101 protein-coding genes are annotated in these 113,055 nt (G+C 63.0%); 63 read left to right on the top strand and 38 right to left on the bottom strand.

The window, feature by feature from the left end; translation table 11 throughout:
• The 3 genes from DIE22_RS25080 to DIE22_RS25075 form a co-directional block, all read left to right on the top strand.
• A partial coding sequence (locus tag DIE22_RS25080) for a DoxX family protein (protein WP_148093201.1) occupies window positions 1-273 on the top strand: 273 nt, incomplete at its 5' end.
• A 36-nt stretch (window positions 274-309) separates the two neighbouring features.
• Entirely contained in the window at window positions 310-522 is a 213-nt protein-coding gene (locus DIE22_RS38305) for a hypothetical protein (protein WP_185640680.1), read from the top strand.
• A complete protein-coding gene (locus DIE22_RS25075; RefSeq protein WP_124499149.1) occupies window positions 512-1,204 on the top strand; it encodes a YoaK family protein in 693 nt (230 codons plus the stop codon). Before DIE22_RS38305 ends, DIE22_RS25075 begins: the two co-directional genes overlap by 11 nt.
• 118 nt (window positions 1,205-1,322) lie before the next feature.
• Here DIE22_RS25075 and DIE22_RS25070 read toward each other — a convergent pair whose 3' ends face one another.
• Window positions 1,323-2,468: a branched-chain amino acid ABC transporter substrate-binding protein gene (locus tag DIE22_RS25070; RefSeq protein WP_124499162.1), complete on the bottom strand. Its 1,146-nt coding sequence runs from the start codon at window positions 2,466-2,468 to the stop codon at window positions 1,323-1,325.
• 143 nt (window positions 2,469-2,611) lie between these two features.
• Entirely contained in the window at window positions 2,612-3,928 is a 1,317-nt protein-coding gene (glyA, locus tag DIE22_RS25065; RefSeq protein WP_124499148.1) for a serine hydroxymethyltransferase, read from the bottom strand.
• Between the two features lie 175 nt (window positions 3,929-4,103).
• Between glyA and DIE22_RS25060 the strand changes: the two genes are divergently transcribed.
• Window positions 4,104-5,006: a LysR family transcriptional regulator gene (locus tag DIE22_RS25060; protein WP_124499147.1), complete on the top strand. Its 903-nt coding sequence runs from the start codon at window positions 4,104-4,106 to the stop codon at window positions 5,004-5,006.
• 234 nt (window positions 5,007-5,240) lie between these two features.
• Here the strand turns inward: DIE22_RS25060 and gfa are convergent, their stop codons facing one another.
• Both gfa and DIE22_RS25050 read right to left on the bottom strand, forming a co-directional pair.
• Window positions 5,241-5,816 (bottom strand): S-(hydroxymethyl)glutathione synthase, encoded by a 576-nt coding sequence (gene gfa, locus DIE22_RS25055; RefSeq protein WP_124606315.1) that lies wholly within the window; start codon window positions 5,814-5,816, stop codon window positions 5,241-5,243.
• Between the two features lie 481 nt (window positions 5,817-6,297).
• Window positions 6,298-6,702 (bottom strand): cupin domain-containing protein, encoded by a 405-nt coding sequence (locus DIE22_RS25050; RefSeq protein ID WP_124606314.1) that lies wholly within the window; start codon window positions 6,700-6,702, stop codon window positions 6,298-6,300.
• An 86-nt stretch (window positions 6,703-6,788) separates the two neighbouring features.
• Between DIE22_RS25050 and DIE22_RS25045 the strand changes: the two genes are divergently transcribed.
• Window positions 6,789-7,841: an RNA-guided endonuclease TnpB family protein gene (locus DIE22_RS25045; RefSeq protein WP_124499160.1), complete on the top strand. Its 1,053-nt coding sequence runs from the start codon at window positions 6,789-6,791 to the stop codon at window positions 7,839-7,841.
• Between the two features lie 21 nt (window positions 7,842-7,862).
• Here DIE22_RS25045 and DIE22_RS25040 read toward each other — a convergent pair whose 3' ends face one another.
• Both DIE22_RS25040 and DIE22_RS25035 read right to left on the bottom strand, forming a co-directional pair.
• Window positions 7,863-8,342, bottom strand: a complete 480-nt coding sequence (locus tag DIE22_RS25040; RefSeq protein WP_124499145.1) for a carboxymuconolactone decarboxylase family protein — start codon at window positions 8,340-8,342, stop codon at window positions 7,863-7,865.
• A gap of 155 nt (window positions 8,343-8,497) precedes the next feature.
• Window positions 8,498-8,998 carry an Ohr family peroxiredoxin gene (locus DIE22_RS25035; RefSeq protein ID WP_124499144.1) on the bottom strand — a complete coding sequence of 167 codons (501 nt, stop codon included), beginning with the start codon at window positions 8,996-8,998 and terminating at the stop codon, window positions 8,498-8,500.
• Between the two features lie 621 nt (window positions 8,999-9,619).
• On the opposite strand from DIE22_RS25035, the gene DIE22_RS25030 reads away from it, so the two are divergent.
• The 4 genes from DIE22_RS25030 to DIE22_RS25015 all read left to right on the top strand — a co-directional run bounded on the left by DIE22_RS25030 (window position 9,620) and on the right by DIE22_RS25015 (window position 16,165).
• On the top strand, window positions 9,620-11,728 hold the full coding sequence (locus DIE22_RS25030) for an efflux transporter outer membrane subunit (protein WP_124606324.1): 2,109 nt from the start codon (window positions 9,620-9,622) through the stop codon (window positions 11,726-11,728).
• 34 nt (window positions 11,729-11,762) lie between these two features.
• Entirely contained in the window at window positions 11,763-13,079 is a 1,317-nt protein-coding gene (locus tag DIE22_RS25025; protein WP_124606313.1) for an HlyD family efflux transporter periplasmic adaptor subunit, read from the top strand.
• Window positions 13,080-13,183: 104 nt separating this feature from the next.
• A complete protein-coding gene (locus DIE22_RS25020) occupies window positions 13,184-14,737 on the top strand; it encodes a DHA2 family efflux MFS transporter permease subunit (protein ID WP_124606312.1) in 1,554 nt (517 codons plus the stop codon).
• Window positions 14,738-15,154: 417 nt separating this feature from the next.
• Window positions 15,155-16,165 carry a dienelactone hydrolase family protein gene (locus DIE22_RS25015; RefSeq protein ID WP_260426759.1) on the top strand — a complete coding sequence of 337 codons (1,011 nt, stop codon included), beginning with the start codon at window positions 15,155-15,157 and terminating at the stop codon, window positions 16,163-16,165.
• A gap of 216 nt (window positions 16,166-16,381) precedes the next feature.
• Here DIE22_RS25015 and DIE22_RS25010 read toward each other — a convergent pair whose 3' ends face one another.
• The 5 genes from DIE22_RS25010 to DIE22_RS24990 all read right to left on the bottom strand — a co-directional run bounded on the left by DIE22_RS25010 (window position 16,382) and on the right by DIE22_RS24990 (window position 21,780).
• Entirely contained in the window at window positions 16,382-17,359 is a 978-nt protein-coding gene (locus DIE22_RS25010; RefSeq protein WP_124606311.1) for a VTT domain-containing protein, read from the bottom strand.
• A 53-nt stretch (window positions 17,360-17,412) separates the two neighbouring features.
• On the bottom strand, window positions 17,413-18,684 hold the full coding sequence (locus tag DIE22_RS25005) for a patatin-like phospholipase family protein (protein ID WP_124606310.1): 1,272 nt from the start codon (window positions 18,682-18,684) through the stop codon (window positions 17,413-17,415).
• Window positions 18,685-18,694: 10 nt separating this feature from the next.
• A complete protein-coding gene (locus tag DIE22_RS25000; protein WP_124499138.1) occupies window positions 18,695-19,477 on the bottom strand; it encodes a 3-hydroxybutyrate dehydrogenase in 783 nt (260 codons plus the stop codon).
• A gap of 15 nt (window positions 19,478-19,492) precedes the next feature.
• Window positions 19,493-20,272, bottom strand: a complete 780-nt coding sequence (locus DIE22_RS24995; RefSeq protein WP_124499137.1) for an acetoacetate decarboxylase — start codon at window positions 20,270-20,272, stop codon at window positions 19,493-19,495.
• 506 nt (window positions 20,273-20,778) lie between these two features.
• The gene (locus DIE22_RS24990) at window positions 20,779-21,780 is read right to left on the bottom strand and encodes a bestrophin family protein (protein ID WP_124606309.1); all 1,002 of its coding nucleotides are present in this window, start codon (window positions 21,778-21,780) and stop codon (window positions 20,779-20,781) included.
• 269 nt (window positions 21,781-22,049) lie between these two features.
• Here DIE22_RS24990 and DIE22_RS24985 point away from each other — a divergent pair, with 269 nt between their 5' ends.
• Entirely contained in the window at window positions 22,050-23,258 is a 1,209-nt protein-coding gene (locus DIE22_RS24985; protein ID WP_124606308.1) for an NAD(P)/FAD-dependent oxidoreductase, read from the top strand.
• A gap of 116 nt (window positions 23,259-23,374) precedes the next feature.
• On the opposite strand, the gene DIE22_RS24980 is transcribed toward DIE22_RS24985, so the two are convergent.
• Together DIE22_RS24980 and DIE22_RS24975 are read right to left on the bottom strand one after the other, a co-directional pair.
• The gene (locus DIE22_RS24980; protein WP_124499134.1) at window positions 23,375-23,875 is read right to left on the bottom strand and encodes an Ohr family peroxiredoxin; all 501 of its coding nucleotides are present in this window, start codon (window positions 23,873-23,875) and stop codon (window positions 23,375-23,377) included.
• Between the two features lie 368 nt (window positions 23,876-24,243).
• Window positions 24,244-25,743 carry a PLP-dependent aminotransferase family protein gene (locus DIE22_RS24975; protein WP_124499133.1) on the bottom strand — a complete coding sequence of 500 codons (1,500 nt, stop codon included), beginning with the start codon at window positions 25,741-25,743 and terminating at the stop codon, window positions 24,244-24,246.
• Window positions 25,744-25,940: 197 nt separating this feature from the next.
• On the opposite strand from DIE22_RS24975, the gene DIE22_RS24970 reads away from it, so the two are divergent.
• Together DIE22_RS24970 and DIE22_RS24965 are read left to right on the top strand one after the other, a co-directional pair.
• The gene (locus tag DIE22_RS24970; protein WP_124606307.1) at window positions 25,941-26,684 is read left to right on the top strand and encodes an SDR family oxidoreductase; all 744 of its coding nucleotides are present in this window, start codon (window positions 25,941-25,943) and stop codon (window positions 26,682-26,684) included.
• 82 nt (window positions 26,685-26,766) lie between these two features.
• Entirely contained in the window at window positions 26,767-27,804 is a 1,038-nt protein-coding gene (locus DIE22_RS24965; RefSeq protein ID WP_124606322.1) for a LysR family transcriptional regulator, read from the top strand.
• Between the two features lie 334 nt (window positions 27,805-28,138).
• Here the strand turns inward: DIE22_RS24965 and DIE22_RS24960 are convergent, their stop codons facing one another.
• Window positions 28,139-29,185, bottom strand: a complete 1,047-nt coding sequence (locus DIE22_RS24960) for a LacI family DNA-binding transcriptional regulator (protein WP_124499131.1) — start codon at window positions 29,183-29,185, stop codon at window positions 28,139-28,141.
• A gap of 239 nt (window positions 29,186-29,424) precedes the next feature.
• On the opposite strand from DIE22_RS24960, the gene DIE22_RS24955 reads away from it, so the two are divergent.
• Both DIE22_RS24955 and DIE22_RS24950 read left to right on the top strand, forming a co-directional pair.
• Window positions 29,425-30,795 carry an MFS transporter gene (locus DIE22_RS24955; RefSeq protein WP_185640679.1) on the top strand — a complete coding sequence of 457 codons (1,371 nt, stop codon included), beginning with the start codon at window positions 29,425-29,427 and terminating at the stop codon, window positions 30,793-30,795.
• A 42-nt stretch (window positions 30,796-30,837) separates the two neighbouring features.
• Window positions 30,838-31,998, top strand: a complete 1,161-nt coding sequence (locus DIE22_RS24950; RefSeq protein ID WP_124499130.1) for an L-talarate/galactarate dehydratase — start codon at window positions 30,838-30,840, stop codon at window positions 31,996-31,998.
• A 202-nt stretch (window positions 31,999-32,200) separates the two neighbouring features.
• Here the strand turns inward: DIE22_RS24950 and DIE22_RS24945 are convergent, their stop codons facing one another.
• Together DIE22_RS24945 and DIE22_RS24940 are read right to left on the bottom strand one after the other, a co-directional pair.
• On the bottom strand, window positions 32,201-33,250 hold the full coding sequence (locus DIE22_RS24945; protein ID WP_124499129.1) for a HoxN/HupN/NixA family nickel/cobalt transporter: 1,050 nt from the start codon (window positions 33,248-33,250) through the stop codon (window positions 32,201-32,203).
• Between the two features lie 53 nt (window positions 33,251-33,303).
• The gene (locus DIE22_RS24940; protein ID WP_124499128.1) at window positions 33,304-34,116 is read right to left on the bottom strand and encodes a helix-turn-helix domain-containing protein; all 813 of its coding nucleotides are present in this window, start codon (window positions 34,114-34,116) and stop codon (window positions 33,304-33,306) included.
• Window positions 34,117-34,551: 435 nt separating this feature from the next.
• Here DIE22_RS24940 and DIE22_RS24935 point away from each other — a divergent pair, with 435 nt between their 5' ends.
• The 9 genes from DIE22_RS24935 (at window position 34,552) to DIE22_RS24895 (ending at window position 42,356) form a co-directional block, all read left to right on the top strand.
• On the top strand, window positions 34,552-35,196 hold the full coding sequence (locus tag DIE22_RS24935) for a (2Fe-2S)-binding protein (RefSeq protein ID WP_124499127.1): 645 nt from the start codon (window positions 34,552-34,554) through the stop codon (window positions 35,194-35,196).
• Window positions 35,193-36,527 carry a hypothetical protein gene (locus DIE22_RS24930; RefSeq protein WP_124606306.1) on the top strand — a complete coding sequence of 445 codons (1,335 nt, stop codon included), beginning with the start codon at window positions 35,193-35,195 and terminating at the stop codon, window positions 36,525-36,527. Before DIE22_RS24935 ends, DIE22_RS24930 begins: the two co-directional genes overlap by 4 nt.
• Before the next feature lies 1 nt (window position 36,528).
• Window positions 36,529-37,350 (top strand): hypothetical protein, encoded by an 822-nt coding sequence (locus DIE22_RS24925; protein ID WP_124499125.1) that lies wholly within the window; start codon window positions 36,529-36,531, stop codon window positions 37,348-37,350.
• Window positions 37,347-38,315, top strand: a complete 969-nt coding sequence (locus tag DIE22_RS24920) for a molybdopterin-binding protein (RefSeq protein WP_124499124.1) — start codon at window positions 37,347-37,349, stop codon at window positions 38,313-38,315. The genes DIE22_RS24925 and DIE22_RS24920 overlap by 4 nt, the downstream gene beginning before the upstream one ends.
• Window positions 38,312-39,571, top strand: a complete 1,260-nt coding sequence (larC, locus tag DIE22_RS24915) for a nickel pincer cofactor biosynthesis protein LarC (RefSeq protein ID WP_185640678.1) — start codon at window positions 38,312-38,314, stop codon at window positions 39,569-39,571. Before DIE22_RS24920 ends, larC begins: the two co-directional genes overlap by 4 nt.
• Window positions 39,568-40,308, top strand: coding sequence for a nickel pincer cofactor biosynthesis protein LarB (larB, locus tag DIE22_RS24910; RefSeq protein ID WP_124606304.1), 741 nt, complete (start codon window positions 39,568-39,570; stop codon window positions 40,306-40,308). The genes larC and larB overlap by 4 nt, the downstream gene beginning before the upstream one ends.
• A gap of 5 nt (window positions 40,309-40,313) precedes the next feature.
• The gene (gene larE, locus DIE22_RS24905; RefSeq protein ID WP_124606303.1) at window positions 40,314-41,147 is read left to right on the top strand and encodes an ATP-dependent sacrificial sulfur transferase LarE; all 834 of its coding nucleotides are present in this window, start codon (window positions 40,314-40,316) and stop codon (window positions 41,145-41,147) included.
• A 43-nt stretch (window positions 41,148-41,190) separates the two neighbouring features.
• Window positions 41,191-41,514, top strand: coding sequence for a ferredoxin FdxA (gene fdxA / locus DIE22_RS24900; RefSeq protein ID WP_124499120.1), 324 nt, complete (start codon window positions 41,191-41,193; stop codon window positions 41,512-41,514).
• A gap of 68 nt (window positions 41,515-41,582) precedes the next feature.
• Window positions 41,583-42,356, top strand: a complete 774-nt coding sequence (locus DIE22_RS24895; protein ID WP_124606302.1) for a ferredoxin--NADP reductase — start codon at window positions 41,583-41,585, stop codon at window positions 42,354-42,356.
• A gap of 118 nt (window positions 42,357-42,474) precedes the next feature.
• Here the strand turns inward: DIE22_RS24895 and DIE22_RS24890 are convergent, their stop codons facing one another.
• The 7 genes from DIE22_RS24890 to DIE22_RS24860 all read right to left on the bottom strand — a co-directional run bounded on the left by DIE22_RS24890 (window position 42,475) and on the right by DIE22_RS24860 (window position 48,429).
• Window positions 42,475-43,662 (bottom strand): acetyl-CoA C-acyltransferase, encoded by a 1,188-nt coding sequence (locus DIE22_RS24890; protein ID WP_124606301.1) that lies wholly within the window; start codon window positions 43,660-43,662, stop codon window positions 42,475-42,477.
• A gap of 173 nt (window positions 43,663-43,835) precedes the next feature.
• A complete protein-coding gene (locus DIE22_RS24885; protein WP_124499117.1) occupies window positions 43,836-44,468 on the bottom strand; it encodes a response regulator transcription factor in 633 nt (210 codons plus the stop codon).
• A complete protein-coding gene (locus tag DIE22_RS24880; protein ID WP_124499116.1) occupies window positions 44,461-45,573 on the bottom strand; it encodes a PAS domain-containing sensor histidine kinase in 1,113 nt (370 codons plus the stop codon). The genes DIE22_RS24885 and DIE22_RS24880 overlap by 8 nt, the downstream gene beginning before the upstream one ends.
• Window positions 45,574-45,615: 42 nt before the next feature.
• Complete coding sequence (locus tag DIE22_RS24875; protein WP_124499115.1) at window positions 45,616-46,506, bottom strand: pirin family protein; 891 nt, start codon at window positions 46,504-46,506, stop codon at window positions 45,616-45,618.
• Window positions 46,507-46,535: 29 nt separating this feature from the next.
• Window positions 46,536-46,928, bottom strand: coding sequence for a DoxX family protein (locus DIE22_RS24870; protein ID WP_124606300.1), 393 nt, complete (start codon window positions 46,926-46,928; stop codon window positions 46,536-46,538).
• Window positions 46,929-46,939: 11 nt separating this feature from the next.
• Window positions 46,940-47,548 (bottom strand): FMN-dependent NADH-azoreductase, encoded by a 609-nt coding sequence (locus tag DIE22_RS24865; RefSeq protein ID WP_124606299.1) that lies wholly within the window; start codon window positions 47,546-47,548, stop codon window positions 46,940-46,942.
• Window positions 47,549-47,730: 182 nt separating this feature from the next.
• Window positions 47,731-48,429 carry an isochorismatase family protein gene (locus tag DIE22_RS24860; protein WP_124499112.1) on the bottom strand — a complete coding sequence of 233 codons (699 nt, stop codon included), beginning with the start codon at window positions 48,427-48,429 and terminating at the stop codon, window positions 47,731-47,733.
• Window positions 48,430-48,721: 292 nt separating this feature from the next.
• Here DIE22_RS24860 and DIE22_RS24855 point away from each other — a divergent pair, with 292 nt between their 5' ends.
• The 11 genes from DIE22_RS24855 (at window position 48,722) to DIE22_RS24805 (ending at window position 58,560) form a co-directional block, all read left to right on the top strand.
• Window positions 48,722-49,540 (top strand): SDR family oxidoreductase, encoded by an 819-nt coding sequence (locus tag DIE22_RS24855; RefSeq protein WP_124499111.1) that lies wholly within the window; start codon window positions 48,722-48,724, stop codon window positions 49,538-49,540.
• 54 nt (window positions 49,541-49,594) lie between these two features.
• Window positions 49,595-51,217, top strand: a complete 1,623-nt coding sequence (locus DIE22_RS24850) for a long-chain-fatty-acid--CoA ligase (protein ID WP_260426758.1) — start codon at window positions 49,595-49,597, stop codon at window positions 51,215-51,217.
• A 180-nt stretch (window positions 51,218-51,397) separates the two neighbouring features.
• A complete protein-coding gene (locus tag DIE22_RS24845; RefSeq protein WP_124499110.1) occupies window positions 51,398-51,814 on the top strand; it encodes a DoxX family protein in 417 nt (138 codons plus the stop codon).
• On the top strand, window positions 51,811-52,260 hold the full coding sequence (locus DIE22_RS24840) for a nuclear transport factor 2 family protein (RefSeq protein WP_260426757.1): 450 nt from the start codon (window positions 51,811-51,813) through the stop codon (window positions 52,258-52,260). Before DIE22_RS24845 ends, DIE22_RS24840 begins: the two co-directional genes overlap by 4 nt.
• Before the next feature lie 51 nt (window positions 52,261-52,311).
• Complete coding sequence (locus tag DIE22_RS24835) at window positions 52,312-52,548, top strand: hypothetical protein (protein WP_124499109.1); 237 nt, start codon at window positions 52,312-52,314, stop codon at window positions 52,546-52,548.
• A gap of 92 nt (window positions 52,549-52,640) precedes the next feature.
• Window positions 52,641-53,516, top strand: coding sequence for an SDR family NAD(P)-dependent oxidoreductase (locus DIE22_RS24830; protein WP_124499108.1), 876 nt, complete (start codon window positions 52,641-52,643; stop codon window positions 53,514-53,516).
• A 44-nt stretch (window positions 53,517-53,560) separates the two neighbouring features.
• Complete coding sequence (locus tag DIE22_RS24825) at window positions 53,561-54,853, top strand: Rieske 2Fe-2S domain-containing protein (protein ID WP_124606298.1); 1,293 nt, start codon at window positions 53,561-53,563, stop codon at window positions 54,851-54,853.
• Between the two features lie 12 nt (window positions 54,854-54,865).
• A complete protein-coding gene (locus tag DIE22_RS24820) occupies window positions 54,866-55,393 on the top strand; it encodes an aromatic-ring-hydroxylating dioxygenase subunit beta (protein WP_124499106.1) in 528 nt (175 codons plus the stop codon).
• Window positions 55,394-55,442: 49 nt separating this feature from the next.
• Window positions 55,443-56,357, top strand: coding sequence for a VOC family protein (locus tag DIE22_RS24815; protein WP_124606297.1), 915 nt, complete (start codon window positions 55,443-55,445; stop codon window positions 56,355-56,357).
• A gap of 94 nt (window positions 56,358-56,451) precedes the next feature.
• Window positions 56,452-57,417, top strand: a complete 966-nt coding sequence (locus tag DIE22_RS24810) for a PDR/VanB family oxidoreductase (protein ID WP_124606296.1) — start codon at window positions 56,452-56,454, stop codon at window positions 57,415-57,417.
• 42 nt (window positions 57,418-57,459) lie between these two features.
• Window positions 57,460-58,560: an amidohydrolase family protein gene (locus DIE22_RS24805; protein WP_124606295.1), complete on the top strand. Its 1,101-nt coding sequence runs from the start codon at window positions 57,460-57,462 to the stop codon at window positions 58,558-58,560.
• Window positions 58,561-58,569: 9 nt separating this feature from the next.
• Here DIE22_RS24805 and DIE22_RS24800 read toward each other — a convergent pair whose 3' ends face one another.
• Entirely contained in the window at window positions 58,570-59,469 is a 900-nt protein-coding gene (locus DIE22_RS24800; RefSeq protein ID WP_124606294.1) for a LysR family transcriptional regulator, read from the bottom strand.
• 429 nt (window positions 59,470-59,898) lie between these two features.
• On the opposite strand from DIE22_RS24800, the gene DIE22_RS24795 reads away from it, so the two are divergent.
• From DIE22_RS24795 to DIE22_RS24770, 6 genes are all read left to right on the top strand, one after another.
• On the top strand, window positions 59,899-60,846 hold the full coding sequence (locus DIE22_RS24795) for a fumarylacetoacetate hydrolase family protein (RefSeq protein ID WP_124499101.1): 948 nt from the start codon (window positions 59,899-59,901) through the stop codon (window positions 60,844-60,846).
• Window positions 60,847-60,868: 22 nt separating this feature from the next.
• Window positions 60,869-61,375 (top strand): VOC family protein, encoded by a 507-nt coding sequence (locus DIE22_RS24790; protein WP_260426756.1) that lies wholly within the window; start codon window positions 60,869-60,871, stop codon window positions 61,373-61,375.
• Window positions 61,376-61,404: 29 nt separating this feature from the next.
• On the top strand, window positions 61,405-62,469 hold the full coding sequence (locus tag DIE22_RS24785) for a CDP-6-deoxy-delta-3,4-glucoseen reductase (protein WP_124606293.1): 1,065 nt from the start codon (window positions 61,405-61,407) through the stop codon (window positions 62,467-62,469).
• Between the two features lie 283 nt (window positions 62,470-62,752).
• Window positions 62,753-63,937 (top strand): OmpP1/FadL family transporter, encoded by a 1,185-nt coding sequence (locus tag DIE22_RS24780; RefSeq protein ID WP_124499099.1) that lies wholly within the window; start codon window positions 62,753-62,755, stop codon window positions 63,935-63,937.
• A gap of 467 nt (window positions 63,938-64,404) precedes the next feature.
• On the top strand, window positions 64,405-65,457 hold the full coding sequence (locus DIE22_RS24775; protein WP_124499098.1) for a proline racemase family protein: 1,053 nt from the start codon (window positions 64,405-64,407) through the stop codon (window positions 65,455-65,457).
• A 107-nt stretch (window positions 65,458-65,564) separates the two neighbouring features.
• The gene (locus DIE22_RS24770) at window positions 65,565-66,536 is read left to right on the top strand and encodes an Ldh family oxidoreductase (RefSeq protein ID WP_124606292.1); all 972 of its coding nucleotides are present in this window, start codon (window positions 65,565-65,567) and stop codon (window positions 66,534-66,536) included.
• Between the two features lie 91 nt (window positions 66,537-66,627).
• On the opposite strand, the gene DIE22_RS24765 is transcribed toward DIE22_RS24770, so the two are convergent.
• The 3 genes from DIE22_RS24765 to DIE22_RS24755 form a co-directional block, all read right to left on the bottom strand.
• Entirely contained in the window at window positions 66,628-67,557 is a 930-nt protein-coding gene (locus DIE22_RS24765; RefSeq protein WP_124606291.1) for a DMT family transporter, read from the bottom strand.
• A gap of 48 nt (window positions 67,558-67,605) precedes the next feature.
• Window positions 67,606-67,803, bottom strand: a complete 198-nt coding sequence (locus DIE22_RS24760; RefSeq protein ID WP_124499095.1) for a tautomerase family protein — start codon at window positions 67,801-67,803, stop codon at window positions 67,606-67,608.
• 272 nt (window positions 67,804-68,075) lie between these two features.
• Window positions 68,076-68,996 carry a LysR substrate-binding domain-containing protein gene (locus DIE22_RS24755; protein ID WP_124499094.1) on the bottom strand — a complete coding sequence of 307 codons (921 nt, stop codon included), beginning with the start codon at window positions 68,994-68,996 and terminating at the stop codon, window positions 68,076-68,078.
• 336 nt (window positions 68,997-69,332) lie between these two features.
• On the opposite strand from DIE22_RS24755, the gene DIE22_RS24750 reads away from it, so the two are divergent.
• From DIE22_RS24750 to DIE22_RS24740, 3 genes are all read left to right on the top strand, one after another.
• Window positions 69,333-70,592, top strand: coding sequence for an SRPBCC family protein (locus DIE22_RS24750; RefSeq protein ID WP_124606290.1), 1,260 nt, complete (start codon window positions 69,333-69,335; stop codon window positions 70,590-70,592).
• 8 nt (window positions 70,593-70,600) lie between these two features.
• Entirely contained in the window at window positions 70,601-71,752 is a 1,152-nt protein-coding gene (locus DIE22_RS24745) for a hybrid-cluster NAD(P)-dependent oxidoreductase (RefSeq protein WP_124606289.1), read from the top strand.
• Between the two features lie 178 nt (window positions 71,753-71,930).
• Complete coding sequence (locus tag DIE22_RS24740; RefSeq protein ID WP_124499091.1) at window positions 71,931-72,860, top strand: GlxA family transcriptional regulator; 930 nt, start codon at window positions 71,931-71,933, stop codon at window positions 72,858-72,860.
• A gap of 105 nt (window positions 72,861-72,965) precedes the next feature.
• Here DIE22_RS24740 and DIE22_RS24735 read toward each other — a convergent pair whose 3' ends face one another.
• Window positions 72,966-74,030, bottom strand: a complete 1,065-nt coding sequence (locus DIE22_RS24735; RefSeq protein WP_124499090.1) for a polyamine ABC transporter substrate-binding protein — start codon at window positions 74,028-74,030, stop codon at window positions 72,966-72,968.
• A gap of 416 nt (window positions 74,031-74,446) precedes the next feature.
• On the opposite strand from DIE22_RS24735, the gene DIE22_RS24730 reads away from it, so the two are divergent.
• Complete coding sequence (locus DIE22_RS24730) at window positions 74,447-75,250, top strand: N-formylglutamate amidohydrolase (RefSeq protein WP_124606288.1); 804 nt, start codon at window positions 74,447-74,449, stop codon at window positions 75,248-75,250.
• Between the two features lie 88 nt (window positions 75,251-75,338).
• A complete protein-coding gene (locus DIE22_RS24725) occupies window positions 75,339-76,340 on the top strand; it encodes a LysR family transcriptional regulator (RefSeq protein ID WP_124606287.1) in 1,002 nt (333 codons plus the stop codon).
• Here DIE22_RS24725 and DIE22_RS24720 read toward each other — a convergent pair.
• Entirely contained in the window at window positions 76,319-77,026 is a 708-nt protein-coding gene (locus DIE22_RS24720) for a TetR family transcriptional regulator C-terminal domain-containing protein (protein WP_124499087.1), read from the bottom strand. The two genes, DIE22_RS24725 and DIE22_RS24720, sit on opposite strands and share 22 nt — an antisense overlap.
• 417 nt (window positions 77,027-77,443) lie before the next feature.
• On the opposite strand from DIE22_RS24720, the gene DIE22_RS24715 reads away from it, so the two are divergent.
• From DIE22_RS24715 to putA, 6 genes are all read left to right on the top strand, one after another.
• Window positions 77,444-78,592, top strand: a complete 1,149-nt coding sequence (locus DIE22_RS24715; RefSeq protein ID WP_124606286.1) for a branched-chain amino acid ABC transporter substrate-binding protein — start codon at window positions 77,444-77,446, stop codon at window positions 78,590-78,592.
• A 233-nt stretch (window positions 78,593-78,825) separates the two neighbouring features.
• Window positions 78,826-80,436, top strand: a complete 1,611-nt coding sequence (pruA, locus tag DIE22_RS24710) for an L-glutamate gamma-semialdehyde dehydrogenase (protein WP_124606285.1) — start codon at window positions 78,826-78,828, stop codon at window positions 80,434-80,436.
• A 280-nt stretch (window positions 80,437-80,716) separates the two neighbouring features.
• On the top strand, window positions 80,717-81,790 hold the full coding sequence (locus tag DIE22_RS24705) for an ABC transporter ATP-binding protein (RefSeq protein ID WP_124499084.1): 1,074 nt from the start codon (window positions 80,717-80,719) through the stop codon (window positions 81,788-81,790).
• 245 nt (window positions 81,791-82,035) lie between these two features.
• A complete protein-coding gene (locus tag DIE22_RS24700; RefSeq protein ID WP_260426755.1) occupies window positions 82,036-83,298 on the top strand; it encodes an ABC transporter permease in 1,263 nt (420 codons plus the stop codon).
• 4 nt (window positions 83,299-83,302) lie between these two features.
• Complete coding sequence (locus DIE22_RS24695; RefSeq protein ID WP_124499082.1) at window positions 83,303-84,133, top strand: ABC transporter permease; 831 nt, start codon at window positions 83,303-83,305, stop codon at window positions 84,131-84,133.
• A gap of 86 nt (window positions 84,134-84,219) precedes the next feature.
• A complete protein-coding gene (gene putA, locus DIE22_RS24690) occupies window positions 84,220-87,960 on the top strand; it encodes a bifunctional proline dehydrogenase/L-glutamate gamma-semialdehyde dehydrogenase PutA (protein ID WP_124606283.1) in 3,741 nt (1,246 codons plus the stop codon).
• A gap of 11 nt (window positions 87,961-87,971) precedes the next feature.
• Here the strand turns inward: putA and DIE22_RS24685 are convergent, their stop codons facing one another.
• On the bottom strand, window positions 87,972-88,229 hold the full coding sequence (locus DIE22_RS24685; RefSeq protein WP_124499080.1) for a hypothetical protein: 258 nt from the start codon (window positions 88,227-88,229) through the stop codon (window positions 87,972-87,974).
• A gap of 31 nt (window positions 88,230-88,260) precedes the next feature.
• On the opposite strand from DIE22_RS24685, the gene hutG reads away from it, so the two are divergent.
• Complete coding sequence (hutG, locus tag DIE22_RS24680; RefSeq protein ID WP_124499079.1) at window positions 88,261-89,064, top strand: N-formylglutamate deformylase; 804 nt, start codon at window positions 88,261-88,263, stop codon at window positions 89,062-89,064.
• A gap of 126 nt (window positions 89,065-89,190) precedes the next feature.
• Here the strand turns inward: hutG and DIE22_RS24675 are convergent, their stop codons facing one another.
• Genes DIE22_RS24675 through DIE22_RS24660 form a run of 4 tightly spaced genes read right to left on the bottom strand, consistent with a single transcriptional unit; the run spans window position 89,191 to window position 92,688 of the window.
• Window positions 89,191-90,120 (bottom strand): electron transfer flavoprotein subunit alpha/FixB family protein, encoded by a 930-nt coding sequence (locus DIE22_RS24675; protein ID WP_124606282.1) that lies wholly within the window; start codon window positions 90,118-90,120, stop codon window positions 89,191-89,193.
• On the bottom strand, window positions 90,121-90,870 hold the full coding sequence (locus tag DIE22_RS24670; protein WP_124499077.1) for an electron transfer flavoprotein subunit beta/FixA family protein: 750 nt from the start codon (window positions 90,868-90,870) through the stop codon (window positions 90,121-90,123). It abuts the gene before it with no gap.
• A 2-nt stretch (window positions 90,871-90,872) separates the two neighbouring features.
• Complete coding sequence (locus tag DIE22_RS24665) at window positions 90,873-91,493, bottom strand: HutD family protein (RefSeq protein ID WP_260426754.1); 621 nt, start codon at window positions 91,491-91,493, stop codon at window positions 90,873-90,875.
• Window positions 91,494-91,500: 7 nt separating this feature from the next.
• Window positions 91,501-92,688, bottom strand: coding sequence for an NAD(P)/FAD-dependent oxidoreductase (locus tag DIE22_RS24660; protein WP_124499076.1), 1,188 nt, complete (start codon window positions 92,686-92,688; stop codon window positions 91,501-91,503).
• A 461-nt stretch (window positions 92,689-93,149) separates the two neighbouring features.
• Between DIE22_RS24660 and DIE22_RS24655 the strand changes: the two genes are divergently transcribed.
• Window positions 93,150-94,823, top strand: a complete 1,674-nt coding sequence (locus DIE22_RS24655; RefSeq protein ID WP_124499075.1) for an electron transfer flavoprotein-ubiquinone oxidoreductase — start codon at window positions 93,150-93,152, stop codon at window positions 94,821-94,823.
• A gap of 210 nt (window positions 94,824-95,033) precedes the next feature.
• Here DIE22_RS24655 and DIE22_RS24650 read toward each other — a convergent pair whose 3' ends face one another.
• Window positions 95,034-95,783: an SDR family oxidoreductase gene (locus tag DIE22_RS24650; protein WP_124606281.1), complete on the bottom strand. Its 750-nt coding sequence runs from the start codon at window positions 95,781-95,783 to the stop codon at window positions 95,034-95,036.
• A gap of 169 nt (window positions 95,784-95,952) precedes the next feature.
• On the opposite strand from DIE22_RS24650, the gene DIE22_RS24645 reads away from it, so the two are divergent.
• The 6 genes from DIE22_RS24645 to DIE22_RS24620 all read left to right on the top strand — a co-directional run bounded on the left by DIE22_RS24645 (window position 95,953) and on the right by DIE22_RS24620 (window position 103,667).
• On the top strand, window positions 95,953-96,618 hold the full coding sequence (locus DIE22_RS24645) for a TetR/AcrR family transcriptional regulator (RefSeq protein WP_260426753.1): 666 nt from the start codon (window positions 95,953-95,955) through the stop codon (window positions 96,616-96,618).
• 217 nt (window positions 96,619-96,835) lie between these two features.
• A complete protein-coding gene (gene fadB / locus DIE22_RS24640) occupies window positions 96,836-99,004 on the top strand; it encodes a fatty acid oxidation complex subunit alpha FadB (RefSeq protein WP_124606280.1) in 2,169 nt (722 codons plus the stop codon).
• 1 nt (window position 99,005) lies between these two features.
• Window positions 99,006-100,253 (top strand): acyl-CoA dehydrogenase family protein, encoded by a 1,248-nt coding sequence (locus DIE22_RS24635; RefSeq protein ID WP_260426752.1) that lies wholly within the window; start codon window positions 99,006-99,008, stop codon window positions 100,251-100,253.
• 221 nt (window positions 100,254-100,474) lie between these two features.
• Window positions 100,475-101,461, top strand: a complete 987-nt coding sequence (locus tag DIE22_RS24630) for a nitronate monooxygenase family protein (protein ID WP_124606278.1) — start codon at window positions 100,475-100,477, stop codon at window positions 101,459-101,461.
• Window positions 101,455-102,456, top strand: coding sequence for an NADPH:quinone oxidoreductase family protein (locus DIE22_RS24625; RefSeq protein ID WP_185640677.1), 1,002 nt, complete (start codon window positions 101,455-101,457; stop codon window positions 102,454-102,456). Before DIE22_RS24630 ends, DIE22_RS24625 begins: the two co-directional genes overlap by 7 nt.
• Window positions 102,457-102,518: 62 nt before the next feature.
• Window positions 102,519-103,667 carry an acyl-CoA dehydrogenase family protein gene (locus DIE22_RS24620; RefSeq protein ID WP_124606276.1) on the top strand — a complete coding sequence of 383 codons (1,149 nt, stop codon included), beginning with the start codon at window positions 102,519-102,521 and terminating at the stop codon, window positions 103,665-103,667.
• 530 nt (window positions 103,668-104,197) lie between these two features.
• Here DIE22_RS24620 and DIE22_RS24615 read toward each other — a convergent pair.
• The gene (locus DIE22_RS24615) at window positions 104,198-105,739 is read right to left on the bottom strand and encodes an acyl-CoA synthetase (protein WP_124606275.1); all 1,542 of its coding nucleotides are present in this window, start codon (window positions 105,737-105,739) and stop codon (window positions 104,198-104,200) included.
• A gap of 761 nt (window positions 105,740-106,500) precedes the next feature.
• Between DIE22_RS24615 and DIE22_RS24610 the strand changes: the two genes are divergently transcribed.
• The 4 genes from DIE22_RS24610 to DIE22_RS24595 all read left to right on the top strand — a co-directional run bounded on the left by DIE22_RS24610 (window position 106,501) and on the right by DIE22_RS24595 (window position 111,433).
• Window positions 106,501-108,177 (top strand): tannase/feruloyl esterase family alpha/beta hydrolase, encoded by a 1,677-nt coding sequence (locus DIE22_RS24610; RefSeq protein ID WP_124606274.1) that lies wholly within the window; start codon window positions 106,501-106,503, stop codon window positions 108,175-108,177.
• Between the two features lie 232 nt (window positions 108,178-108,409).
• Window positions 108,410-109,588: a porin gene (locus tag DIE22_RS24605; RefSeq protein ID WP_260426751.1), complete on the top strand. Its 1,179-nt coding sequence runs from the start codon at window positions 108,410-108,412 to the stop codon at window positions 109,586-109,588.
• Window positions 109,589-109,755: 167 nt separating this feature from the next.
• Window positions 109,756-110,517, top strand: a complete 762-nt coding sequence (locus tag DIE22_RS24600; RefSeq protein WP_124606273.1) for an SDR family NAD(P)-dependent oxidoreductase — start codon at window positions 109,756-109,758, stop codon at window positions 110,515-110,517.
• A 133-nt stretch (window positions 110,518-110,650) separates the two neighbouring features.
• A complete protein-coding gene (locus DIE22_RS24595) occupies window positions 110,651-111,433 on the top strand; it encodes an enoyl-CoA hydratase/isomerase family protein (RefSeq protein ID WP_124606272.1) in 783 nt (260 codons plus the stop codon).
• Between the two features lie 571 nt (window positions 111,434-112,004).
• On the opposite strand, the gene DIE22_RS24590 is transcribed toward DIE22_RS24595, so the two are convergent.
• Window positions 112,005-112,430: an ATP-binding protein gene (locus DIE22_RS24590; RefSeq protein WP_409410200.1), complete on the bottom strand. Its 426-nt coding sequence runs from the start codon at window positions 112,428-112,430 to the stop codon at window positions 112,005-112,007.
• Between the two features lie 256 nt (window positions 112,431-112,686).
• On the bottom strand, window positions 112,687-113,055 hold a 369-nt coding region (locus DIE22_RS24585; RefSeq protein ID WP_185640676.1), incomplete at its 5' end, for a fibronectin type III-like domain-contianing protein.

Genomic DNA, 113,055 nt, shown 5'->3' with positions numbered 1-113,055 from the left:
CCGCCCGCGCTCTGGGCTGCACTGGCGGTTGTGGTCGAGATCGGCGGCTCGCTGTGCGTGGTGTTTCGCCGCTTCACCTGGATCGGCGCGGGTGGACTCGGCGTGCTGACCGTCGTCGCGATGGCGGTGGCGAACGACTTCTGGAACCACACCGGGGTCGCCCGCTTCATGGCGCTCAACAGCTTTTTCGAACACCTGGGCTTGATTGCGGCGCTCGTCCTCGTCATCATCGTCGACGATAGTCAACGCAGGCAGGGCGACGGCAGTGCCTGAGCGCGGGGTCGGACGTCGAAACAACGGAATGCGGCCATGAGGAAAGTCCGCGCTGCAGTGCCTGCCGGGACGATGGCAAGCGGTTTCGTCGCGACGGTCGGCGGCCGCAGGTCGCCGACCATGGCAGCCGGCGCGGCCGCGACCGTGGTCGTGCCGCCGCTGACTTCCCGCGAATGCGATGCGGCAATCGTGCCATTCCGGGCGCCCCATCGCCAAACCTCTACACAGACATCACGAATTGAAATCTGAAGACACCATTCTTTCCGCGGTCGCCGGGTTCGTCGACACGCTGAGCTTCGTCTCGCTGTTCGGGTTGTTCACCGCGCACGTGACCGGCAACTTCGTGCTGATCGGCGCGGGCGTTGCCGGGTTCGGGCAGGGCATCCTGCTGAAGCTGAGCGTGTTTCCCGCTTTCGTGTGCGGCGTCGTCGCGGCGAGCCTGATCGCGCGGTCCCTGTCCGCGCGGCCGGCATGGCAGGGCACGCGTGCGCTGCATACGGTGCAGGCCGTGCTGCTGCTCGGCTTCTGTGCGGCCGGCGTGTGGGCGACGCCCGTCACGCAGTCCGACAGCCTGCCGGTGCTAGTGGCCGGCATCGTCGGCACGTTCGCGATGGGCGTGCAGAACGCGCATCCGCGCGTGATCGCACGTGCCGGCGTGCCGAACACGGTGATGACGGGCAACGTCACGCAGGCGATTCTCGACGTCGTCGACCTGCTGTCGGCCGGCACGGCCGACAGCGCGCGCGCGGCCGCGCGGGCGCGCTTCGGCAAGATGCTGCCGGCGATCGTCGCGTTCGCGCTCGGCGCCATGGCCGGCGCGCTCGGCTTCCGTTATGTCGGATTCTGGGCGCTGCTCGCGCCGGCCGGCGCGCTCGCGGTGCTGGCATTGACGTCCGGTGCGCACGACACGGCGCCTGCCGCGCGGAGCTGAGATCGCGACACGTTTGCCGATTCCGGCGTGACGGCGAGCAAGCTGCTGTTCGCCACGCGCGCCATTTGCGTTGAGGCGAAGCGGACACCGCGAGCACCGAGCTCGCGGCGTCCCGATCTCAATGTTGGACGCCCAGGCTTTCGCGTTTCCCGTCCTTGAACGTATAGAGCGTCAGCGTGGCGTTCTGCAGATCGCCCTTCGCGTCGAAGCGTGTTTCACCGATGACGCCCTTGTAGTCGGTCTTCTTCAGGTACGGAAGGTACTTCGCCGGGTCGGCCGAGCCGGCTCGCTTCATCGCGTCGACGAGAATCATGATCGCGTCGTACGCATACGGCGCGTAGATCACCACGTCCTGACCATATTTCTGCTTGAACCGCTTCCTGAAGTTCTCCATCCCCGGTGCATATTCAGGCGTGATGCCGCCGGCTTCCGCGCAAATGACCTGTCTGCCGTTGAGCGCCGCCCCCGCGAGATCGGGCAGTTCGCCGGTACAGATGCCATCGCCGCCCATGAACTTCGAGGCCATCCCGAGCTGCTGCATCTGCTTGATCATCGGGCCGCCCTGCGCGTCCATCCCGCCGTAGAAGACCACGTCGGGATTCTCGCCTTTCATGGCGGTCAGCACGCCACGAAAATCGGTCGCCTTGTCGGTGGTGTACTGGCGGGACACGAGTTTCGCACCGGCGGACGTCGCCGACTTCAGGAACTCGTCAGCGATACCTTGTCCATAGGCGGTTCGATCGTCGATGACCGCAACGGATCGGGCATTCCATTTCTGCACCGCGTATTTGCCGAGTACCGAGCCGAGCTGGCCGTCGTTGGCGACGAGGCGGAAGGCGGTGTCGAAGCCTTGCTGCGTGTACTTCGGGTTGGTGGACGATTGCGATATCTCCGGGATGCGTGCGTCGTGGTAAATCTTCGAGGCCGGGATCGTCGCCCCCGAGTTGAAATGACCGACGACGCCCTTGACCCCCGCATCGACCAGGCGCTGGGCGACCTGGGTCGCCTGCCGCGGATCGCCCGCGTCGTCCTCGACCTGCAATTCGATCCTGACCTTCCTGCCGCCAATCACCGGCGGATTCGCGTTCAGGTCGTCGACGGCCATCCGTGCGCCGCGCTCGACGTCCTTGCCCAGATTCGCGTTCTGGCCCGTCAGTGGTCCGGCAAAACCCAGTTTGACGACATCGTCCTGCGCATGTGCTGCGCCCGAAGCGAGAGCGATGGCGGCGCTGCCGATCGCGATGACCGAATTCAAGCGTTTCATTTCCGTTCTCCAACCACGATATGTTTCGTCCAGCTGTCTTGTGTTTCGGTATCCGAAGCGAATGAGGTTCATGCCGCGAATGCCGAACCGAATCGGTCGGCGCATCGCGCCGACCCTGGCTGCCATGTATCGCCTCCCGATCGTCAACGCAGATAATGCAGGGCGGAAAATTGCCGGCGATATTCGCTGACGGCCGGCGCCACATCCTCGGGCGCCTTGCGGCCCAGCAGTACGTCGGCGATGAAGGCGGCAAGTTGCGGCATGTCGCGAACGGTCATGCCCCAGCGCACGAGCTCCGGCGTCCCCATCCGCAGGCCGCATACGTCGCCCTCGATCTCGGGGAGCGGCAGCCCGATGCCGCACGCGAGAATGTTGGCCCGCCGGAGTCGCCTGGCCATCGCCTGGCCGCCATCGAACCGATGGGCCTCGATCGCGAACTGGTGCGACGTCGTGATGCCGCGGTCGCGTGCGAACACCGGCAAGCCCGATTCGACAAGCGCCTCGGCCAGTGCCTTGGCCGTGTCGACCATCGCTGCCGCGTAAGGCCGGCCGCACGCCTGCCAATCGAGCATCGTCATCGCGATCGACGCCGACCTGGCCGCATCGAAGTTGGCCGTCATGCCGGGATAGGCAATGGCGTCGAGTTTCTGCGCCAGCCCGGCGTCGTCGGTCACGATCAACCCGCCGGCCGCGCCGGCCAGGCTCTTGTACGTGCTCATCGTCATCAGATGCGCGCCTTCGGCAAGCGGCTGCTGCCACGCATGGCCGGCGATCACGCCGCACAGGTGCGCCGCATCATAGAGCACCACGGCACCGATCTCGTCCGCGATGGCACGCACCTCCCTGATCGGGTGCGGGAACAGGTTGAGGCTCTGGCCGAGGGTGATGACTTTCGGTCGCAGGCGCAGCGCGTCCTCGCGCAGTGCATCCAGATCGACCGTGTAGCGATCGGCATCGAATGCCATCAGGTAAGGCTTGACGCCGTACATCCCGGCGGCGCCGTTGGCATGATGGCTGAAGTGGCCGCCAACCGTGGCGGACGGCACGAACACGGTGTCGCCCGGCCTGGCCACGGTCATGTACGCGTAAAGGTTCGCCAGTGCACCCGAAGCGACTCGAATCTCCGCATAGCGCGCGCCGAAGACCTGCGCCACCAGCTCGGCACACAGGACCTCGATTTTCTCGACGCCTTCCAGCCCCATTTCGTACTTGTCGCCGGGGTAGCCGAGGGACGGCCGCGAACCGACGCCGGCGGCCAGCAGCGCTTCGGCCTTCGGGTTGATGGCATTGGTGGCCGGGTTGAGGTTGAAGCAGTCGCGCTCGTGTATCACGCGATTTTCCTCGACGAAGGCGAGCAGATCACGCTCGTTCTGATCCGGGGCCTGGCTGGCAAAGCGTCTGACCAGCGACTGGATGTAGTTTTCGGGATCCCTGGGGACCCACGGGCGGGCTTCCAACATGACGATTTCCTTATCACTGGGGCCGCGTGAGCGCGGGAGAGCGGTCCCCGGGGTTGATCCGGTGCCTTTCGGAAATCATCGTAGGCGGTGAATATGCTCACGTATATTTATCGTTTTTGACGTAATACATTAGCAATTCTGGTGAATTACCTGTTTTTCCCCTGGGATGAATGCCATGGAAATCGGACGTCTTCGGGCGCTGCTGGAGCTGGCGCGGTGCGGCACCATGGCCGCCGCCGCGGAAGCGCTGTTCCTGACGCCCTCGGCTGTCTCGCAGCAAATCACCCAGCTCGAGGAGGAGGCCGGCGTCAAGCTCACGGAACGCATCGGCAGGGGCGTGCGGCTCACCCCGGCTGGCCAGGCGCTGGTGGGATACGCGGAGCGGGTCATGGTGGTGCTCGACGAAGCTCGCTCGGAGCTGGCGGTGCTGCGGCGCGAGATCGCCGGCGAGTTGCGCGTTGCCGCTTTCCCGTCGATCGCATCGGCCGTGCTGCCCGATACGGTCAAGGCCTTGCAGCGGGTCTTTCCGCGCCTCGAGATCATTCTTGACGAGATGGAGCCGATCGACGGGCTCGCGGCGCTGCGGTCCTGGCGCGCGGATATCGCGCTGATCGACGATCTCTCCATCGTCGTGGGCGACAAGCAGGAGAACGTCGGTGTCGTGCAACTGGCCGAGGACGTGCTGTACGTGGCACTTGCGGCCGATCACGCGTTGAGCAGAAGGCCGTCGCTGAGCGTCGCCGACCTGAGGCATGAAACCTGGGCAATCGATTCGACGTCGAGCGTATTTGGTGACTTCATCGCCGGCTTGTGCCGCCGCGCGGGCTACGAGCCACGGATCAACGCCAAGTGCGGCGGTTTCGAGATGGTCGGTGCGATGGTGGCTGCCGGCTGCTCGGTGTCGATCGTTCCCGGACTCCGGCGGGCGCGGCCGCTGGCCGGCGTCGCATGGGTCAAGCTGAAACCGGAAGTGCGCCGCAAGATCTATGTCGCCTATCGCCGCGGCGAGCGCAATCATCCTGCGATCAACGTATTCGTCGAGGAGATCGTCCGGACGGCGTCGAGCCTGCTCGGCTAGTACCCAATCGGCTCGCAAAACCGTCGGGCGCATTGCGCGCCCCTGTCGCCGGCGCTGGGAACTGGTGCCGCAGGCCGACGCTGACGCATCTCCGCATGAGACGTCCTTGATCAAGCCCGTGCAAAGCCGCGCGATGACGGCGCACGCCACGCGCGGCGACGGGTTCGATACACGATTCGTGACCGTCGTGGCGAAGCGCGGCAGCCTGCCGCCACGCGCCGGCCATGGCGGAACTCACGCCTCCCGGTAGGTGCCTTTGGCCTTGGCCGTCTGCGTCGCCAGCGCATCCATCAGCGGCGGGCTCAGGCAATCGTAGGGCTCCAGCCCCTTGCTGCGCAGCGTGTCGCGCACGTCCGCCATCAACGACGGCGGCGTGCCGCTCTCGATGATCGACGACACGAACGCGGCGAAACCGGGTCCCTCCCAACCGGCATCCGGCGACAGTTCGGTATGGATGAAATCCAGGCCGTAAAACGCATGGTCGGTATTTTCGATGCGTCCGAACAGATGCGTGCCGCAGCCGGAGCACGCATGGCGCTGGATCAACGCCTTGTCGTCCACGACGTGCAGTTTCTCGCCATGTGCGGTCACGGTGACCTTGTCGCGCGGCACGACACCCACGACGGAAAACAGCGCGCCGGCCGGCTTCCAGCACTTCGTGCAGCCGCACGCGTGATTGAACGCGACCTGGGCATCGACCCGAACCTCGACCGGATCCTGCGTGCACAGGCAACGCAGCGTGCCGCCGGCGAACTGGGCGGTGCCCTTTTGAATGCCGCGATCGACGGCGGGATGAATGGCGACGGACATGGTCATCTCCTTTTTGGTGCTTCAGTGGTGAACGACGGTTCGGATCGACTTCCCTTCACGTATCGGATCGAGTGCGCCGTCGATGTCGGAAGGCGATTTCGCGCATGTCGCGAACGGCGCAGGAACCCGCGTCAATTCTGCGCCTTTTATGTCGCCTCTCAATCCTCGACGGAAACTGGGGGGGAGTATATGACGGATACTGGTGGGGAGTATACCCGGCGATTTCCCGATCCCGCGCTCAGCGTGCCGGGGCGCGCCGAACGTGTGCCGGATGAACGACGATGGTATGAGGAAAGACATCGACGGGCCGGACACGCGGGAACGGCGTGCCGGCGCGGAGGCGGCATCATGACCGCCGGCTGCCCCGGGGTGCGGGACGCGCGAGGACATTCCGCCCGTCGGCGCACACGCGCTGGTGCGCTGCCGGAACGTCGAACGCCCGGGCCAGACCCGGCATCGCGGGGCCGCGCCGGCGATCCTGCTATTTCACGGGCGTGAGGACCGGCGCGCCCTTGTTCTTGATCAGGAACACGACGAACCTTGCCGGCTTCGTGCTGCTGGCGTTACGTCCGACCGTGTGCACGTCGTCGGGGCCTTCGTGGAAGGTGTCGCCGGCGTGGAGCGTGACCTCCTTGCCGCCGTTCAGGCCCATCACGATGCTGCCGTCGAGCACATAGACGAATGCGTGCGCGTCGTGACGATGCACGGGATCGACACTGCCGGGCGGATAATCCACGACGATCATCTGCGCCTCCTTGCCCGGATACTCGGGCAACGGCTCCGTGGTCAACTGCGTCACCCTGGCTTGCGGTGCCGCGGCGGCCGGCTGAACGGGCATCAGCAGCGACAGGGCAAGCGGTGCAAGCGCGAGCATGCTGTGTTTCATCAGTTGCTCCGAGAAACCCCGCCGTTTGCGGCGGGGAGGAAAGGAGCGCCGTCGACAGACGGCATTCCAAAGTTAAAATGACCGGCATGATTCTTGTCTACCGCTACCGCGTGAAGTCGCTCAACGGACTCCTGAACAAGCAGAGCCGTGCGGTGAACTACGTCTGGAACTTCTGCAATGACGCGCAGAAGCACGCGCTCAAGTGGAACAAAAAGTGGCCGACGGGTTTTGATCTGAACGTGCTGACCACCGGCAGCAGCAAGGAACTTGGCATCCATTCCGGCACGGTCAATGCGACGTGCGAGCAATACGCGAAGTCGCGCAGCCAGCGCCGTCGGCCCTACCTGCGCTATCGCGGCAGGAAATCGCTTGGCTGGGTGCCGCTGAAGGGCCGAGACCTGAAACGCGAGGGCGACGCGTTCCGCTTCGCCGGTAACACCTTCCGTGTGTTCAACAGCCGGCCGCTTCCCGACGGCAAGATCAAGGACGGCACCAACTTTGCGCAAGATGCACGCGGCAACTGGTTCCTGAATATCGTGATCGAGCTGCCCGATGTTCAGGCGCGCCCGATCCGTTCCGGCGTCGGCATTGATCTCGGCCTGAAAGACTTCGCCACACTTTCGACCGGCGAGAAGCTGCCCAATGACCCGTTCGGCCGTCGCGCGGCCGACAAGCTGGCGAAGGCGCAGCGGGCGCGCAAGCACAAGCGGCATATCGCGAAGCTGCACGCCAAGGTGGCGAATGCCCGCGCCGATTTCCAGCACAAGCTCGCGCTCGATCTGGTGCGGCGCTTCGATTACATCGCGGTCGGTAACGTGTCGGCCGTGAAGCTCGCCAGAACCAGGATGGCGAAGAGCGTCTATGACGCATCCTGGTCGTCCTTCCGGAACAAGCTTCATTACAAAGCGATCGCGCACGGAGTCACGTTCGAGGAAGTCGACGAAAGCGGTTCTACCCAGTCCTGTTCGGCGTGCGGGTCGACAGACAGCACGACGCGGCCGAAAGGTATCGCGGGACTGCGAGTAAGAGCGTGGGCCTGCAGTGACTGTGGTGTCGTGCATGATCGAGATACCAATGCTGCGCTGAACATTCTCCGATGCGGACGTGCATCGCCAGGTGTGGGAATCCGCCGCCTTTAGGCGGCGGAGGACGTCAAGTCGTTACTCCAGGTTGGCCTTGTCGAGCCCGAACATCTTGTCGAACGAGCCGGGCGCGATGCGGAACGCGACATTCAGCCGGTTCCAGCTGTTGATCGCACCGACGAGGAAGGTGAGATCCGACAGCTCCTGCTCCGAATAGTGGGCCCGCACGCGTTCGTAGATATCGTCCGGCACGCCGTGCGACGAGAGCTGCGTCAGTGCTTCGGTCCATTCCAGCGCGGCGCGCTCGCGCGGCGAAAACAGCGGCGACTCGCGCCAGACCACGACGTGATGCATGCGCAGTTCGCGCTCGCCGTGGATCCTGGCCGTCTTGATGTGCATGTCGACGCAGAACGCGCAGCCGTTGAGCTGCGACGCCCGAATCTCGACGAGCTCGCGAACCGGCACCTCGATCGTCGTCTTTTGAAACAACCCGTCGAGCTCGACGAGTTTCCTGGTCAGTTCCGGCGATTGCTGAAAGTAGTTGATACGTTGCGTCATGATCCGTTCTCCTGATCTGTGGAAGCGGTACTACCGGTGCTGCGCATGGCGATACATCGCACGACCGGCCTGGCAATCATCGTAATCGCGTGTCTCGCGGCCCAGTAGTGCCCGGTACGTGCGCACTCTGTTGCCGCTTCGGCACCAATCATCCGTCACGCCGACACGGCGACGACACTGAGGATTCCCTGTCGCGCCATCTTCGTATAGGGACACAGGCGCTCCGTGTCGCGGACCAGACGTTCCGCGACCTGCAGGTCCACACCCGGCATGCGGGCGGTGACGTTGGCGGTCAGCGCATATCCGCCATCCACCGGATCGCGACCGAACGACACTTCGACCGCCACGGTTGTTTCCCGCATGTCGATCCGTTCGCGCTGCGCCAGCAGGCTCAGCGCACCGTGGAAGCACGCGGCATAGCCGGCTGCGAAAAGCTGTTCCGGATTGGTGCCGCCGCCCGGACCGCCCAGTTCGGTGGGCAACCGCAAATCAAGGACGAGACAACCGTCGTCGGATCTCGCAACACCCGATGCACGGCCGTGCCCGGATTCACCTCCGGAGACCGTGACCGTGGTCGTGTAGAGCGCGGCGAATTCCCGCCCGCGGTATTTGTCGAGCAGTGTCTGCGACGGAGGTTGCAACCTCTCGTTCTCCATATGCCTCCCGGTTGTTTGTACTGGTCAACGCGAGCGTCTCGAACCCTGGGTATCGGGCGGTGCGTTGTTTTTCGAAGCGAATCAGTGCAATGGCGCGGCTCCTGGCTGCAAGTCGATCCCCATGACCTCCATCCGACGGATGGGCCAAACGCTCTTGCATGCTAGGCAAACACGCGTCGCCGCACCAGATCGTCTCGGGATGCATGGTGTTGCCTGCTCCGCACCAATGCGGCGAGACCGGAGCGCGACCGGGCGCATCGCGCTCTCGACGAATGCGGTGACGCAGCGGATTGGTGCCAATGAGGAACGGCAAAGTGTTCCGATACAGGTCTACCTGCGCGTGCGGCCCGCTCATAGTATTAAGGCACGGCAATGCGTCTGATCAGGTCTGCAAACGAGTCATCGACTTCGATAGCGCTCGACGCACTTGCCCTGATTCGTGATTTTCCGCCGCCGATGAAGCGCCACGAATGCAACGGCGATCGCTCCCGAAAGACGGACTTCGGGCGGGAGCGGCTTTGCCTGCGATCCGGAAGACCACGACCGACACTTCGACTTGCGCGTGCAAGCGACCCATCAGCGACGCGGAATGCAACGCACATACGAAATCGGAGGCTTGCGATGGAAACGTTGAATATCGATTGGCTGACGAATTCGCAGGCGGCGCCGCGAGCGGATTCCGGCATCGAAGCAGGTGCCCATCTCGTCAGTGAGCGGGAAGGGTATGCGCACCACGGAATCTACGCGGGAAACGGCCTGGTTATCCACTATGGCGGCTTTCATCGTTCCGCCAGACGGTGCCCGGTGGAATGCGTTCCGTTATGTCGCTTCGCGGCGAACAAGGGCGTCCGTGTTCAGCCGGAACCGGATGCCGTTTATACCGGCATGACCGTCGTCGAGCGGGCCAGGTCGCGCCTCGGTGAAGACCGGTACCGGCTTCTGACGAACAACTGCGAACACTTCTGTACCTGGTGCGTGCGGGGTGTCGGGCGCAGTGAGCAGGTACGCCGCGGCTTGAGGAATCCGTGGATGGGTATCACGACACTGTTCGCGCTCGCGACCGAGGTGCTGGCTTGTTGCGCACGCGCGGCATTGCGTCGTCGCGATCGAATGCCCCCGGACCGTGCCGCGCACGTGCGGATACCGGACCGAACCCGAATGGCGATTTTTCTGCAAACGACTGTGTTGGCCTACTACGTGACGAGACGAGCAATGAACATTTTTTCAAGCGCCGGGCGACACGCGTCGCACGTGTTCAAGGCGGGTGTGCCGGCGATCGTCGCGGCCGGTTTGTCGGCGTGCGTGAATTACGCCGGCATTCATGGCAATGCGACGATGACTGATCCGCAGCAGTATGTGACACAACAGAGTCTTCCGTCCGAGCAAGGTCACTGGCCTACCGCCGATTGGGCCGATCAGTTCGGCGATGGCCAACTGAAGGCGCTGATCGACGAGGCGCTGAGAAGTAGCCCGACGCTCGATCAGGCACGCGCGCGCGTGGCAGCCGCGCAGGCCTATAGCGAATCCGCGCGGGCGGGAACGATGCCGCGCGTCGACGCCAGCTACACGCTCACACGCCAGCAATTTTCAGGAACGGCGCTCGTTCCGCCGCCGTATGGCGGGTCATGGCAGACCGAGAACCGGGGCATCCTCGGTGCTTCGTATGAACTCGATCTCTGGGGCAAGAAGCGCGAGGCGTTGAAGGCGTCGGTATCCAGGCTTCAGGCGAGCCGCGTCGACGAGGAAGCGGTCCGGCTGACGCTCACGACTTCGATCGCACGCACCTATAACCAGCTTGCACGGCTCTACCTGTTGCATGACATCGCGAAACAGGAGATCGATCGGCGCGAGCAGATCGATCGAATCACCGCCAGCCGTATCGCGACGGGGCTCGACACGCAAGTCGAGCGGGAGACCGCACGCTCGAATCTCGCGACGAGCCACGCGGCGATGAAATCGCTCGACGGCCAGATTCTCGCGACGCGCTATGAAATCGCCGCGCTGCTCGGCGCCGGTCCCGATCGCGGCCTGCAGATCGCGCGACCGGTGCTCGGCATGGGCGACGACGTTCGCCTGCCCGACAATCTGCCCGCGGATCTCGTCAGCCGGCGTCCCGACATCGTGGCAGCCCGGTGGAGCGTCGATGCGATCGCGCACGACGTGAAGGAAGCGAAGGCCGAGTTCTATCCCGACATCAACCTGAGCGCCGCGATCGGGCTCGACGCGTTCGGCTTCGGGCGCTTCCTGACGGCGGCGAGCCGCACGGCATCCGTCGGCCCGGCCATCCACCTGCCGATCTTCGACGCCGGTGAGCTTCGCGCGCAACTGAAGGGGCGCTATGCCGATTTCGATAGCGCAGTCGCAACCTATAACCAGACGCTCGTGACCGCGTTGAGCGACGTGGCCACGCAAATCGCCGGCGTGCGCTCGGCGGATGCGCAACTGGTCGATGCGCAGACTGCGCGGCAAGCCGCGTTGGAAGCCGCCGGACTGGCGCTCACGCAGTACAAGGCCGGCCTCACCAATCAACTAACCGTGTTGAACGCCGACGTCAACGCGCTTTCCGCCGATCAGCGCGTCGCGAATCTGCGCATGACTCGCCGTGATCGGCAGATCGCGCTTGCGTCCGCGCTGGGTGGCGGCTTCGCCGACACGTCGTTCGCGGACGCCGGGGCCGCGGCTCGCGCCAAAGGGCCCGTAGCCGACACGCCTGCCGTCGCCGCGCGCTGAGCGGTTATCCATCGAATCTGCCTGGAGAATTGAAATGAGCGAAATCAACCCGCCGGTTCGCAAGCCGGTCGATGCCGCCCGCGTGAGTCACGATCCGTCGCCGTCGGGAGGCGGTGACGTCGCAAGCGAGCCCGCCACGCGGAGGCGCGGGCCGCTGTTGGCGCTGCTCGGCGTGGCAGTCGTCGCGTCGTCGATCGCGTATGGCATGTACTACCTGACGTACGCGCGCTACCACGAGTCCACCGACGACGCATACGTCAGCGGCAACCTCGTGCAACTGACGCCACAGGTGGCGGGTACCGTCGTCGCCGTGAATGCCGACGATACGCAGATCGTGAACGCGGGCGCCGCTGTTGTCACACTCGACAATGCGGATGCGAAGGTCGCACTCGGCAACGCCGAAGCGACACTGGGTCAGATCGTGCGGCAGGTGAGCAGTCTTTACGTGAACAACGATCTGTATGCCGCGAACGTCGCCCAGAAGCAGTCCGATCTGGCCCGCGCGCAGGACGATCTGCGCCGCCGCCAGGCCGTTGCCGACACGGGTGCCGTGTCGGCCGAAGACATCGCGCATGCGCGCGACACCGTGGCGGCCGCGCGGGCGGCGCTCGATGCCGCTCGTCAACAGGCGGAAGCCAACCGCGCACTGACCGGCCGCACGACGATCGACCAGCATCCGAACGTGCAAGCCGCCGCGTCGAAGGTGCGCGATGCGTATCTTGCCTACGCGCGCAACGTATTGCCCGCGCCGGTCACGGGCTATGTGGCGAAGCGTTCGGTCCAGGTCGGCCAGCGCGTGTCGCCCGGTACGCCGTTGATGGCGATCGTTCCGCTCGACGGTGTCTGGGTCGACGCGAACTTCAAGGAAATCCAGTTGCGCGGCATGCGCATCGGTCAGCCCGTCACGCTGACGGCCGATGTGTACGGCGGCAAGGTCAAGTACCACGGCCGCGTCGTCGGCTTCTCGGCGGGCACGGGCAGCGCCTTCGCGAGCTTGCCGGCGCAGAACGCGACGGGCAACTGGATCAAGATCGTTCAGCGCCTGCCCGCGCGCATCCAGCTCGACCGGAAGGAGCTCGAAGCGCATCCGCTGCGGATCGGCCTGTCGATGGAGGTCGATGTGGATACGCGCGACGACACGGGCCCGCAGCTCGGCGCGGCAACGAACACGTCGTATCGCACCGACGTGTTTGCCGAATACGGCGCACGGGCCGATGCCGAGATCGAGAAGATCATTGCGCGAAACGTTGTCGTCGAGCATGCGGGGGCGACGGGGCCTGTCGGATCGCCGACGGCTTCCGTCAAGCGCGACGCAAGCGCCGTACGCGACACGACGCAGCGCGCAAGCTGAACCGTCGACCCGGTGCGCGTCGTCGTCGCGTGTCGGTCGATCCAATCGTCTGACTGGCCGGATCGATACGCCGGCATGGTCGATACCTTCAGAGTGAAAGCGAGATGAATGCCTCAACGCAACCTGCACCGCCACCGCTGACGGGCGGAAAGCTGGTCCTTGCGACCATCGCCGTCGCGCTCGCGACGTTCATGAACGTGCTCGATTCATCCATTGCGAACGTCGCGATTCCGACGATCTCGGGAAACCTCGGCGTCTCCGTCGACGAAGGCACGTGGGTGATCACACTGTTCGCGGCGGCCAATGCCGTCGCGATTCCGTTGACGGGCTGGCTCACGCAGCGCGTCGGCCAGATCCGGCTGTTCGTGGCCGCCATCGTGCTGTTCGTGTTTTCGTCGTGGTTGTGCGGCGTCGCGCCGAACCTGCTCGTGCTGCTCGCCGCGCGGGTATTGCAGGGCGTCGTCGCGGGGCCGCTGATTCCGCTTTCCCAAGCGATCCTGCTGGGTTCGTATTCGAAGGAGAAAAGCTCGACCGCGCTCGCGCTCTGGTCGATGACCGCGACGGTCGGCCCGATCGCGGGGCCCGCGCTGGGCGGCTGGATCACCGACAGCTACAGCTGGTCGTGGATCTTTTACATCAACATTCCCGTCGGCCTGTTCGCGGCCGCCGTGACGTGGATGATCTATCGCGACCGCGAGACGCCGGTGCGCAAGCTTCCCATCGACACGGTCGGGCTGATGTCGCTCATCGTGTGGGTCGCGACACTGCAGATCATGCTCGACAAGGGCAAGGATCTCGACTGGTTCAATTCGCCCGTGATCTGCGCGCTTGCCGTCATCGCCGCCATCAGCTTCCTGTTCTTCCTGATCTGGGAATTCACGGAGAAGAACCCGATCGTCGATATCCGCCTCTTCGCGGTGCGCAATTTCCGTGGCGGCACGATCGCGATTTCGGTCGCGTACGCGGTGTTCTTCTCGAACCTCGTGATCCTGCCGCAGTGGATTCAGGGCTATCTCGGCTATCGATCGGTGGACGCCGGGCTCGTCACGGCGCCGCTCGGGATCTTCGCCGTGCTGTTGGCACCGATGATGGCGAAGATCATGCCGAAGTCCGACGCGCGGGTGCTTGCGACGCTGGCCTTCCTCGGGTTTGCGGGCGTGTTCTTCATGCGCTCGCAATACACGACCAGCGTCGATCCGTATACCCTGGTGCTGCCGACACTGCTGCAAGGCATTCCCATGGCGCTCTTTTTTACGCCGCTTACCGCGATCATCCTGTCGGGGCTGACGCCTGACAGGATTCCGGCGGCCGCCGGCCTGTCCAACTTCGTGCGCGTGTTCGCGGGCGGTGTCGGCACGTCGTTGATCGCGACGGGATGGAACGACCGGACGATCCTTCATCATGCCCGGCTCGCCGAGCAGTCGAGCATGAGTAACCCCGCCTACACGAGCGCCATCGCGCAGATCCACGCGACGCTCGGCGGCGGGATGGATCAGGCCACCGCCTTTTTCGAACGTTCGCTCAATGCGCAGGCCGCGATGCTCGCGCTGAACGATCTCTTCTGGCTGTCGTCGATCATCTTCATCGTGATCGTCCCGCTGGTCTGGCTCACCAAGCCGGGCAAGGGTGGTGGCGGCATGGCCGGCGGCGCGCACTGAACGAGGCCGCTTCGAAGCGCGCGGGGTTGGATCGCACGCTTTGCCTCCGCTGTTATCAGCGGTATCAGGCTGGACCGGACCCGGCAGACAGCGTCAGATCGTCTGACTCGGTTCGGCCAGAAGCCGCCGGTCGCCATGACCGTCACTTGGTCATTCAAGCGGCCGTTTTGTGCGGGTTAGCTGACGTCCTTGCTGTGGCCATTGCGGTCTTTACCGCCGAGTCACCCGTCTTATCGGACAGGGGCGCCGTCATCGCATGGTTCCTGTCAGCCTTCTCCTTTGCACCCTGAAGCTCGACTCGCGGCTATCGTGAGACCTGGGACCCGCATCTGGTTCAGTGGACCTTGTAAGTTCCCGAATCCGGTCTATGCTACTCGGAGCAAGTCGCCGACGAATTCACGATTAAAGGACCTCGGTATGCTGACTGCAGAATGGTATTGCACATGTTGCCGTCGCATGGTCCTCGTCGCAGCCTGTATTCTCCTCGTCTCGCTAGCGCATACCGGATATGCGCAGGTTGCGCGCATGGAAGTCATCCCGTTTGAGTCACTCACATTAACAGACCAGGATTTCCTGGTCGGCCGCGAGGATGGCAAGCCCGTCACCATCGCTGGCGAACTGCGTCTGCCTCGCTCGGGCAATGAGCGGTTTCCACTTGTCATCCTGCTGCACGGTTCAGGCGGCGTCGGCAATTATGTTCTGGATTGGGAGCACGAGTTTCTTGCGTTGGGCGTTGCCACCTTCGTCATTGACAGCTTCACGGCCCGCGGCATCGTCAGTGTGAACGACGACCAGTCCCAACTCGGTCGCTTGGCGCAAACCGAGGATGCTTACCGAGCGCTCGCACTGCTGGCCAAGCATCCAAGAATTGACCCCAGCCGAGTAATGCTGATGGGTCTTTCCCGGGGCGGTCAAAATGCGCTTTACGCGAGCCTGACGCGTTTTCAGCGGATGCATGCTGATGCGTCGGGCGCACATTTCGCGGCCTATGTTGCTTTCTATCCAGATTGCAGCTACGCCTACCGAGACGACGAAGACATTGTGTCTCAGCCAGTGCGCGTGTTTCACGGTACTGACGACAATTACGCCCCTGTTGCGTCATGTCGAGCATATGTCGAGCGGTTAAAAGCCAAAGGCAAAGACATCCGCCTGATGGAATATCCCGGCGCCAGTCATGTTTTCGACGGACGCGCGCTCAAGCCGCCGGTGAAGTTGCGGCAAGCCCAGACAATGCGCAATTGCCAATGGGAGGAAGGTGACAACGGCCAGATTTTCAATGCGAAGACCAACCAGCCTTTCTCGTATAACGACCCCTGTGTCGAACGTGGCGCCACTATCGCGTATGACGAGACGGCAGCGAAGGCAGCCCGACAGGCGGTGGCGGAACTTGTTGCCGCCACACTCAAACCGGCACGCCCGCCGAACTAGTTCCGTAACGATGACATGGGAGGAGCGACTGCGAGGCGGCTAAATGACGTCCGCTAAAGACACCAGACTTCGATACACCGGCTGAGCGATTTCATCAATCTGTTGCAGCGACGGGTTGAATCCGCAGTCGATCACGGCCCTTCATGAGGTGACGTCCAGGCAATCTCCGACCTGATCTGCTACTGACCGAGAGATCAGGTCTGGACATGACACATGTCAGCCGATTGCCGCGTCGTTCATTGCGATCATCGGCTCGACGTCGAAGCCCGCGGCGCGCCATGCATCGATGCCGCCCGCAAGCGGCAACGCCAGCTTGATGCCGGACAGCCGTAATTGCCTGGCCACCGACACCGCGGACACTTCGTTCGGGCACGCGCAATAGATGACGAGTGTCCGGTTCGTTCCATGGCGCTCCATGATCTGCCGGGTCTTTCGTTCATCGCCAATTACCGCGCCCGGAATGACGAATGGATCGAGCGTCCTTCGCTCGGCGGAGCGAATATCGATCACGACCGGCCGCGGATTATTCGCGAGCAGCGCATGCAATTCGCCGGCGCTGATTCGTGCATTACCGAGCGCGTTTGCCAACATCAGCCTGCGGCAGTAGCGGTACAGGACATACAGCACCGGAACCATGCCGGCGAAGATGAGCGCACGCCAGCCAAGACGGGCGACAAACGCGAAAATCACGTCGATCTGCGAAGCGAATAGTGTGCCGATCGCCAGTCCGATCGATGCCCACAGTGCAAGGCCCGCACAATCGTGCAACACAAACGAGCGCAACCTGACGGCCATCGCACCGCATAGCGGAACGGCAACGAGCGACAGGCCGGGAACGAATCTCGCAACGATGAGCACGCGAACGCCCCAGCGCCCGAAAAACCGCTCTGTCGTCCTGACGCACGCTTTACGCGACTGCGACAGCTTGCAGACGGTATGAAGCGTGCGCTTGCCGTACCGCTTGCCGCCCTGATACCAGACCAGGTCGCCGAGAAAGCCGCCAATCACGGCGGCGCCCAGTATCGTCGAGAAATGCAGCAACGTCGACGACGCGACATGCGTAACGAGCGCAACGCCTGCCCCGACCGTGATCAACGTCGGTATCGCAGGCAGAGGCAAGCCGAGCGAAGACCCGAGCACATTCAGGAATACGACCAACGTGCCGTACCGCGCAATCATTTCATGCGACATCATGGTGTTCTCCTTGCGGCTCGCACTGTCATGTTCACGGAAGGCGTCGCCACGCATTACTTGGCGACGGACGGCTCTTGCTCCGGCGAGTGTTTCGCTGCCGGCAAAGCGTCCGTGCCCCGGCCGCCCGTTTCGTTGACGTCCTGCCGATAGCGGTGCACGTCCCGCGTGACGAAGCCGATTTCGCGGCTCGGGATATCGAACCAGTCGGGATGGCCGAACGATCGCCGAATATCCTCGAGGCCGCTCGCCCAATGCTCGCGCATTGTGTTCTCGCTGAATTCATAATCCTTGTAGTGCCCCTCGAACGTCTTGTTCTTGTAGATCAGGTGCACGACGTTCACCGCGCTGCCATCGGCCGTCTTCTGCGCCTCCCGCAACAACGGGTGTGCAAGCCGCACGTGTTCGGGAATATGCTCGAGCAGCGCCTTGATCATCTGCGCATGCTTCTGGTTCTGCGACATGAACGCGGTGATGGCGCGTGTGCGGCTTGAATACTGAATGTCCTTGGTGCGCTCGCTGACATCGAGGAAATCGCCCGGCAACTTGCCGCGTGAGCTCCACAGATCGATCTGGAACACGAGCGTGTCCTTGTGCTGGCTTTCCCGGATGATCTCGGTCAGCGGCGTGTTGGAAACCAGTCCGCCGTCCCAGTAGAACTCGCCATCGATCTCGACGGCCGGAAAACCCGGCGGCAGCGCCCCGGAGGCAATGAAATGTTCCGGCTCGAGACGCATTTTGGTGTTGTCGAAATAGACGAGATTGCCGGTCCGAACATTGACCGCGCCGACGGATACGCGAATATTTCCGTCATTGATGCGATCGAAGTCTGCGTACCGCAACAGCGTTTCACGCAACGCCGACGTGTCGTAATAGCTGACCTGATCGGGGCGCTTCCTGCCGAACCCGGCGAAAGACACATGCGAGCGCGGGGAGAAAAAACCGTCCTGGCCTTCCATCAACGTGCGTGTTGCGGCCCATGCGCTCGACCACCTGCGTCCCATGTCTTCCAGCCCGGACCACGCCGACATGTAATTGCCGAAGTGCGAGAGCGGATCGGCCGGCTGACTGATGGTGTTCCAGAAGCCACGCAGTGCTTCCGTTCGATCCGCGGGCGCGTTGCCGGCGATGATCGCCGTGTTCAGCGCACCGATCGATACACCGGCGATTCGCGTCGGTTCCACGCCGACCTCGGCCATGCCCTCGTATACACCGGCCTGGTATGAGCCGAGTGCGCCGCCGCCCTGCAGCACGAGCCCGATTTCGTCATAGGCGGGGAGCTTGATGCGATGAGGCTGCTTCAGCTTGTTACGCTGGCTCGAATACATGGCGTTCTCCTTACTGCATGAACCAGCCGTGGCTGACGACGATCGATTGCCCGGTAAGCGCGTTCGACTCGAAGCCGGCCAGGAAGGCAACCGTGTTCGCGACATCGGCCAGCGACGTGAATTCGCCGTCGACCGTCTCCTTCAGCATCACGTCGCTTACGACCTGCTGCTCGGAGATCCCGAGGGCCTTCGCCTGCTCGGGGATCTGCTTGTCGACCAGCGGGGTGCGGACGAAACCCGGGCACACGACATTGGCACGCACGCCACGCGGGCCGCCTTCTTTCGCGACCACCCGCGCGAGACCGAGCAACCCGTGTTTCGCGGTCACATAGGCGGACTTGAGGGGCGAGGCCTCGTGCGAATGCACCGAGCCCATGTAGATCACCGTGCCCCCCTTGTTCGATGCATACATATGCCTGATGGCGGCCCGGGTCGTCAGGAACGCACCATCGAGGTGGATGGCCAGCATCTTCTTCCAGTCGGAAAATGCGTAATCCTCGATCCGGTTGACGATCTGGATGCCTGCGTTCGACACGAGCACGTCGATTCCGCCCAGCCGGCTTATCGTTTCGGTCAGTCCCGCGTCGACGGCTTCCTCGCTGGTGACGTCCATGGCGATCGCCAACGCCTTTCCGCCGTTGGCGACGATGTCGTCAGCAACCTTTCGTGCGGCCGCGAGATTCAGATCCGCGATGACGACCGTCGCGCCGTCCGTCGCGAGCTTGCGCGCGCACACCTCGCCGATACCGCTCGCCGCGCCCGTCACGAGCGCGATCTTGTCATTCAGTGCCATATGTCCTCCGGGAGCTTATTGGTTGACTGCGAGTTTCAGCGACTCGGCCGGGGCGAGATAGTCATACGCCACTTCGCCGATATCGAGCGTGAGATTTGCAATGACGTGGCGTGCGCCGATCACCTGGCGAACCGGCAGATCGGCGACCGATGCGAGTGCATGGGGATGCAGCTCGAGCGCGGCGGGCCCCTCCCATGCGCCGATCACGTCGACATCGCGCAGGAAGAAGCGCACGAGCTCGCAAATGCGGGCCGAGCCGTCGACGTGCGGAATGACCTTGAGCAGGTAGTTGGGCGTGTCGGCGAGCTTGCGGCGCTCGGCCGCCGTGTCGAGGGCGCGATACTTGTAGCCCATCGTTCCGGTGGCGATGCGCTGCGTGCCGTAGTCGAGCGTGCCGAGCAGCGTGTCCTTGCCATCGACGCAGAGCTTCGGCGACGCCAGCTTCTTGGGAAATCCCCAGATCTCGCGTCCGGCTGCGATCGGGCCTTCGTCGTCGAGATACATCGCGTGCGTGAAATTGGCTCGATTGCCGTCCTCGTCGAGAACGGAGATCACCTGGCCGCTCTCCGTGTAGTCACCGAATCCTGACGAATCCGGCATGCGGATGAATTCGTAGTGGACGATGGCATGGTCGACCGTCAGCGGTTCCGGAACGACGGCCCGGAGCGCATCCCTGTCCGTCTCGTACGAAATGATGAAGTACTCCCGATTGATGAAGCGGAAGGGCGGACGCGGATACGCCGGGTTATGCACGGGCATCGCGAAGGCGTTGTTGCGGATGTCTTGTTCAGTCACGGATCGTTCCTCGATTGGTGAAGTGCTGTGTCACACCCATCGCGACAGCCTCGGCTGACGCGGCCAATGACGGGCGAAGGCGCTACGCGGCGCAGACTTGCCGCGCGCGCTCGCACGCTTCTGTTGCGGTGTCGTGTTGTTTCCGGATGCATCCGGCAGCGTGGACTGCCACCGACATCGCCAAGCGTAGGCGATGTGGCCGTGAGGCAGTAGCGTCGCAATGGACCTCATCATGTTGTCTTGGCGACAACAATCGACGACAGGAGGGGGGTAGCAATGATCGGGGTTCGGCAATCCGGTGCCGCTCGAACGACAACATCGGTAGTCGGCGGTACGGTACGTCGTCCCTGCGGGCCGGCAATGGACCGGCCGTCGCCGAGGGCGACGTCGACGCCAAGGGGGGCGCATGCCTCTCCACCGCCGCCGGCCGCGTCTGCAATGCACCTGCCCGCCAGATGCCACGAAGCCGCGGCGGGCCGATACCGGCCAGGAAGACTCAGGATTCGCTATAGCGCAATGACGGTGTGGCTCGACGACCCGACGGCATGCTCTCCGAGCATCGCTTTCAGATCTCGCTCGATCGTGCCGCACAGCGTCGAAATCGGAACGTCGTTCGCGCCGCCTTCGAACGGATTCTCCGTGCTTTCGCCGACCTGGTCGAGCGACGTATACATCCACGACACCGCGACACTGCATGGCACCACCAGCCAGACCATGTTGCCGTGCATGAAGCCGCTCACGCTATCGTTCAGCCGGTCGAATTCGTTCAGAAGACCGAACGGAAGGGACAGGCAGAAAAATCGGACGAACAGGGAACTGACAGTCGCGTACTGACGCGGATAGGGGAAATTCTTGAACCGTTCGGATCGCGACTGGAGATCGATGAAGTCGCCAATGGTTTTATGAAGTTCCATGTAGAAATTCGAATTCAGATGGCCGGCCACGTGAAGCATCTTGAGCGAAGTGCCTTGCAGGCCCAGCACGAATGTCGTGATGGAAGCGGAGGAGAGCGCCTGTTCCGCTTCAGAGGGGGACAAGTATTTTGGCAATAATTCCTTGATGTCTTTTTCCCATTCCGGCACGCGATAGAAGCGACGATACTCCGCGTTGTAGCGCTTGTTCGTGCTTTCCCAGATGCGAGGGCGGCGCAGCTCGTATCTCAGCGCGGTCAACCAGGCGAGGTGTCGATAGACCAGCTTTCGGGCAACCTCTTCGTCCGTCACGAAGTCGCGCGCGATTTGCCCCCAGCGGCGGCTTTTGCTCAGGATATCGGTCCAGATTTCCAGCGCGTCCATTGCCCGGTTGTACGTCTGGACATTCTTGAAGCCGACGATGAACGACGTCGCGGTTCCGAGGAGCGCGACGATCGTCAGGGGGATCGACAGCCATGTGACGGAAAAGAACTTATACAGCACAACCGGAACGGAACCGAAAACGAGCAGCTCGTAAATTTTCCAGCGAGTCCAGATCAGAAATTCCGATAGTTTGTAGGATTTCCCGAGATGCATTTTATTTGCCTCGTCGATAACTCAGGTGGGTGACGAACAGGGCGCTTGGGTCACGCGCGATCTTGCGTCACGCATCATGCCTGCGATCGAATCGGCCGGGACGTGATCGATTGGTGTCGAAGAGGCAACATCGTGAGCACACGTGCGGATCTACTGCGCAATGCTGCGTCAACCTACGATGACTTCGCGCGACGACGTTTTCGTTTTGCCTGTCTGGCTTGTAGCCGGCATCCGTCGACATCGCAATTTTCCAACCGAGGGCAATCATCATGTCGCAGAAAATCTTGATAGTGGGTGCCGGTTTCGCCGGCGTGTGGGGCGCACTGGGCGCAGCTCGCGTGCTGGATGGCGCCGGTGTGACGAGCAGCGACGTTGAAATCACGCTGATCTCACCGAAACCGGAATTGCAGATCCGGCCGCGGTTATACGAAAGCGAACCGCAGCGAATGGCCGCGCCGCTGCTGCCGCTGCTCGACGCCGTCGGCGTGAAGTTCCTCGAGGGTAGTGTCGACAAGATTGCCGTTCAGGAGAAGACGGTGAGCGTGACTTGCGCCAGCGGTCAAAAGCGTTTGCTCGCGTATGACAGGCTGTTGTTGACCAGCGGCAGCAAGTTGAGCAGGCCGCCGTTGCCGGGGCTGGCGGAGCACGCGTTCTCGGTCGATCGTATCGAGGATGCGGTCGTGCTCGATGAGCACTTCGCGGCGCTGGCGAAACTGCCGGATTCGCCGGCACGCAATACCGTCGCAGTGGTTGGCTGCGGCTTTACGGGTATCGAGGTCGCCACCGAGTTGCCCAAGCGATTGCGCGAGCGGTTCGGTCCGGACGCGGCAATTCGCGTTGTCGTGATCGGCGCGCAGGCCGACATCGGCCCCGATCTCGGCCCCAATCCTCGGCCTTGCGTCGCTGAAGCCTTCGACTCGCAGGGCATCGAGACCGTACTCGGATCGCGCGTCGTGTCGGTAGGGGCGGACGGCGTTCGCACCGCGTCGGGCACGCATATCGAAGCCATGACCGTGATCTGGGCAGGCGGCATGCATGCCAGCCCGCTGACGGCGCAAGTCTCCTCGCATCTCGACCCGCTCGGACGTGTCGAGGTCACGCCTGACCTGCGTGTTGCCGAAGCGCCGCACGTGTTCGTCGCGGGCGATGTGGCACGAGCACGGAGCGATGACGAAGGGCACTATGCATTGATGTCGTGCCAGCACGCTATCGTGATGGGGCAATTCGGCGGGCACAACGTCGCCGCGGATCTGATCGGCGGGCCGACGCTGACGTATACGCAGCCGTTCTATGCGACATGCGTCGACCTGGGCGAATGGGGCGCTGTCTACTCGGAAGGCTGGGACCGTGAGATCAAGCTGACGCATGCGGAAGGAAAGGCGCGCAAGCAAATGATCAACACGCAGTGGATCTATCCGCCGGCGCCGAATCGCGCCGAGGCGCTGGCAGCAGGCAATCCGCAGGCCTCGTTCGACTGACCTGTCGGCGCCCCTGCAGGTGTCGCGCGATGCGCGACGGGGGCAGTCGCGCACGCGGCGGCGGCACCGAACCCTATCGACGGGTACGACGTCGCTGCCGCGCGACAGGCGGTGAGTCAGTCAACGACGGTCACGATATTGACGGTGCCTTGTCTGGCCATCTTTGCATACGGACACAAGCGCTCCGCGGTTCGAACCATCTCTTCCGCGATGTTGCGATCGATACCGGGCATCCGGACCCGGACATCGACAAGCAATGCATAGCCTCCGTCCATGGGATCGCGACCGAACGAAACCTGCACCTCCACGACCGTATCGTTGATCTCCATTTCGGCGCGTTTCTCGAGCAGGTTCAGCGCACCGTGGAAGCACGCGGCGAAGCCCGCCGCGAACAACTGCTCAGGATTGGTTCCGTTGCCGGGCCCGCCGAACTCGGTGGGCAGGCGCAGATCGACGGCGAGATTTCCATCGTCCGAGCGGACCACGCCGGATGCGCGGCCGTGTCCTGTCTCGCCACCGGTCACGGTGACGCTCGTTGTATAAAGAGGCTGAAAATCCCGGCCCCGATACCTGTCGAGGAGGGAGAGCGAAGGGGCCTGAAGCTTCTTGTCATCCATGATGCACGCTCGAGTTCTACGATGCGCTCCGACCCTCGGCCATTCATTCGTCGAAGCGTCTTGCGACGGGGGGCTGCACAGCCCGGGCAGAGGGCGTCTTCAAGCAATGAGGGGGGAACGAACGATCGTGTGAAGAATGCGACGATCTTCCGGTGCGGCCCGATGCTGGTTCGTCTACGGGAGAAAGACGCCTCCATGCTAGAGGAGCACAAATGGCGCCGGTATGGTCGTCCAGGGCGATTGTATGTTTCCCGTTGGACACCAATCCGGACTCAGGCACGATGGCCGCCGCGACGCATTCCCGCGCGTCGCCCGGCGGCGCCGGTTGCCGGTGCGCACTGGCGCACGCAGTTGCGGCGTGCCGCGCGTCAGCGGTCCAGGCAGGCCCGCAGCGTTTGCGCGAGACGGTGCGCTTCGTCGGCATCGGCGATGTTCGCGAACCCGATGATGAGGCCGCGCGGCGTTTGCGGTGTGAGGTTGTTCGTATACCAGATCGAAAGCGGCAGGACCGCGAGTCCCGCGTCGCGGGCGCGCGCCGCGACGGCGACGTCGTCGACCGGCCCTCCGGGCCCGTCAGCAAACCTCACGGCGAACTGGATGCCGCCAGGCGGCAATTCGACGATCAGCCGCGCGCCGAACGCCTGCCGCAATGCGTGCACGATCAGCATGCGTCGTTCGCCGTACAGCGTACGCATCCGCTTCAGATGCCGGGCAAAGTGCCCCTGCTCGATGAAGTCCGCCAGGGCCGCCTGCAACAGGGTCGGCGAGCCGGCATTCATGCTGCATGCCACGCGTTCGACGCGCTCCACCGCGCGCTCCGGCACGACCGTGTACGCGAGCCGCAAGCCGGGGTACATCGCCTTGCTGAAGGTACTGCAATAGATGACGCGATCCCGCCGGTCGAGATTCTTCAGCGCCTGCAGCGGGCGGCCGACATAGCGAAACTCGCTGTCGTAGTCGTCCTCGACGATCCAGCCCGACGTTTTTTCGGCCCAATCCAGCAGTGCGATGCGTCGGGCAAGCGACAGCGTGTGCCCGAGCGGGCTCTGATGCGATGGCGTCACCAGCGCGAAGCGTGCCTGCGAATCCAGTTGCATGCCGCGCTCGACGTCGATCCCTTCGGTGTCCACCGGCACCGGTACGAGTTGCACGCCAGTCTCGGACAGGAAACTGCGTGCGAGCAGATAGCCGGGATCCTCGAACCACACGCGGTCGTTCGGACGCGCGAGGCTGCGCAGCACGAGTTCCAGCGTTGCGCGGTAGCCACTTGTGATGAACACCTGTTCCGGCATGCAGGTAACGCCGCGCGACAGCGCCAGGTAGGTTGCGATGTGTTCGCGCAGCGGCCGGTAACCGGCCGGATTCGGATAACCCAGCAGTGCGCGGTCGCCACTGCTCGCGCGCTGCGAAACGAGCCGGTGCCATACCTTGCGCGGAAATGCGTCGAATGCGGGAAGCCCGGGCTGCAACGGGCGCGGCTCGCCGCTCATCGCGACGGCGATCGGCTGCGGTCGCCGCGGAGGCTGACTGTCGTGCGGCATGCCCGACGTCTGGAACATGCCGGCGTCGTCGGCGCGCTCGGGCGGCGGCCGTGTCACCGATTTCGGCAGGGAGGGCGATACGAAGGTGCCTGCCGCGCCGCGCATTTGCAGATATCCCTCGTCGACCAGGATCGTGTACGCCTGTTCGACGGTGCCGCGCGCCGTGTTCAATTGCGTCGCGAGACCGCGCAACGCGGGCACGCGGTCTCCGGGACGCAGATGACCCGCGGCGATCGCGGTTCTGAACCGCTCGCAAATCTGCAGATAGATCGGCAACTGCTGCTGCCGGTCGATCTCGATGGTCAGCGTGTGCGTTTGCTCGGGCATCACGGCCTCGTGGGAAATGGGGAGGGGACATGGTATGGACCAGTCCGATCGACGATTCTTGGCACTTCTGGATAGGACATGATTCTTCCACAATTGCGCCACGCGATGCGACGGTCATGACCGGCTTCATCGGATGCGGCACCCGTCGTCGCGTACCTCCGCATTCAAATGCAATCCATTCGTCAGGAGATTGTGTGATGAAGATCGTTGTCATCGGCGGTTCGGGCCTGATCGGCTCGCGTGTCGTCACGCTGCTCGGCGAAGCGGGTCATCAGGCGCTTGCCGCGTCGCCGCGCACCGGCGTCAATACCATCACTGGCGAAGGCCTGACCCATGCATTGACGGACGCGGACGTCGTCGTGGACGTGGCGAATGCGCCGTCATGGGAACCGCAGGCGGTGCTGGACTTCTTCCGCACGTCGGCACGCAACCTCGGCAAGGCCGAAGTCGCCGCGGGCGTGCGCCATCACGTCGCGCTGTCGATCGTCGGCTGCGACCGCATGCCGGAGAACGGCTATTTCGCGGCCAAGGTCGCGCAGGAACAGGCGATCGAGGCGGCGGGCGTGCCGTACACGATCGTGCGCGCGACGCAATTCATGGAGTTCATCGGCGGCATCGCGGATTTCGGCACGGAGGGCGGCACGGTTCGCATTGGCGACGGACTGTTTCAGCCGATCGCCGCCGAAGACGTGTCGGCGCTCGTCGCGCAGATCGCGCTCGCCGGGCCGCAGAACGGCACGATCGAGATCGCGGGCCCGGATCGCGCACCGTTCGCGGAGATCGTCGCGCGCTATCTGAAGTCGGTCGGCGACACGCGTGCGGTCGTGACCGATCGTGACGCCCGCTACTACGGCGGCCTCGTCGAGGAGAAATCGCTGGTGCCGCTCGGTCCTGCGCGGCTTGGCCGCATCGGTCTCGACCAGTGGCTCGCAAGAAGCTGATTGGCGTTCACACGTGTGGCGGTTCGCCGGCGCAGGCCGGCGACGGGCAATCGGAATGAGCGGCATGTCTGGGGAAGCGGAAATGAATCAATCGGATACAGCGGCGCACGGTGTTCGTCGCGACCTGGCCGGTCGTGCCGATGCACTCTCGGCGAGCTTCGGTGCGAGCTACGCGGGCATCCTTGCGTTCGTCGCGGTGGCGAGCGAGGGCAGCTTCACCAAAGCCGCCGAGCTTCTCGGCGTCGGCCGGCCGGCCGTGAGCCGGAGCGTCCAGAAGCTCGAGGCGCAGTTGAGTACGCGGCTGTTCCAGCGGACCACGCGCATGACCGAACTGACGTGCGAAGGCCAGCAATTCTTCGAGAACTGCCACCAGGGCGTCGCGCAGATCGTGGAGGCCATGAACGACATGCTGGAACTGCGGCAGGGGCCGCCGCGCGGCCTGATCCGCATCAGCTCGGCAGTGGGGTTCGGCAGGAAAATCGTCGCGCCGCTGCTGGAAACGTTTGCGCAGGCTTACCCCGAGATCGTCTTCGATCTGCTGCTCGACGACCGGCCGATCGACCTGGTGTCGGAACGGATCGACGTATCGTTCCGCAATGGTCGCATCGAGGACTCCAGCATCATTGCGCGGCAACTGATTCCGATGCAGATGGCGCTTTGCGCGGCACCGTCGTATGTGGCGAGGCACGGGCTCCCGCAAAGCCTCGAGGATCTGGACCGGCACGAGTGCATCAATTTCCGTTTTGCGAGCGGCCGCGTGTTCGAATGGGAATTCAATGTCGATGGCCAGGTGCAAAAATACCTGCCGACGTCCCGCCTCACGTTCAACGACGCGGACCTGGTGTTGCAAGCGGTGCTGAACGGATCGGGCATCGCGCAGATGGCCGGCTACCAGATCCGCGACCATCTCGCGTCGAACGAACTCGTCGTCGCGCTGGCGAAGCATGTGCCGGAGGATCGCGGCCACTACATCTGCTATCTGAGCCGGCAACATCTTCCGACGCGGATTCGCATCTTCGTCGACTTCATGACCGAGCAGATTCGCGCGCTCGATCTGAACTGCCTGACACGGTTCAATCCGGATGCCCAGGGGGCTTCGTCGGCGGGGCTGGCGGCTTGAAGAATCGATATCGTGATCGCGGGGTGTTCAGGTCTCCACTGCCCACACACCACCTCGTCACCCGGGACACCACCTGCTCAGAACGTGTGCGTGAGCCCGACGATGATGCCGGGCGGTCGCGCCAGGCGTCACCGCAATACCCGAGTATTCCGTCCCGTTGAGCGTGTAGCCGGCACGGTCAATGTATTCGAAGTGGACACCGTCACGGGCAGGGTGTCCGACACCGGGCAGGCGATCGACGCGCCGGCTGCGGTTGCCATTGCGTTCTTCAAATGGGGTGACCGAATGCGCGCCGCGCCGACGCGAAGCGTTTCTCGTCGGCCGTCCACGCGTATCACGCGCTGTCCCGATCGATGATCGTGAAACCCGTATCGATGCGTACCTTGCTCTTCGGCGCATCGGGCCTTGAATCCGCCGCGAAGCGCGCGAGCAGGGCCTCGGCCGTCTTCATGCCGATCGTCCTGCCGTCGACGCGCACCGTCGACAACGACGGGTAGACGTGCGCGGCGGTCGACAGATCGCCGAAACCCATCACCGCAAGGTCGCGCGGCACGTCGAGCCGTCGACTGGCGGCTTCCGCCAGCACGCCTTGCGCGAGCGTGTCCGAGCTGCAGACGACCACGTCCGGCGATGCCGCGGCCAGCATCCGGCCGAGACCCTCGCGGCCCGCCTGCAAGGTCGCGGGCGCCGGCAGGATTTCGAAGGCGGGCGGCGCGATGCCTTGCCGCGCCAGCTCGCGCTTCAGGCTTTCGCACCGGCGCAAGCCGCGTGGATCGTCGACCGAGACGATGCCGAAGCGCTTGTATCCCTTGCCGACCAGATGGCGCGCCACTTCGGTGCCGACCTGTTCGTGCGAGAACCCGATCATCATGTCGATCGGTTTATCGGTCAGGTCCCAGATTTCGACGACGGGAATGTTCGCTTTCGACAGCCGCTTGATCGTCGCCCTCGTATGGCTTGTGCCCGCCAGCACGATGCCGTCGGGCCTTCGCCCGAGAAGCGCTTCGACCAGCGCCTCTTCGCGCGCCTTCGAATAGGCGGTCAGGCCGAGCAGCGTCTGGTACCCCGACGTCGAGAGGCCGTCCATGATGGCCTGCACCGTGTCGGCGAAGATCGAGTTCGCGATCGTCGGCAGCAGGATCGCCACGAGCCGGCTTCGATTGCTCGCGAGGCCGCCGGCGAGCAGGTTCGGCACGTAGCCGGTCGCGCGAACGGCATCGAGCACCTTCTTCTGCGTGTCGCTGCGAACCAGCTCCGGACGATTGAGCGCACGCGACACGGTCATCGGCGCGACGCCCGCGACCCGCGCCACGTCGATCAGCGTCACGCTTCCACTTGTTGCTGCGGCGGCGGCCGACCGGCTTTCGTTCTTTCTTGCCATCTCCATGCGTCCTGCGTTGGGCGGTTTCCATGTCGTCCGGTACGGCGGGCGGGGCCCGGCACCAGATCGGCATTAGAGCATGAAGCCGGTCGTCGCCGGGAATGGGGCCGGAACTCGCGGGTCCCGACGTCGGTGTAAACGATGATGATTGCGCAATCATCATGCCCTTGAGTGATTGCGCAATCATTGTATGATCCTGTTCACCGACACGGGATGCATCGCACATCAAGGAGACGACAGTGGCAACCGACCCGCGCGCCGGCAGGCGAACCAACGTCCGATGGTTCATCCTCGCGATGATCTTCATCGTCACGGTATTCAACTACGTCGACCGTGCGACGTTGTCCATTGCGGCGCCCAGGATGCGTCACGAACTGGGCTTCGACGCGCTGACGATGGGGATCGCATTCTCGGCGTTCGGCTGGGCCTACACCGCGCTGCAGATTCCGGGCGGGCTGATCCTCGATCGTTTCGGCGCACGGCTCGTGCTCGGCGCGAGCCTGATCGCGTGGTCGGCGCTCACGTTCCTGCAGGGCTACGTTCACCTGTTCGCGTCCGCATTCGCCGCGTTGTTCGCGCTGCGATTCCTGATGGGGGTGGCCGAGTCGCCGGCGTTCCCGTGCAACAGCCGACTCACGGTGATGTGGTTTCCGAACGCGGAGCGCGGGCTCGCCACGTCGATCTTCCAGCTCGCGCAGTATTTCGCGCTGGCCGTGTTCACGCCGGTGATGACCTATACCGTCAGCCGCTGGGGCTGGCACTACGTGTTCTTCACGACGGGGGCGCTCGGGGTGCTGATCGGGCTCTGGTGGCTGAAGTCGGTACGGGAGCCGCAGCGCGACCACCGCGTGAATGCGGCGGAGCTCGACTACATCGCGTCCGGCGGCGGACTGCCGACGATGGGCGACAGCCCGCGGCCGTTCAAATGGCGCGAGGCCGGCGCGATCGCGGCCAACCGGATGATGATCGGCGTCTATATCGGCCAGTTCTGCCTTACGTCGATCACGTGGTTCTTCCTCACCTGGTTTCCGACCTACCTGATCGAAGCGAAGGGCATGTCGATCCTCAAGGTCGGGCTCGTCGCATCGGTGCCCGCGATCGCCGGGTGCGTCGGCGGCCTGATCGGCGGGCTGTGGTCCGACTGGATGCTCAAGCGCGGCTTCAGCCTCACCGCCGCGCGCAAGACGCCGATCATCAGCGGTCTCGTGCTGTCCAGCACGATCGTCGCCGCGAACTACGTGCACTCGACCACGATCGTCATCCTGGTGATGTCCGTCGCGTTCTTCGCGAAAGGCGTCGGCAACCTCGGGTGGTGCATCGTCGGCGATGTGTCGCCGAAGCACGCGATGGGGATCAGCGGCGGCATCTTCAATTTGTGCGGCAACCTCGCGAGCATCGTCACGCCGCTTGCGATCGGCTGGATGATCAAGCGCACCGGCACGTTCGAAGTCGCGCTCACGTATGTCGGGGCGCTCTCGCTGCTGGGCGCGTTCTCGTATCTCTTCATCGTCGGCAGGCTCGAGCGGATCGAGAGTCCTGCGTCCGGGTCAGAGGTGGCCACTGAAGGCGGTGCCGCACCGGTGTCGCTGAAGGCGACGCGCGGCAGCTGAACGACTTCACGTATCGAATTTCTCTCGCCAAAGGGCATCCTCATGAATACCTCGTCTTCCCTCGTCAGCACCGCGTCGAACGACCGGATCAAGTGGGTTCGCGTCGCGTCGACGTTCCTGCCGCTGGCCAACCCGATCAGCGATGCAAAAGTCCTGACCGGACGCCAGAAGCCGATGACGGAAATCGCGATCCTGTTCGTCGAGATCGAAACGGCCGACGGGCACCGCGGCCTCGGCTTCAGCTACTCGAAGCGCGCGGGCGGCCCCGGCCAGTTTGCCCATGCGAAGGAGATCGCGCCGACGCTGATCGGCGAGGATCCGAGCGACATCGCACGCCTGTGGGACAAGCTCGCATGGGCCGGCGCGTCGGTCGGGCGCAGCGGCATGGCGGCGCAGGCGATCGGTGCATTCGACGTCGCGCTGTGGGACCTGAAGGCGAAGCGCGCGAACCTGTCGCTGGCCAAGTTGCTCGGCGCGCATCGCAATTCGGTGCGCTGCTACAACACGTCGGGCGGTTTCCTGCATACGCCGCTCGATCAGTTGCTGACCAATACGGACGCGTCGCGCGAGAAGGGCATCGGCGGCATCAAGCTGAAGGTCGGCCAGCCGGATTGCGCGCTGGATATCCATCGCGTGCAGACCGTGCGCAAGCATCTGGGCGACGCGTTCCCGTTGATGGTCGATGCGAACCAGCAGTGGGACCGGCCCACCGCGCAGCGCATGTGCCGCACGTTCGAGCCGTTCAACCTGGTCTGGATCGAGGAGCCGCTCGACTGCTACGACGCCGAAGGTCATGCGGCGCTCGCCGCGCAGTTCGACACGCCGATCGCGACCGGCGAGATGCTGACCAGCGTGTCCGAGCATTGGGAATTCATTCGCTTGCGGGCGGCCGACTACCTGATGCCGGATGCGCCGCGCGTGGGCGGCATCACGCCGTTCCTCAAGGTGGCGGCGCTCGCCGATCATGCGGGATTGATGCTGGCCCCGCACTTCGCGATGGAACTGCATGTGCATCTCGCTGCGTGCTATGCGCGCGAGCCGTGGGTCGAGCATTTCGAATGGCTCGAACCGCTGTTCAATGAACGGCTCGAGACGCGCGACGGCAGGATGATCGTGCCGACGCGTCCGGGGCTGGGGCTGACGCTCAGCGAGCGTGTCGCGGGCTGGACGGCCGAGGAAGCGGAAGTCGGAGCACGGGCCTGACGTGGCGGCTGGGCGGCGGTGCCGCGGCGAGCCGTGTTGCGTCCGCCCGAGTGCGATCCGTGCCATTACCGGCGGTGCTCGAGCGTGTGGCCGCCGGCTCTCGATCGTCGCCGTCGTCCGGTCATGCGGACGCCCCGCCTCTCCATCGCCGAATCCGTCCGTGGAGGGGCGAGGGGAAACCGGGCCGATCCCGGGGACCTGATCAAACCTCCAGTTCGTCGAAGCGCTTCCAGCGATAGACTGCAAACGAGCATAGCCAGCTCGCGGAAAACAGGCCAACGATGCTATAACCGACCAGACCGAAGTTGTCGTTGAGACTGCCTACGGCCTGCCAGAACGGCCCTGAAAGCTGCAGTCGATCGGCGAGCAATCCAAGTCCTTCCACGCCGCCAACGAAGAGCGCCACCATCACCGATATCGCCGTAATCGTGATGTTGTAGTAGAGCTTGCGAACGGGTTTGACGAACGCCCAGCCGTACGCGCCCACCATCAGGATGTTGTCCGTTGTGTCGACCAGCGTCATGCCAGCCGTGAAAAGCGCGGGAAAAACGAGAATCGACCAGATCGACATGCCCTGGATTGCGCCGGCGGCAGAGATGCCGAGCAGTCCGACTTCTGTCGCGGTATCGAAGCCGAGACCGAACAGAAAGCCCAGCAGATACATGTGTCGGCTGCGCGTGACGATCCGGAACAGCGGTTGAAATATTCGAGAAAGGAATCCCCGGCCGGCGAGCAGCCGATCGACTTCCGCTTCGATGTACGGCTCGCCGTGTCGCATGCGCCGGAACGCGGCGACGATCGCTTTCAGCGCGAACAGATTGATCACTGCGATCGCAAACAGGAAGAGCGTCGACACCAGTGTGCCGATCAGTCCGCCGACTGCCCTGATCGCGTCCATATGGCCTTTCATCGCCAGCGCTGTCACGGCTATGGCGACCGACGCGATTACGACGACCGTCGAGTGACCGAGCGAGAACATCAGGCCGATCGTGATCGGACGCTGGCCGGTCTGCATGAGCTTGCGCGTAACGTTGTCGATCGCGGCAATATGGTCGGCGTCCACCGCGTGACGCAGCCCGAGCGACCATGCCAGCAAACAGCTGCCCATCAACAGCGGGTGTGTCCTGAAGACGATGAGCGCCCAGATCCATGTCACGGCGTTGAAAGCGATGAGCAGAACGTAGAGCCGGAAAATCTTCGGTCTCAGCGGCCCTTGAAAACTGAGGGACAGTGCATCGATAACGTTGTTCATTGTGTCCTTATCCGATCGCTCGATCCCGATGTGGAGCTTTTCCGCGTGCGTCGTCAATCGGCGCGGTGGTCGGAGACAGCGAGACCTCGCGATCCTGCCACCATGTTCTGTGGCGTGAGGCCCCAATACCAGCGCACGGTATGGCTGAAATGAGACGAATCCGGATATCCGATATCGAAAGCAATGTCCGTGAGATTCGACGAAGCATTCAAATGCGCAAGGAAATTTCGCGCTCGCTTCCACGCGCGATAGCGGCGAAGCGTCGTTCCCATGTTTTCCTTGAACAAGTGGAGGAAGCGGGAGACCGACAAGCACGCGCGCCGGGCACAATCGTCGGCGCTGGACAACGTACCGGGATCGGCGCCGATCAGCGCCGCCACGCTCATGATCCGCTGATCGAGCTTTCGCGGTTGCAGCGGGTGGCCGAAGAAGTGCCGATCGAAGTCGTCCTTCATGCCGGCGACGTCGTTTCCTTTGCCGCGCAGGGACATGAATGCGTCGCGCAACCGCCTGATCTGGGCGTCGAATTCCCGGGTATCCGAGCACGGGCGCAGCCAGGCAGGAAGATCCTCGAATGCGACCGTTTCGGCCTCGATCAGCAGGGCGGCGATCAGGCGATCGCCTGAAACGATCTCGTGCCGCGTCTCGGGGGCGACCACAATCATGTGCGCGGTCTGCCAGCTGCCGTGCCCGATCCGGATGCGAAACGGATTGTCGATCGACACGTACACCGTGAGCGCGCCGAATCTGCGGGCTTCCGGATGACCGAGGAAGCCGAGATACGCCATGCGGCCACGCGTCAGGAGCATGAACCGCTCGCCCAATTCCGCCCAGCTCTGATGCTTGTCGTGGTCGTTTGAACGCATTTGCCGACTCCTTTCCTGTCCGCAGGAAGATGAATGCCGCCGGATGGAAAGTTTTCGCTTGCTCGCAATGGCGGCGTCTGTGCCGATAGTCCCGCATCACGCTCGAGGGTGTGCGACTACCGGGACGAAGGTAGTCACGATACGGCGAGGCGAGTGGTTGCGGCGATAGGAAAATTCTCGTGCTGCCGTAAGAAATTTCTGATGTTCGAGCGGCGCTCGTTATCCCGATGCTCAACGGGGCAGCGGAGCTGCAACCAGGGCCCCTCCGACAGTCAGCACGTTGGCACAAGCGACGCCTCCGGGCAGCGCCGTAGACTCGATAACACTTTCCATGCGCTTGCAAATGCAGTTTTGCCGTTATGGCATCCATTTCCACGGAATGGCGCCGGCATGGAGAGGACGAATCGCCAGACACGCATATGAATCGAGCACGAAATGATCAACATCATTCAGGTTGTCAGCGTTGTCGATGCAAATTGCATCGGCTGCAAGCAGTGCGATCAGGTTTGTCCGACCGAGGCCATCAAAACGGTCGACCGGCTCGCACGGGTGGATACCGAGCGCTGCACGGGCTGTAACAAGTGCATCGAAGCCTGTATGGATCATCGCGCGATAAAACGCGAGTTTCTGGATGCGCCGCGACATGTGTCGACAGACTGTCGGACTGTCGATCGCGCCGCGATGGAGCGCATCTGTGCCGCTGCGCGGCTTGATCCGCAGGAGTCGATCTGCCTGTGTACCGCGACGACGGCCGGCGAGGTAGCGGCCGCGATCCTGAAAGGCGGGACGACACCCGAGGCGGTCTCGACGATGACCGGCGTCAGGGGCGTGTGCGCGATCTGGTGCACGGGTCCCGTGATGCGCTTGCTCGAGGCCGCGGAAGTGAAAGTAGCGCGAAGTCCACGTGACTGGCGCGTCTATCCCGAGCATGCCGGCATGGCTATCGGAATCTGGAGCGTGTCGGCGGAGGTGGCCGACAAGTATCCGGAGTATCGGATTCGGGAAAACCAGGAGCGTCTGAAGCACGCACGCATCGAAGTGCCCATGTTTGCCAACATTGAAAGAACCGTCTCGAAATGAACCTCATGCCACCGGTGGTTCCGCCGCCCATTCCGCGCTCGGTGATGGGCTACCGCTATCCGTCGATGCGCGCTGCCCAATTGCCCGGGATGGTTTCCGTTGCGGTTCGGGATCTGTTTCCCGATCTCCCCGTGCCGCTGATGGTGCTGGGAGACAGCGCCGAAAAGGTTCGGGAGGCCACGGTGAGCGCGCTCGAAAGCGTCGATCTCTCCCGGATCGGTGCCAACGATTCGGTCAACATTCTCTGCTCGGAACATGGCTTTGCCATGATGGGTGGAGACGCCTATGTCGCGACGGTATGCGCGGTGAAGGACGAGGTCGAAAGGCGCACCGGGAACCGGAAACTGAGGCTCGCATTCAGTTCGGCGACCAGCAAGTTCGAAGGCAAGGAAATCATCGAGCACTACAAGCTCGATGAATACTTCGAAGGCCGTGTTGTCCAGTTCGGCCCTTATGAGAAGGGCGTGGAGATCGAGACCGAGATCGGCCTGCTCTACGGTATCGGGCTCGCGTACAAGGCGCAGCACATCATTTATGTCCATTACGATGATCCCCGCGAAACGCATTTTCATCGGTTGAATGGTCGCGCGTTGAAAGCGTTCACCATGAGTTACGCCCGCATCGAGACGCGAGGGATCTTCCACAACAACTTCCCGACCAGCAGCGCGAACATCGTGCCTCGTGCGCTCTACGAATCGCCGTTCATCCAGGAGAAGTTCGTCTGTGCCGTCATGCTGCGCAGTTCGCCTTCCGGAATCATGGGCGTCGACGCAGACCGGGATCTCATCGCGCTCGACAAGCGGATGACCAGGGAGCTGCTGCGCGACTTCGGCAAGATGATCCACCTGTTCGAGTCGATCGACTCCTGTATCGCGGTGATGGACGGACACCGTTGGCTCCATTACCAGCATGCGGGAGGGCTGACGTCCTGCAACCTTTTTTTCGGTCCCGACGATCATCTGGATCTCGAGATCGATACGAAGTCGCCCGGAAATCCGGCGGTCAAGGCCGTGGTTCTCAACTACGCATGGAAGAGTGCATTCACGCTGAAGAACACGCCGTTTATCGCGGCCGATCCGAGGATCGCGAATTCGCTTCGGAAACAGGGCCTGCACTACGAGGTGCATTCCGCCGATTCGCTGGAGCAGGCGATGGAACAGGCCCATGACCTCACCGGCACCCGGAAGGCCATCATCTTCGACGGCAGCTATGGCGCCATCAACTGCAGCCGGGAAATGGCGGAGGCGCTCCTGCACGACGCGCCGCAGGTGACGAAAACCGTCGACGAGGTACTGATGCCGAAATGGCTGAAACAGAGAAGGCTTGCCTGACATGCATACGAATCACGACGTCCGAACGGACATCTTTCGCTCGATTGCCGGCCGTCGGGTAACCGCACGGATCCTGGCCGATGCGTCCGGGGTGATCGCAGGTATTCGCGAAGCGGAGGCCGTGGCGGCGAGCCTCGGCATTCAGCTGCTTGAATCGATCACGGTCGGCGAGCGGGTTCGGGCGGGCGATTGCATCATGAACGTGCGGGGCACGCCACAACAGATCGCGATGGGCGAGGACCGGTTGATCGGATGCGTCGCGAAGGCATCCGGGATTGCTACCGCGGCACGGCGATTTGTCGACCGGTCAGCCGGTGATCTGGCGATCGTCTCGGGCGCCTGGAAGAAAATGCCGCTGGAACTGAAAGCGCTCATTCGCGACGCGGCCGCCGCTGGCGGAGCGGAAACGCGCATCAGTTCGACGCCGTTTCTGTATCTCGACAAGAACTACGTACGCATGTTCGGTGGAATCGGGAATACGCTCGCCGCCGTAGCCGACCTGGACGGATATCGACGCGTCATTCAGGTCTGCGGCCAGTTCGATGCAATCGAGCGTGAGGCCGTTGCGGCCGCTCGCCACGGCGCCGATGTGATCTTCGTCGATACGGGTAATCCGGATGACATCGCGAAGGTATCGAACGCGCTCGACGCGCTGTCGTGCCGTTCCGGCGTTCAGGTCGCTTTCGGCGGTGGCGTCACGCTGGATATGATCGACGAACTTCGACAGGTCGATGTGGATCTCGTCGATGTCGGACGATCGATCGTCGACGCTCCGTTGCTCGACATGCACTTGACCGTCGTGGACGTGGGGGACGGCGCATGAAGCACGGATCGGAATTCGATAGCCTCGCCACGCCGCGACAGCGCGACGAGCATGACCGCTACAGTCTGTTTCACAAGACGGAGCTGCGCCTGCAGCCGGTGCGGATGGACGGTGTCGACCTGGATGCAGTCGCGCAGTGCGTGGCGGAGGTGCTTGGTCTTCGGCGCGACGAGGTTTACGTCATCGATGCGATCGGCGACGTCCTTTCCCTCGATATCCTGCGCGAGCATATCGATCTGGAGCGTATCGCCGGCAAGCGAATGCAACTGTTGACCGCGTTGGCCAGGATCGCCGGTTTCGGCTTCGATGAGCGCACCGAAGTCAGATCGGACGGCGTGCTCGGCTGGATCGGCATGAATGCGCGACAGGGCAGGAAGATCGCAGCCAGAACGCGGGCGATGGCGGATGACATCGCGGCGCGCCTGGCGCGCAGGGTTCTGGTGTTTTCCACGGGAGACGAGGTAGCCGACGGCCAGATCGTCGATTCCAACAAGCCGTTTATCGAAGCAAGCCTGAAGGCGACGGGCTACAGCGTCGCGTTGGGCGAGAACCTCGAGGATTCGCTCGAACGGATCAGCGAAGCCATGCTCGACGCCGTTCACGAGGGTGCCTATCGCCTGATCGTCACGACGGGAGGCGTCGGTGCGGAGCGCAAGGATTGCACGCTGGAAGCGTTGAAGTCGCTCGATCCTCTGGCGGCGACTCCCGTAATCTTTCTGGTTGAGCGCGGCCACGGCAGGCATGCCAAGGATGCGGTCCGAATCGGCGTCGGCCAGGTCGGTGCAACCACGATCGTTTGTCTTCCTGGACCGCATGATGAAGTGAAGTCCGCCGTTCCCGTCCTCGTCGAAGGTCTGGCAGCGCAGAAGACCAGGGAAGCGCTCGCGGAGGACATTGCGTCATGCCTGCGAGCGCGCTTCCAGCATCGTTTCGTTTCCCATCATCGCCGGGTCGAGGCACCATGAAGACGCTCTTTTATCAATGTTCCGCCGGCATCAGCGGCGACATGAACCTTGCCGCCCTGGTGGATCTCGGCGTCGACAGAAGCTATCTCGTCGACCAGCTCGGGCGATTGAGGCTCGAATCCGAATTCACTCTGGACTTCAGCCGCGCCGAAAAGTCGGGTATCTGGGGTATCAGGGCGAGTGTAATGGTGAAGCCCGTATCGTTCGCGCGATCGAATTCGCCGCACCGGCACGGATCTCGTCATGCGCATCGGCACTACAGGGATATCAGGCAGATCGTCGTCGATGCCGGGTATTCATCCCGCGTCGAAACGCGTTGCCTGCGTATCTTTCATCTCATCGCCGAGGCGGAAGCCCGCGTTCACGGTTGCGAGATCGACGATGTCCACTTCCATGAAGTCGGCGCGATCGATTCCATCGTCGACATCGTGGGTGCCGCGATTTGCCTGGACTATCTGGCTGTCGATCGAGTCATCTGTTCCAGCGTCGAGCTGGGACACGGCTTCGTCGACTGCGAGCATGGCACGTTGCCGGTGCCGGCGCCTGCCACCGCCGAGATTCTCAAGGGCGTTCCGTGCCGAATCGGTGGGGTGGACGGCGAAGCGACGACACCTACCGGCGCGGCGATCCTGAAGGGGACCGTCGACGCGTTCGAATCGCCCGAGAACTTCCGGATCGAACATATCGGATACGGCATCGGTACTCGCGACTTCCGGGTGCCGAACGTGTTGCGCGTCATGCTTGGCGAACTGGCGGATGAACCCGCGTCGAATGGCGGCGACGGGCGGCAGAGCCTGGAAATCAAGGCCAATATCGACGACATGACCCCGGAGGCGCTGGAGCCGCTGATGGAGCGGCTGTTCGAGGCCGGCGCGGCGGATGTCTTCCTGACACCCATCGTGATGAAGAAGAGCCGCCTTGCGCACATGGTTTCCGTGCTATGCGCGCCGAGCAGCAGAGACGCGTTGGTCGACGCCCTGTTCGAGCACTCCACGACGATCGGCGTTCGGATTCAATCCGCGTCGAAGCGGATTTTGCCGCGGACCCTGCTGACCCTCGAGACGCGCTTCGGCGCCGTGCGCGTGAAGGTGGTCGAATTGCCGAGTGCGCGTTCCAGATGGAAGGTCGAACACGACGACGTCAAGAAACTGTCGATCCTGAACGGGATGCCCTACGGGGAAATCCGGAAGGACATCGAGGCGGAGGTCGGCACTTTGCTGGTCGCGGGCCATGGTGCGGCAGGAGATCAAGAATGAACGAAGTGGAAAAGGTCCTGCATGCATACGGCAGTTCGGCGTTGTCCTTGCCGGAGGCGGCCGCGCAACTGCATCGCGCGTACATCGCCGACATCGGGCACACCGCGTTGGATCTGCATCGCGCGCGGCGGGTCGGCGCGCCCGAAGTCGTCTTCGGTCTGGGGAAGTCCGCCAGGCAAATGGCGGACATCTTCGAAACGCTCGCCGAAAAAAAACAGGATGTCCTGGCCACGCGCGTCGGCCCCGAACAAGCCGAAGCAATTCGGACGCGCGTGCGCGGTGTGATGTTCAACGAAGCCGCCGGAACGGCCACCTTGTCGTTTCAGACCAGGCCGAGACGGAGCCGGCCGATCGCGGTGGTCACCGCCGGAACATCGGACAGTCGCGTGGCGGAAGAGGCCGCCGTGACAGCCGAGTTCTACGGAAACACGGTCATGCGCTTCTCCGATGTCGGCGTCGCGGGCATCCATCGCCTCTTCGCCTGTCTGGATGAACTGAACCAGGCGCGCGTCGCGATTGTCATCGCGGGCATGGAAGGGGCGTTGCCGAGCGTCGTGGCCGGACTGGTGAAAATGCCTGTCATCGCTGTTCCAACGAGCGTTGGATACGGCGCGAATCTCGGCGGGATCACGGCGCTGCTCGGAATGGTCAACAGCTGCGCGTCGGGTGTCTCCGTCGTGAACATCGACAACGGATTCGGTGCCGGCTACCAGGCATCGCTGATCAACACGGACTGATTCTCATGGATACCCAAACAGCAGCAAAGCTGGATGATCTGCGCCGCAACATAGGGAGCCTTGGCGGCGCGCTGGTTGCGCTGTCCGGAGGAGTGGACAGTACGCTCGTTGCCTGCATCGCATCTCAGGAGCTCGGCGCCAACGCGATCGCGGTTACGTCCGGCTCCCGGAGCCTGAAACGCGACGATCTCCAGTTGGCATGCAACATCACGTCCGACTGGGGCATGCAGCATCTCGTGATCGAAACGGACGAGCTCGATCACGCCGACTACGCGCGCAATCCCGTGAATCGTTGCTACTACTGCAAGTCGACGCTCTACACGGAAATGCGCAGGATCGCTGGCGACAGGCGCATTCACTGGATCCTCAACGGAACGAACGTAGACGATCTCGGCGACCATCGTCCAGGCTTGCTGGCCGCAGAGGAGCAACAGGTGCGCTCTCCGCTGGTCGAGTGCGGGATCCGCAAGGCGGAGATACGCGAGATCGCGGCACATCTCGGCCTGAAGAACGCCGGGAAACCGCAGGCCGCATGCCTCTCTTCGCGCATTCCGTATGGCACGCCCGTGACCGCCGAGCTCCTGGACCGGATAGAACGTGCCGAAAGCGCATTGTCGACGATCGGATTCACGCAGTTTCGTGTTCGACATCACGGCGAAGTCGCGAGGCTCGAGTTGATTCCGACCGAGTTCCAGATGGCGGTCGAACGGAGGTCGACGATCGTCGATGCGTTGAAAGCACTCGGATATCAGTTCATTTCGCTCGATCTCCAGGGCTTTCGCTCCGGCGCCCTGAATTACGCGACAGAGCGGGTCATCCCGATCAACGTATGCCGGTAGGCGGCAGCGGATCGAATCACAGCGGATTACATGGGAGGAAAAGATGACGCATGTCGTGACGGATTCATGCATCCAGTGCCGGTATACGGATTGCGTGGAGGTGTGTCCGGTGGACTGCTTTCACGCGGGACCGAACTTCCTCGTGATCGATCCGGGCGAATGCATCGACTGCGGCGTGTGCATCGCCGAATGTCCGGTGAATGCCATCCATGCGGAAGACGAACTGCCGGAGGACATGCAGTCGTTCGTCGGGTTGAATGCCGAACTGGCGTCGATCTGGCCGATCGTCACGAAGCGCGCCGAGCCGCTGCCGCAGGCGGATGCCTGGCGGGAAAGGAAATCCAAGCTCGAGCACTTGCAGCGCTAGTGCGTGGAGCGAGAATTCCGCATTTCGTTTACTTCACCTTGTCCGCAAAGATCAGCAGCGATCAAACCATGAGTTCATTTTCTGAAGAGCGAGTGACCAGCGTCCATCACTGGACCGATAAACTGTTCAGCTTCACGACGACTCGTGACGGAGCACTGCGGTTCTCGAACGGCCACTTCACGATGATCGGTCTCAATGTGAAGGACAAGCCGCTGTTGCGCGCCTACAGTATCGTCAGCGCCAATTACGAGGAACAACTGGAATTTCTCAGCATCAAGGTTCCGGACGGCCCGTTGACCTCCAGGCTGCAGCACATCCGGGTGGGTGACACGATCATCGTTGGCCGCAAGCCGACCGGTACGCTGGTCATCGACTATCTGTTGCCCGGAAGGCGGCTGTACCTGTTGTCCACCGGTACCGGACTTGCGCCTTTCATGAGTATCGTGCGTGATCCCGAAACCTACGAAAAGTACGAGCAGGTCATCCTCGTGCATGGCGTGCGGCAGGTCGACGAACTGGCCTATCACGACATGCTGTCCGAGCATCTGGCGAACCACGAATTCCTCGGAGATATTGTCGGCCGTCAGCTTCGGTACTATCCGACCGTTACGCGCGAGCCGTACAGGAACATGGGGCGTGTGACGCATCTGCTTGAAAGCGGGAAGATCTGCGATGATCTGGACTTGCCGGGATTGAATCCCGATCATGATCGGGTGATGATCTGCGGTAATCCGGGCATGCTGCGAGACCTGAAACATATGCTGGACAACCTCGGTTTCCGGGAGGGCAACACCAGTACCCCCGGCGATTTCGTCGTCGAACGCGCATTCGCGGAGCAGTGATCCCGTCGTCGTCGAAACTCCCCGCGTTGCTCGCAGTTCGCCGGCACTGCGGCGTGATGACCGGGCCGGCCGATGATTCAAGCGCGCCGGCCCCGGCTTCGCCGCAAACCGTCCCGGATCAGGCAAGCACCTCGAACAGGCCCGCGGCGCCCATGCCGCCGCCGACACACATCGTGACGACGACATAACGTGCGCCTCGGCGCCGGCCTTCGATGAGCGCGTGGCCCACGAGGCGCGTGCCGCTCATGCCGTAGGGATGCCCGACCGAAATGCCGCCGCCGTTCACGTTGTAGCGATCCGGATCGATACCCAGCTTGTCCCGGCAGTACAACGCCTGGCACGCGAATGCTTCGTTGAGTTCCCAGAGGCCGATGTCGTCGATCGTCAGACGATGCTGTTTGAGCAGCTTGGGCACGGCCAGAACCGGGCCGATGCCCATCTCCTCGGGTGCGAGTCCCGCCACGGCAATACCGCGATAGATGCCGAGCGGCTGCAGGCCGCGCTGCGCGGCAAGCGCGTCGTCCATCATCACGCAGGCTGCGGCGCCGTCCGACAGCTGACTGGCGTTGCCGGCCGTCACGGTGCCGCCTTCGATCACGGGCTTCAGCGCCGCCAGGCTCTCCATCGTGGTTTCCGGGCGGTTGCCCTCGTCCCGGGCGACGGTCACCTCGCGATAGCTGACCGCGTGGGTTTCCTTGTCATGTACCGCCATGCGCGTGGTCAGCGGGACGATCTCGGCATCGAAGCGGCCTGCTTGCTGTGCCGCCGCAGTGCGCTGTTGGGACTGAAGCGAATAGAGATCCTGGCGCTCACGATCGATGCCGTACTTGTGCGCGACAAATTCGGCAGTCTGCAGCATCGGCATGTACGCATGCATTGCGCGAGCCGTCACGGCAGGGTCGGCCTCGGCCGCCACCGCGTCGAAATAGGTCTTCTGGACGGCGGAAATATTTTCGTGGCCCGCGGCGACGATGACGCGCATGCCGTCCACCATGATCTGTTTTGCCCCCGTCGCGATGGCCATCAGGCCCGACGCGCACTGCCTGTCGACCGTTTGAGCCCCGGCATGTACGCCCAGTCCCGCCGCGAACGCGCCGTTACGCGCCAGGTTCATGCCGGCGGTGCCCGCGGCGAGCGCGGTGCCGACCACGACATCGTCGATTTCGTCCGGCTCGACTCCGCTACGGGAAACGGCATGCGCGATGGCGTGGCCCAGCAGCGTAGGCGACTTGGTGGCGTTGAATCCACCTTTATAGGCGCGACCGATAGCGGTGCGCGCGACGGATACGATAACGGCCTGCTTCATGAATTCCTCGATTCAAGGGTGAGAGAACACGGATATCGGATGCAGGCCCGTTCGCGACATGAACGCATCGGAGCCTGTGCGGCGTGATGCCCGTCAACGCGATTCACGCGGAATGTTGTCACCCATTCGCGATGCTTCGGCGCTTGCGTGACCACGCGACGAATTGCGGGACGTCAACAGACGAGGCCGTACCGCATCGCGTATTGCACCAGTTCGGCGTTGCTTGCCATCCCGAGCTTGCTCAGGATGCGCGATCGGTAGGTGCCGATGGTCTTGACGCTAAGGGACATTTCATGGCCGATGTCCGTGAGCGACACACCTGCGACGATCCTCGTGAAAATCTGCATTTCTCGCGGCAAAAGCGCCGCGTGCGGAGAGGCGGCTTCCTTCTCGCTCAACTGGCTCAGCACGCGCGCGGCGGCGCGGCTTGTCAGGTACTGGCCGCCTCCGGCGACCTGGCGGATCGCCGCGATCAGCTCATGAGGCTCGGCGTCCTTGGAAAGATAGGCATTCGCGTGGGCGCGCAAGGCGACGATCGCGTATTGCTCTTCCGGATACATGGACAGCATGACGACCGGGATAGCCGGACGCTCGCGGCGAATCGATTGGAGGACGTCGAGTCCGTTTCTTCCGGTCATATTGATGTCGAGCAAAACGACGTCGTAACCACCGCTGCGAATCTTGCCGAGCGCGGTCGCGCCATCAGCGGCTTCATCCGTGACCCGAATGTCGGTTTCATCGGAGATCAGCCGCTTCAGGCCGGCACGAAAGACCTTGTGATCGTCCACGACGAGAACGTCAATCATCGGTACGTTCCTTTTCGTCGTCGATCGGCAGTACCAGAGAGACGACCGTTCCGCAGGCGTTTGCACGGCCGACTTCGAGCGTGCCGCCGATTTTTCCAGCGCGCTCCGACATGCCGAGCATTCCAATCGAATGTTCCCGCATCGACGCCGGATCGATTCCGCAACCGTCGTCGGCGACTTCAATCAGCAGCGATCCCACCTGCCAGCGCAAGCGAATCTGTACCCGACCCGCCTCCGCGTGCCGTGCAACGTTTGTCAGTGCCTCCTGCACGACGCGGAAGCATTGGGTCATGCGCTCGGCGGATAGCTGCCTCTCGATTCCGTCCGTAACCAACGTGGTGTCGACGCCTGTCCGGTTTTCGAATTGCCGCGCCTCACGTCGGATCGCGGCTGTCAATCCGAGCGCATCGAGGATACTGGGGCGAAGCTCGTCCGAGATTCGTCGAGCAGCGTCGATCGTTTCCTGGACGAGCGCCACGAGCTCGGTCGCAATCTCGACGATATCGTCCGATTGCGCCGGCACGGCGCGGCGGATAATGCGGGAGACGTCCATTTTGATGGACGTGAGCATGCCGCCCAGAACATCGTGCACTTCGCGAGCCAGCGCGGCACGCTGCTCCTCGCGAACGGCATCGAGGCTGACCGTCAGCTGCCGCAGTTGCTCGCGCGACGACCGCAGGTCATTTTCCCGTTCGACGCGGTCGCTGATGTCCACACCGACGCCGAATATGGCGCGCCGCCCTCGGTAATCGACGCCCGAACCGTGGACGTCGAGATACACCACATGCCCGTCGCGATGCACGCACTTCGGAAAGTATCGGATGGAGCCCTGCTCGCCGGTCAGCCGCAGTCGATAGTTCCTCATCACTTCTTCCCGGCAATCCGGCGTGGCGAGATCCTCGAGATGCGTTCCGACGAATTCCTCCGGGCGATAGCCGAACATCGAAGCGAACGCCTCGTTCGCGTACATGAATCGCTCGTCCAGGATCACGTAGATTCCCGCCAGCGATTGTTCGACGATCACCCGGAACGGAATATCGTCGCAAGAGACCTGCACAGGTACGGACTCGGAGATTTCCGACTGCGTATGATTGCGTCCGTTCATCGAGATATCTCCTGCGGTGCGCGAGCCCCGCCCGATCGACGGTTATCGAAACACCGGAATGGTTCCCGAGTCGGTGCGCCGGTCTCCCGCTTCCCGCAGCTTGCGGCCGAGCTCGGCAATGCGGCGTTCACCGGCCTCCAACGCTTGGGCCGAGGTATGTACCGAGTAGTAGCCGAGATGCAACGGGTAGCCGTGCGGCACGGCGGAGCCCAATACGAACACCGCATCTTCGTCGTTCGACGCTTCAAGTGCGATGCTGGCCTCGCCGGATTCGAAGATCACCATTTCGCCGGTATCGATCACCGTGCCGGCATTGAGACGCCCCTTTGCCACTGCCAGCCACCCCACGGTATGTCCCGCCGGCGGCTGGTACGTCCAGCGCGTTCCCGCAGGCAACGTAACGAGCAGGTAGTTGATATCGGCGGGTGCCGGAACAGGACTTTGCTTGTCTTCGTAGTTGCCGACAATGATGCTCGCGGGCCCGGATCGCACCATGTCGGCCGCTTCGATGTATCGGCTGACGGGCTCGCTGCTTTCGAGCTCGGCAGGCAGCGCCAGCCACAGCTGGAAGCCCTGAACACGCGGCACATCGTCGGGCGACATCTCCTTGCCGTGCCAGACGCCGCGACCGGCCCGCATCCATTCGACACCGCCGTAGCCGATCGTTCCGGAACCCGACGCCGGATCGTGGTACCGCATGCTTCCCTCGGTCAGGATGGTCACGGTCGCCACGCCCGAATGCGGATGGAGCGGCATGCTGGCCATCGCCTGGATCGTTGTCCTGCCGGCATCGAAGAGATCGAGAAACACGAAGGGCTTGACGACACCGCCCAGATCCGAAGGGCTCATCAGGCGTGTGATCGGGCCGTGGCCCTGGCCCCGCGTGCGATGCACGATGCGGCGCGGGATCGGTTGATGATTGCTCGTTGTCATCGCTTTCACTCCGGGTAGTCGGACTGGATCTATCGGCCGGCGGTCACGCCGGGACGATGCAGCCACGCGACGGTCGCGGTGACCAGCAACAGCGCGATGGCCGGGGCCGGGCTTCCGCCGATGACGAACAGATGAACAAGAACCGCGACGGCCATGGTGGTGGACAGCAGCAGCGCGCCGAAGAGCGCGGACACAGGAATCAGGATGGCGACGCCGCCGACGATTTCGGTTACGCCCGTGACGAACCGAAACCACTGGCCGATGCCGATATGGTCGAAGATCGCGACCATCATCGGGACGCCCGCGAGTTTGGCGCCGCCGGCCGCGAGAAATGCGCTGGCCGCGAGAATCCGCAGGCTCCAGGATACGAATCGGGTTGTTCGACGTGGCGACGAAGCGCGCCTGGCTTGATGAACGTTCATGGCTTCGACTCTCAGACAGCGAGGTTTTCGATATCGGCCTTGGCAGCATCGATGGCTGCGGTGCGGCTTTCCTCGCTGATCGCCAGGCCTTCGGCGCGAACGAACGTCACATCGGCGACGCCAAGGAACCCGAAGAAGTCCCGAAGGTAGGTTTCCTGGTGATCGAGAAACGCGGCCGGCGTCGCTTCGGTGTACTGGCCGCCGCGGCTGGACGCGATGATGACCCGCTTGCCGTTCGCCAGCCCTTCAATACCGTTTGCGGTATAGCGGAACGTTGCGCCGGGCACCGCGATCCGGTCGAGCCATGCCTTGAGTTGCGAAGGCAGGGAAAAGTTGTACATGGGCGCACCGATGACGATCACGTCGGCGGCGAGGAAGTCGTTCAGGGTCTTTGCGTTGCGAGCGGCGGCCTGTTTCGCCTCCTCGCTTTGCGGCGTGATGCCGCGAAAGGCGAGAAATTCTTCCGCGGACAAATGTCCGAGCGGTTCAGCCGCGAGATCGATTCGGATTACTTCGGTTTTCGGCGACTCGCCGGTCAACCGCTTGACGATGGCTGCCGTGAGCTGGCGGCTCACGGATTGTTCATGCAGGATGCTTGCATCGATATGAAGAAGTGTCATGGCTTGGCCGAGGTATAAAACTGTTACCGAGTATCGCAATTCAACTGCCGGCACTTCGGCCGGCAATCATCAAGCGCAGCGTCAACGGCATATCGCAAGTGACATTGCCGGCGGCGTGTCGCGACTTGCGTGGCACGCCGCCGGTTGTCGCGCGCCGCAGGCGCCGCTTTCCCGCGCAGCGGTCATTTCGTGAGCGCCGCACCGAACTTGCCGGCTTTGCTCGCCCGCTGCGAATCCACGCGCGGCAGACCCTGGCCGGTCAACAGGCGCCACAGGATGCGCAGTGTGATGCGGGTTTTGACCGACGCATCGAGCACGCCGGGAATGAGGCTGAGCGCGTAGTCGCCCAGATCCGTGTCCCAGTTGTAGACCAGTTCGGCGGTGATCCCCGCAGTGGACGTCAATCGGACGCCTGCACGCTCGAGTCGTTGCCACGCAATCTCGTCGCCGATCTTGGTTGCCGAGCCGCTGGCGTCGGTGACGACCTGCACGTTGAAGCCTTCCTCGACGGCGCTGATGGCCGGCGCGATCACGCAGACGTCGGTCGTGACGCCCGCCATGACCAGGTTGCGCTTGCCGGTAGCACGAACAGCGTCGGCGAAAGCCTTGACGTCCCAGGCGTTCACGATGCCCACGCGCAGGATGCGGTCGGCGTAGGCCTGCGGCAGTGCCTTGCGGATTCCCTTGATCAGCGGGCCCTGCACATTGGTTTCCTGGCTCGTCGTCAGCACGACGGGGATTTCCGCGCGTGCCGCCAGCTTCGCCAGGAGCAGGGCATTTCGCTTCAGTTGAGTGCGGTCGATGGATTTGATCCAGTCGAAGATGCCGACTTGATGGTCGATCAGGACGAACGCCGTGTCCTGCAGAGTAAAGAGTTGCATGATGTCTTCCCGTAGTTGAACGACATGAATTTCCTAGCGCGCAGGTCGCTCGCCATTGCCTGGATTATGTCCAGCGAGGGTCCGCGGCGGTAGTGGCTGTATTTGGATTTCACTCGTCCACTGGCGAAAGAAACGAACGCAGGTTTCGACACCGCTTGGCGTTCGGCTCGCCGATCGGATTGCTGTCGTCGCTGGACGACTGAAATCCGATCGTGCCGGCTATTCGTCGAATCATCGGTTCTGCATACTCGCCTCCATCGAGTTCTTTTATCTCTGGGGCGTAGACGGGCGTATGCAAATCAACCTGGAATTTGCGGATCGGCATGTGGTTGTGTTTGGCGGGACGACTGGTATCAACCTGGGTATCGCCAAGGCATTTGCACGACAACACGCCAGGGTGACGGTGGTCAGCCGCAAGCGCGACAACGTGCATGCCGCGTGCGAAGCACTTGCCGAGTACGGCGGACAAGTCAATGGCGTGTGTGCCGACGTGCGCGATTTCGATGCGGTGGGCCAGGGGCTCGCCGCATCGGTCGCCGTCTTCGGCGATATCGACGTGCTGGTCTCGGGCGCGGCAGGCAACTTCCTCTGCGAAGCGAAAGGCATGTCGTCGAACGGGTTCAAGGCGGTGATCGATATCGATCTCGTCGGTACGTTCCACGTGTTGCGGCAAGCATTTGCGCACATGCGCAAACCGGGCGGCGTCGTGATCAATGTCACGGCGCCGCAGTCTTCGATCCCGATGCGCTATCAGGCGCACGCATGTGCCGCCAAGGCCGGTATCGACCAGCTGACGCGTGTTCTGGCGCTGGAGTGGGGGCAGTTCAATCTGCGCGTCAACGCGATTTCGCCCGGCCCGATCGCCGACACCGAGGGATTCAAGAGGCTGCTCGCCGACGGCGATCAGGATGCCGCGCAATGCGCCGACAACGTGCCGCTCAAACGCCTCGGCGAGGCAGACGATATCGCCAACCTGGCACTTTTTCTCGCATCACCGTTCGCGAGTTACATCTCGGGAGCAGTGATCCCGTGCGATGGCGGCGGAGCGCTGGACAGCGTCAAACCGATGCTCGAAGCGGCAGGGCTGCGGGCGATGCAGGCGAGCATCTGATTTCCATCGGATACGCCGCCAAGGCGTACGAGACGATACGCGAGGAGACTATCAATGCAGGCTACAGAGTCGATCATGGACCGGCCGCTGCTTATTTCATCGATCCTGAATCATGCGGAGCTGCAGTACGGCGACGTTTGCATCGCGTCACGCGAAACCAATGGCTCGCTGTTTCGCTATACATATGCCGATGCAGCCCCGCGTGCGCGACGCCTCGCCAACGCACTGGCCCGGTTGGGGCTCGGCGAGGGGGACGTTGTCGGAAGCATCGCATGGAACAACCATCGGCATCTCGAGGCGTATTTCGCGGTGTCAGGTAGCGGCATGGTCATGCACACCTGCAATCCGAGGCTGCAGATCGAGCAGCTCGCGTACATCATCAATCACGCGAATGATCGTGCCGTGCTGTTCGACGTCACCTTTGCCGGACAAGTCGAGCAATTGGCCGAGCGTTGCCCTCGAGTGGAGGCGTGGATTTGCCTTTGCGAGCCTCGCTGGATGCCCGATCTGCAGCGGGTCGATCGTGTGTTCTGCTATGAGTCGTTGCTCGCAGCGGAAGCTGGCGATTTTGAATGGCCCGACTTCGACGAACGCAAGCCGGCGGCGCTCTGCTACACGTCGGGAACGACAGGCAACCCGAAAGGCGTGCTGTACTCGCACCGCAAGATCGTTCTCAACAGCCTGGTTCTGGGCCTTCCCGGCTCGATGGACTTGTCCGCTCAAGACGTCGTGCTGCCGGCCGTGCCGATGTTCCATATCAACGCGTGGTGCATTCCTTACGCCGCGCCGATCAACGGCAGCAAGCTCGTTCTCCCGGGCCCGAATCTCGACGGCGCCAGCCTGTATGAACTGATGGAATCCGAAGGCGTGACCGTCAGCGCCGGCGTACCGACGATCTGGCACGGACTTGCTCAGTATATGGAAGCCGAGTGCAAGCGCTTCTCGACGTTTCGCCGCGCCGTCGTCGGCGGGGCCGCGATGGCGCCATCGCTGATCGCGCGGTACGTCGAGCATTTCGGCGTCGAGGTGCGGTGCGGCTGGGGGATGACCGAGACAACCGCCGTCGCCACGATGAGCGGCCTGCTTCCTTCGCAGGCCGATCTCTGTTCGGCGGAGAAACACGCGCTTCGTTCGCGGCCGGGAAGGTCGTTGTTCGGTGTGGAAGTGAGGATCGTCGACGGGTCCGGACAAACCTTGCCGCGCGATGGCGTTTCGGTCGGCGAGCTGCATGTTCGCGGCCTCTGGGTGTTGTCGAGCTATTTCAAGAGCGAGACGTCGCCGTTGCGCGACGGCTGGTTCCCGACCGGAGACGTGGCGAAGATCGACCCGGACGGGATGGTGCAGATCACGGACCGGGTCAAGGACGTGATCAAAAGCGGTGGCGAATGGATCAGTTCCATCGACCTCGAACATGCAGCGATGGAACACCCTTCGGTTGCGCTCGCTTCGGTGATCGGCGTCAGCCATCCGAAGTGGGACGAGCGACCGATGATGTTCGTGGTGCGCAAACCGGGGCAGCCACTGGATCGCGATGGTTTGCTCGCTTTCCTTTCTCCTCGCGTTGCGCGCTGGTGGTTGCCGGACGATGTCGTGTTCCTCGACGAGCTGCCGCTGAACGGAACCGGGAAGGTCGACAAACTCTCCCTGCGCCGCCGCTATGCCGGCATATCGGCGTGACGCCTGAAGCCATCGGCGGTTCGTCCAACCATTCGGCCGCCCTCGCCCGGGTCATGTCGTGTGATGCCTCCACTGCATGGACGACTGAAATCCGGACGCCCCCACTAATCGAAGGAAAGGGGGCGTACTACGCTAGGGACATGAGCCGCGGCTTGCTGGAACCATGACAGGAGGGACGCGATGAAATCCTCAATGTCCATGTCGGACAGAGTCGGCGGCGTTGTCCGACTGCTCGTCGTCGGGATCTTTCTTGCGGCCGGCTCCGCGATGCTCGCGGGCATGCCCTGGATGGTCGAGCTGTTCGCACGTATCGGCATCGGCCAATGGTTCAGGTACCTGACCGGCGGGCTGGAGATTACCGGCTGCGCATTGCTGTTGAATGCATCGACCAGAAGGCCCGGCGCGCTGCTGCTGTTGAGCATGATGCTTGTCGCCATCTGCACGCATGTATTCGTGATAGGCGGCAACCCGACGCCGGCGATCGTGCTTGCGATCGCCTGCGGCTGGATCTCCATCGCGGAACGACGTCGTCATACCGGTGGGCCGGCCCGGTCGGCCAGCCTCCCATTCACTGATTCGAGCGAGGTGACCAAATGAAAGCAATGGTGGACGAGGCCCGCAAGGCAGTCGCATTGAGCTATTTGCGGGCAGTCGACAGCGGCGGAATCACGGAATCGGGCGGGTCGATCATCGACCTGTTCGCAGACGACGCGATCGTTCATTTCCCGAAGTGGGGCACAGCGCGAGGCAAGGCCGAGATCGGACGGATGTTGATGGACGTCACGGCGCTGCTCCAGTCGGTCAATCATCACCTCGACGCTGTCAGCTGGGTGTTTTCCGGCGGCGACGTGGTCGTTTGCGAAGGCACGAGCCACGGCATTCATCGCGATGGGGCGTGGCAGGCCGACTCGCCTGCCTGGGGTGCGGGCCACTGGTGCGATGTGTTCGAGATCCGTGACGGACTGATTCACCGCTGCTTCGTCTATCTCGATCCCGATTATGCCGGGCGGGATACCGAGCGCTATCCGTGGATTCAGCGCTAGCGGTCGGTGGCAGGCAGGACTGTCGCGTTCGACGCGATGAAGGAGAAGATCATGTCCAGCTGGAATCATTCGTTGCGCGCGATGGTCGAGGACTGGCTCGCTCCGGATCCTGCCAGCGGCATCCGCATCACGGCATTCAGAAACAGGCGATCCGACCGTGAATGCTATGTGCGCGTCGAAACGCTCAAGGCGGAAGGTCCCGTTGCGCTGTTTTTCTTTCGCCACCGTGACGGTGCATGGCGGATTTTCCCGCCGGCCCGGGAGCGCCCCGCGATGAGAGCCGCATGAAAGGGTACGGGCGATTCACCTGCCGTACTTGAGTTGTCCGAGACACCGAACGTAGGACCGCCGACGCGGAACACGACCTAGCGAGGAGACATATGAACGAAGTTCCGAATACGGCTGCCCCGGTACCCGCGGCGACTGCCGAGTACGAAATCCCCACTCAAAGCCGCCGATTCGAACATCAGGTAGCGATCGTCACGGGCGGCGCACAGGGGCTGGGCCGCGTGATCGCACGCCGCCTCGCCGAAGAGGGGGCAAATGTCGTCATCGCCGATATTCAGGACGAACGGGCCGCTCGCACCGCGGCGCAATTGTCCGATCAGACCGGCTCGATGGTGTTGCCGTATGCCGGCGATCTGAGTGAGCCGGGCGTCGCAGAGCGCATCGCCGAAGAGGTCTACGAACGTTTCGGTCGGATCGACGCGCTCGTCAATAACGCCGCTGCGCTGATCCGGATGCGGCTGATCGACTTTCCGGACGCGTTGCTGGAGGACGCCGTCAAGTGGAACGTGTGGAACACGTTGCGCACGTGCAAGGCCGTGCTGCCGTACATGCTCGAGCGCCGCTACGGCCGCATCGTGAATATCGGCGGTGAAGCATGGAGAACCGGGCTGCCGTTTCACACGGTGCTCGCCGGTGTCGGCAAGGGGTCGATGGTTGGTCTGACGGCGACGCTTGCAGGCGAAACGCTGCGTGACGGCATCACGGTCAATTGCGTGTCGCCAGGTGCCGTCGATTCGAGTGCCGACGGCGATCCGGACCCGCAGCCCGCAGGCTTTCGCGATCCGACCTGGACACCGCCCGACGTCCTGGACGAACTCGTCAAGATGGTCAGCAGTTCGGCCGTGGGCATCGGGCGTCCCGCGCATCCGACCGAGGTCGCGGCCGCGGTCGCGTTCTTCGCGTCGCACGAAGCGTCGTTTGTCACCGGCCAGCACATTGGCGTGAGCGGTGGCATGGCGATGCTCTGAGAGCGGCGCCGCGACGACAAGCCAAATTCTATTGGAGGAAACACATGCAACGACCGAATATCGAGCAGCTGGTCGAGGACGACCGTACGCGCGGAACGTTTCGCGTGCACCGGAGCGCGTTTACCGACCCCGCTGTTCTCGAGCGCGAGCGCAGCGAAATTTTCGATCGCTGCTGGCTGTATGCCGGTCATGAATCGGAATTGTCCAAGCCCGGCGATTACATCACGCGCAAGGTCGGCGGGCGGCCGCTTCTGCTGACGTGCGACGCATCGGGTCAGCACCGGGCATTTCTCAACAGCTGTCCGCATCGCGGCAATGCGGTGTGTCGGGAACGGTCGGGCAGCGCGCGCGTGTTCACGTGCTTTTATCACGCCTGGTCGTTCAATCTCGAAGGTTCGCTGGTCGGTCTTCCCGGCGAAGACGCGTACACGGCCGCGTTCGACAAGACGCAGATGGGGCTGAAATCGGTGCCGCGCTTCGAAAGCTATCGCGGCATGATGTTCGTCAGCTTCGATCCGGAGATCGTCGATTTGTGCACGTATCTCGGTGACGCGCGCGAGTACATCGACGCCATGCTCGACTACGGCGGTGACGACGTCGAAGTCGTGCCGGGCGCGCAATCGTACAGCATGCGCGCGAACTGGAAGCTGCTGGTGGAAAACAGCATCGACGCGTATCACGTCATGTCGACGCACCAGCGCTATTTCCGGCAGTTCCTGCCGGACATCGGCATGGACCCGAACAAGTGGATCGGTCCGGGCGCGATGTCGAACACCCGCGGCATTGCACTGAACAACGGGCATGCGCTCATCGAGAGCCCGCTCTTGCCGACACCGCTGGCCGGCAATGCCCAAAAGGAACTCGAAGGCATTCGAGCAGGACTCGACGAAAAATTCGGCAAGGAGCGCGCGCACTGGATTGCCGACCACAGCCGCAACATATTCATCTACCCGAACCTGATCCTGATTTCGTTGTGGAGGACCGTCCGCACGTTCTATCCGGTATCGCCCGATTTCATCGAAATCGACGCGTGGGCGCTTCTGCCGAAGAACGAATCGCATGAACTGCGGGAGCGGCGCTTCGAAAACTTCATTTCGTTCCTCGGGCCGGCGGGGTTCGGTACGCCCGATGACGTGTCGGGGCTGGAGGGGTGCCAGCGTGCGTTCGCGTCGCAACGGGAAATCGGCTGGTCCGATATATCGCGCGGCATGGGGCGCGCACCGCTCGCCAGCGACGAGTTGCAGATGCGGGCGTTCTGGCGTCGCTGGCACGCGATGATGCGCGGGATCGAGGGGCCGACGGACTGCTCCGACTCGCCCGTGACGACTACAGCCTGACGAGGGAATGTGATGCTCGAAAAAGCAAATGATCCGACATCGGCGACGAACGGCCAGGACGCACCGATCACCGTCAACGAGGTCGAGCGGTTCCTGTTCGAGGAGGCCGCGCTGCTCGACGACTGGAAGCTGGATGCATGGCTCAAGCTCCTGACCGACGATGCGCGCTATCTGGTGCCGCCGCTCGACGTACCGCAAGCCGATCACAGGGACACGCTGTTCCTCGTCGCCGACAACAACGACACGCTGCGCTCGCGCGTCGGTCAACTGATGGGGCGTTCGGTGTGGGCCGAGAATCCACGGTCGAGAACGCGCCGCCTGATTACCAACGTCCGGATCCTGGAATCCGACGGCAATCAGGCGACCGTTGCCGCGAACTTTGCCGTGTGGCGTTTCCAGTTCGAGCAGACCGATGTCTATGTCGGCCAATACCGGCATATCGTCGTGCGCGGACCGGAGGGGTTGCTGTTGCGCGAGCGACGTGCGGTGCTCGATCTCGAGAGCCTGCGTCCGCACGGCAAACTGAGCTTCATTCTTTGAGCAAACGGCGCACACGCCGCGCCGGCGAACCAACTGGACGAACGCCATCATGATTCGTTACCGAAAGCTCGGTTATGTCGAGCTGAATGTCAGCAGCCTCGCGCGTGCGCGCGAGTTTTACGAGCGCATCGTAGGGTTGCAGTGGGTCGGCACGCGCAGCGACGGCGCCGAACTGTTCCGCTGCGACGACGAGCCCTATTCGGTGGTGCTGCATGAAAAATCGCCGGCCGGCTTTCGCCGCGCGGGCTGGATGCTCGAGGACGAGTCGCAGTTCGACACGCTGCACCGGAAGCTCCGTGACCACGATGTGCCGTACGAGATCGTCGACGATGCCGAATGCGGCGATCGGGGAATCGCGCGCGCGACCCGTATCGTCGAACCGAATACCCGGGCAACGCTCGAATTCTACGTGCGCGGGCCCGCGTCGGACGCGTTCGCGTTCGAGGTTTCGCACACCCGCATCCTGCGCCTGGGCCACGTTGTCTTCAGCACGCCGCATCGTGCGGCAGCGCAAGCGTTCTTCCGGGAGGTGCTCGATTTTCTCGACTCGGACAGCATTGGCGAGATGGCGAGCTTCATGCGTCCGGCCGGCAGTCCATATCACCACGGGCTGGGTATCGGTGCCTCCGAGCACGCCCATTTCCATCACCTCAATTTCATGGTGGAGTCGATCGACGACGTGGGGTGCGCGATGAACCGCTGCGACCGCAGCCAGGTTCCTGTCGTGTACGGTCCCGGGCGGCACCCGGCTTCGCAAAGCGTGTTCCTGTATTTTCTCGATCCCGATGCATTGACGCTCGAGTACAGCTTCGGGATGGAGGAGTTCGCCGACGACGGTGCGCGTGCCGCGCGCGTATTGCCGCCGAAACCGGAGTCGGTCGACATGTGGGGCTCCTTGCCCGACCCGCGAATGGGTGCGGTCGGCGAGATGGACGCTGCCGTCATCCAGTCGTCGCCGCAGTAAGGCGGCGCGTCCCTTGCTGCCGGTGGCGTGACCCAGAGCGAGGCCGCGGCCGGCAGCGAGGCGATCGAATCTTCAAGGATACATCGAGGTTCTCATGCATCAGCCGTTGCTTATGTTACGCGTCAATCGCATCACCGACGAGACGCCGGAAATCCGCAGTTTCGAACTGGTGGATGATACCGGCAGTCCATTGCCCGAATTTACGGCCGGCGCGCACATCGATGTTCATCTGGAGCCCGGGCTGGTGCGGCAGTATTCAATCTGCAACGGCCCGGAACAGACCGGTTCCTATACGATCGCGGTCAAGCGGGAAGCGCAGTCGCGCGGCGGCTCGAGCGCGATGCATGACCGGTTGCATGTCGGCGATCTGGTCGGCGTGACCGGACCGCGCAACCACTTTCCGCTGGCGGCGGACGCACAGGAAAATTTGCTGTTCGGCGCCGGAATCGGCGTGACGCCTCTGCTGAGCATGGCGCGACACCTGCATGCGGCGAACCGCTGGTTTCACCTCGAGTATTTCACCCGCTCACCGGCGCATACGGCATTTGCCGATGTGCTGGCCGGTCCGGATTTCGCTGCACACGTGACGATTCATTACGGCGTGGAATCTGCCGAGTTGGCCGCTTACCTCGAGGCGCGGCTGGCATGGCGCCCCGCCGGCCGTCACATCTATACGTGCGGACCGCGCCCGTTCATGGACCTCGTCTCGCAGAAGGCGGCGCAATGCTATCCGGCCGACGCGGTGCACCTGGAGCATTTCCAGGCAGATCCGTCGCTGGCCGATGCGCCGCAGGCGCGTTTTACGGTCAGGCTTGCGCGCAGCGGCACGGAACTGGAAGTCCCTGAAGGTGAGTCCATCGTCGATGTGCTGGCGCGAAATGGCGTGCGGGTCGACGTGATGTGTCAGCAGGGCGTTTGCGGAACGTGCCTGACGAATGTACTCGAGGGCATACCCGATCACCGCGATGCGTTCCTTTGCGATGCCGAAAAAGCGTCGAACGACAGGATGCTGCTGTGCTGCTCCCGTGCCCGCAGTCCACGCCTCGTACTCGACCTGTAGCCATCGACTCGTCCGAAAGGTTCTGAAAAGGAATCGCGACACATGTATACGCCTCATCGCGCCGATCCGGCGTTGCTGTCCGGGGCGCCGGAAACGCACGGAAATTGCGGGTGCATCGACGTGCATACGCATATCGTTCCGCATGATTTTCCGCGGTATCTCGGCGGTGTACCTGACGTACCGTGGCCATCGATGGCGGCCGCACAACCCTGCCATCGGCACGTGATGGTGTCGGGGAAGGTATATCGAACTGTTTCGCATCATGCATGGGATGTGCAGCAGCGTGTCTCGGACATGGACACCGCCGGCATCGAGCGTCAGGTCCTGTCGCCGATGCCCGAGCTGCTCGCGTACTGGATGAGTCCGTCCGACGGCGCCGCGATGGCGCGCTATCTGAACGAAACGACGGCGACGATGGTTGCGGCTGCACCGAATCGGCTCGTCGGGCTCGGTGCGGTGCCCTTGCAGGATGTCGATCGCGCGATCGTCGAACTCGATTTCGCGATGCATGAACTCGGGCTGAGCGGCGTCGAGATCGGCGGCAACGTCAACGGCGTGCCCATCGGCGACGCGCGCTTGCGGCCTTTCTTCGAGGCAGCCGAACGATGGGGCGCCGCCATCTTCGTCCATCCGTTGCGGCCGGTAGGCCTCGAGCGCCTTGTCGGTCCGGCGGCACTGGAGCAGGTGCTCGCGTTCCCGGGGGAAATCGGCCTCGCCGCGGCGTCGATGATCACCGGCGGGACCTTGGCGCGACTTCCGCGCCTGCGCATCGCGTTCAGCCATGGCGGCGGCTCGTTGCCGATCCTGCTGCACCGCCTGCAGCATGCGTGGGAGACGAGCGCGCCTTTGCGGGATGCGATCGAGATAGCTCCGCGCGACGCCGCGCGCACGATGTATTACGACGATTTGTTGTACGGCGCGGATGCGATCGCATCCGTCATTCGAGCAATGGGGCCGACCCAGGTCATGATCGGATCGGATTACCCGTTCGCGATCATGGACAAGGATGCCGTCGCGCGGGTTGCCGATCTGGACCTTCACCCCGAATGGGTGTCGCTGCTGCGCGGGCGCAACGCGCAGCGTTGGCTGGGCCTCGACGAGAGCCGGCGGCCGCCGCATACGCCGGAGCATGCCGCCGGCTGATCTGGCCGATCATTCCGACAGCGTCGACGTCAATTTGGTCGCCGCAAACTTCGTCAACGCCTTGACCGCGACCGACAGATGGCGACGACTCGAATAGACGACCCAGGCGCCGCCCTGGTCGTGCCGGTATTCAGGCAACACGCGAATCAGTTTCCCGGCCGCCAGGTCTTCGGAGATGGCGGCGAACGGTAACAGCGCGATGCCCAGCCCCAGCCGCGCGGCATGCAATTGACTGCGTGCCGTGCTGGAATGAAAGCGGCCCTTGACCGTCACCTCGCACGGGCCGTTCGGACCTTCGAGGCGCCAGCGCATTTGCGAATCCAGCGTCGGCGCACCGATGCATTCGTGTTCGGCCAGCTCTTCGAGGGTCCGCGGGGTGCTGGTTCTGCTCAGGTACGCCGGGCTGGCAACGAGATACTGATAGGTATTGCCGAGTCGCTGCGCAACGAGGCTCGAATCCTGCATGGGCCCAACGCGAAACGCCAGGTCGATGGAATCCGCGATGATGTCGACGCGCTCGTCGGTCAACAGGAAATCCAGATGCACCTGCGGATAGAGTGCGAGGAAATCGGCGACGTGTTCGATCTTGAAGTAATCGAAGAAATCCGCCGGCGCGGTCACGCGCACCGTGCCGCGTGGTTCGAGGACGGAGTCCGACACCTCGAGGCGGGCGCGGTCGATATCGTCGATGCTGGATGAGCAACTCTCGTAAAACTGCCGCCCCGCAGTGGTGAGGCTGAGCTTGCGCGTCGAACGTTGAAGCAGGCGCGTGCCAAGTTCTTCTTCGAGATGCTGAACGCGTCGGCTGACGGTGTTGGGAGGAATTTCCAGGCGGCGTCCGGCTTCCGCGAAACTGCCCGCGCGAACAGAATGGACGAAGAGGGAAACGTTGTTGAGATCGATGCCCATCGCACTCACATAGGGACAGATAATTCAAAATTATAACGGTGTCTCAGCCATCCTCTCCATCGGGAATCACACGTAGAGGAGCCGGCCTTCGTCGAAAGCGAAAGCGTGCGGTCGAAAAATTCCCGCCGTACCGTGGCCGCGATTCCCTCCGTGTGCGGACGACAGAAGTACAGATTGACTCGCTACTCAAGCATTCGACAGCGATCCATACTTGAATCAGATCGAGTCGTTACATTGATACGGAACGGACCAGCTGTCCGGAGACGTATCGATGATGATGGTTCGTATAACGATATATCGATCATTTCGCTTGCAATGACGACGCATTCAGCGTTTCCGCGATGCCGGCGGAAGCGGCTCTGATGAACAACGGGCCGACGGCGATGTATCGGAATCGGGAAGCGTCAAACGTACTTCAACGGAGTAGCCGTGCAATCTAATTACAAGGTGGTCACATATTCCACGGATTCGCTGTCCGCTCGAGCCGGGATCGTCATCGACGAATCGGTGTTCGACGCCGAATCCATTCTCGCCGGCGAAGCCGCCAGCGGCGCAGGCCTGTCGGTGCAGGCGTTGCTCGAAAGCTGGTCGGACCATAGCCGGAAACTGTCGGCGTATGCGTCGGGCACGGAAGTGCCGCACGCAGACGCGGTGCCGCTTCCGAACGTGCGACTCTGGGCACCGCTGCCGCAGCCGGGCACGATCTATTGCGCCGGCGCCAACTATCGCGACCACGTGGAGGAAATGAGCAAGGCGCTCAACCATCCGATGCCCGACGATTTGCGCGCCTATTTCGGTGCGCCGTGGTTCTTCATCAAACCGTCGCGGAGTTGCGTGGTCGGCCCGCACGCACGAACGAAGCACCCGGAGCATGCGGCTACGGTGGACTGGGAGGCCGAACTGGCTGTGGTGATCGGCAAGCCGGCGCGTAACGTGTCGGCGGAGGATGCATTGCAGTACGTGGCCGGTTACACGATCGCCAACGATCTGTCCGCGCGTGATCTGATGCGTCGTCCGCAGATGCCGGGCGGCACGCCGTTCCATTACGACTGGACGTCGCACAAGGCTTTCGAGGGCGCCTGTCCGATGGGGCCGTGGATCGTTCCCGCGGACCAGGTCGACGATCCTCAATCGATCGGCATTCGCCTGAGCGTCAACGGCGTACGCAAACAGGATTCGAACACGAGTCAGATGATCTTCTCGCTCGCCGAGCAGATCGCGCACCTGTCGAAGGCCGTCACGCTGAATCCGGGCGACGTGATCCTGACTGGCACGCCGGCCGGCGTGGGTGCCGCTACACGGGAATTTCTCGCGGCGGGGGATCGCGTTCGAGTCGAAATCGACGGGCTGGGCGTGCTCGAAACCAGCATCGCTTGACCGTCGAGGCGAGGAGGAAGTCATGAGCTATATCAGGGAAATCGTCCCGGACGCGCATGCGGATCCGAAGACGGAAACCTCGGTCATCAAGCCTTACGTGATGTCGCACGGTACGCTCGAATGCCGCGAGCTCGCGACGTCCCGAAAGTTCTACGAGGAATTTCTCGGCCTCGAGGTCGTTCAACACTCGCCGGTGTCGATGGCGTTGAGGTGCGGGTTCAAGTTCCACATCGTATGCGTGGAAGTCGGCAGCGAGGTTCACTCGATGAGTTTTCTCACGCACTGGGGCATCGATGTGAGTTCGCGCGAGGAAGTTGATGCGGCGCATGAAGCGGCACAACGACTCAAGGAAACGTACGGTATCCAGAACACCACGAACCCCGTCGAACAGCACGGTGTGTATTCGTTCTATCTTCAGGACAGGGACAACAACTGGTGGGAAGTGCAGTACTACGCCGGCGGATTCCAGCATGAAGACATGTTCGATTTCGGCGACCGTTACGACTCGTCCATGACGCTGACGGCATAGGCCAGGCTGGACGCGGAGCGAGACAAATCATGGAAGCGACTACCAGAACGATTACGCTGGTCCCGAGCGGACACACCTTCGACGTCGCGCCGGGCGAAAGCATTCTCGGTGCCGGCATCAAGGCAGGGCGAAGTCTGCCCTACAGCTGCAAGACAGGCATCTGCCGAGGGTGCCGCGCACGTGTTCGTAAAGGAACGATAAGTCACGGCGAAACCGCGATCGGATACCTCAGCATGCCGGAGCGAGAGCAGGGCTACGCGTTGCTGTGCCAGGCGTCCCCGGAAACCGATTGCGAAGTCGAGGTCGACGAGCTGGACGACATGACCGGCATTCGACCGCGTGTCGTTCCGTGCCGGGTCATCGGTATGTCCCGCCTGGCGCCCGACGTCATGGGGCTGCGCCTGCGTTTGCCGATGAACGAGAAGATGCGCTTTCTCGCCGGGCAGTACGTGGACATTCTGACGGCCGATGGAAGGCGCCGAAGCTACTCGATTGCGACCGATCCGGGTATCGAAGGCGTCGTGGAAATCGAGCTGCACTTGCGGCACGTGTCGGGCGGCAGCTTCACCGACCATGTCTTCACGTCGATGAAAATGCGCGACCTGCTGCGTTTCGAAGGTCCGCTAGGTACGTTCCATCTGCGTGAAGACAGTACGAAGCCGATCGTGATGCTGGCGAGCGGAACAGGGATGGCGCCAATCCTCGCCATGCTTCGCTACGCATTGCGCAAGGAGATTCATCGCACGCGGCCGATTACGGTTTACTGGGGCGGCCGGACCCGCGCGGACCTCTATCTGCTCGATGAGCTGAACGATCTGGCCGGCCAGCATGAGGGCCTGACGTTTGTGCCGGTGTTGTCCGATCCGACGACGGCGTGCGGCTGGCAGGGACGCGTCGGGTTGGTCCATCACGCGGTGATGGACGATTGCAAGGTCATGCTCGCGGACGCGCAGGTATATGCATGCGGCGCACCCGTCATGGTTGATGCCGCGCGGCGCGATTTTGTCGAAGCGTGCGGATTGCCGGAGCAGGTCTTCTTCGCGGATTCGTTCGTTTCTGAAGCTGACCGCGTGCGGAGTGCGGCGGCCGGTTGAGGCCTTCTGTTGTTGCTTCTGCGTCGCGACGTTCCGGTTTGCGGTGCGGGAGGCATTGGCAGAGTCGCGCCGTATGCATTCCGGTATCGACTCGCCAATCAGAAGCATTGACGGCACCCTCGGCCGGAATTTCATGGCGCCGGCCTTTCTCTTCCAGCTTGAGAATAATCGTGCCGCTCGGCGAGCGAATCAATAAGGAGATTTCTATCTGCTCATGAATCAGGTTTGGATGTTTTTATAAATACTAAAAATACAATTATGAGCTAAATACAAAGGAGACGTTGTGGAGAAGGAGAGATTTGGTGGAGTGACAAGGTGCGCCGTGTTCGCCGGCGTATTGGCGTTATTTTCCGCGTCCGCTCAGGCGACGAACGGGAATTTGATGACAGGGTACGGATTTTCGGCCGCCAGCATGGGCGGCGCGTCAATCGGGTTGCCGCAGGATGCGCTGGGTGGGGCGAACAATCCGGCGGGAATGGCATACGTGGGAACACGCTTTGACGTCGATATGGCGTTCTTCCATGGCTATTCCGATGCAACTTATGGTTTTACCGGAAACACGCAGTCGACCCACGTCAACACGCCAATGCCGGAATTGGGTGTCAACTATGAAGTTACGCCAAAGCTGACGCTCGGGGTGTCGATGTATGGTGCGGGAGAGAAAACCGAATATGGTCGGCCGACATTGCCGCTACCTGGCGTTCTCGATGCCAAATCGTATCTGCTTCAACTCAACGTCGCGTCTACCATAACCTACAAGATCACGCCCACGCTTGCAGTAGGTGCATCGGTGATCGGTGGTTTCGAGCAATTCCGGGTCAGCGGATTCGTGGTGCCCGGGGCCTCCGGGGCCCTCCAGCCGGTGCCGAGCCACGGAACTGCAACGGCATACGGTATCGGTGGCGCGCTCGGCGTCTTATGGAAACCCGTTTCCAGGCTGTCGGTTGGCGCGAGCTACTATACAAAAATGCGCTACGGGCGCTTGTCCGGATACGCGGACGACGTTCTTCTCAAGTATGGCGGGCATATTGACGGGCCGGAACGGTATGGCGTCGGTATCGCGTTCGAACCGTTCGATCGCTTCAAGGTTGCCTTCGACTGGTTGCATATCAACTGGAGCACCGTGGCGGCCTTGGCCGATCCGGCGACGTTCGGATGGCGCAACCAGAACGTCTATCGTGTTGGCGTTTCTTACGCGTTGGGATCCAAATGGGTGCTCATGGCAGGCTACAGCCATGCGAATTCGCACGTCGACACCGACCATACGCTCGCTGCGTTCTTTAGCCCCGCGGTTTCCGAGCAGGCCGTGACCTTGGGTGCCACTTATCACGTCGATTCGAAGAACGACGTATCGTTTGGTCTCGAGCATACGATACCGAGAACGATGATCGGAACAGGACCGAGCACCGGCACGAACCTGAAAGTCGGCTATGACTTCTTCCGTCTCGCCTACTCGCATCGATTTTGATGCATCCATGGATCGATCGCGTCGAACGCCGGAATCGGAAGAAACGATACGCACGTTCGATAAGTCTTGAATACGTATGCGCCGCCAGCGGGGAATGGCGGCGCATATCGTTAACCCTCGCCACTGCTGGCGACGGATGATTCCTGGATGGTGCCGGGTATTCCGTCGTTCCGCCGCGCGGACGCGACTTCCTCGATCGACTGGATCGAGGTAACGACACCGTGTGTTCGCGACCGTCGGAGCACTTCCACCGGTTGCCTAAGCGCCGCTTATGATCAGCACAACCCGGGCTAAATCAGATCGGTCGGTCACTCGACCGGAGTAAGTTGCCTCATCGGACCGACGACCATGACCAGGACGGTCAGGGCCGTCCGGTCGCAGGGGCGACGTTGCGCGGTGCACGGAGACGTTCGCGCAACGCCGAGCACGATCATAGTCGGTAAAGAACGTAGGCAATCAGGAAGATCATGACCTTCAAGCGCACTTTCCATGCCGTCGAGACTCACTCCGGTGAGCCGATGCGCGTGATCACCGGTGGCGTTCCCCATATCCCGGGCAACACGGTCTACGAGCAGATGAAGTGGCTCGAGCAGAACGACGACCAGATCCGCATGCTGATGCTGCGGGAGCCGCGCGGCTATCCTCCGCTCTGCTGCAACCTGGTGGTGCCGGCAAAGCATCCGGATGCGGCGGCGGGGTACATCATCATGGAGCAGGTCGAATATCCGGTGATGAGCGGCGGCAACACCATTTCGGTTGCAACCGTGCTGCTGGAAACCGGGATGATCCCGATGCAGGAGCCCGTGACCGAGTTCCAGCTCGAAGCGCCGGCGGGACTGATCGGCATCCGGGCCGAGTGCAGCAACGGCAAGGTCACGTCGGTCACTTTCAAGAACGTGCCGGCGTTTGCCGCCCACATCGAGAAAGTCATCGACGTGCCGCATCTCGGCAAGGTCACCGTGGACGTGGGCTGGGGCGGCATGTTCTACGTGATCGCCGACGTTCGCCAGTTCAAGGGCCTCGAGCTGAAGCCCGAGCACGGTCGGGAAATCACCCGGGTCTCCGCGCTGATCCTGAAGGCAGCGCAGGAGCAGCTGCCCGTCGCGCATCCGCATTATCCGGGATACGGCATCACGATCGCGCAACTGTCAGGTCCGACGGAAAATCCGAACGCGGACTGGAAGAACGCCGTCACGGTGGCCAGCGGGGCAATCGACTTCGACAATCCGGCGACGTGGACTGGCGCCATCGACCGGTGCCCGTGCGGAACGGGCACGTCTGCGAAGATGGCCACCCTTCATGCCAAGGGCCAGCTGGACCTGAACCAGCCATTCCGGCACGAAGGCGTGCTGGGAACCGTGTTCACGGGCAACCTCGTCGAGCGGGCCAGCGTCGGCGATATCCAGGCTGTCGTGCCGACGATCTCCGGCCGCTCGTGGATCTACGGCTACAACACCTATGTGCTCGATCCCGACGATCCGTTCGTCAACGGCTTTACGATGGGCGACATCTGGGCATGACACAGGGCGGCCTGGCAGGCCATCGATCGACAGGACAGGCAGGCATGCGGGCGACCCGGGCACCTCGAAACGGCTCGGGTCGTCCATTGCATTTGGGGGGATAGACGATGAAATACGAGCGTGAAGCAGCGCGGCAGGTAGCGTTCGACGCAATCAAGGCGGTGGGTGCGAACGATGCGATCGCGCATTCGCTCGCCGAGGCCGTGATATCGGCTGAACTGGCCGGCAGCAAGGCGGTGGGCTTTGCCCACCTTCCGGATTACCTGGATGGTTTCGCGAAAGGCAGGATTGCCGCGAGTGCCGAGCCGGAAGTGAGTTTTCCGGCCCTGGCGGCGGTACGGGTCGATGCACGCGGCGGGATTGCGCAACTGGCCTATGACCGCGTGTTCGACGAACTCGTCGACCGGGCGAAGACGTACGGCGTTGTCACGCTCGCCGTGTCGAACAGCTTCACCGTCGGCGAGCTCGGCTACTACACGCGCCGACTGGCGGAGTCGGGCCTGGTCGCACTCGGCACCTGCAATGCGACGGCGCAGATGACCACGCTGGAGAGCGGCAAGGCCGTGTTCGGAACCAATCCGGTGTCGTTCGCCGCGCCGGTTGCGAACGAGCGGCCGTTCGTGATCGACCAGGCATCGAGCGCGACCGCATTCGTCAACGTGCGCAAGGCCGCGGAAACGGGCGAGGCGATTCCCGACGGATGGGCGGTGGACGGGCAAGGCCTGCCGACCACGGACGCGCGTGCGGCGATCAGCGGCCTGCTGTTGCCGTTCGGCGGCGCACGCGGCGCCAACATCGCGATGATGATGGAGATCCTGGCCGCGGGCGTAACCGGCGCCAACTGGTCGATGGACGCGCCGCCTTACGCGCGAGGGAGCGAGACGCCGGGCGTCGGGCTTTTCGTCGTGGCCGTGAAGGCCGATGTGTTCGCCGGCGATTTCGAAGCGCGCCTGGCCGCGCAGATCGCAAGGCTGGCGCAAGCCGGCGTGCGGATTCCGGGCAGTCACATCAAGGTGCGCGAGATCGACGTGCCGGACGACGTCATGAACCGGGTTCGTTCGCTCGGATCGGCCGGCTGAGCCGGAGGCCGCCCCGGCTCGCGGGGCGGCAGAACGCGCGGGCAGTCGTAGTCAGTCGTCGATCCGGTTGCGCTGCAATGCTGCATCGACGTCACTCGACGGGCGCAGCACCCTGGATGAATCGCGACTGCTGCCGCGTGCGGTACTGGCGACCTGATTCGAGCATGGCGATGCTGCCAAGAATGAGGACGGCGGCCATGATCTCCGCCAGTCCTGCTGCTTCACCGGTGCTCCACCCGATGAGCAGCGCCACCACGGGCGTGATGTACACGGCGCCGGCAGCCGCCACGGCGCCGAGTTTCTGCAGCAGGTAGTAATACAGAATAAATGCCGAGCCGGTGCCGAGCAGCCCGAGTCCGATCACGATCCCGGCCGTCGCACGGCTGTCCTCGAAGATCCGCCCGATGCCGTGGACGTCGGTCAGTGCGACAAGTATCAGCAACGCGACGCCCATCTGCCAGGTCACGATGGCCAGCGGCGCGAGGCCGGTCGGCGACAGGAAGCGCCGGGCGTAGATGTACGAAAATCCGAAGAGGGCCGACCCGGCCATCATCCATGCGATGCCCGCCAGGCTGATGGCGTCGCCATTGCCCATGCCCGCCCACGGCCGCGCGATCAGCACGATGCCTGCCATGCCCAGCGCGACACCGTATTGCGTCCGGCGGTTCATCTTCTCGTTGCGCAGGAACAGGCCCGATGCCAACGACGTGAAGAGGGTCGACGATCCGCCCAGCACGCCGGCAATGCCGGACGGGAGCAGCGTCGTCCCCTGTGCCATCGCGAAGTAGGGAAACGCCGCGGCCAGCGCGGCCATCACGGCGAAATGATGCAGGTAACGTATCTGGCCGAGCCGGACCGCGCGCTGATGCCACGCGAGCGCGGCCAACGGCGCGAAACCGAACACGACGCGCAGCAGCGATATCTGGCCCGGGCTGATGAAAGCCCCTGCCCATTTCATGTAGACGAAATTGGACCCCCAGAACACGCCGAGGAGGACGAAGGCGCAATAGGTTCGTATCAAGATGGTTCCGGTCCGGCGGGTTGGCGATCGACGCGGGTGCGCTTCTCGTTATGCGGGGCGCGATTGTTCGGCGCAAAGCTCGCCCGCGATTGCCCAGTCGCTGGCAGGAACGTCCTCGAAGATGACGAAGGTGTGCCTGGGTTCGATCCCGGCATGGCGCAGCAGGCTCTCCGTGATGTCGGCCGCGACGGCCTTCTTGGCGGACGCTTCCTTGCCCGCGAGCCAACTGACGCGAACGACCGGCATGGGTATCTCCTTTCTGAAGCAGATGGTTATTGATCGCGGCGCAGCACCGGCCTGGCGCCGGCGCGCATTTTCAGGCCAGTATCGAAAGAACGACAAGGCCGGTCAACGGACTATATTTTCCGCGTCGCATTACATCAGGTTATGGGAGCGAAACCGCAGGCAACGACGGCAATGCGACGCGGTGAATGCGCGCACGCGGGACGAAGTCGACCGGCGTCACGGACGCGATGCCGGTCGATCGACGAAGGGTGTGGAAGGTCGAACGGCGCCGTTCAGCGAACCGGGAGATCCTCGCGCAACCAGTCGATCAACTGGTTGACCGCGGGTGTGATCGAGCGGCCGTGAGGCACGACGACGAAATAGGCGTCGCTCATCTTGCAGGACGCGACCGACAGACGGACCAGCTCGCCGGTCGCCAGCAGGTCATGCACCATCCGGCTCCAGCCGAGTGCGACCCCTTGCCCGTATCGCGCCGCCTGGACGGCGTCGGTGTAGAGGCTGCAGCGCAGCACGTAGTTCAACCGGCTCGGGCGGTGGCCCACCGAGTGGAACCATGCGTCCCAGCCCATCCATCCCTCGTAGGTCGAATCGGATTCGACGAGCGGCAGCGCGGCAAGCGCCTGGAGCGATTCCGGCATGCCGTTTTCCTCGAGGAAGCGCGGCGAGCAGACCGGAAACACTTCCTCGTCGAACAGCAGGATCGACGTGCCGTCCGCCCACCGGCCGTCGCCATAGCGCACCGCAACATCGACTTCGACATGCCGGAGGTCGGCCGTGAACATCTGGGTGGTCAGCCGCAGCTGCAACGGGGGATTCAGTTGCTTGAGCTTGGGAAGCCGCGGCAGCAGCCGGAATTGCGCGAACGGCGCGGTCGACGCGAGGACGAGTTCCTGCTGCTCGGCGCCGGTCGACAGGCGATCGAATACACCGGCGATCTTCTGCATGGATTCGGCCACCGTCAGGTACAGCATTTCGCCCTCGCTCGTCAGCGCGATCGAGCGATGCAGGCGATGAAAGAGCCGGACATTCAGCGTTTCCTCGAGGAACCGTACTTGCCGGCTCACGGCCGCCTGCGTCACACCCAGTTCGGTCGCGGCAAGCGTGAAGCTCGCCAGGCGCGCGACCGCCTCGAACTCGACCAGCGCCGTCAACGACGGGACGATGCGTCGATACCCTTTGGTTCGTTTTGTCATGTTCATCAGGTTGGTGTCATGCGGGGGGGCAGGCTCGCGGCCGGACGGAGCACGGCCAGCGGAAATCCCGTGGCCGCGCAGCATCGACCGACGCGCCGGCGCGACATCCTGTGCTGACAAATTGCAGGGGTCAAGCCGGTGCGTCGCGGTCGCCGGAAGACGCCGGATGCCTTGCGGGACAGTCGAATCAGGGTAAATCAGGACGGGGCAAAGGTCGCATAACTTAAAGTAATGCGAAGCAGAAAATAAGGCGCGTTGACGCTACAAATTGCCACTCCAATACTTCCGCCAAAGCGCAATACAAGCATTGCGAAAATCAACCCATTGGAGGAGTACATGTCCGCGATCCCGCTCAAGACCCACCGCGAGTTGCTCGACAGCCGCAAGCCCGGACACGGGATGCCGGCCGAGCTGTTTGGCCGTCAGGACGTGTTCGAGACGGACGTCGAAGTCTTCTTCGAGAAGCTGTGGATCTTCGTTGCCGTGACGGCCGACGTTCCGGAGCCCGGCGACGTCTACGCGGTGGATATCGGCAAGTCGTCGATCCTGATCGTGCGCGATGACGACGAGAACATCCGCGCGTACCGCAACGTCTGCCGGCATCGCGGCGCACGCCTGATGAAGGGCGGTGCAAAGGCGACCGTCGGCATGGTGGTGTGTCCGTACCACCAGTGGACGTACGACCTGGACGGCAGCCTGAAACATGCGACCCACATGGGCAAGGAATTCGACACGACATGCCGGAGCCTGATCCCGGTGCACGTCAAGGTGGTCGGCGCGCATGTGTTCGTTTGCCTCGCCGACGAGGCGCCGGAGGATTTCTCGACGCTCGAGACGGTGATGGCGCCGCGCTTCGCGCCGCACGACATGCAGCGCACGAAGATCGCGCACGAGATGACGATCGTCGAGAACGGCAACTGGAAACTCGTGATAGAGAACAATCGCGAGTGCTACCACTGCGGCGGCACGCATCCCGAGCTCACGCAGTCGTTCCTTGCGCACGACTTCGGCTTCTGCCCGGACGGGCAGAGCGAGGAATCGCTGCGCGAGTACGACGAATACCTTGCGCACAATGCCGCCCGCAAGGAAGAGTGGGAAGGGGCAGGCTATATCTGCGAGGCGTTCGAGTCGCTCGACGAGCGCGTCGACACGAACTTCCGTTCGCAGCGGCTCGTCATTGCCGGTGCCTGCGAATCGCAGACGATGGATACGAAGGTGGCGTGCACGAAGCTGCTCGGCGGTCTGGCGCGTCGCGATCTGGGAGACGTGCATATGTGGACCCATCATTCGTGGACCCACGTGATGAGCGATCACGCGGTGGTCGCAACCATCCTGCCGATCGCGCCGGACAAGACGGTGGTGCGTACCGTGTGGCTGGTGCACGCGGATGCGATCGAAGGTGTCGACTACGACCTGAAGACGCTGACGGAAGTGTGGGATGCCACGACGCGTCAGGATGCGGATCTGGTTGCGATCACGCATAGCGGCACGCAGGACCCCGCCTATGTTCCCGGCCCGTACTCGACCTACACGGAAGCCGCGCTCGATCAGTTCGCACGCTGGTACGACGCACGCCTGAAGGCTCACGGAATCTGAGTTTCGCCATGACTGTCAGAGAGAATTTTTGCGTGCCCGGATCGGCTGCGGAAGCACGGGATCGTTTCTCGGACCCCGGCACCTGGGAGCGCGCGGAGCAGCAATGGTCCAGCGGCGAACGCAAGACGCTGGTGTGCTGCAGGGTGCGTGCCGAAACGCACGACGTCCGGACGTTCGTGTTCCGTGCGAAAGACGGCCAGGCCTTCAGCTTCGAGCCCGGCCAGTTCATCACCGTATCGGCCGACATCGGCGGCGCGCCGGTCAGCCGCTGCTACACGATCTCGTCGCCGCCGACGCGGCCGTACACGTTGACGATCACGGTCAAGCGCACGCCCGGCGGGATCATGTCGAACTGGTTGCACGACACCATGCGGCCTGGGGTCGAACTGGCTGCGTTCGGTCCGTCCGGCATCTTCACGCCGGCCTGCGCGCCGGCCGTGAAGATGCTGTACCTGTCCGCCGGCTCGGGCGTGACGCCGCTGATGTCGATGACGCGCGCGGCGATCGATCTCGGCCTGAACCTCGATATCGTGTTCGTTCACAGTGCGAGAACGCCCGACGACATCATCTTTCGCGACGAGTTGAACCGGCTGCGCGAAGACGCGGACCATCTCCAGGTGGTTCACGTGTGCGAAGCGCTGGGGACCGAGGCTGGCTGGAGCGGCCCGATCGGCAGGCTGAGCGTCGAACTCCTGCGCCAGTCCGTGCCGGACTATCGCGACCGCGAGGTGTTTACCTGCGGCCCGTCGGGCTATATGAACGCCGTCAGGGATCTCCTCGTTCAGGGCGGTCACGACCCGGCCCGCTACCATCAGGAAAGCTTCAACTTTGCCGAAACGGTGGCGCCGCTTGAGGACGTTGCCGAGGCATCCGGCAACGTGGAGCAAGGGGCGGACGGCACCTATACGGTCCGGCTGGCCAAGTCGGGAAAGACGTTCGCGATGAATGCGTCGGAGACGGTGCTCGCCGCCGCACGCAAGAACGGCGTCGCGTTGCCGTCCTCGTGCAGCCAGGGCATTTGCGGCACGTGCAAGACCGCGGTGCTCGAAGGGTCCGTCGACATGCAGCACAACGGCGGCATTCGTCAGCGGGAAATCGACAAGGGCCTGCGTCTGATGTGCTGCAGCCGGCCGACGTCGGATCTCGTGCTGGATCTGTAGTCCGCGCCGGACCTTCCGGTTCCGGTTTTCCCGCCTTCGGTCGGGCAGTGTCCCGGGCAGCTTCGCCACGAAGCCGTCTCGGGACGTCTTCATCCCGGTCCGTTCATTCCCTTGCGTTGCAATCGTGCACGACGTCTCGCTCGCCCCGGATTCGACACCGCGCCATTTCGGGTTTCTCATGCTTCCGTCGTATTCGATGATCGCGTTCACGAATGCGCTGGAAGCGCTGCGCATCGCCAATTACGTGGACCGTATCGAGCACTATCGCTGGACGGTCTTCTCCGTCGACGGCGTCCCCGTCGAAGCCAGCAACGGCATCGCGATCCGGCCCGTGCAGGCGCTGGATCCATCCGGCGATCTGCCGGACGTGATGATCGTATGCGGCGGCACGCACATCCGGGAAACGGTGGATGCGCGGCTGCGGCAGGCGCTCGTCGCGCTCGCGAGCCGCGGGATCGCATTGGGTTCGCTGTGCAGCGGCGCGTATGCGCTGATGTCGGCGGGTTTGCTCGACGATTACCGTTGCACCGTGCACTGGGCGGATTTGTTCAGGCTGCGCGCCGAGTTTCCGGACGTCCGGATCACGCGCGAACTGTTTGTCGTCGATCGCGACCGCATGACCTGTACCGGTGGCACCGCGCCGCTGGACATGATGCTCAACCTGATGTCGACGCATCTTGGCCCGCATCTGGTCGTTCGCGTGTCGCAACACCTGATTCTGACGAGGCTGCGCGGCGCGAGCGAGCACCAGCCGATACCGGTCGGTGCGCGTCTCGAGTCGGCACGTGCGGAACTGGTGGAGGCGGTGAAGCTGATGGAGGCGAACGTCGAGGAGCCGCTTTCGTTCGACGAAATCGCGCGGCTCGTCGGACTGTCGGCGCGCCAGATGCAGCGCGTGTTCAAGGAATATCTGAACGCGTCTCCGCGCAAATACTACCTGAGCGTCCGCCTGAAGCACGCGCAAGGGCTCTTGCGCGCCGGCAACGATTTCATCGCGCACGTATCGAGCCGTTGTGGATTCCCGTCCGCATGCAGTTTCAGCAAGGCATATCGACGGGAGTTCGGCCATGCGCCGATTGCCGAGCGTCGCATGCCGCGTCACGCATAGACGGCCATCGAGATCGAACCGGCACGATCGTCCGGACGGCCGGGCGGGCAGGGCCGTTCGCGATCCGGCGCACGGCCCGCCCCGCCTCGCGGTTGCGTCGCTTGCTTACTTCTGCCCGAGCCAGACCGCGAACTTCTGGTTCAGGTCGTCGGAATGATCGGCCCAGAATGCGACGTTGGTGTCGATCGCGTTCTTCTGGTTCTGCGGCGCGGTCGGCAGGTAGGGCGCGACCTTCGGATCGACCAGCTTGACCGACGACTGGCGCAGCGGCCCGAGCGCCGTGGCCGAGGCCAGCTTCGCGAGGGCTTCGGTCGAGGTCGCATGACGAATGAAGTCCTGGGCGGCCTTCTGGTTCTTCGACCCCTTCACGATCGCATAGCCTTCGATGTTCTTGACCTCGCCATCCCACAGGAATCCGAACGGCTTCCTGTCCTGCGTGGCGGCGACGTAGATCCGGTTGTTATAGGCGCTCGTCATCGTCACCTCGCCGTCGGCCAGCAACTGCGGCGGCTGCGCGCCGGTTTCCCACCAGACGATCGACGACTTGATCGTATCGAGCTTCCTGAATGCGCGCTTCAGGCCGTCGGGCGTCGCGAGCGTCTTGTAGACGTCCGCGGCGGGGACGCCGTCGGCGAGCAGTGCCCACTCGAGCGCGGCTTCCGGCGACTTGCGCAGCCCGCGCTTGCCGGGGAACCGCTTCAGGTCGAAGAAGTCCGCGATCTTCGACGGCTCGCCGCCCTTGAACGCGTTCTTGTTGTACGTGATCACCGTGGACCATGCGACGTTGCCGACCAGGCAGTCCGACAGGCCGCCCGGCATGAAGTCGGACTTGGCCGCGGCACCGGTCGTGGCGGCCGGCAGGGACGCGGGATTGATCTTCTCGAGCAGGCCTTCATCGCACGCGCGCGTGGCGTCGGCGAGCTGCATGTCGACCACGTCCCACGTGACGTTCTTCGTCTCGACCTGGCTGCGGATCTGGGCAATCCCGCCGTTGTACGTATCGGTCTTGACGTTCGTTCCCGATTGCGACGCGAACGGACGCACCGCGGTCGCGTTTTGCGCGTCCTGATACGAGCCGCCCCATGACGAGAAAACGAGTTCGGCGGCCGTGGCAGGCAGCGCCGCCATGCCGATCACGACGAGTGCCAACGCCTTCAAAGAGTGATTCATTTAAAGCCTCATCAAGAAATGTGCAGAAGTCTCCGCGGTAGTTTTCGAGCGGCAGACGGCTTTCGATCGAAGCCGAAATGGTGCGTCTGCCGCGGTCGGCACACCCATCTGAATCTCCGCCGCGCACCCTTTCACGTGATCGGGCTGGCGGCGGGTACTCATACGTCGTGCTTGCGAGCTGCCTTCGATGATGCCGCGATCCGCAAGCCCGCATTCCGGTCGCGAATCGATCTTGGGGTGGACGAAATTGCATCGACGCTTCCCAACGGACGCTTATGCATAGATAAAGGCGCGCTTACGATATCGCGCCCGCCGGTCGCGACGCGTAGTGTTGACCGACGCGCGAACATGAACACGCGATGTCACCGGTGCGCGCCGCGTGACATGCGTGCGGACACGAAATCGAGGGCGACGCTATGTACGATGAGGCCGGCGGTCAGATCCATCGCGGCGACGGGCCGATACTGGTCGCGGCGCCGCATGTCGGGACGGCGATTCCGGAGGCGTTGCAGGCGCTGCGCGCGTGGCGCGCCGTCCAGGAGACGCCGGTGGATCCAGGCGGCGCAAGGCTGCAGGAAGCCGCCGCGGCGCGCGGGATTTCGTGCGTGGCCGCGCGCATGCATCCGTGCGTGATCGACGTCAACATGGCCGCCGACCGTCAGTCGCTTGCGTCCGAACTTGGCCGCAGCGCGCTGTGCCGGCCCCATTCCCCATCGGGGGAACGCCTTTACGGCGGGATGGCCGAGCTGTCGGAAGTCGAAGTGATGCGGCGCGTACGACAGTACTGGCAGCCCTATCACGACGCACTCGCAAGCGAATTGAAGCGACTGCGCGAGATCCATGACGACGTACTGCTCGTCGTGCCGCACGCAAGCTCGCGGCTTTCGCCGTTTCAACACCCGTCCGGCGCGTCCGATTGCAACGTGGGAACGAACCGCGGGGCATCATGCGACCGGCTCCTCGTCAGCACGCTGACGAAGTCGGTCAAGCGCGGCGGACGTTCGTGGGTCGTCAACGGCAAACTGGCCGATGCCTTCGCGGCACAGCACTATGGAATGCCTGCGGCAGGCATGCACGTCATCGAGCTGGAGATCGCCGGCAAGTGGCGGGCGGCGTGCGAGGCCGCACCTGTCGCCGAGTCGACCGCCGACGAGTTCGACAGGCTGCTCGGTCATCTGCTGGACGCGTTGTCGACGTTGGCGAATGCCGATGGTGCTTGAGCACGTGAATCGCGCGTCCGATTCGCGGCAAGGGCTTCAGGGCGACACCATCCCGTGCTACAGTCATCTGTCACTTTGATGCCCCACCATGAAAGAAAGCGGACCTGAACGGTATCCCGACTGGGATCTCCTTGCCAGCTGGCTGGCGGTCGTGGAGGCGGGTTCCATCTCCGATGCCGCCGATCGACTGAACATCTCGCAAGCCGGCGTGTCGCAGCGCATCAAGGCGCTGGAGACGCTGCTCGATACCACGCTGCTCGACCGTGCGACCCGGCCGGCGAGGCCGACCGCAGCCGGCCAGCGTCTGTTCGAGCATGCCGCAGCGCTGCTGCAGAGCGCGGACCAGATGGTGGAGAGCGTGCGCAACGTGTCACGGGCCAAGCGCGTTGTCGTGCGGCTCGGATGCGTGGATTCGTTTGCCGCGACGATCGGCCCGATCATCATCAAGGCGCTGTCGGGCGCATCGCATCAGATCCGGCTCTGGTCCGGCATCACGCCGGCGCTCGATGCGCAACTGGAAGCCCGTCAGCTGGACGTGGCCGTGACGACGAGCGGCACCACGCCGGCCACGGGCATTCGCAAGCAGAAGCTGTTTTCCGAGCCGTACTTCGTCGTGTTGCCCAAAGGCTTCGAAATCGATCATCTGACGACGCTGACCGAGTTGGGCAAGCATCTTCAGTTCATTCGCTACAGTGCGCGCTCGGTCATCGGCCAGCATGTGGATGCGTACCTCGCCGCGCATGCCGAGCACATCGAGCGATCGTGCGAATTCGATGCGACGGATCCGGCGCTCAGCCTCGTGGCCGCCGGGCTCGGCTTTGCGATCACCACACCGCTTTGCGTGTGGCAATCGCGTCACTATGTTCCGGACATCACCGTCGTGCCGCTCACGGCGTTCTCGCGGCACGGCCGGCCGTATGCAAGCCTCAGTCGTTCGTTTTACCTTTCATACCGCGAGAACGAGCTGGGCCATCTGCCCGCGGACCTCTACGATCTGCTTCGCCGTGCTTACGAACGTCAGGTGTCGCGCGATATCGCGCGGACGCTGTCGCTGAAGCCGGAAGACGTCTACCTGCCCGAAGCCGATTGATTCCCGCGCGCTCCGGCGCCGTCCGGCGTCTGTCGCCGGAGCGCGCCGCGCATGTTCATCCGCCACATCTGCCCGGTCGCATCGTCGATCATGCCGTGGAATATCCCGATCACTTCATCGATCGTGATGGTGCTTGCCACACGGTGCTCGATCCAGAGCCCGTGCACCAGCGCCATCGCCTGAATGGCCCAGATCGTGGCCATGGTCCTGTCGCACCCGGCGTTTCGCAGGTCGTGGATGAAGTTCGACCGCAGGCGCCGGGAAAAGGCGGTGCATAGCCGCCTCACTTCGTCGTCGTGCGCGGACGAACTCCACATGTGCGGCCAGACGTTGGCCGCGCCGGGGCTCAGGACTTCATCGCTGAAGCACATGTCCGCCGTGAATTTCATGCGCTCGACCGGGTCGGCGATGCCGCGCCGGCCGGCGGTGAGTTGTTCGCGCACGCGCCGGATGAGGTACACGAACGTCTTGTAGACCAGGTTGTTCTTGTTCTCGAAGTGGTGGTGCACCAGGCCGACCGACACACGGGCGTATTCGCTGACTTTCCGGATCGTCAGGTTCTCCAGCCCGACTTGCCCGACGACTTCGAGCGTCGAATCGATCAGCTTGAGGCGCATGCCCTCGTATTGCGCGGATTCTTCCTTGCGGCCGTCGGAAACGGTTCCGCGGCGGCTGCCATCTTCCATGATCGTGCTCCGTGCCGTCCCGATTGAATGCTGCTTGCCGTCATCCCGGGCGGAGCAGTGAAGGGTTCGCACGATGATAGCGCCGAATGCTCGTGACTGAACAAGTGTTCATGCCGATCCGGTGGCGATCGGTGCGTGCGTTTTTCAGTGGAATTGAACAACTGTTCATATATGTGCGCGTCGAATCGGCGGATGGATGGCAGAAAACGACAGATTACTGGTGTTTACGCGCATGCAGATCGTGCGTTTTTATTTTTGATATCAGGCGGATGGGCTATATAGTACATCGAGCCATGCAATCACTGAACAAATGTTCAGATTCATTGGCTGAGATGTGACCTTGTTAATAAGGGTCTGATGTGCGGGCGCGCCGTCACGGCGATCGATCTCCTTCCCTCTCTCTGCAGGACTGAACCCATGCTCAATTTTTCGCACAAGGCGCTCGCCACCGGCCTGAGCGCCATCGCGTTGTCCGTCGCCTGCGGCGCGGCCTACGGGCAACAGGTCGTCAAGATCGGCGTATCGAGTCCGCTCACCGGGCAGAGTGCGGCAAGCGGCAAGGACATCGAGAACGGCGTTCGCCTCGCGCTCGAGGAGGCGAATGCGCAGCACATCAAGCTGGGCGGCCAGGAGGTCCGTTTCGAGCTCGATGCGGTCGACGACCAGGGTGACCCGCGCATCGGCGTGCAGGTCGCGCAAAAACTCGTCGACGACGGCGTGGCCGCGGTGGTCGGCTACTACAACTCCGGCGTGGCGCTGCCGTCCGCGCCGATTTTCGCGAAAGCCGGCATTCCGCTGATCGATCCGGCGGCGACCAATCCGGCCATTACACGCCAGGGGTTGAAGACCGTCTTTCGCATCATTGCGACCGACGCGCAGAACTCCGGCAATGCCGGCAAGTACGCGGTGACCGTCACGAAGGCGCGGCGCATCGCGGTGATGGACGACCGGACCGCGTTCGGCCAGGGCGCGGTGGAGGAGTTCAAGAAGGCCGTCGCCGCGGCGGGCGGCAAGATCGAGCTGGCGGAATACACGAACGACAAGGCCGTCGAGTTCAACGCGCAGCTCACGAACGTGAAGGCCGCGCAGGCCGATCTGCTGTACTTCGGCGGTCTCGACGTGCAAGGCGGCCTCATCACGAAACGGATGCGGCAACTCGGCATGCGCACCCAGTTCGTCGGCAGCGGCGGCGTTGCCGACCGCATCTTCATCAACGACGCGGGGCCGGCCGCGGAGGGCGCGATGGCGTGGGAATACGGGCGGCCGATCGACTCGCTGCCGCAAGGCAAGGCGTTCATCCAGAAATACAAGAACCGGTTCGGTTCCGACATGCTGACCTATGCACCGTTTGCGTACGACTGCGCGTGGGTGGCGATCAACGCGATGAAGCAGGCCAATTCCGCGCAACCCGCCGACTTCCTGCCCGCGCTGCGCAACACGCACTACGACGGCATTACCGGAAAGATCGCATTCGACGCGAACGGCGACCTCAAGAACCCGACCTCGACGCTCTATCAGGTGAAGGGCGGCCGCTGGGTCCCGGTGACGACGATCGGAGCGGAGTAGGGCTGGTTCACGCCAATAGCCGGCCCCGGCATCGGCGTTCCATAACGATGTCCGATTCTTTGCATAAGTCGACATGAAGCAACGCGGGGCTTTTTTGGCAGCCACTACTCTCGAAACTGAAGTGACCGATCCGGGAAATGCTGCCGAAACCCGCGCCGAACACGGGGGAGAACCCGATGACGGATGCGGCTTCCCCGATCGGTTTTATCGAAACGATTTGACAAGGAGTGAGCGTGAGTTCAGGTGCACAATTTCCGCTGCCGGCCAATGAACCGGAAGTGTCGTTCCGCCCGGGAACCGAAGCCGCAGACGCACTGAGCAAGGCCCTCGGGCAACGCGAAGTCGTCGACATCCCGACCGTCATCGGCGGGAAGAAATATTTCTCGAACGATACGGTCGAGGTGCGCGCACCGCACGATCATCAACGCGTGCTGGCCCGCATCCACCGTCCGACCGAAGCGCAGGTGTCGGAAGCCATCGCGAGTTCGAAAGCGGTGGCGCGCGACTGGGCGAGCCTGACGCACGCCAGCCGCGCGACGATCCTGCATCGCGCCGCCGAAATCATCGCGACGCGTCTGCGCGTGAAGATCAACGCGGCGACGATGCTCGGCCAGAGCAAGACGATCGACCAGGCGGAGCCGGACAGCGCGTGCGAGCTCATCGACTTCCTGCGCTTCAATGCGTTCAATGCGCAGCGCGTGCACGCCGAGCAGCCGCTGTCGGTACCGAGCGCGGTCAACCGTGCCGACTGGCGGCCGCTCGAAGGCTTCGTGTATGCGGTCTCGCCGTTCAACTTCACGGCCATCGGCGGCAACCTGACGACCGCGCCGGCGATCATGGGCAATACGGTGCTCTGGAAGCCGTCCGAAAAGTCGGCGCTCGCGAATTACATTTTCTATGAAGCGCTGGAGGAGGCAGGCCTGCCGCCGGGCGTCATCAACTTCGTGCCCGGCGACGCCGAGATGACGACGCGTGTCGCGCTCGCTTCGCGCGATCTGGCGGGTATCCATTTCACGGGTTCGTCGGCGGTGTTCCAGTCGCTGTGGAAGGGTGTTGCTTCGAAGGTCGACGCGTTCCGCACGATTCCGCGTCTCGTCGGCGAAACGGGCGGGAAGGATTTCGTGCTGGCGCATGCGTCGGCGAAACCGTCCGAAGTCGCGATCGCACTCATTCGCGGCGCATTCGAGTACCAGGGCCAGAAGTGCAGCGCCGCATCGCGCGCCTATGTTCCGAGCAGCCTGTGGCCGGCGGTGAGCAACGAACTGCGCGAGCGCCTGGCGGAACTCAAGGTCGGCGACGTCGCCGACGCGAACACCTTCATGGGTGCTGTGATCTCGCAGGCGTCGTACCAGAAGCTCGCACGCGTGATCGGCGCGGCGAAGGAAGACAGCTCCGTGACCGTCGTGTCGGGCGGCAAGACCTGGTCGGATCCCGGCTACTTCGTCGAGCCGACCGTGCTGCAAGTCTCGGATCCGAAGCACGCGCTGATGACGGAAGAGCTGTTCGGCCCGGTCCTGTCGGTGTTCGTCTACGACGACAACGCATGGGCGGACACGCTCGAGCTCATCGATGCGACGAGCCCCTACGCGCTGACCGGCTCGATCTTCAGCACCGACCGCTTCGCGCTGCACCAGGCCGAAGCCGCGCTGATCAACGCCGCGGGCAACCTGTACCTGAACGACAAGCCGACCGGCGCGATGATCGGCCAGCAACCGTTCGGCGGCGGCCGGGCGAGCGGCACGAACGACAAGGCGGGTTCGTACCTGAACCTGCTGCGCTGGGCGTCGCCGCGCGTGGTCAAGGAAACGTACCTGCCGCCGCGCGAGTGGCGGTTCGGCGCATAAGCCCGGGTCAGGTTTGCCGCGCAGCTTTGCATGCGGTCAGGGTGCGAAGCATGGGGCCGGAGCCGATGCTGACGCAGGGCTCCGGTCGACGCAGGCGCGCGTGCGCCGACTCTGATCAATCGTGAAGCAAGGGATCGGAGCGACAGCTGAAGCGCCAACTCTGATCGACCGCGAAGCATGGGATCAGAGTAAAGCGCTGAAGCGCTAACTCTGATCGACCGCGAAGCATGGGATCAGAGTAAAGCGCTAAAGCGCTAACTCTGATCGACAGGAGAATACGATGTCGACGATCGTCTCATTCAAGAACGTCCAGAAGACCTACGACGGCGAAACGCTGGTCGTGAAAAATCTCAACCTCGAGATCGAGCAGGGCGAATTTCTCACGATGCTGGGGCCGTCCGGGTCGGGCAAGACGACCTGCCTGATGATGCTCGCGGGCTTCGAAACCGCCACGCATGGCGAGATTCTCCTCCAGGGAAAACCGATCAACCGGATTCCGCCGGAGCGCCGCAACATCGGCATGGTGTTCCAGAGCTATGCGCTGTTTCCGCACAAGTCGGTCGCGGAAAACCTCGCGTTTCCGTTGAAGGTCCGGAAGGTCTCCAGAAGCGATATCGACACGAAAGTGATGCGGGCGCTGCGGATGGTCAACATGGAGAAGTTCGCGCACCGCATGCCGGCGCAGTTGTCGGGCGGCCAGCAGCAGCGCATCGCCGTGGCGCGCGCACTCGTGTTCGAGCCGGCGCTGGTGCTGATGGACGAACCGCTCGGCGCGCTCGACAAGCAGCTGCGCGAGCAGATGCAGTACGAAATCAAGCAGATTCACGAGCAGAGCGGACTGACCGTCGTCTACGTCACGCACGACCAGGGCGAAGCGATGACGATGTCGGACCGGATCGCGGTGTTCAACAACGGGATCATCCAGCAGCTCGCGTCGCCGTCGGAGCTCTACGAGAAGCCCGCCAACGCCTTCGTCGCCCGCTTCATCGGCGAGAGCAACGAGCTCAACGGGGTCGTGTCGTCGCTCGACCATCCGCACTGCGTCGTTCGTCTCGACGGCGGTCAGGCGATCCATGCCAGCGCGAACGGCGGGATCCAGCTGTCGGGCAGCACCAGCGTGTCGTTGCGTCCCGAACGTATCGCCGTGGGCGAGCAGGCGCGCGGATGCGACAACGTGTTCAGCGCCGGCGTCAAGGACCTGATCTACTACGGCGACCACCTGCGCATCGTCATGCAGGTATGCGGCCGCGGCGATTTCATCGTGAAGCTGCCGAACGACGGCGCCGCGCGCAACCTGCGGATCGGCGACGCCGTCGATATCGGCTGGATGGCCGACGCGTGCCGGGCACTGTAACGTCGATGTAGCAGGGCCGGCGTCTCGCCGGAACACCGGGGCAATTCAGCGTGGAGACCGCGAAGCGAACCGGAATAAATTGTCTGGATTCCTTATCGTCATGCTCTGCACGGGCCGAGCCGGCGACCTGAACCAGAAGATTGCGGTCCGGCCGGCCCGGAAGTCACCGGACCGACTACTGCCCATACCAGGAGGCGCGGTTGCAACCGCCGAACATGATGATTCTTCCCAGTGATATGACGGTCATGACACACGGGATCGAGAACGTCGCCGTTCCCGATTCGAAGGCGCTCAAGGCCAAATTGCGCAGGACCGAACGTGCGGGTCAGATCAAGGCGATGCTGTTGATGTTTCCGCTGCTCGCCTTCCTGCTGGTGACGTTCCTCGTTCCGATCGGCAGCCTGCTGCTGAAAAGCCTGCGTGACCCGACGGTGTCGCGGGAACTGCCGCATACCGCGGCCATGCTGCGCGAATGGGAACCGAAGGCCGGCACGCTGCCGGACGAGCAGCTGTATGCGACGTTCGGGAAGGAGCTGGTCGCGAGCCGGGCAGGCGAGGGGCTCAGCCGCATCGCGTCCCGCCTGAACTACGACGAAACCGGGATGCGCGGCCTGCTGATGAAGACTGCCCGGCAGCTCGCGGACGACACGGCCGCGTCGGGCGGAACGTGGCGTGTGCGGATGGCGGCGATCGATCCGCGCTGGGATGAGCTTCGCACGTGGTCGACCATCAAGTACGCCGCGTCGCCCTGGACGTTCGGCTATTACCTGAAGGCCCTCGACTTCAAGCGCGACGAAACGGGCGAGATCGTCCGTCAGTCGCCGGGCGAGCGGCTGTATATCGGCGTGTTTCTGCGCACGGCCTGGGTCAGTATCGCGGTGAGCCTGCTGTGTTTGCTGTTCGGCTATCCGGTGGCTTATTTCCTGGCCAATATTCCGGCGCGATACAGCAACGTCCTCATGATCATGGTGCTGTTGCCGTTCTGGACGTCGATCCTCGTGCGCACGACCGCGTGGGTCGTCGTGCTGCAGACCAACGGTGTCCTCAACGACTGGCTGATCCGGCTCGGCCTCACCGATACGGCGCTGCCGCTGATCTACAACCGCTTCGGGGTGCTGGTCGCGATGACGCACATCCTGCTGCCGTACGCGATCCTGTCGCTCTACAGCGTGATGAAGGGCGTGCCGAACCTGTACATGAAGGCGGCGCGCTCGCTCGGTGCCGGCCCGATCCGGTCGTTCTTCCAGGTGTATTTCCCGCAGACGCTGCCCGGCGTCGGCGCGGCCGGCATGCTGACCTTCATCCTCGCGGTCGGCTACTACATCACGCCCGCGATCGTCGGCGGCCCGGAAGACCAGCTCGCGAGCTACTACATCGCGAACCACGTGAATTCGACGTTGAACTGGGGGCTCGCCAGTGCGTTGGCCACGATCCTGCTGGCAGGCGTGCTGATCGTGTACGGGATGTTCGTTCGACTGACCGGCGGTGCCGGCGTGAAGCTGGGGTGAAGCCATGTTCAATTTTCCTGCCTACGTGACGATCTGGGGCCGCGCGGGACGCTACGCGCACGTCGCGATCTCGCTCCTCGTGCTGCTGTTCCTGGTGCTTCCGGTCCTGGTCGTGATGCCGCTGTCGTTCAATTCGCAGCCGTACTTCACGTATCCGATGCCCGGGTTCAGCTTCCGCTGGTACGAGGAATTCTTCGACAGCGCCGAATGGATGTTCGCGCTTCGCAACACGCTGATCGTCGGCGTCAGCTCGACGCTGCTCGCGAGCCTGCTGGGCGTGCTGGCGTCGCTCGGCCTCATGCATCCGCGACTGAAGGGCAAGTCGTTCATCACCGGCGTGCTGGTCTCGCCGATGATCGTGCCGGTCATCATCACCGCGGTCGGCGTGTACTTCGCGTTCAGCCCGCTCGGACTGACCAGCAGCCTGCTCGGCCTGACGTTCGCGCACGCGGCGCTCGGCGTGCCGTTCGTCGTCGTGACGGTGACCGCCACGCTGGCGGGCTTCAACGAGACCCTGACGCGCGCCGGACGCAGCCTGGGCGCATCGCCGATGCGCGTGTTCTGGCAGGTCAAGCTGCCGATCATTGCACCGGGCGTCGTGTCGGGCGCGCTGTTCGCATTCGCGACGTCGTTCGACGAGATCGTCGTGGCGCTGTTCCTGACGGGCCCGGACCAGCGGACCGTCCCGCGGCAGATGTGGGCCGGCATCCGCGAGCAGCTGAGCCCGACCATCCTCGCCGTTGCAACCGTGCTCGTGGTCGTATCGACACTGCTGCTCGTCACGCTCGAATGGCTGCGGCGCCGCACCGAACGGCTGCGCGGGCAGGCCGGCTGAGTATCGCGTGTTTCCACGCGAGCGAAACACAACACATTGTCGAAGCAACGAGTGGGTCAATCAAAATGCTGACGGAATTCAAAGCAATGCAAACGGTCCCGACTGATTTGAGCGCGCTGCGCCGCAGAATCGTCGACGCTTCCTCGCTGGACGAGCAGGTCGTCGTGCAGGCGCTGATGCAGGAAGCAAAAATGGACGGTCCGACGCTCGCCAAGGCGCAAGCGCTCGCAGGGAAGCTGGCACAGGGCGTTCGCGATGCGCGCATCGACGCGGGCGGCGTCGATCTGCTCACGCAGGAATTCTCGCTGGACAGCCGCGAGGGGATCGCGCTGATGTGTCTCGCCGAAGCGATGCTGCGCATTCCGGATACGGAAACGCGCAACCAGCTGATTCGGGACAAGATCGTCGACGCGGACTGGCGCGCGCATCTCGGCAAGTCGCCGTCGTTCTTTGTCAATGCGACCGCGTGGGGCCTGCTGATTACCGGCAAGCTGCTGAAGAAGCCGGACGATGCCGCGCTGACCGAGGCGCTGATGAGCGTGCTCAGAAAGGGCGGCGAGACCGTGGTGCGGGCGGGAGTGGCCTACGCGATGCGGATGCTCGGCAAGCAGTTCGTCACGGGGCAGACGATCGAGGAGGCCATCGGGGTCGCGAAAAGCCACGAAGCCGGCGGGTATCGCTATACGTACGACATGCTCGGCGAAGCCGCGCTGACCGACGAGGATGCGCTCGCGTATTTCAATTCGTACAAGCATGCGATCGAAGCGATCGGGAAGGACGCCGGCGGACAGGGGCCGATCGAGGGCCCGGGCGTATCGGTGAAGATCTCGGGCCTGCACGCACGCTATGAACTGCCGCAGCGCGAGCGGGTCATCGCGGAGCTGTATCCGCGGCTGCTGCAGCTTGCGGAACTCGCGAAGCGTTACCAGATCGGTTTCCACCTCGACCAGGAGGAGTCGGCACGCTTCGACCTGACGCTCGAGATGCTCGAGCGGCTTTGCCGCGAACCGAGCCTGCGCGGATGGAACGGTATCGGCATTTCGCTCCAGGCGTATCAGAAGCGCGGGCGCGCCGTGGCCGACTGGATCATCGCGCTCGCTCGCGCGACCGGCCGGCGCATCAACATCCGCCTCGTGAAGGGCGCGTACTGGGATACCGAGATCAAGCTCGCGCAGGATGCGGGCGCGGCCGGCTACCCGGTGTTCACGCGCAAGGTGCATTCCGACGTCAGCTATATCGCTTGCGCGAAGGCGCTGCTGGCCGCGCCCGACGCGATCTTCCCGCAGTTCGCGACGCACAACGCGTTCTCGCTCGCCGCCGCGTTCACGCTGGGCGGGGACCAGGAATTCGAGTTCCAGTGCCTGCACGGGATGGGCGAAACTGTCTACGACCAGGTCGTCGGCAAATCGAAACTCGGGCGTGCCTGCCGCATCTACGCGCCGGTCGGGCCGCACGCGACGTTGCTGGCCTATCTGGTCCGGCGCCTGCTCGAGAACGGTGCGAACTCGTCGTTCGTGAACCAGATCGTCGACGAGGCGGTCAGCATCGACGACATCGTCGAGGATCCGGTCGCGCGCGCGGCGCGCACCGGCGGCCGGCCGCATGCCGGCATCGTCGCACCGACGGGCGTGCTGCCCGGGCGCGTCAACGCCGGTGCGCTGAGTTTCAGCCAGTCGGCGGAGTTCGATGCGGCCATCGCGGAACTGCGCGCGAATCGGCTGAGCGCACAGTCCATCGTCGCCGGCGTGTCGGACATCCATTCCGATGCAACCGCGCTGGTGTTCAGCGCGAGCGATTCGTCCGAGGTTATCGGCAGCGTGACTGCATGCCGACCGGACGCAGTGGCATCTGCACTCGCCGCCAGCGTGCAGGCGGCAGCCGCGTGGCGTCGGCAATCCGCGGGCGATCGCGCGGCATGCCTTGATTCGGTGGCCGACCGAATCGAGCAGAGCGCGTGCCGGCTCGGTGCGCTGCTGGTGCTGGAAAGTGGTGCAACGCTGGCGGAAGCGGCCGACGAGATTCGCAAGTCCGTCAACCTCTGTCGTCTGTATGCGTACCAGCTGAGAACGGACGGTCGCGTCGAAGCGGCGGAACCGCTCGGTACGGTCGCGAGCATCACGCCGTCGGCTTCGCCGCTGGCAACCGCGGTCGGTCAGATCGCGGCCGCGGTCGCGGCCGGCAATACCGTGATTGCCAAGCCGTCGTCGTCGGCCGGTTCGCTGGTCGCCCATGCGGCGGTCCGTCTGTTCCTGGAGGCCGGCATTCCCGACGGCGTCGTCCAGCTTCTGCTGGGCTCGGGACAGGAAGTCGGACGCGCGCTCGTCGCCGACCGCCGCGTGGCGGCCGTTCTTTTCACGGGCACGTCGCGTGTGGAGAAGGCGATCGCGTTGCAACTCGCACAGGCGTCGAGTGCCGCGAAGCTCGTCACGATCGTCGGCAGCGTGAACGCGCTGGTCGTGGACAGCTCGGCGCTGCCCGAACAGGTCATCTCCGACGCGATGGTGTCGGCTTTCAAGCATGCCGGGCAACTCGCGTCGTCGCTGCGCATCCTGTGCCTGCAGGACTCCACAGCGGAGATCGTGCTGCGGATGCTCACGGGGATGCTGAGCGAGCGGTGCATCGGCGATCCGCTGGATTCGGCGACCGACATCGGGCCGGTGGCGACACGCAAGCTGTGCGACCAGCTGGATAGCTACCTCGCGGACATGGCGCGCCGCGGATTCAAGGTCACCCGTGCCCGTGTATCGGGCGACTGTGCGAAAGGCCAGTTCGTTGCGCCTGCAATCGTCGATCTGGGCACCGTCGACGCGTTGCCGGGTGTCGATCTTGCGACCGCCGGCCCCGTGCTGCACGTCGTCCGTTGGAAGACCGGCGAAATGGACCGGCTGATGGACCGCCTCAACGCAATCGGATGCGGCGTGGTCGGGCTGCATACGCGCATCAACGAGGCCGCCGGCATGCTGCTGTCGCGTTCCACCGCCAACAGCGTATGCGTCAATCGCGCGATGCACAGTGCGTTCGTCGGCATGCAGCCGTTCGGCGGCGTGAACGCGTCGGGAACGGGGCCGATGATGGGCGGCCCGCTGACGCTGCTGGCACTCACCCGACAGATTCCCGATGCGTATGCGGGCGCGAACGGCCCGTTCGCGCCGTCGTCGAGGCTGAACAGCGAAAAGTTCTATGAGTTTCCGGCGCAGAACGGCGAAGGCCGCTTCGTGGCGCGGCAGGCCGCGCTTCAGCAAGCGAAGCAGGCGAGCCGTGCTCGGGTCGATGCGTTGTTCTCGCTGGCATCGGAGCGGCGCCTGGCGGCGGCCGACGTCATCGCGAATGCGGGCATGAAACTGTCCCGCCTGATTGCCGACACGGTTCCGATCGGCCTGCCGGCACTGACGGGCGAAGAGAACACGACGGAGGTGCTCGCCCGCGGCCAGGTCCTCTGCGCGGGGGCGTCGATGAGCAGCGTGATCGCGCAGGCCGTCGCGGCGACGGCGTTCGGCAACGAGGTGATCTTGCTGAAGTCGCCGATGGCCGGCGACGTGGCTGCCCGCCTCGCCGGACACTGCCGTATCGTCGACTCGGACGACGTGCAGCGGGTCGTTCGCGGTGAGATCGCCGGCGTTCGCCCGGCCGTCGTGCTGGTCGACGACGAAGCGCAGGCGGCATCGATCCGGGCCGCCGCCGCGGATGCCGGCGCCGTCGTGCTCGCGCCGGACGTTCACGGCATGTACGACTGGACCGGCCTCGTTCGCGAACGCGTGACGACGGTCAACGCGAGCGCTGCCGGCGGAAACACGCAGCTCATGGTGTTGAGCGAGGATTTCGCGTAGCCGATCGCTTCTCACTTCCATTCGGCGTTCGGGTAACGCCGATCTCCCGCCAGCCGATCGACGTGTCCAGCCGGAAGTCGATCGAGCGTGATGCGGGCGGCGCGACGGGATTCGAACGGATTCCGTCGCGTCGTTGCTTGGCCGCGTGCCGAAACGGCGCTGGCCATTGCGTTGCTGCGATGCATGCGGAACCGCGGCAGCGGTCGGGTCTTGCGTCCGGCGCATTCGACCGTCACGCGTGACCGCGCGCCCGGAAGCAGCCCATCCATCCCGGCCCCATTCCTCCATGGAGATTCCAACTTGACCGACGCCGTATTCCACTTTCATCAGGGGGAACTGCCGCTCCTGATCTCGATTCCGCATCTCGGGACCGACATCCCGCCGCAGGTCCGAAGTCAATTGACCGGCGTCGCGGAACACGTCGCCGACACCGACTGGCACCTGGACCGGCTCTATGCGTTCGCGAAGCACGCGGGGGCATCGATGCTGGCGGCGCGCGTGTCGCGCTACGTGATCGACCTGAACCGGCCGGCCAGCGGCGAAAACCTGTATCCGGGACAGACGACGACCGGGCTGTGCCCGACCGAGACGTTTCACGGCGAGCCGCTCTATGCGAGCGGTGCCGCGCCCGACGCGGCCGAAATCTCGCGGCGCCTGGAGGCGTACTGGCAGCCGTATCACGCGCGGCTGCGCGCCGAACTCGACCGCCTGAAGGCCGTGCACGGTGCGGTGCTGCTCTGGGAGGCCCACTCGATCGCGAGTGTGCTGCCGCGGCTGTTCGACGGCAAGCTGCCGGACCTCAACCTGGGCACGAACTCGGGCGCGAGCTGCGATGCGCGCATTCTCGACGCGGTGACCGGCACGCTCGATCGCCAGCCGTTCACCTGGGTGGCGAACGGGCGTTTCAAGGGCGGATACATCACGCGCGAATATGGCCGGCCGGCTGACGGCGTCCACGCGATCCAGCTCGAGATGTGCCAGTCGACCTACATGGACGAGACGCCGCCGTTCGACTATCGGGCGGATCGCGCCGACCAGGTCGGGCCGGTCGTGGCGCGCATGGTGCGTGCGGCAGTCGATGCGTTGCGTAACGTCGATCGTTAAGCGATGCAACTCGCGGCGCACTTGCCGCGGCTTGCCTGCAAGCCGAAAAAAAACCGCCATCACGGAGATCCGGTGATGGCGGCCAACGCGGGAGCCGGCCCGGCTACCCGCGTATCGAAGTGGCGCTCAGAGCCCGTTCGTCAGTTGCGGGACGATGTCGAAGAGGTCGCCGACGAGACCGTAGTCGGCGACGCCGAAGATCGGTGCATCCGCATCCTTGTTGATGGCCACGATGACCTTCGAATCCTTCATGCCGGCCAGATGCTGGATGGCACCCGAAATCCCGACCGCGACATACAGCTCCGGCGCGACGATCTTGCCGGTCTGGCCGACCTGCCAGTCGTTCGGCGCGTAGCCGGAATCGACCGCCGCGCGCGATGCGCCGACCGCCGCGCCGAGCTTTTCCGCGAGCGGGTCGAGCAGCGCGAAGTTCTCCGCACTGCCGAGGCCGCGGCCGCCGGCGACGACGACGCGCGCGGCCGTCAGTTCCGGCCGGTCGCTGCTCGCCACTTCGCGGCGCACGAAGCGCGACAACCCCGTATCCGCGACCGCGGGCGCGGTTTCGATCGGCGCGCTGCCGCCGTGCGCCGGTGCCGCATCGAACGCGGTGGTGCGGATGGTGGCGACCTTCACCGGGTCCGGCGACTGCACGGTGGCGATCGCGTTGCCCGCATAGATCGGGCGCTGGAACGTGTCCGCGGAATCGATCGCGATCACGTCGGAAATCTGCGCGGCGTCGAGCCTGGCCGCGACGCGCGGCGCGACGTTCTTGCCCGCGGCCGTGGCCGGGAACAGGATGTGCGTGTAGTCGCCCGCGAGTGCCAGCACCTGCGCGGCCACGTTTTCCGCGAGCGCGTCGGCGAAATGCGGCGCGTCGACGTGGATGACCTTGTCGACGCCCGCGACCTGGCTCGCCGCTTGCGCGACCGGCTGCGCGGCGTGGCCGGCGACGAGCACGTGAACGCCGTTCGACAGCGTGCGGGCCGCGGCAATGGTGTGGAGTGTCGCGCTCTTCAGTTGAGCATTGTCGTGTTCGGCAATAACCAGCGTCGTCATTCAGATCACCTTGGCTTCGGATTTCAGTTTCTCGATCAGCGTCGCAACGTCGGGGACCCGCACGCCGGGCTTGCGAACGGGCGGCTCGACGACCTTCAGCGTCTTCAGCCGCGGCGACGGGTCCACGCCGAGCGCGGCCGGCGTGACGGTGTCGAGCGGCTTCTTCTTCGCTTTCATGATGCTGGGGAGCGTGACGTAGCGCGGCTCGTTCAGCCGCAGGTCGGTCGTCACGATGGCGGGGAGTGTCAGCGAGATCACTTCGAGGCCGCCGTCGACCTCGCGCGTCACCGTCGCGACGCCGTCGCCGATCTCGATGTGGCTGGCAAAGGTCGCCTGCGGCCAGTCGAGCAGCGCGGCCAGCAATTGGCCGGTCTGCCCGGCGTCGTCGTCGATCGCCTGCTTGCCGAGGATGACGAGCTGCGGCTGCTCGTTGTCGATCACGGCCTTCAGCAGTTTCGCGACGGCCAGCGGCTGGAGTTCCGCGTCCGTCTCGACGAGCACGCCGCGATCGGCGCCGATCGCGAGCGCCGTGCGCAGCGTTTCCTGCGACTGCGCGACGCCGCACGACACGGCGACGACCTCGGTCGCGTGGCCGGCTTCCTTCAGCCGCGTCGCGGCCTCCACGGCGATTTCGTCGAACGGGTTCATCGACATCTTGACGTTGCCGATTTCCACGCCCGTGTGGTCGGACTTCACGCGCACCTTGACGTTGTAGTCCACCACGCGTTTCACGGCTGCAATAACTTTCATTGTCATATTCCTCTGAATATCAAATGTGCGTCGACGACAGGAATGGGCTCGATGGTCACGAGCACGGCGTACGGCTCGCGCGCGGCGTCGTCGGCGCTTGCGGCCTGCGGGGCAAGCCGCAGCGGTTGGGCATGGTGTTCCGATACGAGAACGTGCCCGGGCATCAAGTCACCCGCGCGGGCGTCGGGGCCTTCGGCGAACGTACACCCGCGGTCCATTGCGACGACGATTGCCGAACATCCCGGGCGCACGACGATCGGTGCGTCGACGAGCCGGACGCTTGCCCGGTACCGGTCCTTCCTGGTCATGACGTTGAGCGCCAGCGACGGGCCATCGATCAGGGCGGCGTGCCAGTCCGCGTCACCGTCGTATTTCTCGACGACCCATGGCCCCAGCCGCACGGCCAGGTCATTGCTGGTCAACGTAACGCCGTGACCGCTCAGGACCAGCGACACGCGATCGATGCCGGGGAACCGCGAGTAAGGCCCGTTGCGCTCGATGGATGCCAGACTGACACGCCAATCGGCGCCGCAGGTCGCGAGGGTCCGTGTGACGCCGCCGCCATTGCGCCACAGTTCGGTCGGAATGGATTCGACCGGATACACGTCGATCAGCGACACCATGGCGTCCTCAGGACACCGCGCCGAGACCATACTTGCCGCTCAGCAATTCGCCGGTGGCGAAGCGCTCGATCGAATACGGCTTCAGCGACACCTCGGTCTGCAGCCCGAGCGCTTCCTGCGCGAGCACGAGACCGACGGTCGGCGACAGCTTGAAGCCGTGCCCGGAGAAGCCGTAGCCGACCACCAGGCCTTCGATGCCCGGCAGCTTGCCGAGCACGGGGTTCCAGTCCGGGGTGACGTCGTAGACGCCGGTCCACGACGACGCGATGCCGGCGGTTTCGTAGGCCGGGAAGCGTTCGGCGACCTGCGCGCCGACATCGACGATGTAGTCCATCGGGATGTCGCCCTGCTCGACGTCCGCGGCGTTGAGTTTTTCGCCGACCACGCCTTCGCTGACGAGCATCTGGTTGCCGCCGTAGCTGCGGCAGTACAGCATGCCGGGCGACGCGAGATCCTTGAAGACGGGCATCGAGAACGTGTACTTGGCCGCATCGCACTCGAGCGCGAGCACGGCGTGCCGCTCGGGCATGATCGGCAGCGTCTTGCCGGTCCAGCCGGCGAGTTCCGGCGTCCAGATGTTCTGCGTGCTGATGACCATCGACGTCTTGAATTCGCCGATATCGGTCGACACGCCGACGACCTTGCCGTTCTCGATCAGCACCTTGTCGACGTTGACGTTTTCCTTCACGGTGACGCCGCCGCGCCGTGCGGCACGCGCGAAGCTCGTCGCGACGAGATAGGCGTCGGCGAAGCCGGCTTCCGGCTCGTAGCCGATCAGCGCGCAGTCGTCGAAGCGGGCGATCGGGAGCAGTTCGGCGGCCTGTTGCCGGTTGAGGAATTCCAGCGGAATGCCTTGTTCCTTTTGCTGGTCGAGCGAAGCGCGCAGCGGTTCGAGCTTGTCGCCTTCCGGCGCGACGATCATGTAGCCGCATTTGACGAGGCCGCACGATGCTTCGTCGTCGCCGAGATAGTCGGGGAACGTATTGAAGACGTGCCACGACTTGCGGGCCAGCTCGACGTTCTCCTTGACGGAGTAGTGCGTGCGCAGGATGCCCGAGGACTGCGAGGTCGTGCCCGCGCCGATCGTGCCCCGGTCCAGGACGAGCACGTTCCTGGCGCCGAGCTTCGACAGGTGGAACGCCACGGAGCTGCCGATCACGCCAGCACCGATTACGACGACGTCATACGAGTTCATGATTCCGTTTCCTTCTGGTCAGGGTATGAACGAGTCTGACGCGGAAAAAACCGGAGCCCGGCAATATAAGCGGGGGCGATTTTTAGCAAAAGGCGCAGCGTGGCGCGCGAGCGCGGCCGGCGTGCATGCCAGCGAAAAATCTACGTGCGATTGTGTCGAGCATAAGGGGATCTTATGTCGGCCGGTGTGCCGGTGAGCCGTTGAGCGAGGCATACGCTCCATGCAAGTGAATCGAATCGATTCGAGGGCGGCGCTTCCGACAACTGCCTCCGCTCGCCAATCCAAGCGGCGGTTGTTTGGAGCATAACGTCCGGTTATATCGCGCGACGTCGCTTGCTCGATGGGTAGGATTGGCTCGACGTGTCGTGCGAATCATGGCGGGGACGCCACGCGCGAGCGGGCCGCGGCCAGGGGCGCAGTTGGCCGGCGACTATCCATTTGAAAATTTGCGATCTCCACACATGAACACACAGAATCTCGTCGAGCAATTCGGCCCCCGCGAATCCATGGAGTACGACGTGGTCATCGTCGGCGGCGGGCCGGCAGGACTGTCGGCCGCGATACGGATCAAGCAGCTGGCGCTCGAGAGCGGCGGGGACGTCAGTGTTTGCGTGCTCGAAAAAGGCTCCGAGATCGGCGCGCATACGCTTTCCGGCGCGGTCATGGATCCGCGCGCGCTTCAGGAGCTGATGCCGGACTGGCGCGAGAAGGGCGCGCCGCTTGACGTCGAGGTGACCGAAGACCGGTTCCTGTTCCTGTCGCAACGCGGGGCGAAGCGGGTTCCGAACTGGCTCCTGCCCGACAATTTCAAGAATCACGGCAACTACGTCGTCAGCCTCGGTAACGTGACGCGTTGGCTCGGTCAGCAGGCCGAGGCACTGGGCGTCGAGATTTTCGCGGGCTTTCCGGCGGCCGAGATCCTGTACGGCGAGCGCGGCGAAGTGAAAGGCGTCGCGACCGGCAACATGGGTGTCGGCAAGAACGGCGAGCCGACCGAGAATTTCCAGCTCGGAATGGAACTGCACGCGAAATACACGCTGTTCGCGGAAGGCGCGCGGGGCCACCTCGGCCGTCAGTTGATGGATCGTTTCAAGCTTCGCGACGGTGCCGATCCGCAGGTGCATGGTCTTGGCATCAAGGAGCTGTGGGAAATCGACCCGGCCATGCATCAACCGGGGCTCGTCATTCATACGGCCGGCTGGCCGCTTGATAGCGACACGTACGGCGGGTCCTTCCTTTATCACCTCGACAACCATCAGGTGGTGGTCGGTTTCGTCGTCGGCCTCGGCTACTCGAACCCCTACTTGTCGCCGTTCGAGGAGTTCCAGCGGTACAAGACGCATCCCGAGATTCGCAAATTTCTCGAAGGCGGAAAGCGGGTGTCGTACGGCGCCCGCGCGATTACCGCAGGCGGGCTGACGTCGTTGCCGAAGCTCACGTTCGCGGGCGGTGCACTGATCGGCTGCGATGCGGGTTTTCTCAACGCGTCGCGAATCAAGGGCAGCCACGCGGCCATCGCGAGCGGAAAGATGGCCGCGGAAGCGGCCCATGAAGCGCTGCGCGCGGGACGACAGCGCGACGAACTGATCGCGTATCCGCAGGCGTTCGAGCGTTCATGGTTGAAGGACGAACTGCATCGCGCGCGCAATTTCAAGCAATGGATGAGCAAGGGGCTCTACGTCGGCACGTTCATGGTAGGCCTCGAACAGAAGGTGCTCGGCGGCCGCGTTCCATGGACACTTCATCACCGGCATGCTGACCACGAGACGCTCCGGCCCGCATCGGCCTGCAGGGAAATCGTCTATCCGAAACCGGACGGGAAGCTGACGTTCGACCGGCTGTCCTCCGTGTACTTGTCGAATACGAATCACGAGGAAAACCAGCCCGCGCACTTGACGCTGAAGGATGCGAGCGTTCCGGTGCGGGTGAACCTTGCGCAGTATGCCGGCCCGGAAGCGCGGTTTTGCCCGGCCGGCGTCTACGAGTTCGGGACGAAGGCCGATGGTAGCGAAGGGCTGACCATCAACGCGCAGAACTGCGTTCACTGCAAGACCTGCGATATCAAGGATCCGACGCAGAATATCGTATGGGTCACCCCGGAGGGTGGGGGCGGCCCCAATTATCCGAACATGTAAGCGCGTCGATTCGATTTGCACTGCCAACCATGAGCCAAACACAACGCATCTCGGATGGTTCGGAACCGGCGTCGTCACGAAGGCGGTTCCGTCTGTATCGCAGTCGTCCCGCAAATTGTCGTCGACGTGGTGTCGCGCTTCGGTTCGAAGCGCGACACCACGTCATTGCACGATGACGGTGATGTCGCCCCTTCTGTATCACGACATGGATCAGACCTGGTTCCAGCCTCCATCGACACAGAGTTCGCTGCCTGTCATGTAGGACGAATCATCCGAGGCGAGAAACAGGACAACTTTTGCGATTTCATCGACGGTGCCGCTTCGATGCATCGGAATTTGGGTGTGCGCCTGGGTCTTCGTCTGCTCGATCATCTCTTCGCTCACCCCTGATTTGCGCGCTTGGTCCGTATCGATGTAACCAGGCGCCATGGCGTTCACCCGTATGCCCTTATGGGTGAGTTCCGCGGCGAGCGATCGCGCCAGCGAGCGAATGGCCGCTTTCCCGGCCGAATAGACGCTGACATAGGGAAGGCCTTTTGTCGTCAGGGTCGTGGTGTTGAGAACGATCGAACCGCCTGAGGTCATGAGCGGCAGGAGTTTCTGCACCGTAAAGTACGTCCCCTTGAACGTATTCGAAATCGTGAAATCGAATTCTTCCTCCGACATGTATTCAAACATGTTGGGGCGCGCCGCGCCGGCGTTCGCATAAATGATGTCGACGCGACCATGCAGTTTTGCGACATGGTCATGAAGCGCGTCGATGTCCGACATCTTCGAGATATCGCTGCGGATCGCGTCAGCGCCGTTTCCTATGCTTTGCACCGCGGCATCGAGGGTTGCCCGATCCCGGCCAGTAATGACGACCTTGGCGCCTTCGCGGGCGAACAGCCGGGCCGTCGCAAGGCCCATCCCCGAATTGCCGCCGGTGATGACAGCGACCTTACCGTCCAATTTACCCATACTTCTTCTCCAATTTCATGAGCACGCCCGATGTGGGCGATGAGTTGGGCCGATCGCCAGTCGGGCAATCGGCAGGAATGGATCCGAGTCAGTTAGAATGCAACCGGAACGGCGATCCGTTTACGGACTATACGGAACACTGTTCCATTTATCAAGGGGGGAAGATGAATTGAATGACGAGACCAGCAAATCCACCATCGGACAGGTGCCGCGCGCGATGCGGGCCGACGCTCAACGGAACATGGAGACGCTTCTCCGTGCCGCGCTCGATGTTTTCGACTCGTCCGGGGTCGATGCGCCGGTGCGCGAGATCGCGCAAAAGGCGGGGGTGGGAATCGGCACGATTTATCGTCACTTTCCGAAACGTTCGGACCTTGTCGTCGCTGCGTTGTGCAGCGAAGTGGATGCGTGTGCGAACGCAGGGGGCGATCTGGCCGCTCGGCTAGGCGCTGGCGAGGCACTCGTGGGATGGATAGAGCACTACGTTGAATTCGTGACGACGCGGCGCGGACTGGCGGCCGCCCTCAATTCGGGTGACCCGGCCTTCAAGGCTTTGCCGCTGTATTTCCTGGAACGACTCCGTCCTGTCGTTCAGAGCCTCCTCGATGCAGCGACGAGTGCAGGCGAAATTCGCAAAGGAATCCAGCCAGACGAGCTCTTGTGTGCTGTTGGCGCGCTTTGTGCGCCCCTTGAATGTCCCGAGCCGCCTGATGCCCGCAGGTTGGTCTCTCTGTTTGTCGATGGAATGCGTTACGGCGCGAATCCACGGACTTCCGAGCCGGCACCGAAGGTGGTACGCGAGAGGACGGGAGCGAGCCGGGGCGAAAAGCGATGATCGTCAGGCCGCGACGGTGAAAGCGGTCGGGACACGTGAACCCGCTTCGGTGATCGGCGTCATCGCCTCGATCATGCGCCTGCACAGCTGATCCGCCGATTCCGAATGCTAGAGGGGAGATTCCGGCAACTCGGGATTCGTCGCTTCCGACGATGGGCGCTACACGCGGTGGCTTCTAGACTTCACTGCATTCTGGCCGGTGCCAGTAGGAGTCATCGTGTTTCAAGGGCAAAGCTTGCGTGTCTCGCCACTGGGCGACAACGGCATTTTCGAATTGTGCTTCGATCGTCAGGGCGAATCCATCAACAAATTCGACCGAAGAACCATCGACGAATTGCGGCAGGCCAACCAGTACCTGTTGGATCAGGCGGGCTTGCGCGGCGTCCTGGTGACCAGTGCGAAGGACGTTTTCATCGTCGGTGCGGATATCACCGAGTTCGGGGTCAAGTTTGCCCAGCCAGCGGCCGCGATTGCTGCTGACGTGGCGGGAAGCAACGAAGCATTCATCCAGTTCGAAGACCTGCCGGTTCCTTCCGTGGTGGCAATCAATGGCTTCGCATTGGGCGGAGGCCTCGAATTTGCGCTGACCGGTGCAATGCGAGTCATGTCGAGTGAGGCTCGGATCGGTGTGCCAGAGGTGAAGCTAGGCCTGTTCCCGGGATTCGGGGGCACGGTCCGGCTGGTGCGCATTGCAGGAGCGACGGTGGCGTGCGACTGGGTCGCCGGAGGCAAACCTGCCAAGCCGGCTGGGGCCGTTGCAGCCGGCGTTGTGGACGATATTGCGGCACCGGACGAACTGCGGTCTCGTGCGATCCATTTGCTTGAACGTGCGATCGCCAACGAAGTCGATTGGCAGGCGCTACAGGATCGAAAGCGCCAGCCATTGTCAATGGAGGCAGGGCAAGCCGCAGCGGCTTTTGAGCAAGCTCGCGCCATTGCAGGCGAGCGTGGCTCGCCGCACCAACCTGCTGCGCTGGCGGCAATCGACATGATGGCTGAGGGGGCGACCCTTGACCGTGCCGGCGCCCTGGCTTTGGAAGCGCGGGTGTTTGGTGAAATCGCGCGTACTCAAGCCGCGGCGTCGATGGTTCAGACCTTTCTGAGCGAACAGGCTGTCAAGAAGATCGCGCGCAACCACGCAAAAGGGGCGGACAACGTGTCTCGCGCGTTGGTGCTGGGTGCGGGAATCATGGGCGGCGGGATAGCGATTGCCAATGCCCTGCGGAAGATTCCAGTCCGTATGTACGATCTGCAGCAGCGAGCGCTTGACCAAGGCATGGCCGAGGCTCGGAAGCAAGTTGCTCGTCAGGTCAAGACCGGGCGCCTGAGCGAATCCGCAAGCGTCGAGATTCTGTCGGCTGTCCAGCCGCAACTGGATCTTGCGGGAAGCGGCGAGGCGGATGCCGTGGTCGAGGCGATCGTCGAGAACCTGGACATCAAGCGCAAGGTCCTGGCGGACCTGGAGCCTTCACTCAAGGATGGGGCGATCCTGGTGTCCAACACGTCAAGTCTTCGCATCGACGACATTGCGGCGCCGCTCAAGCGTCCTGAACGGTTTGTCGGTATGCACTTCTTCAATCCGGTACCGATGATGTCGCTCGTGGAAGTCGTGCGCGGCACGCGTACTTCCGATCAGGCCGTGGCGACCGCGGTGGCCTACGCAATTGCGTTGGGCAAGACGGCCATTGTCGTCCGCGATTGCCCCGGGTTTCTCGTCAACCGGGTGCTGACCGCCTACATGCGCGGCTTTCTGAGGCTGGTTGCGGACGGTGCGGACTTCGAGCAGGTCGACAAGGTGATGGAGTCCTTCGGCTGGCCGATGGGGCCGGCCTATCTGGAAGATGTGGTCGGCATGGACACGGGTAGCCATGTCAACAATGTCATTTCAACTGGGTATGCGGACCGGATGCCCGAGTTCGCTGACGACGCGCTGCGAGTGATGGTGCGTAATGGTCGGTTTGGTCAAAAGAACGGCTTGGGTTTTTACGACTACGAGGCGAGTGCGACCGGCGGCAAGCCGCGACGGACATCTTCAACGGATGCACACGCGCTGCTTGCGCAACTGCAATCCGAGGGGCGCCGGGATTTTACTCGCGAACAGATCATCGACCGCATGATGCTCCCGATGGTGCTCGAGGCAGCGCGAACGTTGCACGAGGGCGTGGTCGGAACCGCGGCGGAAGTGGACCTGGCGATGCAGCTTGGTCTCGGCTTCCCTGCCTATGCCGGCGGCCCCCTCAAATATGCCGACTGGCTGGGCCTTGCCGAAGTGGTGCGCCGTTGTGACGAGCTGAGTGCATTGGGGCCGGCCTACGAGCCAGGCCAGCAACTGCGCGAGATGGCATCGGCGAACGAGTGCTTCTATCCGAACTCAATGAGGGCTTGACGTGCACTTCCAGCTTCCCGAAGACGTTCAGCAAATGCAGCAGACGCTGCGCCGGTTCGTGGACGAGCGAATACTCCCTCTCGACAACGCGTATCAGCGCATCGCCGATTCCGGCCGCTTTCCGACGGAGATCGTCGAGCCGCTCAAGCAGCAGGCGCGCGACGCGGGTCTCTGGAATCTGTTTCTTCCGGGGCTGCTCGACGACGAGCCCGGTACTCGTTTGACCAACATGCAGTACGCGCCGCTGGCCGAGATCATGGGCCGTGTTCCCTGGGCATCCGAGGTGTTCAACTGTAACGCCCCGGACACCGGCAACATCGAGTTGCTGCACCTCTTCGCGAATCCGGCGCAGCGGGATCGTTGGCTGGTTCCGCTTCTCGAGGGAACCATCCGCTCCTGCTTCGCCATGACTGAACCGGATGTGGCTTCGTCGGACGCGACCAATATCCAGACATCCATCAGGCGCGAGGGAGACGAGTACGTCATCAACGGGCGAAAATGGTTCACCACGGGCGCGATGCATCCCAATTGCAAGTTGGCAATTGTGATGGGCGTGACCGACTTCGATCCAGACGCGGCCAAGCATCGCCGGCATTCGATGGTGCTTGTTCCGATGGATACCCCGGGTTTGCGCATCGTCCGAAACGTGCCGATCATGAGCCACCATCTGCCCGAGGGGCACTGCGAAATCGCGTTCGAGAACGTGCGCGTGCCGGTGTCCAACTTGCTCGGCGAAGAGAACAGTGGCTTCGCATTGGCGCAAGCCCGCTTGGGACCGGGGCGAGTCCACCATTGCATGCGAACGATTGGCCAGTGTGAAGTCGCGCTGGACTTGATGTGCGAGCGAGCTCTCTCGCGCCGCGCGTTCGGCAAGACCTTGTCGGACTTCGCCAACATTCAGGACTGGATTGCATATTCGCGCGTCGAAATCGACCAGGCTCGCCTGTTCGTTCTGCAGGCGGCCTGGAAGATGGATACCCATGGCAACAAGTCCGCCCACCTCGATGTTTCGGCCATCAAGCTCGTGGCGGCACAGCTTCAGACGCGCGTCGTCGATCGAGCGATTCAGGTATTTGGCGCGATGGGTATCACGCCCGACACGCCGCTGGCGTACCTCTGGTCCTGGGGACGGGCCATGCGCTTCTTTGATGGCCCCGACGAGGTTCACCTGCGTGCCATCGCCCGCGCCGAATTGGCGAAGGCCAAAGAACAGCTCGGGTCAACGGCGCTGTACTACCGTCACCATTGAAGACTCGCCGTATCTCATGTCCATGCCATTCCTCGCATCGGTCCGACGGTGACGCGGTCAGGGACCAGGGTTTCTCGGGACTCGCCGGTACTGGCCGTACGCGATGTGGTCGCCGGGGTGGCCAGCACCGCGCTCAGGTACGCGGCATGGCCGCGGATTCCGAGGATGGCGTGGATGCCTTCCTCATCAAACGTAACTCCAGCTTTCAAGGAAGTTGAACGATGAAGACTCGTATCACTGAGATGTTCGACATCCGCTACCCGATCATTCAGGGCGGCATGCAATGGGTTGGCACCGCCGAAATGGCTTCCGCGGTGTCGAATGCAGGCGGACTGGGCATCCTCACGGCGCTCACTCAGCCGACACCGGACGCCTTGGGTGCCGAGATCGACCGCTGCAGGACGATGACCGACCGCCCGTTCGGCGTCAACCTGACCATTCTGCCTACGGTCAAGCCACCTCCGTATGACGCGTACCTCGACGTGGTGATTGCGAAGGGCATTCCGGTGGTCGAGACCGCGGGCAGCAGCCCCAAGGAATTCACGGCGCGGTTGAAGGCCGCTGGCGTTCGGGTGATCCACAAGTGCACGAGTATTCGCCACGCACTCTCGGCTGAACGCAATGGAGTCGACGTCGTCAGCATCGACGGCTTCGAGTGCGCCGGTCACCCGGGAGAAGATGATGTCGGGGGTTTGGTGCTGATTCCGCTTGCGGCACAGGCGCTGAGCATCCCGGTGATTGCCTCCGGCGGCATCGCCGATGGCCGGGGGCTGGCTGCAGCACTGGCCTTGGGGGCGGAGGGTGTCAACATGGGAACGCGCTTCTGCGCGACCGTCGAAGCACCGATCCACGAGGACATCAAATGTGCACTGGTTGGTGCCAGTGAGCGAGAAACGAACCTGATCTTCCGTACCTTGCACAATACCGGTCGGGTTCTGCGCAACCACGTGTCCGACGAAGTCGTCTCGATCGAACGTCGTCCGGGCGGTTGCGAGTTCAAGGACATCCAGCCCCTGGTCTCTGGTCAGCGCGGTCGCGCGGCACTACAAAGTGGCGAGGTGAATGCAGGCTTGGTATGGGCGGGGCAGACTGTCGGCCTGGTCAAGGATATTCCGACCTGTGGTGAACTGCTGGAGCGGATGGTGGCTGATTGCCGGGCCGCACTCGCAAGTGCATGCGGCCGGGCAAGGGGAGCTGCATCATGCTAGCGCTGCGCGTACATGGATTCGACGGTCTTCATCAATGGGTGCTCGAGCAGGCACCCGAAGTTTCGCCCGGTGTTGGCGAAGTCCAGGTCAGCGTTCTGGCAAACGCAATCTCGTATGTGGATTTGCTCTTTGCGCGAGGAGGCTACCAGGTAAAGCCGCCGCTGCCGCTCGTGCCAGGCACCGAGTTCACCGGTGTCGTTACAGCCCTTGGTCCCGGCGTCGAGGGTGGGGTGCAAGTGGGGCAGCACGTCGTGGGAATGACGGTCGGTGGAGCGTGGGCCGAGCGCACCAATGTCCCAGCGAGTGCCGTGGAGCTTTTGCCACCGCATGTGGACATGCACGCGGCATCGGCGCTGCCCGTGACGTATGCGACGGCACTGTATGCGTTGAAGCATCGCGGAGCCCTTCAGGTCGGGGAGACCGTTCTGGTATTGGGCGCGGCAGGCGGTGTCGGCCTTGCTTGCATGCAAGTCGCGAAGGCACTCGGTGCAACTGTCGTTGCCGGCGTGACCGGTGACGAGAAGATGAAAGTCGCCCTGCAAGAAGGGGCAGATTACGTCGTCGACGTTGGCCTTGCTGAATGGCGTGCCGCCGTGCAAGCAGTCGTGCCCGAAGGAGTCGACGTCGTGGTCGACATGATTGGCGATTCGTTCACGGAGACGGCATTCCGCACCCTTCGATGGGGCGGCCGTCACTTGGTCATCGGTTTTGCCGGCGGCAATATTCCGGCGATCCGCTCCAATTTGCCGCTGCTCAAGGGTGCCTCGCTCGTTGGCGTGGACATTCGCCAGTTCCGGGAGCGCGAGCCTGACCGCGCACGAGCGAATCTGGCCGAAGCGGTTGCGATGCTGGCGGCCGGTCAGCTTCGACCGCGCGTGGCGCAGGTCTATCCCGCCCTCGATTGGGCAAAGGCGATCCGGCAAGCACAGGATGTTTCGACAGTGGGCCGAGTCGTTCTGGACTGGGGACCGCATTCGCCGAAGGCTCCAGGCTGACTGCGTCGAGGACCATGGCGAATTGGCGGGGCAGCTGGCGTTCTACTAGGAAAATCACATCTATGACGATCCAATTCAACCGCTCGTGGAGTGATCCCGATCTCGAGCAGTATCGCGACACCGTCGTACGGTTCATCGAAGAGGAAATGCTTCCGCACGACGAGGCTGCTCGCCATCGCGGACACGTCGGGCATGACTTGTGGCGGAAAGCTGGCGCACTTGGGATCCTGTGTGCCGATCTTCCGGAGGAATGGGGCGGTGCGGGGGGCGACTTCCGTCACGAAGCCGTATTTCATGAAGAGATGGCTCGACGCGCGCTCTCGGGCATGAATGCCTCCGTGCACGCCATCGTGGCTCACTATCTCCTGAATCACGGCACGGAGGCGCAGAAACGTCGCTACCTGCCACGCCTGATATCGGGTGAACTGGTCGGCGCGATTGCGATGACTGAACCGGGCGCCGGATCGGATCTGAAGGGTATGCGTACCCGGGCGCAGCGCACGCAGGACGGATGGCGTATCAATGGCGCCAAGACGTTCATTTCGAACGGTTTTCTGGCCGGCCTTGTCTTGGTCGTGGCCAAGACGGAGTCGGGTGAGGGCGCTCGCGGCATGTCGATCTTTCTGTTGGAGACAGCCGATTGTGCCGGCTTCCGGGTCGGCCGGTTGCTGGACAAGATCGGTATGAAGGCGCAGGACACCGCCGAGCTGTTTTTCGACGACGTGCTCGTTGGTGAGGACAGCATTCTCGGCGGACCGCCAGGCCAGGGGTTTTACCAACTGATGGCGGATCTTCCGTACGAACGGTTGCTGATCGGCGTGATGGCCCTGGCGGCAATGGAGGGGGCGTATGAGGAAACGCTGGCCTATGTGCGTGATCGGCAGGCATTCGGACAGGCAATTTCCGCGTTCCAGAATACGCGATTCAAGCTCGCGGAGATCGCCACGGAAATACAGGTCGGACGGGCATTCATCGATCGCTGCGTGCAGGACTTGCTGGTCGGTCGTCTGGATACCGTGACAGCATCGATGGCGAAACTGTGGGGTTCGGAGGCTCAGGGCAGAGTGGTTGATGCGTGCTTGCAGTTGTTCGGCGGTTACGGCTACATGAACGAATACATGATCGCCAGGATGTACACCGACGCCCGGGTTCAGCGCATCTACGGCGGCACGAGCGAAATCATGAAGGAAGTGATCGCACGCGCAATGTGAGGGCGCATGTTGCGCTTGGCATGGAGCATGAGTTGCAATCGGGGCCCTGCGAACCAGTCAAGTTCGTAGGGCTTTTTGTATGTTCGACTCGAGCGGGCGATGACGGTTTGGATGTGCAGGATCCTCCGTCAGCGCGTCAGCCCGTCGAGTCTCGCGAACGTCGCCGGCCCGCAAATGACCATGAAGGAGCTGAGAGGCCGCTCGCCACGCACGCGCTTCATCAAATACTCATGGTGGGGTGTTCGAGCGAAGGCGGGAATACCCGCCACACCCGATCGGGGTGGCGGAAGAAGTACATCCTCAAGCGTTCGCCGGGACTGGCGAGTTCGACGTACACACATCGTCGACTGCCGCGCCCGGCCAAACGAATCACTCTCGTTTGCATGGCTGAGGGCTGTCCCAGCCAATACTCAACAAGCACATGCAGGGATTTCGCTCCTGTACTCATACGATCAGCAGTCTCGTCCTTGGAACTCGTCCCCCTACCACTCGGAAAAATACGGGAAGAGGATTCAGGCGCGTCTGGCGCATCAGGAGCTTTCGCGAGCGAGATACTGCTTTCGCAATTCGCCCTTCTGCAGTTTTCCGGTAGGAGTTCGCGGCAATTCGTCGACGAAGTCGACGCTCTTCGGCGCCTTGTATGAGGCAATCCGTGACTTCGCGAAGTCTATGATCTCCTTCTCGAGCTCCGTTGTGGCCGCATAGCCTTCTGCGAGGGTGACGACGGCCTTTACTCGTTCCCCCATCTCCGGATCGGGAAGGCCGATCACTGCCACATCCAGGATGGCGGGGTGGAGGGCGAGCGCGTTTTCGACTTCCTGCGGATAGATATTGACGCCGCCAGAAATGATCATGAAGCCCTTTCTGTCGGTGAGGTAAAGGAACCCATCGTCGTCGACATGGCCGATGTCGCCAACCATCGTCCACGTCGAGTGAATCGGGTGTTGGGTTGCACGCGTTTTTTCGGGATCCTTGTGATACGAGAATGGCGTCGTTTCACGCTCGAAATAGACGAGCCCATCCGATCCGGCAGGCAGTTCATCGCCACTCTCGTCACAGATGTGGATTTTGCCGAGTATTGAACGTCCCACCGACCCCGGTTTTTTCAGCCATTCCGACGGGCTGATGGTCGTAATCCCGTTCAGCTCCGTGCTGGAATAGAACTCGTAGAGTACCGGCCCCCACCAATCCATCATCTTGCGCTTTACGTCAACAGGGCAGGGTGCCGCGGCGTGTATTGCGACTTTCATGCTGCTGACGTCATACGTACGTTTGATGTCGTCCGGGAGTTTCAACATCCGAACGAACATTGTCGGTACCCATTGGCTGACGTTCACGCGATATTTCTCGATGGCCTCGAGTGCTGCTTCGGCATCGAATTTGTCCATCACGACGACGGTGCCGCCCATGGCCTGAATGGCGGCACAAGTCCGCAGTGGTGCGGCGTGATAGAGCGGAGCCGGGGAGAGATACACCGTGTCGCTGCCGCACCCGAAATGTCCGCCGAACATGGCCACCATGCTGTCGCCCGCGTCCGACACTTGACGGTCGGGCAACGGAAGTCGCACCCCCTTGGGACGTCCGGTCGTTCCCGACGAATAGAGCATGTCTGCCCCCCGGGGTTCGTACTCGGGGCGTTCCGAGGAGGCTGTTTCCAACACGGAACTCAGCGAAACCGAACCGGGCAAGGCCACGTCAAAATGCACGACGTGCGAAAGAGACGGGAGGTCGGCCCATGCACGTGCGAGATCCTGTCCCACGTTTCCGACGAAGAGACATTTCGCGCCCGAGTTCTGGAGGATGTACTCGATCTCCTCACGCTTGAGATGGAAATTTATCGCCGCGACGTAGAGCCCCGAGCGCTGGGCAGCCCAGTAGACGTCGAATATGCGGTGGTCGTTCTCCGCGAGAATGGCGACGACGTCACCTCGGTTCATTCCCTGCGCACGAAGCCAGTTCGCGATCCTGAGAGACCGGCCTTCGAGCTCGGAAAAGGTGACATGCAGCCCTGAGGCAGCCATGATCACGGCAGGCTTCGAGGGGTGGGTTTGGGCGTGCGTTCCGGGATACATTGCTTTTATGGAAGTAGAGTTTCTATGGAGCCGAGATCCACCTTGGATGGCATCACGGATCAACAAGAAGGCGGCGTCGAGGGCGAATTCCGGATCACGAACGATTTTTCCGCGTTTGCGAAGTCGCGAAAGACGTCCGGAGACATGGGGGGGGTCTCGCCGCAGAAGATGCGCCGCAACCGCACTGCGCGGGGTGCGAAGAGTCCACCGTTATCGACTCTATGAGCATGTTGACCTGGCACATCGTCTCTCTCCATCTTGCATCGTTCTACAAACGAGGGCCCATACGACGACGCTATTGACAGACTGACTGCAGCGTCCCATCGGGCTCGAATCCTACTTTCAAGTATATACAATACTTCGACGTAAGAACAATGTCGATTGTGTGTTTGTGTGTCACCGGCAGAAGGCGTTACCAAGCAGGCTATCGACATATACCGTGGCTTATCGGTTGATTCATGGCATATCGGTGATGTCCTCATGTGCGACCACCAATTTCTCGTACCCATCCGTAGCCAAGCGTTATGCAAGGCGGGCCGCGGTTCCTTGTAATGTTGTTGATATGAACTGGATCGACATGGAACCGGTCCTGCGTCACGTCCTGCCCCCCTGGGATTGGGGTATCTGCTGAGTCGTCAGTTATGCGCACTGCGATCTCGTCTATTTCGACGATGGTCTCACCTGCGCGAGTGCGCGCCTAATCCGTGTGCCGGCCATGAGGTGCATCGCTGGTCGGCACACTCAGACAAGGTGGAGACAACATGACCGACGAATATCAGACAACCTCGAGCTTCTACAGAGGGTTGGCCGCGACTGGCGTCGTGAGCGCGGTGGTGGCTTTGGGCCTCACGGCCTGTGGAGGGGAGGTTGACAACGCTGCAGCGCCAACGCCGACGGCTCCGACCACGATGCAAGTGCAGAATGCCGCGAGTGCATGTTCTGCGCTTGCTGGCGCCGGCGTCCCGGCCAGCGCCATTGCACTGCCGACGCAAGGCGCGACGATCACATCGGCATCACTCGTTGCAGCAGACAGCACGACGGGCCTTCCGGACTACTGCCAAGTACTTGGCAAGGTGCTGGCCGCCAATTCCGCGGATCCCGCGATCAACTTCGAAGTCAACCTTCCGACGACCTGGAATTTCAAGGCCCTGCAACTGGGCGGAGCGGGCTTCAACGGTCTCCTGGTAACGGGTCTCGGCGGTCTGATTGGCGGCATACAGAACTGGCCGTCGGACGAAAAGCAGCCGCTCGCCATGCACTACGTGACGTTCGGTAGCGATGGCGGGACGACGCTGGACGGAACGTTCGGCCTCAATGCTCAGGCGCTGGCGAATTATGGCGGTGAGAGCGTCAAGCGCACTCATGACACGGCGCTTTATATTCTCAAGGCTTTCTACAAGACCGTGCCACACCGGATGTACCACATCGGTGGCTCCAAGGGCGGCCACGAAAGCCTGGTTGCCGCGCAGCGGTACGGTAGCGATTATGACGGGATCGTTGCCTACTATCCCGCGAACCAGAATCAGGCGATGGTGATGTCGTGGTTCCGCATGTGGAATGCAGCCTATTCCACCCCCGGAGGTGCGCTCGATCCGGCCAAGCAGGCACTAGTGAAGGCCAAGGTGATGGAGGCGTGTGACGCACTGGACGGCGTGGCAGACGGCATCGTGAGCAACACGGCGGCGTGCCAGGCAAAATTCTCGATCAACAACTTGCGGTGCGCTGGCGGGGGCGACTCCGGAGATACCTGCCTTTCGGACGCCCAGATCAACACGCTGATGACGGCGGCGACGCCGATGGAGTTCGCATTCCCGCTGGCCAACGGGGTCACGAGTATTGGCCCGTATCCGGTGTTCCAGGGTGGTGATATGGCGGGGACGTTGTTCGACCCTATCGGGACCGACGGTACACGGACCGCGTACTACAGTCTCGACGAACCCGTCATCAAGTACTTTGACGAGCAAGATCCGAACGGCACAACGACTGGATTTGACTATCGGGCTTGGCAGCCGCGCGTCACGCAGTTGTCCAATCTGCTGGACGCCACGGATCCGAATCTCGATACGTATCAGAAGAGGGGCGGAAAGCTGATTTTGGTGCAAGGCACCGCCGACATGCTGGTGACGCCCAATCAAACGACGGCCTACTACAAGCAGGTCGCCGCCCGATACGGTGATTCGACGAGCAGCTTTGTCCGGTATTACGTCGCACCGGGATTTGGTCACGCGGGCGGGACGTTCGCCTTGCAATGGGATCCCCTGACAGCATTGGACGGCTGGGTGGAATCCGGACAGGCGCCCATCAACCCTGTCGTGACGGACGGCAATCCTGCCACCAAAGGACGCACTCGTCCGTTGTGCGAGTACCCGCAATTCCCGAAGTACAAGGGAACCGGCGATGCAAATAGTGCGTCCAGCTTTGTGTGCGCTGACAGCTAAAGGCCACGACTCGGCTTCTCCAGGAGAAGTCGAGTCTACGCGGCCGGGTCGGGTATCAAGGTCGTGTGGTTGGGGCAAGATGCCGGACCGCCGCATCGGAGGAACCTGCCCTATCAAGCCTCGCCCGCTTTACCGGAGATCGAGTAGAGGCATTGGAGCAAGCCAGTTTGCTTAACGGTAAACGACCATCCGGAAACAAAAATATTCTTGAGTTTGGTTAGGAGATCTATATATGTATAAGCCGTTCTATCGAAACCTTCTTTGCATGGCCATCTTCAGTGCATTCTCGGTTGCAAGCCACGCGCAAAGTGCCGTTACGTTGTATGGCGTCATCGACGAAGGCGTCGTGTTTCAGAGCAATAGCGGGGCCGGCAAGCGGGTCTCGCTCGACTCGCTGGGTGGCATCTTCGGCAGCCGGTGGGGGATGACGGGCAGCGAGGACCTGGGCGGGGGCCTGAAAGCGATCTTCACGCTCGAATCCGGCATCAACTTGAACAACGGTGCATTCGGTCAAGGTGGAACCGCATTTGGCCGTCAGGCATTCGTGGGCCTCAGCAGTGATCGCCTTGGGAGCCTTACCCTCGGGCGGCAATATGACATGATCTTCTATTTCCCGGAGCCCCTGACCGCTGAAGGGCTGCTCGGCGGCCCGGCCTCGTCGCATCCGGGGGACCTCGATAACGCCGCCAATACTATTCGCGTGAACAACGCGATTCGCTACATGAGCCCGACATTCAACGGGTTGAAATTCGGTGGCGAATATAGCGTCGGCGGTGTTGCCGGCAACTTGACGGCCAACAGCGGTTACTCGGTCGGCGCATCTTACGAATACGGCCCGTTCAAGGTTGCGGGAGCGTACGAGTATTTCAAGAATCCGACCTCGGCGACGGCGGGATCCGGCTTCTTCACCGACAACGCGAGCGGTGCCTCGCCGCTGGCATTTTCACTGAACTCCGGATACAAGAGCGCGCAGTCCTTCCAGAATGCGATCGTGGCGGCCAACTACAAGATCGGGGCACTGACGCTGGCGGCGTCATACTCGAATATTCAGTATGGTCACCTCAACGGGGAATTGTTGGGCGGAACGGCACGCTTCAACAATTTCGACGTCGGTGCGCAGTACCAGTTTTCGCCATTTTTCTTCGCCGGCGTCATGTACAACTATTTGAACGGCCGGGGTGTCCGTACTGCCAGCGGTGCAACGATTGGCGGCCAGCACTACAACCAGGTCGGGCTGATGGCTGACTACTTCCTTTCCAAACGTACGGATGTCTACTGGACCGTGGGCTGGCAACGTGCGTCCGGCATCTCTTCGACTGGTGCTTCCGCCGTCGCGGATATCGGCAACTACGGCGATTCGTCGAACAATCATCAAATTCTGATTCGCGCGGCATTGCGTCATCGCTTCTAAATCGGATCGGGGTTGCATGCGAACACGTCAACGAGACGATGCTGCGTGCAACTCCCCGTGATAGTTGTGCTCACGAGCAGATGTCGTGCCTGGGCGTATCTTTAAATAATGACGTTTCCCGAAACGCCTGAGAGACGAGTCGTATTTTCATCGGAACGGAGATTGGCATGCATATCGAGGGATTGGCTGCGATTGTGACTGGTGGTGCATCCGGACTGGGCGGTGCGGCAGCACGACTGCTGGCGGAGAAGGGGGCCAAGGTCACCATTTTCGATCTCAACGAGGAGTTGGGCCGCGCCTGCGCGGAGCAAGTTGGCGGCAATTTCGTCAAGGTCGATGTGTGCGACGAGAATGCGGTCGATATAGCGCTCGCGGAGGCGGAGGGGCTCCACGGGAAGGCGCGCTTGCTTGTGAACTGCGCCGGCATCGGCCCGCCGGGAAAGGTCATCAATCGCGATGGATCGCCGCTCGCGCTGAACGACTTCGCACGGATCGTCAACATCAACCTGATGGGGACGTTCAACGTCTTGTCAAAGTTTGCCGCGCGGTTGCACACGGAAGCACCGATCGGTGAGGAGCGCGGCGTCATTATCAATACTGCGAGCGTGGCGGCCTTCGATGGGCAAATTGGTCAGCCCGCTTATGCCGCTTCGAAGGCGGGTATTGTCGGCATGACGCTTCCCATTGCGCGCGAGTTTGCTCGGTATGGAATTCGGGTAATGACGATCGCTCCGGGCATTTTTCTTACTCCGTTGTTGGCGAGCCTGCCGCAGGACGCTCGGGATTCGCTTGGCAAGCAGGTCCCGTTTCCGAGCCGTCTCGGGCAACCGGACGAATTCGCCAAGCTCGTGCAGTCGATCGTTGAAAACTCGATGCTCAACGGAGAGGTGATTCGCCTCGACGGCGCAATCCGGATGGCGCCGCGGTGATGTATTCCGGGGTGTGCGGCGTCTTTAACGTGTGTGCTACAAGCAGTCGCTCTTAATGCAGGCTTGTGATCGCCATTCGGTAGACGATCGAAAACGTTGTTGGAACGTCCGATCGTGAAATATAGGAACGTGTATGAATGGAGAAAGTTTGCTGGTCGACGTTGAGGATGGCATTGCCACCCTTGCACTCAATCGACCGGAATCTGGGAATGCAATCGATTTGCCTCTCGCACAGGCGCTCATGAGGGCGGCAATCCGGTGCGGTCAGGATCCGTCCATTCGCTGTGTCGTCCTCACGGGCATGGGGCGGCTTTTCTGCACGGGCGGCGACCTGGGCTCGTTCGGGGCGGCCGGCAATGATCTGCCCGGCTTTCTGAGCGAACTGGCAGGTACGCTTCATCTTGCGCTTTCGCGTTTCGTGCGAATGCCCAAACCGCTTCTCGTCCTTGTCAACGGGCCCGCCGCCGGGGCTGGCTTCAGCCTGGCAATCGCTGGAGACATTGTCATAGCCGGGCGCTCCGCGCATTTCACGCCTGCATATGGCGCGGTTGGACTCAGCCCGGATGGCGGGATGTCCTGGCAACTTCCCAGGCTGGTGGGATTCAGGCGCGCCCAGGAAATGCTGCTGTTGAACCAGCGTGTCCGGGCCGATGATGCACAGGCCATGGGGCTGATCAATCGTGTCGTCGATGATGACGATCTCGTGAGTGAGGGGCGAGCGATCGCGCGTACACTCGTGGAATCCGCGACGAAGGCCATTGCCGCCAGTCGTGAACTGCTGCTCGAATCCTTTCACGGGGAGTTCGAGGCGCACCTCGAGCGGGAAGCGCGCTCGATCGCCGCGCTCGGTGCCGGAGACGAGGCTGGCGAAGGCATCCGAGCTTTCATCGAACGGCGAAAACCTCAGTTTCATTGAAGTGTCTGAATTGGCTGGCGTGCCATCCCGGCGCCTGCCGAGCCGCAACCGGAATTATGCGAGTCCGCCGGAGGGAATCCCGGAAACTTCAGGGCACCCACGTAGCGCGGTGCCTCGATCATCGGCCTGCGGCGCAGCCGGATGGAGATGCGTGTGCCGGTTCCGTTCTCATGGGTTGGCGCGAGAATTCCTGCGCATATTTAACGTGCGAGTCGAGCGCGTCGTCTGGAGGACGGCGCATCGTGACCGACGGAATTGAGGCGTTTTTTCCCACCCGGCGCGCGCGGATACCGACAACTGGACATCCGATACTGATCACCAATACCCGTGGCCTCTTCAGGACGTCGGCATGGCTGGACCACCGCTTCGGAGGTGCTGCCACGAGGATTGGGCGCGGTATGAGACGCCGCGGCATCAGCGCGTTCAGGCGCTGATCAGGTGCACGACGCCGTAGTGCACCATTCCAACGCCAAGCTGCTACCTGGTTGGCGGCATCACGAGTCCCGGCAGGATGTGCCTCGATCGAGGGCCGGCACGCGCTCGCAGGCACCAAGCGCGTGCCGGCGTGTGTTTACGGCTTTGCGGCATGCCAGACGTTCATGTAACCATCGCCCGTGACCTGGCCGGGCGCTTTATCCTGCGACCAGAGATAAAGCGGCTTGCCGCGGTAGGCCCACTGCCTCGTGCCTTCGTCGCGGACAACGAGGGTGTAGTCCCCCACAGCGTTGTCGGTGCCGTCGGCGGTCAGCGGTGGCCACTTGATCGCGCAATTGCCGCTGCATGCACTCTTGCCGGCGACCGTATCGCGATCGAAGGTATACAGCGTCATGCCACGCGCGTCGGTCAGGACGCCATCAACCGTTTTGACCGATGTCGGGACTGACGACATGCCAATGTTGTGGCTTGCGCAACCCGAGAAAATCAGCGCGACTGTTGTTGCGGCTGCGACAAACGACTGCCGCGCGATCGAGTGGGGAAAGGACTTGAGCTGGTTCACTTGTTTTCCTTGGGAGTGGGGCGCATCGATTGCGCCGAATCATGCAGTAGACGCGCGGCAGCGCGCTTTATTCCGACCGTTCTGAATTTTTTTTTGGTCCGCCGGTATACGCGGGGAAGTCAAACACGCACGGATTGAAAGCGATGCGACCGACGCCGTTTGCCATGCCCGAAGCGGGGCAAACCTGATTCCAGTCATTCCATCGGAGCGCGGGAAGCGGGAAGGTGCCCTTCGCCCCGAATCCCGCGCCCGTTACTCAACTACCCTGCAGCCGGATATCGCGCGACGACGCGCCGACATACACCGTCCCGCCCGGCACGACCTTCCAGCCGTTGCTCGACGTATCCCACACGCTCTGCATCCGCGCCGACACGATCACGCGTACGTGCCGTGCCTCGCCCGGGTTCAGGCGGATCTTCTCCCAGCCGACCAGCCGCTTCGGCGGCTCGTCCTTGTACGGCACGCCGAGATAGACTTGCGGCGTTTCCGCGCCGGCGACGCGGCCGTCATTGCGCACGGTGAACGCGACGCTCAGCGAGCCGTCCCGTTGCCGCGACACCGACAGCCCCGAATACGCGAAGTGCGTGTACGACAGCCCGTAGCCGAATTCGAACATCGGCTGGAT

The sequence above is a fragment of the Burkholderia sp. Bp9142 genome (genome assembly GCF_003853415.1).
GTDB lineage: Bacteria > Pseudomonadota > Gammaproteobacteria > Burkholderiales > Burkholderiaceae > Burkholderia.
Note: the sequence above shows the minus strand (reverse complement) of the source record. Positions and strands in the feature narration are given on the sequence as shown.

Bases quoted from the DNA above. Each gene is read 5' to 3' on its own strand.
- DIE22_RS38305 (WP_185640680.1), top strand. From the start codon at position 310: ATGAGGAAAGTCCGCGCTGCAGTGCCTGCCGGGACGATGGCAAGCGGT.
- DIE22_RS25070 (WP_124499162.1), bottom strand. From the start codon at position 2,468: ATGAAACGCTTGAATTCGGTCATCGCGATCGGCAGCGCCGCCATCGCT.
- glyA (WP_124499148.1), bottom strand. From the start codon at position 3,928: ATGTTGGAAGCCCGCCCGTGGGTCCCCAGGGATCCCGAAAACTACATC.
- DIE22_RS25060 (WP_124499147.1), top strand. From the start codon at position 4,104: ATGGAAATCGGACGTCTTCGGGCGCTGCTGGAGCTGGCGCGGTGCGGC.
- gfa (WP_124606315.1), bottom strand. From the start codon at position 5,816: ATGTCCGTCGCCATTCATCCCGCCGTCGATCGCGGCATTCAAAAGGGC.
- DIE22_RS25050 (WP_124606314.1), bottom strand. From the start codon at position 6,702: ATGAAACACAGCATGCTCGCGCTTGCACCGCTTGCCCTGTCGCTGCTG.
- DIE22_RS25045 (WP_124499160.1), top strand. From the start codon at position 6,789: ATGATTCTTGTCTACCGCTACCGCGTGAAGTCGCTCAACGGACTCCTG.
- DIE22_RS25040 (WP_124499145.1), bottom strand. From the start codon at position 8,342: ATGACGCAACGTATCAACTACTTTCAGCAATCGCCGGAACTGACCAGG.
- DIE22_RS25035 (WP_124499144.1), bottom strand. From the start codon at position 8,998: ATGGAGAACGAGAGGTTGCAACCTCCGTCGCAGACACTGCTCGACAAA.
- DIE22_RS25030 (WP_124606324.1), top strand. From the start codon at position 9,620: ATGGAAACGTTGAATATCGATTGGCTGACGAATTCGCAGGCGGCGCCG.
- DIE22_RS25025 (WP_124606313.1), top strand. From the start codon at position 11,763: ATGAGCGAAATCAACCCGCCGGTTCGCAAGCCGGTCGATGCCGCCCGC.
- DIE22_RS25020 (WP_124606312.1), top strand. From the start codon at position 13,184: ATGAATGCCTCAACGCAACCTGCACCGCCACCGCTGACGGGCGGAAAG.
- DIE22_RS25015 (WP_260426759.1), top strand. From the start codon at position 15,155: ATGCTGACTGCAGAATGGTATTGCACATGTTGCCGTCGCATGGTCCTC.
- DIE22_RS25010 (WP_124606311.1), bottom strand. From the start codon at position 17,359: ATGATGTCGCATGAAATGATTGCGCGGTACGGCACGTTGGTCGTATTC.
- DIE22_RS25005 (WP_124606310.1), bottom strand. From the start codon at position 18,684: ATGTATTCGAGCCAGCGTAACAAGCTGAAGCAGCCTCATCGCATCAAG.
- DIE22_RS25000 (WP_124499138.1), bottom strand. From the start codon at position 19,477: ATGGCACTGAATGACAAGATCGCGCTCGTGACGGGCGCGGCGAGCGGT.
- DIE22_RS24990 (WP_124606309.1), bottom strand. From the start codon at position 21,780: ATGCATCTCGGGAAATCCTACAAACTATCGGAATTTCTGATCTGGACT.
- DIE22_RS24985 (WP_124606308.1), top strand. From the start codon at position 22,050: ATGTCGCAGAAAATCTTGATAGTGGGTGCCGGTTTCGCCGGCGTGTGG.
- DIE22_RS24980 (WP_124499134.1), bottom strand. From the start codon at position 23,875: ATGGATGACAAGAAGCTTCAGGCCCCTTCGCTCTCCCTCCTCGACAGG.
- DIE22_RS24975 (WP_124499133.1), bottom strand. From the start codon at position 25,743: ATGCCCGAGCAAACGCACACGCTGACCATCGAGATCGACCGGCAGCAG.
- DIE22_RS24970 (WP_124606307.1), top strand. From the start codon at position 25,941: ATGAAGATCGTTGTCATCGGCGGTTCGGGCCTGATCGGCTCGCGTGTC.
- DIE22_RS24965 (WP_124606322.1), top strand. From the start codon at position 26,767: ATGAATCAATCGGATACAGCGGCGCACGGTGTTCGTCGCGACCTGGCC.
- DIE22_RS24960 (WP_124499131.1), bottom strand. From the start codon at position 29,185: ATGGCAAGAAAGAACGAAAGCCGGTCGGCCGCCGCCGCAGCAACAAGT.
- DIE22_RS24950 (WP_124499130.1), top strand. From the start codon at position 30,838: ATGAATACCTCGTCTTCCCTCGTCAGCACCGCGTCGAACGACCGGATC.
- DIE22_RS24945 (WP_124499129.1), bottom strand. From the start codon at position 33,250: ATGAACAACGTTATCGATGCACTGTCCCTCAGTTTTCAAGGGCCGCTG.
- DIE22_RS24940 (WP_124499128.1), bottom strand. From the start codon at position 34,116: ATGCGTTCAAACGACCACGACAAGCATCAGAGCTGGGCGGAATTGGGC.
- DIE22_RS24935 (WP_124499127.1), top strand. From the start codon at position 34,552: ATGATCAACATCATTCAGGTTGTCAGCGTTGTCGATGCAAATTGCATC.
- DIE22_RS24930 (WP_124606306.1), top strand. From the start codon at position 35,193: ATGAACCTCATGCCACCGGTGGTTCCGCCGCCCATTCCGCGCTCGGTG.
- DIE22_RS24925 (WP_124499125.1), top strand. From the start codon at position 36,529: ATGCATACGAATCACGACGTCCGAACGGACATCTTTCGCTCGATTGCC.
- DIE22_RS24920 (WP_124499124.1), top strand. From the start codon at position 37,347: ATGAAGCACGGATCGGAATTCGATAGCCTCGCCACGCCGCGACAGCGC.
- larC (WP_185640678.1), top strand. From the start codon at position 38,312: ATGAAGACGCTCTTTTATCAATGTTCCGCCGGCATCAGCGGCGACATG.
- larB (WP_124606304.1), top strand. From the start codon at position 39,568: ATGAACGAAGTGGAAAAGGTCCTGCATGCATACGGCAGTTCGGCGTTG.
- larE (WP_124606303.1), top strand. From the start codon at position 40,314: ATGGATACCCAAACAGCAGCAAAGCTGGATGATCTGCGCCGCAACATA.
- fdxA (WP_124499120.1), top strand. From the start codon at position 41,191: ATGACGCATGTCGTGACGGATTCATGCATCCAGTGCCGGTATACGGAT.
- DIE22_RS24895 (WP_124606302.1), top strand. From the start codon at position 41,583: ATGAGTTCATTTTCTGAAGAGCGAGTGACCAGCGTCCATCACTGGACC.
- DIE22_RS24890 (WP_124606301.1), bottom strand. From the start codon at position 43,662: ATGAAGCAGGCCGTTATCGTATCCGTCGCGCGCACCGCTATCGGTCGC.
- DIE22_RS24885 (WP_124499117.1), bottom strand. From the start codon at position 44,468: ATGATTGACGTTCTCGTCGTGGACGATCACAAGGTCTTTCGTGCCGGC.
- DIE22_RS24880 (WP_124499116.1), bottom strand. From the start codon at position 45,573: ATGAACGGACGCAATCATACGCAGTCGGAAATCTCCGAGTCCGTACCT.
- DIE22_RS24875 (WP_124499115.1), bottom strand. From the start codon at position 46,506: ATGACAACGAGCAATCATCAACCGATCCCGCGCCGCATCGTGCATCGC.
- DIE22_RS24870 (WP_124606300.1), bottom strand. From the start codon at position 46,928: ATGAACGTTCATCAAGCCAGGCGCGCTTCGTCGCCACGTCGAACAACC.
- DIE22_RS24865 (WP_124606299.1), bottom strand. From the start codon at position 47,548: ATGACACTTCTTCATATCGATGCAAGCATCCTGCATGAACAATCCGTG.
- DIE22_RS24860 (WP_124499112.1), bottom strand. From the start codon at position 48,429: ATGCAACTCTTTACTCTGCAGGACACGGCGTTCGTCCTGATCGACCAT.
- DIE22_RS24855 (WP_124499111.1), top strand. From the start codon at position 48,722: ATGCAAATCAACCTGGAATTTGCGGATCGGCATGTGGTTGTGTTTGGC.
- DIE22_RS24850 (WP_260426758.1), top strand. From the start codon at position 49,595: ATGCAGGCTACAGAGTCGATCATGGACCGGCCGCTGCTTATTTCATCG.
- DIE22_RS24845 (WP_124499110.1), top strand. From the start codon at position 51,398: ATGAAATCCTCAATGTCCATGTCGGACAGAGTCGGCGGCGTTGTCCGA.
- DIE22_RS24840 (WP_260426757.1), top strand. From the start codon at position 51,811: ATGAAAGCAATGGTGGACGAGGCCCGCAAGGCAGTCGCATTGAGCTAT.
- DIE22_RS24835 (WP_124499109.1), top strand. From the start codon at position 52,312: ATGTCCAGCTGGAATCATTCGTTGCGCGCGATGGTCGAGGACTGGCTC.
- DIE22_RS24830 (WP_124499108.1), top strand. From the start codon at position 52,641: ATGAACGAAGTTCCGAATACGGCTGCCCCGGTACCCGCGGCGACTGCC.
- DIE22_RS24825 (WP_124606298.1), top strand. From the start codon at position 53,561: ATGCAACGACCGAATATCGAGCAGCTGGTCGAGGACGACCGTACGCGC.
- DIE22_RS24820 (WP_124499106.1), top strand. From the start codon at position 54,866: ATGCTCGAAAAAGCAAATGATCCGACATCGGCGACGAACGGCCAGGAC.
- DIE22_RS24815 (WP_124606297.1), top strand. From the start codon at position 55,443: ATGATTCGTTACCGAAAGCTCGGTTATGTCGAGCTGAATGTCAGCAGC.
- DIE22_RS24810 (WP_124606296.1), top strand. From the start codon at position 56,452: ATGCATCAGCCGTTGCTTATGTTACGCGTCAATCGCATCACCGACGAG.
- DIE22_RS24805 (WP_124606295.1), top strand. From the start codon at position 57,460: ATGTATACGCCTCATCGCGCCGATCCGGCGTTGCTGTCCGGGGCGCCG.
- DIE22_RS24800 (WP_124606294.1), bottom strand. From the start codon at position 59,469: ATGGGCATCGATCTCAACAACGTTTCCCTCTTCGTCCATTCTGTTCGC.
- DIE22_RS24790 (WP_260426756.1), top strand. From the start codon at position 60,869: ATGAGCTATATCAGGGAAATCGTCCCGGACGCGCATGCGGATCCGAAG.
- DIE22_RS24785 (WP_124606293.1), top strand. From the start codon at position 61,405: ATGGAAGCGACTACCAGAACGATTACGCTGGTCCCGAGCGGACACACC.
- DIE22_RS24775 (WP_124499098.1), top strand. From the start codon at position 64,405: ATGACCTTCAAGCGCACTTTCCATGCCGTCGAGACTCACTCCGGTGAG.
- DIE22_RS24770 (WP_124606292.1), top strand. From the start codon at position 65,565: ATGAAATACGAGCGTGAAGCAGCGCGGCAGGTAGCGTTCGACGCAATC.
- DIE22_RS24760 (WP_124499095.1), bottom strand. From the start codon at position 67,803: ATGCCGGTCGTTCGCGTCAGTTGGCTCGCGGGCAAGGAAGCGTCCGCC.
- DIE22_RS24755 (WP_124499094.1), bottom strand. From the start codon at position 68,996: ATGACAAAACGAACCAAAGGGTATCGACGCATCGTCCCGTCGTTGACG.
- DIE22_RS24750 (WP_124606290.1), top strand. From the start codon at position 69,333: ATGTCCGCGATCCCGCTCAAGACCCACCGCGAGTTGCTCGACAGCCGC.
- DIE22_RS24745 (WP_124606289.1), top strand. From the start codon at position 70,601: ATGACTGTCAGAGAGAATTTTTGCGTGCCCGGATCGGCTGCGGAAGCA.
- DIE22_RS24740 (WP_124499091.1), top strand. From the start codon at position 71,931: ATGCTTCCGTCGTATTCGATGATCGCGTTCACGAATGCGCTGGAAGCG.
- DIE22_RS24735 (WP_124499090.1), bottom strand. From the start codon at position 74,030: ATGAATCACTCTTTGAAGGCGTTGGCACTCGTCGTGATCGGCATGGCG.
- DIE22_RS24730 (WP_124606288.1), top strand. From the start codon at position 74,447: ATGTACGATGAGGCCGGCGGTCAGATCCATCGCGGCGACGGGCCGATA.
- DIE22_RS24725 (WP_124606287.1), top strand. From the start codon at position 75,339: ATGAAAGAAAGCGGACCTGAACGGTATCCCGACTGGGATCTCCTTGCC.
- DIE22_RS24720 (WP_124499087.1), bottom strand. From the start codon at position 77,026: ATGGAAGATGGCAGCCGCCGCGGAACCGTTTCCGACGGCCGCAAGGAA.
- DIE22_RS24715 (WP_124606286.1), top strand. From the start codon at position 77,444: ATGCTCAATTTTTCGCACAAGGCGCTCGCCACCGGCCTGAGCGCCATC.
- DIE22_RS24705 (WP_124499084.1), top strand. From the start codon at position 80,717: ATGTCGACGATCGTCTCATTCAAGAACGTCCAGAAGACCTACGACGGC.
- DIE22_RS24700 (WP_260426755.1), top strand. From the start codon at position 82,036: ATGACACACGGGATCGAGAACGTCGCCGTTCCCGATTCGAAGGCGCTC.
- DIE22_RS24695 (WP_124499082.1), top strand. From the start codon at position 83,303: ATGTTCAATTTTCCTGCCTACGTGACGATCTGGGGCCGCGCGGGACGC.
- putA (WP_124606283.1), top strand. From the start codon at position 84,220: ATGCAAACGGTCCCGACTGATTTGAGCGCGCTGCGCCGCAGAATCGTC.
- DIE22_RS24685 (WP_124499080.1), bottom strand. From the start codon at position 88,229: ATGGATGGGCTGCTTCCGGGCGCGCGGTCACGCGTGACGGTCGAATGC.
- DIE22_RS24675 (WP_124606282.1), bottom strand. From the start codon at position 90,120: ATGACGACGCTGGTTATTGCCGAACACGACAATGCTCAACTGAAGAGC.
- DIE22_RS24670 (WP_124499077.1), bottom strand. From the start codon at position 90,870: ATGAAAGTTATTGCAGCCGTGAAACGCGTGGTGGACTACAACGTCAAG.
- DIE22_RS24665 (WP_260426754.1), bottom strand. From the start codon at position 91,493: ATGGTGTCGCTGATCGACGTGTATCCGGTCGAATCCATTCCGACCGAA.
- DIE22_RS24660 (WP_124499076.1), bottom strand. From the start codon at position 92,688: ATGAACTCGTATGACGTCGTCGTAATCGGTGCTGGCGTGATCGGCAGC.
- DIE22_RS24655 (WP_124499075.1), top strand. From the start codon at position 93,150: ATGAACACACAGAATCTCGTCGAGCAATTCGGCCCCCGCGAATCCATG.
- DIE22_RS24650 (WP_124606281.1), bottom strand. From the start codon at position 95,783: ATGGGTAAATTGGACGGTAAGGTCGCTGTCATCACCGGCGGCAATTCG.
- DIE22_RS24630 (WP_124606278.1), top strand. From the start codon at position 100,475: ATGAAGACTCGTATCACTGAGATGTTCGACATCCGCTACCCGATCATT.
- DIE22_RS24625 (WP_185640677.1), top strand. From the start codon at position 101,455: ATGCTAGCGCTGCGCGTACATGGATTCGACGGTCTTCATCAATGGGTG.
- DIE22_RS24620 (WP_124606276.1), top strand. From the start codon at position 102,519: ATGACGATCCAATTCAACCGCTCGTGGAGTGATCCCGATCTCGAGCAG.
- DIE22_RS24615 (WP_124606275.1), bottom strand. From the start codon at position 105,739: ATGTATCCCGGAACGCACGCCCAAACCCACCCCTCGAAGCCTGCCGTG.
- DIE22_RS24610 (WP_124606274.1), top strand. From the start codon at position 106,501: ATGACCGACGAATATCAGACAACCTCGAGCTTCTACAGAGGGTTGGCC.
- DIE22_RS24605 (WP_260426751.1), top strand. From the start codon at position 108,410: ATGTATAAGCCGTTCTATCGAAACCTTCTTTGCATGGCCATCTTCAGT.
- DIE22_RS24600 (WP_124606273.1), top strand. From the start codon at position 109,756: ATGCATATCGAGGGATTGGCTGCGATTGTGACTGGTGGTGCATCCGGA.
- DIE22_RS24595 (WP_124606272.1), top strand. From the start codon at position 110,651: ATGAATGGAGAAAGTTTGCTGGTCGACGTTGAGGATGGCATTGCCACC.